109 protein-coding genes and 3 tRNA genes (1 of these 112 running past the window's edge) are annotated in these 115,343 nt (G+C 60.9%); 40 read left to right on the forward strand and 72 right to left on the reverse strand.

Features of this window, described 5'->3' with window-relative positions:
- Window positions 1–424 precede the first annotated feature (424 nt).
- The 5 genes from atpC to atpH are packed head-to-tail and all read right to left on the reverse strand — an operon-like array spanning window position 425 to window position 5,339.
- The gene (atpC, locus tag JK208_RS10710; protein WP_211576164.1) at window positions 425–841 is read right to left on the reverse strand and encodes an ATP synthase F1 subunit epsilon; all 417 of its coding nucleotides are present in this window, start codon (window positions 839–841) and stop codon (window positions 425–427) included.
- Window positions 842–845: 4 nt separating this feature from the next.
- Window positions 846–2,309: a F0F1 ATP synthase subunit beta gene (gene atpD, locus JK208_RS10715; RefSeq protein ID WP_099286092.1), complete on the reverse strand. Its 1,464-nt coding sequence runs from the start codon at window positions 2,307–2,309 to the stop codon at window positions 846–848.
- A gap of 22 nt (window positions 2,310–2,331) precedes the next feature.
- A complete protein-coding gene (locus JK208_RS10720) occupies window positions 2,332–3,222 on the reverse strand; it encodes a F0F1 ATP synthase subunit gamma (RefSeq protein WP_146861057.1) in 891 nt (296 codons plus the stop codon).
- Between the two features lie 9 nt (window positions 3,223–3,231).
- Entirely contained in the window at window positions 3,232–4,767 is a 1,536-nt protein-coding gene (gene atpA / locus JK208_RS10725; RefSeq protein WP_062028188.1) for a F0F1 ATP synthase subunit alpha, read from the reverse strand.
- Window positions 4,767–5,339: an ATP synthase F1 subunit delta gene (gene atpH / locus JK208_RS10730; protein ID WP_086648570.1), complete on the reverse strand. Its 573-nt coding sequence runs from the start codon at window positions 5,337–5,339 to the stop codon at window positions 4,767–4,769. Before atpH ends, atpA begins: the two co-directional genes overlap by 1 nt.
- Window positions 5,340–5,669: 330 nt before the next feature.
- On the opposite strand from atpH, the gene JK208_RS10735 reads away from it, so the two are divergent.
- On the forward strand, window positions 5,670–6,206 hold the full coding sequence (locus tag JK208_RS10735; RefSeq protein WP_194262819.1) for a hypothetical protein: 537 nt from the start codon (window positions 5,670–5,672) through the stop codon (window positions 6,204–6,206).
- Between the two features lie 27 nt (window positions 6,207–6,233).
- Here JK208_RS10735 and JK208_RS10740 read toward each other — a convergent pair.
- Window positions 6,234–6,307 (reverse strand) — tRNA-Gly (locus tag JK208_RS10740).
- A 171-nt stretch (window positions 6,308–6,478) separates the two neighbouring features.
- Here JK208_RS10740 and JK208_RS10745 point away from each other — a divergent pair.
- The 3 genes from JK208_RS10745 (at window position 6,479) to nusG (ending at window position 7,412) form a co-directional block, all read left to right on the forward strand.
- Window positions 6,479–6,555: transfer RNA gene (locus JK208_RS10745), tRNA-Trp, on the forward strand.
- A 62-nt stretch (window positions 6,556–6,617) separates the two neighbouring features.
- Window positions 6,618–6,872, forward strand: coding sequence for a preprotein translocase subunit SecE (gene secE / locus JK208_RS10750; RefSeq protein WP_208611655.1), 255 nt, complete (start codon window positions 6,618–6,620; stop codon window positions 6,870–6,872).
- A gap of 9 nt (window positions 6,873–6,881) precedes the next feature.
- Window positions 6,882–7,412: a transcription termination/antitermination protein NusG gene (nusG, locus tag JK208_RS10755; protein WP_062028195.1), complete on the forward strand. Its 531-nt coding sequence runs from the start codon at window positions 6,882–6,884 to the stop codon at window positions 7,410–7,412.
- An 84-nt stretch (window positions 7,413–7,496) separates the two neighbouring features.
- Here nusG and JK208_RS10760 read toward each other — a convergent pair whose 3' ends face one another.
- The 5 genes from JK208_RS10760 to JK208_RS10780 all read right to left on the reverse strand — a co-directional run bounded on the left by JK208_RS10760 (window position 7,497) and on the right by JK208_RS10780 (window position 12,596).
- Entirely contained in the window at window positions 7,497–8,114 is a 618-nt protein-coding gene (locus tag JK208_RS10760) for a membrane integrity-associated transporter subunit PqiC (protein WP_211576166.1), read from the reverse strand.
- 3 nt (window positions 8,115–8,117) lie between these two features.
- On the reverse strand, window positions 8,118–9,800 hold the full coding sequence (locus JK208_RS10765; RefSeq protein ID WP_194262817.1) for an MlaD family protein: 1,683 nt from the start codon (window positions 9,798–9,800) through the stop codon (window positions 8,118–8,120).
- On the reverse strand, window positions 9,797–11,281 hold the full coding sequence (locus JK208_RS10770; protein WP_194262816.1) for a paraquat-inducible protein A: 1,485 nt from the start codon (window positions 11,279–11,281) through the stop codon (window positions 9,797–9,799). Before JK208_RS10770 ends, JK208_RS10765 begins: the two co-directional genes overlap by 4 nt.
- A 233-nt stretch (window positions 11,282–11,514) precedes the next feature.
- Window positions 11,515–11,590 (reverse strand) — tRNA-Thr (locus JK208_RS10775).
- Between the two features lie 79 nt (window positions 11,591–11,669).
- Entirely contained in the window at window positions 11,670–12,596 is a 927-nt protein-coding gene (locus tag JK208_RS10780; protein WP_211576167.1) for a glyoxylate/hydroxypyruvate reductase A, read from the reverse strand.
- Between the two features lie 171 nt (window positions 12,597–12,767).
- On the opposite strand from JK208_RS10780, the gene JK208_RS10785 reads away from it, so the two are divergent.
- Entirely contained in the window at window positions 12,768–12,953 is a 186-nt protein-coding gene (locus tag JK208_RS10785) for a hypothetical protein (RefSeq protein WP_194262814.1), read from the forward strand.
- 34 nt (window positions 12,954–12,987) lie between these two features.
- Here the strand turns inward: JK208_RS10785 and JK208_RS10790 are convergent, their stop codons facing one another.
- Both JK208_RS10790 and JK208_RS10795 read right to left on the reverse strand, forming a co-directional pair.
- Window positions 12,988–14,220, reverse strand: coding sequence for an alanine--glyoxylate aminotransferase family protein (locus JK208_RS10790; RefSeq protein ID WP_211576169.1), 1,233 nt, complete (start codon window positions 14,218–14,220; stop codon window positions 12,988–12,990).
- Window positions 14,217–15,452, reverse strand: coding sequence for an allantoate amidohydrolase (locus JK208_RS10795; RefSeq protein WP_211576171.1), 1,236 nt, complete (start codon window positions 15,450–15,452; stop codon window positions 14,217–14,219). Before JK208_RS10795 ends, JK208_RS10790 begins: the two co-directional genes overlap by 4 nt.
- Window positions 15,453–15,554: 102 nt before the next feature.
- Here JK208_RS10795 and JK208_RS10800 point away from each other — a divergent pair, with 102 nt between their 5' ends.
- Genes JK208_RS10800 through JK208_RS10810 form a run of 3 tightly spaced genes read left to right on the forward strand, consistent with a single transcriptional unit; the run spans window position 15,555 to window position 19,298 of the window.
- Window positions 15,555–16,439 (forward strand): LysR family transcriptional regulator, encoded by an 885-nt coding sequence (locus tag JK208_RS10800; protein WP_211576172.1) that lies wholly within the window; start codon window positions 15,555–15,557, stop codon window positions 16,437–16,439.
- 37 nt (window positions 16,440–16,476) lie between these two features.
- On the forward strand, window positions 16,477–18,042 hold the full coding sequence (locus JK208_RS10805; protein ID WP_283092427.1) for a gamma-glutamyltransferase family protein: 1,566 nt from the start codon (window positions 16,477–16,479) through the stop codon (window positions 18,040–18,042).
- Window positions 18,036–19,298: a cation:dicarboxylate symporter family transporter gene (locus tag JK208_RS10810; RefSeq protein WP_211576173.1), complete on the forward strand. Its 1,263-nt coding sequence runs from the start codon at window positions 18,036–18,038 to the stop codon at window positions 19,296–19,298. The genes JK208_RS10805 and JK208_RS10810 overlap by 7 nt, the downstream gene beginning before the upstream one ends.
- A gap of 1 nt (window position 19,299) precedes the next feature.
- Here JK208_RS10810 and JK208_RS10815 read toward each other — a convergent pair whose 3' ends face one another.
- The 3 genes from JK208_RS10815 to JK208_RS10825 are packed head-to-tail and all read right to left on the reverse strand — an operon-like array spanning window position 19,300 to window position 21,775.
- On the reverse strand, window positions 19,300–20,634 hold the full coding sequence (locus tag JK208_RS10815) for an AtzE family amidohydrolase (RefSeq protein WP_211576175.1): 1,335 nt from the start codon (window positions 20,632–20,634) through the stop codon (window positions 19,300–19,302).
- On the reverse strand, window positions 20,631–20,813 hold the full coding sequence (locus JK208_RS10820) for a DUF4089 domain-containing protein (protein ID WP_235993473.1): 183 nt from the start codon (window positions 20,811–20,813) through the stop codon (window positions 20,631–20,633). Before JK208_RS10820 ends, JK208_RS10815 begins: the two co-directional genes overlap by 4 nt.
- Window positions 20,814–20,866: 53 nt before the next feature.
- A complete protein-coding gene (locus JK208_RS10825) occupies window positions 20,867–21,775 on the reverse strand; it encodes a GDP-mannose 4,6-dehydratase (RefSeq protein WP_249202107.1) in 909 nt (302 codons plus the stop codon).
- A gap of 285 nt (window positions 21,776–22,060) precedes the next feature.
- Here JK208_RS10825 and flgH point away from each other — a divergent pair, with 285 nt between their 5' ends.
- On the forward strand, window positions 22,061–22,807 hold the full coding sequence (gene flgH, locus JK208_RS10830; RefSeq protein ID WP_211576176.1) for a flagellar basal body L-ring protein FlgH: 747 nt from the start codon (window positions 22,061–22,063) through the stop codon (window positions 22,805–22,807).
- Window positions 22,808–22,859: 52 nt separating this feature from the next.
- On the opposite strand, the gene JK208_RS10835 is transcribed toward flgH, so the two are convergent.
- The 8 genes from JK208_RS10835 to hrcA form a co-directional block, all read right to left on the reverse strand.
- Complete coding sequence (locus JK208_RS10835) at window positions 22,860–24,101, reverse strand: lipopolysaccharide assembly protein LapB (RefSeq protein ID WP_194262807.1); 1,242 nt, start codon at window positions 24,099–24,101, stop codon at window positions 22,860–22,862.
- A gap of 3 nt (window positions 24,102–24,104) precedes the next feature.
- Complete coding sequence (locus JK208_RS10840) at window positions 24,105–24,539, reverse strand: biopolymer transporter ExbD (protein ID WP_099286074.1); 435 nt, start codon at window positions 24,537–24,539, stop codon at window positions 24,105–24,107.
- 72 nt (window positions 24,540–24,611) lie between these two features.
- Window positions 24,612–25,037 carry a biopolymer transporter ExbD gene (locus tag JK208_RS10845; protein ID WP_062028222.1) on the reverse strand — a complete coding sequence of 142 codons (426 nt, stop codon included), beginning with the start codon at window positions 25,035–25,037 and terminating at the stop codon, window positions 24,612–24,614.
- A gap of 4 nt (window positions 25,038–25,041) precedes the next feature.
- Window positions 25,042–26,136 (reverse strand): MotA/TolQ/ExbB proton channel family protein, encoded by a 1,095-nt coding sequence (locus JK208_RS10850; protein WP_211576178.1) that lies wholly within the window; start codon window positions 26,134–26,136, stop codon window positions 25,042–25,044.
- Between the two features lie 140 nt (window positions 26,137–26,276).
- Window positions 26,277–26,945 carry an energy transducer TonB gene (locus JK208_RS10855; RefSeq protein WP_194262805.1) on the reverse strand — a complete coding sequence of 223 codons (669 nt, stop codon included), beginning with the start codon at window positions 26,943–26,945 and terminating at the stop codon, window positions 26,277–26,279.
- Window positions 26,946–27,342: 397 nt separating this feature from the next.
- A protein-coding gene (gene prfB, locus JK208_RS10860) for a peptide chain release factor 2 (protein ID WP_099286072.1) occupies window positions 27,343–28,474 on the reverse strand; the annotation gives its coding sequence in 2 pieces (ribosomal slippage) (window positions 27,343–28,404 and window positions 28,406–28,474; 1,131 coding nt in all).
- Between the two features lie 39 nt (window positions 28,475–28,513).
- Complete coding sequence (locus JK208_RS10865; protein ID WP_211576180.1) at window positions 28,514–31,147, reverse strand: penicillin-binding protein 1A; 2,634 nt, start codon at window positions 31,145–31,147, stop codon at window positions 28,514–28,516.
- A 107-nt stretch (window positions 31,148–31,254) separates the two neighbouring features.
- Window positions 31,255–32,325, reverse strand: coding sequence for a heat-inducible transcriptional repressor HrcA (hrcA, locus tag JK208_RS10870; RefSeq protein WP_077803731.1), 1,071 nt, complete (start codon window positions 32,323–32,325; stop codon window positions 31,255–31,257).
- An 83-nt stretch (window positions 32,326–32,408) separates the two neighbouring features.
- On the opposite strand from hrcA, the gene rph reads away from it, so the two are divergent.
- The 3 genes from rph (at window position 32,409) to JK208_RS10885 (ending at window position 35,124) form a co-directional block, all read left to right on the forward strand.
- On the forward strand, window positions 32,409–33,131 hold the full coding sequence (rph, locus tag JK208_RS10875; RefSeq protein ID WP_211576181.1) for a ribonuclease PH: 723 nt from the start codon (window positions 32,409–32,411) through the stop codon (window positions 33,129–33,131).
- Window positions 33,131–33,727 (forward strand): RdgB/HAM1 family non-canonical purine NTP pyrophosphatase, encoded by a 597-nt coding sequence (gene rdgB, locus JK208_RS10880; RefSeq protein ID WP_211576275.1) that lies wholly within the window; start codon window positions 33,131–33,133, stop codon window positions 33,725–33,727. Before rph ends, rdgB begins: the two co-directional genes overlap by 1 nt.
- A 173-nt stretch (window positions 33,728–33,900) precedes the next feature.
- Entirely contained in the window at window positions 33,901–35,124 is a 1,224-nt protein-coding gene (locus JK208_RS10885; RefSeq protein WP_211576182.1) for a cation:proton antiporter, read from the forward strand.
- Here JK208_RS10885 and JK208_RS10890 read toward each other — a convergent pair whose 3' ends face one another.
- Both JK208_RS10890 and JK208_RS10895 read right to left on the reverse strand, forming a co-directional pair.
- Complete coding sequence (locus tag JK208_RS10890) at window positions 35,125–36,504, reverse strand: amidohydrolase family protein (RefSeq protein ID WP_211576183.1); 1,380 nt, start codon at window positions 36,502–36,504, stop codon at window positions 35,125–35,127.
- 122 nt (window positions 36,505–36,626) lie between these two features.
- Window positions 36,627–38,444 (reverse strand): ABC transporter ATP-binding protein, encoded by a 1,818-nt coding sequence (locus JK208_RS10895; protein ID WP_211576276.1) that lies wholly within the window; start codon window positions 38,442–38,444, stop codon window positions 36,627–36,629.
- A 198-nt stretch (window positions 38,445–38,642) separates the two neighbouring features.
- On the opposite strand from JK208_RS10895, the gene nth reads away from it, so the two are divergent.
- Window positions 38,643–39,341, forward strand: coding sequence for an endonuclease III (gene nth / locus JK208_RS10900; protein ID WP_211576184.1), 699 nt, complete (start codon window positions 38,643–38,645; stop codon window positions 39,339–39,341).
- Between the two features lie 11 nt (window positions 39,342–39,352).
- Here the strand turns inward: nth and JK208_RS10905 are convergent, their stop codons facing one another.
- The 3 genes from JK208_RS10905 to JK208_RS10915 all read right to left on the reverse strand — a co-directional run bounded on the left by JK208_RS10905 (window position 39,353) and on the right by JK208_RS10915 (window position 42,654).
- Window positions 39,353–41,272 (reverse strand): ComEC/Rec2 family competence protein, encoded by a 1,920-nt coding sequence (locus JK208_RS10905; RefSeq protein ID WP_349291982.1) that lies wholly within the window; start codon window positions 41,270–41,272, stop codon window positions 39,353–39,355.
- A gap of 72 nt (window positions 41,273–41,344) precedes the next feature.
- Window positions 41,345–42,070 carry an NADPH-dependent F420 reductase gene (locus JK208_RS10910; RefSeq protein ID WP_194268708.1) on the reverse strand — a complete coding sequence of 242 codons (726 nt, stop codon included), beginning with the start codon at window positions 42,068–42,070 and terminating at the stop codon, window positions 41,345–41,347.
- Entirely contained in the window at window positions 42,067–42,654 is a 588-nt protein-coding gene (locus tag JK208_RS10915; RefSeq protein WP_211576278.1) for a cupin, read from the reverse strand. Before JK208_RS10915 ends, JK208_RS10910 begins: the two co-directional genes overlap by 4 nt.
- A 178-nt stretch (window positions 42,655–42,832) precedes the next feature.
- Here JK208_RS10915 and gltX point away from each other — a divergent pair, with 178 nt between their 5' ends.
- The 9 genes from gltX to JK208_RS10960 all read left to right on the forward strand — a co-directional run bounded on the left by gltX (window position 42,833) and on the right by JK208_RS10960 (window position 54,642).
- Window positions 42,833–44,251: a glutamate--tRNA ligase gene (gene gltX, locus JK208_RS10920; protein WP_194268707.1), complete on the forward strand. Its 1,419-nt coding sequence runs from the start codon at window positions 42,833–42,835 to the stop codon at window positions 44,249–44,251.
- Complete coding sequence (locus JK208_RS10925; RefSeq protein ID WP_194268706.1) at window positions 44,244–45,185, forward strand: aspartate carbamoyltransferase catalytic subunit; 942 nt, start codon at window positions 44,244–44,246, stop codon at window positions 45,183–45,185. The genes gltX and JK208_RS10925 overlap by 8 nt, the downstream gene beginning before the upstream one ends.
- Window positions 45,182–46,468 carry a dihydroorotase family protein gene (locus JK208_RS10930; protein ID WP_211576186.1) on the forward strand — a complete coding sequence of 429 codons (1,287 nt, stop codon included), beginning with the start codon at window positions 45,182–45,184 and terminating at the stop codon, window positions 46,466–46,468. The genes JK208_RS10925 and JK208_RS10930 overlap by 4 nt, the downstream gene beginning before the upstream one ends.
- A complete protein-coding gene (gene plsY / locus JK208_RS10935; protein ID WP_211576190.1) occupies window positions 46,465–47,097 on the forward strand; it encodes a glycerol-3-phosphate 1-O-acyltransferase PlsY in 633 nt (210 codons plus the stop codon). The genes JK208_RS10930 and plsY overlap by 4 nt, the downstream gene beginning before the upstream one ends.
- A gap of 47 nt (window positions 47,098–47,144) precedes the next feature.
- Window positions 47,145–48,329: a DNA-processing protein DprA gene (gene dprA, locus JK208_RS10940; protein WP_211576192.1), complete on the forward strand. Its 1,185-nt coding sequence runs from the start codon at window positions 47,145–47,147 to the stop codon at window positions 48,327–48,329.
- A gap of 25 nt (window positions 48,330–48,354) precedes the next feature.
- Window positions 48,355–51,051 carry a type I DNA topoisomerase gene (topA, locus tag JK208_RS10945; RefSeq protein ID WP_211576194.1) on the forward strand — a complete coding sequence of 899 codons (2,697 nt, stop codon included), beginning with the start codon at window positions 48,355–48,357 and terminating at the stop codon, window positions 51,049–51,051.
- A gap of 144 nt (window positions 51,052–51,195) precedes the next feature.
- The gene (locus tag JK208_RS10950; protein ID WP_249202108.1) at window positions 51,196–52,971 is read left to right on the forward strand and encodes a S41 family peptidase; all 1,776 of its coding nucleotides are present in this window, start codon (window positions 51,196–51,198) and stop codon (window positions 52,969–52,971) included.
- A 25-nt stretch (window positions 52,972–52,996) separates the two neighbouring features.
- Window positions 52,997–53,338, forward strand: a complete 342-nt coding sequence (locus JK208_RS10955; protein ID WP_194262790.1) for a DUF1491 family protein — start codon at window positions 52,997–52,999, stop codon at window positions 53,336–53,338.
- Between the two features lie 155 nt (window positions 53,339–53,493).
- On the forward strand, window positions 53,494–54,642 hold the full coding sequence (locus JK208_RS10960) for an OmpA family protein (protein WP_194262789.1): 1,149 nt from the start codon (window positions 53,494–53,496) through the stop codon (window positions 54,640–54,642).
- A gap of 132 nt (window positions 54,643–54,774) precedes the next feature.
- Here JK208_RS10960 and JK208_RS10965 read toward each other — a convergent pair whose 3' ends face one another.
- Window positions 54,775–55,416, reverse strand: a complete 642-nt coding sequence (locus JK208_RS10965) for an Ig-like domain-containing protein (protein ID WP_249202109.1) — start codon at window positions 55,414–55,416, stop codon at window positions 54,775–54,777.
- 216 nt (window positions 55,417–55,632) lie between these two features.
- Between JK208_RS10965 and JK208_RS10970 the strand changes: the two genes are divergently transcribed.
- From JK208_RS10970 to JK208_RS10990, 5 genes are all read left to right on the forward strand, one after another.
- On the forward strand, window positions 55,633–56,193 hold the full coding sequence (locus tag JK208_RS10970) for a hypothetical protein (protein ID WP_099286058.1): 561 nt from the start codon (window positions 55,633–55,635) through the stop codon (window positions 56,191–56,193).
- An 80-nt stretch (window positions 56,194–56,273) separates the two neighbouring features.
- The gene (gene parE / locus JK208_RS10975; protein WP_211576196.1) at window positions 56,274–58,289 is read left to right on the forward strand and encodes a DNA topoisomerase IV subunit B; all 2,016 of its coding nucleotides are present in this window, start codon (window positions 56,274–56,276) and stop codon (window positions 58,287–58,289) included.
- 2 nt (window positions 58,290–58,291) lie between these two features.
- Entirely contained in the window at window positions 58,292–59,182 is an 891-nt protein-coding gene (locus tag JK208_RS10980) for an EamA family transporter (RefSeq protein WP_211576199.1), read from the forward strand.
- Between the two features lie 105 nt (window positions 59,183–59,287).
- The gene (locus JK208_RS10985; RefSeq protein WP_211576201.1) at window positions 59,288–59,704 is read left to right on the forward strand and encodes a DUF2946 family protein; all 417 of its coding nucleotides are present in this window, start codon (window positions 59,288–59,290) and stop codon (window positions 59,702–59,704) included.
- Window positions 59,705–59,819: 115 nt separating this feature from the next.
- A complete protein-coding gene (locus JK208_RS10990; protein ID WP_211576203.1) occupies window positions 59,820–61,958 on the forward strand; it encodes a TonB-dependent receptor in 2,139 nt (712 codons plus the stop codon).
- A gap of 31 nt (window positions 61,959–61,989) precedes the next feature.
- Here JK208_RS10990 and dld read toward each other — a convergent pair whose 3' ends face one another.
- From dld to ileS, 5 genes are all read right to left on the reverse strand, one after another.
- Window positions 61,990–63,720 carry a D-lactate dehydrogenase gene (dld, locus tag JK208_RS10995; protein WP_211576205.1) on the reverse strand — a complete coding sequence of 577 codons (1,731 nt, stop codon included), beginning with the start codon at window positions 63,718–63,720 and terminating at the stop codon, window positions 61,990–61,992.
- A gap of 81 nt (window positions 63,721–63,801) precedes the next feature.
- Window positions 63,802–65,655 carry a DNA mismatch repair endonuclease MutL gene (gene mutL / locus JK208_RS11000; protein ID WP_211576207.1) on the reverse strand — a complete coding sequence of 618 codons (1,854 nt, stop codon included), beginning with the start codon at window positions 65,653–65,655 and terminating at the stop codon, window positions 63,802–63,804.
- Window positions 65,656–65,742: 87 nt separating this feature from the next.
- The gene (locus JK208_RS11005; protein ID WP_062030712.1) at window positions 65,743–66,315 is read right to left on the reverse strand and encodes a DUF3035 domain-containing protein; all 573 of its coding nucleotides are present in this window, start codon (window positions 66,313–66,315) and stop codon (window positions 65,743–65,745) included.
- Window positions 66,316–66,392: 77 nt separating this feature from the next.
- On the reverse strand, window positions 66,393–66,917 hold the full coding sequence (gene lspA / locus JK208_RS11010; protein WP_211566397.1) for a signal peptidase II: 525 nt from the start codon (window positions 66,915–66,917) through the stop codon (window positions 66,393–66,395).
- On the reverse strand, window positions 66,917–69,775 hold the full coding sequence (ileS, locus tag JK208_RS11015; RefSeq protein WP_211576209.1) for an isoleucine--tRNA ligase: 2,859 nt from the start codon (window positions 69,773–69,775) through the stop codon (window positions 66,917–66,919). The genes lspA and ileS overlap by 1 nt, the downstream gene beginning before the upstream one ends.
- Before the next feature lie 179 nt (window positions 69,776–69,954).
- Here ileS and JK208_RS11020 point away from each other — a divergent pair, with 179 nt between their 5' ends.
- The gene (locus JK208_RS11020; protein WP_349291983.1) at window positions 69,955–70,914 is read left to right on the forward strand and encodes a TraB/GumN family protein; all 960 of its coding nucleotides are present in this window, start codon (window positions 69,955–69,957) and stop codon (window positions 70,912–70,914) included.
- The gene (locus JK208_RS11025) at window positions 70,914–71,693 is read left to right on the forward strand and encodes a tetratricopeptide repeat protein (RefSeq protein ID WP_211576213.1); all 780 of its coding nucleotides are present in this window, start codon (window positions 70,914–70,916) and stop codon (window positions 71,691–71,693) included. The genes JK208_RS11020 and JK208_RS11025 overlap by 1 nt, the downstream gene beginning before the upstream one ends.
- Here JK208_RS11025 and JK208_RS11030 read toward each other — a convergent pair.
- The 8 genes from JK208_RS11030 to JK208_RS11065 all read right to left on the reverse strand — a co-directional run bounded on the left by JK208_RS11030 (window position 71,687) and on the right by JK208_RS11065 (window position 78,512).
- Window positions 71,687–74,083 (reverse strand): TonB-dependent siderophore receptor, encoded by a 2,397-nt coding sequence (locus JK208_RS11030; protein WP_211576214.1) that lies wholly within the window; start codon window positions 74,081–74,083, stop codon window positions 71,687–71,689. The two genes, JK208_RS11025 and JK208_RS11030, sit on opposite strands and share 7 nt — an antisense overlap.
- Before the next feature lie 211 nt (window positions 74,084–74,294).
- A complete protein-coding gene (locus JK208_RS11035; protein ID WP_211576216.1) occupies window positions 74,295–75,218 on the reverse strand; it encodes a bifunctional riboflavin kinase/FAD synthetase in 924 nt (307 codons plus the stop codon).
- Window positions 75,215–75,898, reverse strand: coding sequence for an acireductone synthase (gene mtnC / locus JK208_RS11040; protein WP_211576219.1), 684 nt, complete (start codon window positions 75,896–75,898; stop codon window positions 75,215–75,217). Before mtnC ends, JK208_RS11035 begins: the two co-directional genes overlap by 4 nt.
- Before the next feature lie 9 nt (window positions 75,899–75,907).
- Window positions 75,908–76,453, reverse strand: coding sequence for an acireductone dioxygenase (locus tag JK208_RS11045; RefSeq protein WP_211576220.1), 546 nt, complete (start codon window positions 76,451–76,453; stop codon window positions 75,908–75,910).
- Window positions 76,454–76,455: 2 nt separating this feature from the next.
- Window positions 76,456–77,082, reverse strand: a complete 627-nt coding sequence (locus JK208_RS11050) for a methylthioribulose 1-phosphate dehydratase (protein WP_211576222.1) — start codon at window positions 77,080–77,082, stop codon at window positions 76,456–76,458.
- Window positions 77,082–77,336 carry a twin-arginine translocase TatA/TatE family subunit gene (locus JK208_RS11055; RefSeq protein WP_211576223.1) on the reverse strand — a complete coding sequence of 85 codons (255 nt, stop codon included), beginning with the start codon at window positions 77,334–77,336 and terminating at the stop codon, window positions 77,082–77,084. The genes JK208_RS11050 and JK208_RS11055 overlap by 1 nt, the downstream gene beginning before the upstream one ends.
- 82 nt (window positions 77,337–77,418) lie before the next feature.
- Entirely contained in the window at window positions 77,419–77,895 is a 477-nt protein-coding gene (locus tag JK208_RS11060) for a CHAP domain-containing protein (protein ID WP_153430703.1), read from the reverse strand.
- Window positions 77,896–77,897: 2 nt separating this feature from the next.
- Window positions 77,898–78,512 (reverse strand): regulatory protein RecX, encoded by a 615-nt coding sequence (locus tag JK208_RS11065; protein ID WP_211576225.1) that lies wholly within the window; start codon window positions 78,510–78,512, stop codon window positions 77,898–77,900.
- A 65-nt stretch (window positions 78,513–78,577) separates the two neighbouring features.
- Here JK208_RS11065 and JK208_RS11070 point away from each other — a divergent pair, with 65 nt between their 5' ends.
- The 9 genes from JK208_RS11070 to JK208_RS11110 all read left to right on the forward strand — a co-directional run bounded on the left by JK208_RS11070 (window position 78,578) and on the right by JK208_RS11110 (window position 89,123).
- Window positions 78,578–80,155: a D-aminopeptidase gene (locus JK208_RS11070; protein WP_211576227.1), complete on the forward strand. Its 1,578-nt coding sequence runs from the start codon at window positions 78,578–78,580 to the stop codon at window positions 80,153–80,155.
- 168 nt (window positions 80,156–80,323) lie between these two features.
- On the forward strand, window positions 80,324–81,520 hold the full coding sequence (locus tag JK208_RS11075; protein WP_211576229.1) for an aspartate aminotransferase family protein: 1,197 nt from the start codon (window positions 80,324–80,326) through the stop codon (window positions 81,518–81,520).
- Window positions 81,517–82,461, forward strand: coding sequence for an ornithine carbamoyltransferase (gene argF / locus JK208_RS11080; protein WP_349291984.1), 945 nt, complete (start codon window positions 81,517–81,519; stop codon window positions 82,459–82,461). Before JK208_RS11075 ends, argF begins: the two co-directional genes overlap by 4 nt.
- Window positions 82,461–83,390, forward strand: coding sequence for an Hsp33 family molecular chaperone HslO (locus tag JK208_RS11085; protein WP_211576231.1), 930 nt, complete (start codon window positions 82,461–82,463; stop codon window positions 83,388–83,390). Before argF ends, JK208_RS11085 begins: the two co-directional genes overlap by 1 nt.
- Entirely contained in the window at window positions 83,387–84,352 is a 966-nt protein-coding gene (locus tag JK208_RS11090; RefSeq protein ID WP_211576232.1) for a hypothetical protein, read from the forward strand. Before JK208_RS11085 ends, JK208_RS11090 begins: the two co-directional genes overlap by 4 nt.
- A gap of 20 nt (window positions 84,353–84,372) precedes the next feature.
- Window positions 84,373–85,185, forward strand: a complete 813-nt coding sequence (locus JK208_RS11095) for a hypothetical protein (protein WP_211576233.1) — start codon at window positions 84,373–84,375, stop codon at window positions 85,183–85,185.
- Window positions 85,186–85,336: 151 nt separating this feature from the next.
- On the forward strand, window positions 85,337–86,038 hold the full coding sequence (locus JK208_RS11100) for a gluconate 2-dehydrogenase subunit 3 family protein (protein WP_211576234.1): 702 nt from the start codon (window positions 85,337–85,339) through the stop codon (window positions 86,036–86,038).
- Window positions 86,038–87,813: a GMC family oxidoreductase gene (locus tag JK208_RS11105; RefSeq protein ID WP_408872110.1), complete on the forward strand. Its 1,776-nt coding sequence runs from the start codon at window positions 86,038–86,040 to the stop codon at window positions 87,811–87,813. The genes JK208_RS11100 and JK208_RS11105 overlap by 1 nt, the downstream gene beginning before the upstream one ends.
- A complete protein-coding gene (locus tag JK208_RS11110; RefSeq protein WP_211576235.1) occupies window positions 87,810–89,123 on the forward strand; it encodes a cytochrome c in 1,314 nt (437 codons plus the stop codon). Before JK208_RS11105 ends, JK208_RS11110 begins: the two co-directional genes overlap by 4 nt.
- Window positions 89,124–89,128: 5 nt before the next feature.
- Here the strand turns inward: JK208_RS11110 and JK208_RS11115 are convergent, their stop codons facing one another.
- From JK208_RS11115 to JK208_RS11230, 24 genes are all read right to left on the reverse strand, one after another.
- Window positions 89,129–90,385, reverse strand: a complete 1,257-nt coding sequence (locus tag JK208_RS11115) for a hypothetical protein (RefSeq protein ID WP_211576237.1) — start codon at window positions 90,383–90,385, stop codon at window positions 89,129–89,131.
- Window positions 90,385–91,071 carry a hypothetical protein gene (locus JK208_RS11120; protein ID WP_194268682.1) on the reverse strand — a complete coding sequence of 229 codons (687 nt, stop codon included), beginning with the start codon at window positions 91,069–91,071 and terminating at the stop codon, window positions 90,385–90,387. Before JK208_RS11120 ends, JK208_RS11115 begins: the two co-directional genes overlap by 1 nt.
- Before the next feature lie 4 nt (window positions 91,072–91,075).
- Entirely contained in the window at window positions 91,076–92,314 is a 1,239-nt protein-coding gene (locus JK208_RS11125) for a hypothetical protein (RefSeq protein ID WP_211576238.1), read from the reverse strand.
- A 41-nt stretch (window positions 92,315–92,355) separates the two neighbouring features.
- On the reverse strand, window positions 92,356–93,495 hold the full coding sequence (locus JK208_RS11130) for a baseplate J/gp47 family protein (RefSeq protein WP_211576241.1): 1,140 nt from the start codon (window positions 93,493–93,495) through the stop codon (window positions 92,356–92,358).
- 44 nt (window positions 93,496–93,539) lie between these two features.
- Window positions 93,540–93,899 carry a phage tail protein gene (locus JK208_RS11135; RefSeq protein WP_211576243.1) on the reverse strand — a complete coding sequence of 120 codons (360 nt, stop codon included), beginning with the start codon at window positions 93,897–93,899 and terminating at the stop codon, window positions 93,540–93,542.
- Window positions 93,868–94,518 carry a baseplate assembly protein gene (locus JK208_RS11140; RefSeq protein WP_211576244.1) on the reverse strand — a complete coding sequence of 217 codons (651 nt, stop codon included), beginning with the start codon at window positions 94,516–94,518 and terminating at the stop codon, window positions 93,868–93,870. Before JK208_RS11140 ends, JK208_RS11135 begins: the two co-directional genes overlap by 32 nt.
- Window positions 94,515–95,576 carry a hypothetical protein gene (locus JK208_RS11145; RefSeq protein WP_211576245.1) on the reverse strand — a complete coding sequence of 354 codons (1,062 nt, stop codon included), beginning with the start codon at window positions 95,574–95,576 and terminating at the stop codon, window positions 94,515–94,517. Before JK208_RS11145 ends, JK208_RS11140 begins: the two co-directional genes overlap by 4 nt.
- Entirely contained in the window at window positions 95,573–95,785 is a 213-nt protein-coding gene (locus JK208_RS11150; protein ID WP_211576246.1) for a hypothetical protein, read from the reverse strand. The genes JK208_RS11145 and JK208_RS11150 overlap by 4 nt, the downstream gene beginning before the upstream one ends.
- Window positions 95,786–95,789: 4 nt before the next feature.
- Window positions 95,790–96,704 carry a hypothetical protein gene (locus JK208_RS11155; RefSeq protein ID WP_211576247.1) on the reverse strand — a complete coding sequence of 305 codons (915 nt, stop codon included), beginning with the start codon at window positions 96,702–96,704 and terminating at the stop codon, window positions 95,790–95,792.
- Window positions 96,705–96,722: 18 nt separating this feature from the next.
- A complete protein-coding gene (locus tag JK208_RS11160; protein ID WP_211576248.1) occupies window positions 96,723–96,983 on the reverse strand; it encodes a hypothetical protein in 261 nt (86 codons plus the stop codon).
- Between the two features lie 751 nt (window positions 96,984–97,734).
- Window positions 97,735–98,052 carry a hypothetical protein gene (locus tag JK208_RS11165; RefSeq protein WP_211576249.1) on the reverse strand — a complete coding sequence of 106 codons (318 nt, stop codon included), beginning with the start codon at window positions 98,050–98,052 and terminating at the stop codon, window positions 97,735–97,737.
- On the reverse strand, window positions 98,049–98,474 hold the full coding sequence (locus JK208_RS11170) for a hypothetical protein (RefSeq protein ID WP_211576250.1): 426 nt from the start codon (window positions 98,472–98,474) through the stop codon (window positions 98,049–98,051). Before JK208_RS11170 ends, JK208_RS11165 begins: the two co-directional genes overlap by 4 nt.
- Window positions 98,475–99,962 (reverse strand): phage tail protein, encoded by a 1,488-nt coding sequence (locus JK208_RS11175; protein WP_211576282.1) that lies wholly within the window; start codon window positions 99,960–99,962, stop codon window positions 98,475–98,477.
- Window positions 99,963–100,058: 96 nt separating this feature from the next.
- On the reverse strand, window positions 100,059–101,045 hold the full coding sequence (locus JK208_RS11180) for a hypothetical protein (RefSeq protein WP_211576251.1): 987 nt from the start codon (window positions 101,043–101,045) through the stop codon (window positions 100,059–100,061).
- Between the two features lie 11 nt (window positions 101,046–101,056).
- Complete coding sequence (locus JK208_RS11185) at window positions 101,057–101,656, reverse strand: hypothetical protein (RefSeq protein WP_194268674.1); 600 nt, start codon at window positions 101,654–101,656, stop codon at window positions 101,057–101,059.
- Window positions 101,657–101,666: 10 nt separating this feature from the next.
- Window positions 101,667–102,068: a hypothetical protein gene (locus JK208_RS11190; protein ID WP_194262753.1), complete on the reverse strand. Its 402-nt coding sequence runs from the start codon at window positions 102,066–102,068 to the stop codon at window positions 101,667–101,669.
- Between the two features lie 54 nt (window positions 102,069–102,122).
- Complete coding sequence (locus JK208_RS11195) at window positions 102,123–103,502, reverse strand: DUF4043 domain-containing protein (protein WP_194262752.1); 1,380 nt, start codon at window positions 103,500–103,502, stop codon at window positions 102,123–102,125.
- Window positions 103,503–103,572: 70 nt separating this feature from the next.
- Window positions 103,573–104,088, reverse strand: coding sequence for a phage scaffolding protein (locus JK208_RS11200; protein WP_249202111.1), 516 nt, complete (start codon window positions 104,086–104,088; stop codon window positions 103,573–103,575).
- Complete coding sequence (locus tag JK208_RS11205) at window positions 104,085–105,503, reverse strand: phage portal protein (RefSeq protein ID WP_194262751.1); 1,419 nt, start codon at window positions 105,501–105,503, stop codon at window positions 104,085–104,087. The genes JK208_RS11200 and JK208_RS11205 overlap by 4 nt, the downstream gene beginning before the upstream one ends.
- Before the next feature lie 46 nt (window positions 105,504–105,549).
- Entirely contained in the window at window positions 105,550–106,863 is a 1,314-nt protein-coding gene (locus JK208_RS11210; protein WP_211576252.1) for a phage terminase large subunit, read from the reverse strand.
- On the reverse strand, window positions 106,847–107,215 hold the full coding sequence (locus tag JK208_RS11215) for a hypothetical protein (protein ID WP_349291985.1): 369 nt from the start codon (window positions 107,213–107,215) through the stop codon (window positions 106,847–106,849). Before JK208_RS11215 ends, JK208_RS11210 begins: the two co-directional genes overlap by 17 nt.
- A gap of 76 nt (window positions 107,216–107,291) precedes the next feature.
- Window positions 107,292–107,444 (reverse strand): hypothetical protein, encoded by a 153-nt coding sequence (locus JK208_RS11220; RefSeq protein WP_194268669.1) that lies wholly within the window; start codon window positions 107,442–107,444, stop codon window positions 107,292–107,294.
- A 440-nt stretch (window positions 107,445–107,884) separates the two neighbouring features.
- Window positions 107,885–108,451, reverse strand: a complete 567-nt coding sequence (locus tag JK208_RS11225; protein ID WP_211576254.1) for a hypothetical protein — start codon at window positions 108,449–108,451, stop codon at window positions 107,885–107,887.
- A complete protein-coding gene (locus JK208_RS11230) occupies window positions 108,451–108,756 on the reverse strand; it encodes a transcriptional regulator (protein WP_194262746.1) in 306 nt (101 codons plus the stop codon). Before JK208_RS11230 ends, JK208_RS11225 begins: the two co-directional genes overlap by 1 nt.
- A gap of 197 nt (window positions 108,757–108,953) precedes the next feature.
- Between JK208_RS11230 and JK208_RS11235 the strand changes: the two genes are divergently transcribed.
- Window positions 108,954–109,262, forward strand: coding sequence for a helix-turn-helix domain-containing protein (locus JK208_RS11235; RefSeq protein ID WP_235993467.1), 309 nt, complete (start codon window positions 108,954–108,956; stop codon window positions 109,260–109,262).
- A gap of 540 nt (window positions 109,263–109,802) precedes the next feature.
- On the opposite strand, the gene JK208_RS11240 is transcribed toward JK208_RS11235, so the two are convergent.
- From JK208_RS11240 to accD, 3 genes are read right to left on the reverse strand one after another with little or no spacing between them, the layout of a single operon-like run.
- Window positions 109,803–111,317 carry a replicative DNA helicase gene (locus tag JK208_RS11240; protein ID WP_099286014.1) on the reverse strand — a complete coding sequence of 505 codons (1,515 nt, stop codon included), beginning with the start codon at window positions 111,315–111,317 and terminating at the stop codon, window positions 109,803–109,805.
- Between the two features lie 44 nt (window positions 111,318–111,361).
- Complete coding sequence (locus JK208_RS11245) at window positions 111,362–112,684, reverse strand: folylpolyglutamate synthase/dihydrofolate synthase family protein (RefSeq protein WP_211576255.1); 1,323 nt, start codon at window positions 112,682–112,684, stop codon at window positions 111,362–111,364.
- Window positions 112,684–113,553 (reverse strand): acetyl-CoA carboxylase, carboxyltransferase subunit beta, encoded by an 870-nt coding sequence (accD, locus tag JK208_RS11250; RefSeq protein ID WP_194262743.1) that lies wholly within the window; start codon window positions 113,551–113,553, stop codon window positions 112,684–112,686. The genes JK208_RS11245 and accD overlap by 1 nt, the downstream gene beginning before the upstream one ends.
- Window positions 113,554–113,826: 273 nt before the next feature.
- Here accD and JK208_RS11255 point away from each other — a divergent pair, with 273 nt between their 5' ends.
- A complete protein-coding gene (locus tag JK208_RS11255; RefSeq protein WP_194262742.1) occupies window positions 113,827–114,390 on the forward strand; it encodes an HdeD family acid-resistance protein in 564 nt (187 codons plus the stop codon).
- 43 nt (window positions 114,391–114,433) lie between these two features.
- Here JK208_RS11255 and trpA read toward each other — a convergent pair whose 3' ends face one another.
- Both trpA and trpB read right to left on the reverse strand, forming a co-directional pair.
- Window positions 114,434–115,246: a tryptophan synthase subunit alpha gene (gene trpA, locus JK208_RS11260; RefSeq protein ID WP_211576256.1), complete on the reverse strand. Its 813-nt coding sequence runs from the start codon at window positions 115,244–115,246 to the stop codon at window positions 114,434–114,436.
- A protein-coding gene (trpB, locus tag JK208_RS11265) for a tryptophan synthase subunit beta (RefSeq protein ID WP_211576257.1) crosses the window boundary here: on the reverse strand, window positions 115,243–115,343 show its final stretch. Its footprint extends 1,138 nt past the window's final position; the window shows 101 of its 1,239 coding nt (coding positions 1,139–1,239); its start codon lies beyond the right edge, outside the window; the stop codon is at window positions 115,243–115,245. Before trpB ends, trpA begins: the two co-directional genes overlap by 4 nt.

Consider the following 115,343-nt stretch of genomic DNA (forward strand, 5'->3'; position numbering starts at 1 on the left):
ACTTATCCCCATAATCCATTAAGAATCCGAAATAATAAAAACCTGAAAAAAGCGCCTTCACGGCGCTTTTTTTGGGTCGTTTTCTTTGAATTACCCAGTTTAGCGCTTATTCAACGTCTCTCGGGTTCCCCGAAGGGCGTCCTATCGCGTCTTACGTCTCACACAGCGTTTTTGAAGAGAAAGCCCTCTCCTGCCTGCAGGATAAACCCTTAAGCATTAGGCTTCTGAGAATAAGCCAATCAGGTCGGCACCTTCCAAGAGCTCCTCTCCACGCCCAGACAATACGCTTGCTGTTTGAGTACGTTGTCTTTCAGGCACGGGAGCATGCATTTCTGCGAAAGAAAAATTTTGGAGAAATGGCTAAGAAAAACCCGCTTCACCTTCCGATGAAGCGGGTTTTTCACACTTGATCTGAACAGAAGGTTCAAGCCGGGCTGCGATCCTGAACAGCCTCCAGTTCGGCACGAACCGACTGAAGTTCGCGGCTGATCTGGTCGTGCATGTCAACGTCGTTCGGACCGATTTCGGCCCAACGGCTTTCCAGATCCCGCAGACGGGCCTTCGCCTCGTCTATGGACAGCTCGCTCATGAGTTGCGCGGAGTCCGCCAGAATAGTGCAGTGATCTGCACCCATATCGGCGAATCCACCCGTCACGAAGTAACGGTCCACGATCTTGTCACCCTGATAAAGGGCCACAACGCCGCCCCGCAGCTGAAGCATCAGCGGTGCACGGTCCGGCATGGCTGCAATATCGCCTTCCATGCCCGGGACCACGGCCATGTCGACATCACGTTCGACAAGGCGCTTTTCCGGGCTGACGATCTCGATGCGAAGCGGCATCGGATCAGGCCTCCTGCTTCATCTTCTCGGCCTTCGCGATGGCCTCGTCGATATCACCGACCATGTAGAAAGCACCTTCCGGCAGGTGATCGTACTCGCCAGCCACGACAGCCTTGAAGGAACGGATCGTGTCTTCCAGCGAAACCAGCTTACCCGGGGCGCCCGTGAAGACTTCGGCCACGTGGAACGGCTGGGACAGGAAGCGCTGGATGCGACGAGCGCGACCAACGATCTTCTTGTCGTCTTCGGACAGTTCGTCCATGCCAAGGATGGCAATAATATCCTGCAGACCCTTGTAGGTTTGGAGGGTCTGCTGGACCTGACGGGCGACCTGATAGTGCTCTTCACCAACGATCTTCGGATCGAGCGAACGGGATGTCGAATCCAGCGGATCAACAGCCGGATAGATGCCCATTTCAGCGATCGAACGGTTCAGAACCGTCGTTGCATCAAGATGAGCGAAGGTCGCAGCCGGAGCCGGATCGGTCAGATCGTCAGCCGGGACATACACGGCCTGAACGGACGTAATCGAGCCCTTCTTCGTGGAGGTAATACGCTCCTGCAGGGCGCCCATCTCAGTGGCCAGCGTCGGCTGGTAACCCACTGCGGAGGGAATACGGCCCAGAAGGGCGGAAACTTCGGAACCGGCCTGCGTGAAGCGGAAGATGTTGTCCACGAAGAACAGGACGTCTTGGCCTTCTTCGTCGCGGAAGTATTCGGCAAGCGACAGACCCGTCAGAGCAACGCGCGAACGGGCTCCCGGCGGCTCGTTCATCTGGCCATAGACCAGCGCAACCTTGGAACCCTCGGTCGAGCCATCTTCGGCGATCTTGATGACGCCTGCGTCCTGCATTTCGAAATACAGGTCGTTACCCTCACGGGTACGCTCACCGACACCGGCGAAGACGGAGACGCCGCCATGGGCTTTCGCGATATTGTTGATGAGTTCCTGAATGATGACCGTCTTGCCGACGCCGGCGCCACCGAACAGACCGATCTTGCCACCCTTGAGGTACGGGCAGAGCAGATCGACGACCTTGATGCCGGTCACGAGGATCTCGGACGCAGCGGCCTGATCTTCGAAAGCCGGGGCCGGACGGTGGATCGGGAAACGCAGTTCGCTGCTGATCGGGCCACGCTCGTCGATGGGCTCACCAACGACGTTCAGGATACGACCGAGCGTTGCCGGGCCAACCGGCACCATGATCTGCGTGCCCGTGTCACGGACTTCAGCGCCACGGACCAGACCGTCGGTCGTATCCATGGCGATGCAGCGGACCTGACGCTCGCCGATTTCCTGCGCGACTTCCAGAACCAGCGTATGATCACCGTTCTGGACGTGCAGGGCGTTCAGGATGAAGGGAAGATCGCCTTCGAACTGCACGTCCACGACGGGACCGCGCACCTGCGTAACGCGGCCGACCACGTTGTTGGCAGCTCCGGCAGAAGGGGTAAGGGTTTCGGACATCGGATTCGTCTCCTGCGTGATCTCAAACGGCTTCTGCGCCGGAGATGATTTCGATCAGATCGTTGGTAATGTTGGCCTGACGCGTACGGTTGTACTTCTGCGACAGACGGTCGATGGCCTTGCTGGCGTTGCGGCTGGCATTGTCCATCGCGGTCATGCGCGCGCCCTGCTCGCCAGCAGCACTTTCCAGCAGGGCCGAGAAGATCTGGACCTGAAGGTTGCGCGGCAGAAGCTGCGTCAGAAGCGTCGTCTCGTCCGGCTCGAATTCGTACTGGGCCGTGTCGGCATCCAGAGCGGCATTGTCGTTCTCGGGAACCGCGAGCGGAACCAGCGGCGCCTGGACCGGAACCTGCGTCATGGCATTGAGGAAGCGGTTATAGACCAGCGTGCAGCGGTCGATGTCGCCAGCTTCCAGCAGGGTCACGATCCGGCCTCCGATGTCGGTAGCCTTGTCGAACCCGACATCCTTGCCTTCGGTTCCGGCCAGACGATCAACGATCATGTCCGGATAGTGACGCACGAGAATATCTGCCCCCTTGCGACCGACCGGCAGGATGCGAACCGTCTTGCCTTCCGATACCAGCGTATCGACCAGCTGACGGGCACTGCGGACGATATTGGCGTTGAAGCCGCCAGCAAGGCCACGGTCAGAGGTCAGCACCACCACGAGATGGGTCTGGTCCTTGCCCGTTCCCGCGAGAAGGCGCGGCAGGCTTGTCGCGTCCTCACCCCGGGTCGCCGTCGCCAGCTCTGCCATCATGCGACGCATAGCGTCGGCATAGGGGCGAGCCGCTTCGGCCTGCATCTGGGCGCGTCGCAGCTTGGAAGCTGCGACCATTTTCATCGCGTTCGTGATCTTGCGCGTCGATTTGACGCCCGTGATCCGTCCACGCAGTTCCTTCAGCGAAGCCATGGGCTATCCTCAGGCCGAAAAGCGCTTGCCGAATGCTTCGAGCAGCTCCTTGAGCTTGCCTTCCGTCTCCGGCTTGATCTGGCGGTCATTGCGAATGGCCGTCAGGATGTCAGAGCCCGCACCGCGCAGCTCGGACAGGAGAGCGGCTTCGTAGGCCACAACCTTGTCCACGGCGATCGGATCAACGTAGCCACGCGTACCGGCGTAAAGAACAACAACCTGCTCTTCGACCGGCAGCGGGGACGTCTCGGGCTGCTTCAGCAGCTCGACCAGACGGGCACCACGATCAAGCTGCTTGCGGGTTGCGGCGTCCAGGTCGGAAGCAAACTGCGAGAACGCAGCCATTTCACGATACTGTGCCAGCTCCAGCTTGATCTTGCCGGCAACCTGCTTCATCGCCTTGATCTGGGCTGCGGAACCCACGCGGGATACTGAGCCACCGACGTTCACGGCGGGACGGATGCCCTTGTAGAACAGGTCCGTCTCAAGGAAGATCTGACCGTCGGTGATGGAGATCACGTTGGTCGGGATGTAGGCAGCCGTATCGCCAGCCTGTGTCTCAATGACCGGCAGGGCCGTCAGGGAGCCGCCGCCATTGGCGTCGGACATCTTGGCCGCACGCTCCAGAAGACGGGAGTGCAGGTAGAACACGTCACCCGGGAACGCTTCACGTGCCGGTGGACGACGCAGCAGCAGGGACATCTGACGGTAAGCCACAGCCTGCTTGGACAGATCGTCGTAGCAGACGAGAGCGTGCATACCGTTGTCACGGAAGTACTCACCCATGGCGCAGGCCGTGTACGGTGCGAGATACTGCATCGGAGCCGCATCGGAGGCTGTAGCGGCGACAACGATGGAGTATTCCATCGCGCCATGCTCGGTCAGCGTGCGGACCAGGTTGGCCACCGTGGAACGCTTCTGGCCGATAGCGACGTAGATGCAGTACAGGGACTTCTTCGGATCACCTTCGGCATTGACCGGCTTCTGGGCGACAATGGTGTCGATCAGGATCGCGGTCTTGCCCGTCTGGCGATCGCCGATGATCAGTTCACGCTGGCCACGTCCGATGGGAACGAGAGCGTCAATGGCCTTGATGCCCGTCTGCATCGGCTCGCTGACCGACTGGCGCGGCATGATGCCCGGAGCTTTCACTTCGGCGCGGCGGTACTCAACGTCCGTCAGCGGGCCACGGCCGTCGATCGGGTTGCCCAGACCGTCAACCACACGTCCCAGCAGGCCCTTGCCGACCGGAACTTCAACCACGGACTTCGTACGCAGGACGGTGTCGCCCTCGCGGATACCGTCGCCATCGCCGAACAGAACCACACCGACATTGTCGGCTTCGAGGTTCAGGGCCATGCCCTTGAGGCCAGTTCCTTCGAACTCGACCATTTCACCGGCCATGACATTGTTCAGGCCGTAGACGCGGGCGATACCGTCGCCGATGGACAGGACCGTTCCCGTTTCGGAAACGGTCTCGACCTGGTCGAAAGACGCGATCTGCTGCTTGAGGATGTCCGAAATCTCGGCGGGACGGATATCCATCACGCGGCTCCCTTCATGGCGTTCTGCAGGCGGGTCAGGCGCCCGGCGATCGAAGTGTCAAAGAGTGTGGAACCGATCCGTACGGTCATGCCACCAAGGAGGGCAGCGTCCGTATGTTCGGTCATGGACACGCGGCTGTAACCGGCTTCGGCCAGTCGGGCCTGAAGCTGGCTGCGCTGCGTGTCGTTAAGAGGCTGTGCGGAGCGGACTTCGGCCACGACTTCGCCACGCAGGGCGGAATCAAGCGCCAGAACACCGTCCAGAATGGATGCGAGATCAGGCAGACGGCGGTTTTCGGCGATGACGCCGACGAACCGGCGCAGGACGTCTCCAAAGCCGAGCTTCGACATCAGGACATTCGAAACCGTCTGACCCTGGCGGATGTCCATCCGGGCGTCAGCCAGGAATTTCCGCAGGTCGTCGCTTTCGGAAATGGCGGTACGCAGCGCCTTCACTTCACCCAGAACATCGGGAAGATTTCCCTGCTCCGAAGCGAGATCATAAAGCGCACGGGCGTAGCGCTGGGCCAAGCCCCCTGTCTGTCCAACCTGCGGCACCTGTGTCACCGTCACACGCGTGTTCCGTCTCACTAAATCCGCCGCAGAGTGCGGCCGGAACCGGCTTATCCGGTCCCTTGCATCAAAACTGTCCGGACCGGGCATAGACGTCCCTGCGCAGGATTCGTCTGAAACCCGGTCCTCCACTTGGCGCCGCCTCTAGCACGCTGTCCCAGCCCTGCGCAACCAAGAGGATCGCAAATAGCCCCCTCAGACGGAAGGATCGTGACGCGGGTTTGCGTTTTATGATGCCGAACTGGCATGACGGGCGCTTCACAGCGGCTTTCCGGCAGATTTTCTTCTGCCTCGTCACACCCTCCCCAACAAAAAACATATGGAGATTCGATGTCTATCCAGAAGCGCCTTTTTCTCCTGCTCGGCGCCCTGTCCGTCCCCGTCCTGGGTCCAGTGGCTCATGCGACCCCCATCGAGGACAAACCCTCCTTCCCCACCATCTCCTATTGGGACAACTGGACCGATCCGCAGGGAACCACGCATCTGACCAAGTGCAAGATGTCGACCTTCCATGAAGATTCTCTCACGCCTGATGGCGACAAGATCATGCTCAGCAGCCCCCATGACGGACCGGCAACCGTGACCCTGCGCGTTCAGCCTCCGCACTGGAAGGGAGGATGGAGCGAAAGTCATCGGGTGCAGTGGATCGTGCCGCTTTCAGGGATCTATTTCGTCAAGGCCATGGACGGGACCAGCGTCGAGCTGAATCCGGGGGACATCCTGCTCAGCGAGGACGTGGCGCCGGTTGCTCACGGCTCGGACCCCAAAGGCCACTTGTCTGGAAATGTCGGTGATGCGGCTGTGGCGCTTCAGGTTCTCCAGTTCGGAGACGCAACACCATCGCATACGCCCTGCCAGTGGCAGTGAGGACAGAAACTGAATTTTCTGGAAATCTGGAGCGGGCGAAGGGAATCGAACCCTCCTAAGAAGCTTGGAAGGCTACTGCATTACCACTATGCTACGCCCGCTCGGATTGGGAGTGTCCTTACTCCATCTCCTGTCGAGCCCGCAAGAGGGGAAAATCCAAAATGGAAATTCCACAACAAAGATCTTCAGGGCACTTGACTTTCAGTCCTGAACATTCTCTTTTGCGACCACTGTCGCTGGCATGACGTTCACAAGACGCCTTGCACGACGATAGGGGTGTAGCTCAATTGGCTAGAGCGCCGGTCTCCAAAACCGGAGGTTGAGAGTTCGAGACCCTCCGCCCCTGCCACTCCTTCTCGCCGGATGTCCCCCCCGACACCGGGAGCGGGACTTTCACTTGATTCGAGGACGATGGTGTCGGTCAGTACCCCGAAAGACGAGTCGCGGAAAACAGCGCCTCAAAAGAACGGATCCGGCTTCAATCTGGTCGCTTACGTCCGTGACGTCCGCGCCGAAGCGAAGCGCGTCACGTGGCCGACCCGTCGCAACACCCTGATCACGTCAGGTGCCGTGCTGGTCATGGTCACCGTGACCTGCATCTTCTTCTTCATCGTGGACCAGCTGATCGGCCTTGGCGTCCGCGGACTTTTTGGCGTCGGAGGCTAGGTTCGCACCATGGCGAAGCGTTGGTATGTTGTTCACGTCTATTCCGGATTCGAGAAAAAGATCGCGAGTCACATTCAGGAACAGGCGGCACAGAAGGGCCTTTCGGACCATTTCGAACAGATCCTCGTCCCTTCCGAAGACGTGACGGAAATGCGCCGCGGCCGTAAGGTCAATGCGGAGCGCAAGTTCTTTCCTGGCTATGTCCTCGTCAAGATGGAACTGACGGACGAAGCCTGGCATCTCGTCAAGGACACCCCCAAGGTCACGGGCTTCCTCGGAACCCGCAACCGTCCGACCCCCATCACGGCAGCCGAAGCCGACCGGATCATGAAGCAGGCTCAGGAAGGCGTCGAGCGCCCCCGTTCCAGCCTGTCTTTCGAGATTGGCGAGCAGATCCGCGTGGCCGATGGTCCGTTTACGTCCTTCACCGGCATGATCGAAGACGTCGACGACGAGCGTCAGCGCCTCAAAGTCAGCGTGTCCATCTTCGGTCGCTCGACCCCTGTGGACCTCGACTTTACGCAGGTTGAAAAGCTCTAACGCTTTTCAACCTGTCGGTTCTTCCAACAAAAAAGGCTCCTATTTCGGGAGCCTTTTTTTGTTTGTGCCTTCTGTTGAGCCCCGTCAGTTCGTGACGGGGGGCGGAAGGAGACGCAGCTTTTCGGCGGCCTGATCGGCAATCGCGGCAACTCCCTGACTCAGGGCTGCGGTCAGCTTTGTCGTACTGGACGCCACCGCATCCTGCGATTGCCAGACGACAGGCGATGTCAGCACAGGACCAATCATCTTCCCTGCCGGATGAACTGACAGCGTGCCCGTCACGAGCGCATGTCCTGCCGAATCAGCTTCGAAATTACGAACGGTCAGTTCGACATAGGCTGACGGAGTCGTGCTCACCGCATCATTCTCGGCAAAAACAGTCGTGCCCGGCAGACGCTGGGCCAGATCACTTGTCAGCGTCTGACCGACCATATCCGAAAGCGGCTCGCTCCAGCTTGTACCGGTTGCGAGACGCGTCTGGTAATCCTCATTGGCTCTGACGATCGTGTCACGATCCAGCCGTGTGCTGACAACAGGCGTCCGGACCTCGACCACGACGGGACCACCGGCCTGCGCCACTCCCGGTACGGGTGCGAGCGTATAGAGCGTCGGGTCGCTGCTGCATGCTGCAAGAAGGCCGCTCATCCCCAGAGCACCCATCAGGGACAGGAAACGAAGGCGGGGCGTCGAAGACTGTGTCATGGCTCAGTTCCTGCGGCCGGTAATGAGAGCAGAGGGGTGGTGATCCAGATAATCCGTAAGGAAACGCAGGGACCGTGACATCTGGGTCAGCTGGACGATCATGCCCTGAAGGCTGCGGTGGAAATCCGTGTCGCCGCCATAAGACCCCAGAACCGATTGCGCGCTGTTCATTGTGGTCTGAAGGCTCTTCATCAGTTCCGGCAGGTTCTGGTTGGCGGTTTTCGTCAGTTTGTTCAGGTTCTGGAGCGAATCGCGCAAGGCCGCGAGGGACTGCGTGACTTCAGGACTGTTCAGACGACCATCCGCATGCGCCAGAAGATCGTTTACGTGCCCACCGATTTCGGTCAGCGGCATTGCTGCGATCTTGTCGGTAATGGTGGAGACGGATTCCATGATCCCGTCCATACCGCCTGCCTGACTGGGGAGAACGGCGACATCCCCTTCATAGGTCAGGGTAGTGACGGGCGCGCTCTTGACGAATTGCAGGGCGATCATCGATTCGCCAGTCAGGAAGCTGGCGCTCTGGACCGAGGCGCGCATCCCTTCGGCTACGAAAGCCTGAAGATATTTTTCCACAGGCGCATCCCTGCTGTTCTCAAGCCGCTCATCCCAGTTCGACAGCATGCGCTCGGGCTCAAGCTCCATATCCACGCGGACGCGGGGCAGCTTCGTCGGTCCCTGCAGGAGGAGTCGGACATCCGTCACCGTGCCGATCTGGAGACCAAACATCGTTACCTGACTGCCGTTCGTCAGACCTTTGACGGAAGAGTTGATATACGTCACGACCCGCAGACGCTTGTGATAACGGGCGTTATCGGCATCGGCTTCGCTGGCATAGAGCTTGAAGACGGAATTGGCGGGGGCAGTGGGCAGATCAATGGCAAGGCGTTGTTCCGGCAGACCAAAGGCAATGCCGCCAGAGAACAGAGCTTGAAGCGATTTGAGCTGGACCTTCAACCCGCCCGCACCAAGGCCCACCTGAACGCCCGAGACGTTCCAGAAACGGCTGTCCGTCCGCAGATAGTGGTCGTAGGGCGCTTTGACGAAGGCCTGAATGACGATTGGCCCTCTGCCACCCGGCGGCATCGTGTAGCCCAGCACTTCGCCCACCTGCAGATCGCGGAAGAAGACCGGCGACCCCGGACCAAGCGAGCCCAGTGAAGGAGACACCAGCCAGAACGTCTCACCCGGCTGGTCCGAGCGGACGCCGGGCGGTGATTCCAGTCCCTTGAAGAACTTCTGGTAGTGGCCATCATCCGTTCCAGGGTCCAGAGCAATATAGGCACCGGAGAACAGCGTATCGAGGCCGGTGATGCTGGCACCGTTGATCCGCGGACGCACGACCCAGAAACGGGTGTGATCGGTGAGGATATGGGCGCTGTTGGCATTCATCTGCACCGTCACGTCGACATGCTTCATGTCGTCGCTCAAGGTGATGTCCTGCACCGTGCCGAGTGTTACGGCCTTGTTCTTTACCTGCGTCTGGCCGGGTGTCAGGCCATCCGCCGTTTCAAACGTGATGGTGATTTCGGGGCCGCGCGTGGCAAAATGCTCCCACGCCAGCCATCCGGCGATGAGAATGGCCACCACGGGAATCAGCAGAATGAGAGAGAAGCGGGTGCGGCGCACCGGGGCTTCCTTGGGCGAGACCGGCTGCTCCCCCCGGTTGTTTCGGGAATCGCTCACGCGCGTTCAGGCTCCATGTCGTTTGGGTCAGAAGAAGGCAGTTGCGGAACGGACTCGGTCGGAGACTCTGTCTCAGGAGGCGTCCCATCCGCCAGAGGAGGGGCAACCACGCCGTTGAGACCGGCTGCATCCCACATACTGCGGGGATCGAAAAGCTCTGCTGCGAAAATGGTCAGAATCACGACCAGAGCAAAGCATACCATCCCCGGATCGGCCGTGACATTCGCCAGAAAGCCGAAATGCACAACAGCGACGAGGATAGAAATCATGAAAACATCGATCATCGACCAGCGACCGATGATGACGACAAGCCGATATAGCTTCGAGAGGTTGCGCAGATGCCAGCGGGAACGGAACCGGGTGCCGATGATCATGATGGTCAGGGCCACGATCTTGAGAACCGGCACAGTGATACTGGCAAAGAGCACCAGCAGGGAAAGCGGGATCATTCCCGCCTGCCACAACTCGATCACACCGCTGATGATGGTGCTGGGCGCGCCCTGCCCTACCTTTGTGTAAGTCATGACCGGCAGGATATTGGCGGGCAGGTAGAACACGATCCCCGCTACCAGCAGGCATGTACCAGAGATCAGGCTCTGCGGCTTGCGGCGGCGCAGGATCTGTCCGCAGCGGGGGCAGTCGCCCATGTCCTGCTCCTGCGGCACGGCGTGATCAAACGCCAGAACCAGATCGCAGGCATGGCAGGAGAGCATGTTTTCCACGGGCGGAATAACGCCGTTGCGGGCATCCAGATGCGCAACGTCCAGACGATGCCCGTGATGGCCTTCAACGGTGGGACGGATGTCCCGGCTGCGCCAGATCCGTTCGGCATCGAACGTCGAATCCACGGCGGCCATGCTCAGCATCAGCCCCCCCAGAAGATAGACGCCGGGCTGAAGAATGACGAGCGCGAGGTCAACGAGCTTGGTGTATGCCACGAGCACGCCAAGCACATAGACTTCCACCATCGACCAGCCGCGCAGGCGGTCGTACCAGGTGAGCAGACGCGGGGTCCAGTCCGGCATCTGCGGGCGGGAGGCTCCATACAGGATGGCCGCCATCAGGGCGATAATGACCCCGGGCATGATCACCGTCACAAGGGCGACGAGCACGCCGATCATACCATAGCCCTGATGTCCGAGTTCGATCGGCCCACTCATGAGGGAAACGGTATTTTCCCGCCCATAAACATTCAGCGTCATGAGAGGGCTGATGAGAAGAGCGGCATAGAGTGCGGCGGAGGTGAGGCAGAAAGCAGCCGGAGCGCCGATCAGGGACGTCTTGCGGCGGCGGGCAAGCTGACAGCCACAGCGCAGGCACTCCGCCAGATGGCCGGGCTTGAGACGCGGGACATGCTGAAAAAGGCCGCAGGTCGGGCATTCGCGCAGCCCCTCCACCGCGTGGATGGAGGCGTGAGGCTCCTGACTGCGGGAGAAGCTGACGGCGTTACGCCACAGCCGTTTATGGAAACGGTCAGACATCGGGCTCCTAACCTAGCGCAGGGAGCCGTCTTTTGACAGTCTGCCCTCCTCCGGGCAGTCCTCTGCATCGGGATATCGACACTCACCGTAGTCCCATTACAGGCATATTGCCCAGAGGACGCGGATTTTATCGGCAATGTTTTGAAAAAATGTGAAGATCCGGACCATGAGGCCGCACCGTGTCCGACAGACAGGACACGGAACATCATAGTCGGATTTTAAGAAGACCTTGATGGTGCCGGTGAAGAGATTCGAACTCCCGACCCCATCATTACGAATGACGTGCTCTACCAGCTGAGCTACACCGGCGCACCCATCAAGGTGGGCGCGTTCTAACCGAGCCCTTGAGGGTTGGCAAGCCGGAAAATGCAAAAACCGGCCCGCATCTTCAGTAACCCCGTCCTGTGTCGATAACGCCGGTCATGGACTCGCCCGCTTCGTAGCGTCGCAGATTGGCCAGAACGACCTCGGCCGCGCTGTCCGACTGCGCGGCGCTGGCGATATGCGGGGTCAGGAAAATACGCGGATGATCCCAGAACGGATGTTCGGGCGGCAGCGGTTCGGGCGTGGCGACATCGAGAACCGCCTGTGACAGCTGTCCGCTATCGAGCGCTGGGATCAGATCGTCCTGTACCAGATGACCACCGCGTCCGCAGTTGATGACGCACGCGCCTTTCGGCAGTTTTTCAAAAAGGTCGCGGTTGAGGATGCCGCGCGTGGCCTCCGTCAGCGGGACAAGGCAGACCAGAATGTCGGTCTGCGCCAGAAAATCGTCCAGCTCCGCCTCTCCCGCAAAAGATGTCACGCCCGCGACCTCCCGGCGGCTGCGGCTCCAGCCCCGGCATTCGTATCCGAAAGAGACGAGCTTCTCCAGAACCGGGCTCCCCAGTTCTCCCATCCCCATGACGCCCACGCGACAGAGCTTCGCAGGACGGTTGTGCGAACCGTTCCAGACATGCTCGCGCTGCTGGCGCGCGTAGCGGAACATGTCCCGATGGAAGGAAAACACCGCCCACAAAACATATTCGATCATGCCCTCAACCAGACTGTTCTCCACCATGCGGATGATCTGCACGCCGGGGGGAATATTGGCCAGATTGAGCTGATCGATCCCCGCGCCCAGCGAGAACAGAACTTCCAGATTGGGAAAAAGCGTGCCGAGATCGTCCGGCGTCTGCCAGGCCGCAAGATAGCGGACATCTTCTTTCGGGCCGGTTTCAGGCCAGACATGAAACGGGATATCCGGCCGGGCACGAGCGAATTTCTCTCGCCAGACTGCGGCACGTTCGGGCGTATGATGAAAGACGAGCGACATTCTGCATGTTCTCCGGGCGGCAATGAAGTTCGGAGATGCTCGCGCCATGAGGGCTTCGGATCAAGCCCGCACTCCTGCCCTTACACCTGTTTGTGTAGGGACAAAGCGCCGCGGAACGCGTGTCGGGTTCGGACGTAGAGGAGGCTGGATCTCATGCAGGAGGGCAGGATCATGCCTCGTGGGGACAAGTCAGCCTATACCGACAAACAGAAGCGCAAAGCGGAGCATATCGAGGAGAGCTACGAAAAGCGCGGCATCTCCGAAAAGGAAGCGGAGCGCCGCGCCTGGGCCACGGTCAACAAGGAAGACGGTGGCGGGAAGAAAAGTGGTTCAGGCCGGAAGAACCATCCGAAATAGAGCTTCCGGATAGAGTCCCCGGCCCGAAAACTGCTCAGACCGCGTCCCAGGCAGCACGGGCAGCATCCACGCCCGCACCACGATTCAGCGTCACGCCTTCGCCAGCCAGAACGGAATCGAACGCGGCCAGCGTAAGGAGCACCTTGTCCTTGCGGGCGTTGAGACCCATGGCCCCGATGCGCCAGATCTTCCCGGTCAGCGGTCCAAAGGACGAGACGATCTCGATCCCGAAATCGTCTCGCATCAGTTCGCGGATGCGGGCATTGTCCACGCCGTCCGGCACCCAGACGCCGGTGACATTGCTCATGCGGGTGGTATCGTCGCCATAGACCTTCAGCCCCATGGCCCGCAGCCCGGCAACCATGGCGCGCCCTGCCCTGACATGGCGCGCAACACGGGCCTCCACGCCCTCTTCCACGACCAGACGTGCCGTCTCGCGCGCGGCGTAGAGCATGGAGGTCGCTTCGGTATGATGGTTCATCCGGGCCGGAGACCAGTAGTTCATCAGCATCGCCAGATCGAAATAATTCGATTGGATGACCGGACCACTCCCCTGTTCCTGACCGGTGGCGATCCCGGCTTCGTCATGGCGGCGCTTGAGAATGGCGGCAACGGCACGGTCCGAAAGCGTGATCGGCGCGGAACCCGGAGGGCCATTCAGGCATTTCTGAAGTCCTGCCGTGGCGACGTCGATGTTCCAGGCGTCGGTCTCGAACGTCATGCCGCCGAGGGTCGCGGTGGCATCCACATAGAACAGCACGTCATGCTTGCGGCAAATCCGGCCGATCTCTTCGAGCGGCTGGGCAGTCGTGGTAGACGTATCACCATGGACGCAGGCCACCAGACCCGGCTTGTGTTCGATGATGGCGGCTTCGATGCGGGCTGGGTCAACGACCTCCCCCCATTCCACATCCACCGTACACGGGATACCGCCGCAGCGATGGACGATTTCCGTCAACAGCAGGCCAAAGCGGCCAAAACGCGGAATGACGACCTTCATGCCCGGCGAGACCAGCGATACCAGAGCGGCTTCAATAGCCGACCGGGCCGAGCCGTTCACGAGCAGCGTCCAGTGGTTCTTCGTGCGGAAGACCTCGCGGTACAGGGCCATGACCTCGTCCATATAGGCGGTCATTTCCGGGTCCATCTGCCCGATCACGTCATAGGACATGGCGCGCAGGATGCGCGGATGGACGTTGGTCGGCCCCGCCCCCATCAGCAGGCGGGACGGCGGGTCGAGCTGTGCGAAAGTTGAGGGCTGGCTCATGACTGGAATTCCTTGACGAAGGCAAGCAGGGCGCGGTGGGCGAGCGCGACGTCTCCCACACGAACGGTTTCATCGGGGTGATGGCTGAGGCCGCCGGGGCTGCGGATGAACAACATCCCCATCGGGCACAGACCGACCATGGCCATGGCATCATGCCCCGCACCACTGAGAACGCGCTGGGCCGGCCGGCCGGTCACGGTCGTCACGGCCCGGGACAGGCGCTCCACCAGTTCGGGCGCGCAGGCAGCGGCAGGGAGGACCTGCGGCGTGTCGAACGTGATGCCGATGCCCCGGCTGGCGGCGATGGCATGCAGATCCGCGCGAATGGCGTCCACCATCGCATCCCGAGCGGCGTCGGTTTCAGCCCGCATATCGAGCGAGAAGCGAACTTCGCCCGGAATAACGTTCGAGGTATTGGGCACGACCTCAACCTGCCCGACCGTAGCGACCTGCGTGGCTCCTCCGGACCGGCCATGACGTTCAACAGCGAGAATCATTTCGGCCACCGCCGTCAGGGCGTCCCGACGCATGGTCATGGGCGTCGTACCCGCATGATCGGACTGGCCGGTGACGGTCACCCGGTGGCGGGTCTGGGCGGCAATGGCGGTGACGACGCCGATTTCTCCGTCCACGCTTTCGATCGCCGGGCCCTGTTCGATATGAGGCTCAATATAAGCGATCAGCTCGTCCCGGCGACGGGCGGCTTCGGTCAGGCGGGAGGGGTCGAGACCATAGCGGATCATGGCTTCAGCCATGGTCACGCCGGACGCATCCGTCATATCTTCGGGGATGGATTCGATCAGCCCGGCCATGGCGCGGGAGCAGATCATAGGAGCCGCAAAACGCGAACCCTCTTCATCCCCGAACCCCATGACTTCGATCGCGAATGGCAGACGGACACCCTCTTCGTTCAGGGCGGAGACAAGCTCGATCCCCAACATGACGCCCAGATTGCCATCAAACGCACCGCCATTGCGGACGGTATCAAGATGCGAACCGATCATCAGGGCCGGAGCGCCAGGCACAAGACCCTCGTAACGGCCAACAAGGCTCCCGGCGGCATCCAGACGGGTGCTGAGACCAGCCTCTTCCATCCATTCTGCGACCTGTGTGAGGGTGCGCTGATAGGCAGGGCCAAGCCAGAATCGGAACAGACTGCCCGGCGTCTCGCTGAAGGGACCATCCGCGAGAATACGGCACCGCTCGACGGCGCGGGCTCCGTGGGCTGTCATGAGGGCTCCTGTCCGGGGTGATGGGTCAAGCGGGGGAACTTTGCGCTCATAACGGAATCAGATCAAGTTGACCTGCCAATAAATATGGTCCCACATATTGGCATGAAAGATCAGATGCATCTCGATCCGTTCCATCTGCAATCCTTTCTCGCCGTCGCGGAGACACTGCATTTCACGTCAGCCGCGCAGAGCCAGGGGGTGAGCCAGTCCACCATCAGCCAGCATGTCAGCCGGCTGGAGGAGCAGCTTGGCACGCGCCTGCTAGCCCGCAGCACCAAAAGCGTGCGTCTGACCGCAGACGGCATGGCACTGATCGGTCTGGCCCGACAGCTTCTACAGTGCGAGGACAGCATCCTGTCCCGCTTCCGACAGGACGCGCCGCGCGGGACGATCCGGCTGGGTGTGACGGAAGACCTGCTCCTGACGCGCTTTCCCGAAATTCTCGGCACCTTCCGCGCCTCCCACCCCTCCCTTCAGATCACGCTGACCGTGGGGCTGTCGGCGCATCTGGCAAACCTGCTGGAACAGGGGGAACTGGATGTCTGGTGCGGGATGCGGCGCACAAGCGAGACGCGCGGCCAGAAACTCTGGACCGAAGACATGCGCTGGTACGCGCCCGCAGGCACGGAATTTCCAGCAGAACAATCCATTCCGCTCGTCACATTCCCCGATGGCAGCGTAACGCGCAGACTGGCGATCGAGACGCTCAACAAGAGCGGAAGAGCGTGGCATCTGGCCTTTACCAGCGGGAGTCTCGGAGCGCTTCTAGCCGCCGTCCGGGCGGGATATGGCGTGACCCCGCAGCCCGCGTTTCTGCGAAATGTGGAGCATCTGCCGCATTGCGCGCCGGGCCTTCTGCCGGACATGCCGCAGGTAGAGTTCATCGCCTCCACCCGTCATCAGACCGCGCAGGGCCCCGAAGACCTGCTGATCCGGACGCTGTGCGCGCATGTCCCGCGCCTTCAACCCGAACTCCTTCATCTTTAAGGACAAGACCATGCTCACACCCAACGCTCTTGGCGGAATGGTGACGTCGCCGCACCATCTGGCCAGTCAGGCGGGGCTGGATGTCCTGCGCGAAGGCGGTACGGCCATTGAGGCCGTCGTCGCCACGGCATCCACGCTGGCCGTGGTGTATCCGCACATGACGGGGCTGGGCGGCGATGCATTCTGGCTGATCTGCCATCCGGACGGCCGCACCGTGGCCATCGACGCCTGCGGGGCGCTGGCGATGGGCGCCGAACATACGATCTATACCGAAGCCGGGCACACCGTCATTCCCTGGCGCGGCGGCCTTGCGGCCAATACGGTTGCGGGTACAGTCTCGGGCTGGGAAACCGCGCTGGAACTGAGCGCCGAACTGCGCGATCCCCTGCCGCTGGACCGGCTGCTGCGCGACGCCATCCATTACGCCGAACATGGCCGCGTGGTTTCCGAAAGCGAAGGCGCCCTGCTCGCGCAGAAACAGCACGAACTGATGTCGGACCCGACACTGGCGCGGATCTGCTTTCCCGAAGGCAAACCCTGGACAGCGGGAAGCATCCGCAAATCGCCGGAACTGGCCCAGACGCTGCGGATGCTCAACCGGGACGGCTTGCGGAGCTTCTATAACGGCCCGCTCGCCCGCAGCCTGGCAGCGGATCTGGCGGCGGCGGGCAGCCCGGTTCGGTCGCTGGACCTGCTGGCGCATCGCGCGGAAGTCAAGGAACCGCTTCAGGCCCAGACGAGCGATGGCACCCTCTACAACACCGCGCCTCCCACACAGGGCGTGGCATCGCTTCTGATCCTTGCGCTCTCGGATCATCTGAGCCGCGACGACGGGCCGGAGAGCTTTTCGCACATCCACGGGCTGGTCGAGGCGACCAAACAGGCGTTTCTCTATCGCAACAGTCACACGGATGGCAGCGAGCATTCCGAAGCGCTGGCGCGGAGCCTTCTTGCCGATCCGGCACGGCTGGAGGCGATGACAGCCCGGATGTCCATGACCCATGCCATGCCCTGGACGGAACAGACGCAGTGGGGCGACACGACCTGGATGGGCGCGATCGACCGCAATGGCGTGGCCGTCAGCATGATCCAGAGCCTGTATTTCGAGTTCGGCTCCGGCGTGATGCTGCCACAGAGCGGACTGTTCTGGCAGAACCGAGGCTCGTCCTTCCGTCTGGCCCATTCGGGCTGGAACATCCTGCGCCCCGGCGCAAAGCCCTTTCATACGCTCAACCCGGCCGCAGCCCGACTCCGCGACGGACGGACCATGGTTTACGGCACCATGGGTGGCGAAGGGCAGCCCCAGACACAGGCCGCAGTCTTCAGCCGCCACGTCCGCCACGGCGTTCCGCTTCAGGAGGCCATCCGTCGTCCGCGCTGGCTGCTGGGACGAACATGGGGGGAAGAGAGCCTGTCGCTCAAGGTGGAGCCGGGCTTCAGCCCAGATGTGATGTCGCAGCTTGAAACGGCAGGGCATGTCGTCGAAGCGCTTGAAGAACAGTCCATCATCATGGGCCATGCCGGTGCATTAGTCCGTCACGAGAACGGACGGCTCGAAGGCGCAACTGACCCCCGGAGCGACGGAGCCGTCGCAGCATGGTGAAGTCTTTTGCGGAAAGCCTGTTCGCGCAGGTCGTTCTGGCGACCGTTCTGGGGCTGGGTGCGGGGCTGTTCTGTCCTTCCCTCGCGGATGACGTGGGCTGGATGACAGCGCTGTTCATGCGCCTCATCATCATGGCGGTCGGGCCGCTACTGTTCTGCATCGTAACACTCGGCATTCTGGGTGCGGGCTCCCTGAAGACAGTGGGGCGTCTTGGCGGATGCGCGATGCTCTATTTCGAACTCATGACCACAGTGGCGCTTGTCGTGGCGGTCATGGTGGCAGTGGGGTTGGGAATAGGACAGGGCGTAGGCTTCGTCCCCACAGCGAGCGATGCCCGAATGATCGCCTCCTATGGCGGCCATGCACAGAATCTTCGTGCGGAAGGCTTTAGCGGCTTCCTGCTCTCATTCGTCCCCCACACCCCGGCCGATGCGTTTGCGCAGGGCAACGTGCTCCAGATCCTGGTCTTTGCAATTCTTGTCGGATGCTGCCTGAGCGGCATGGGAGAGGGGGGCCTGCCGCTGGTCCGACTGATCGAAAGCGTGTCCGACCTGTTTTCACGCATGATGGGCCTTATCATCCGCGTGGCTCCGCTGGGCGTCTTCGGAGCAATGGTGACGACGACGGCACGATATGGCCTCGGAACAATCGGCCATCTGGCCGGATTTACAGTCCTGTACTTCCTGCTGGTCGGCGCATTTGTCGTCTGCGCATTAGGCGGGGGCCTTCGGCTCGCAGGCGTAAACCCGCTGCGATTTGCACGGTATTTCCGTGAAGAACTGCTGATCGTCGCCACCACCACGGCCTCCGATGCGGTTCTGCCCAGCCTCATGACCAAGCTCGAAAAGCTGGGCGTCGAGCGGCAGGTCGTCGGAATCGTGGTGCCTGCGGGCTATTCGCTCAATCTGGATGCACTGTCGATCTATCTGGGGCTGGCCATCATTTTTCTGGCCAATGCGACCGGGACGCATCTGACGTTCTGGCAGATCACAACCCTGCTGGTAACCGCTCTGATCACGTCCAAAGGCGCGCACGGCATTCCGGGTTTTGCGATCGTCGTTCTGGCGGCAACGCTGGCAAGCGTTCCCTCCATTCCACCCGGCAGCCTCGTGATGCTTCTGGCCGTGGACTGGTTCGTGGGAATCGCCCGGGCTATCGGCAATTTCGCCGGTAACTGCGTGGCCCCGGTCCTGATCGCTGCGTGGGAAAAGCGCCTCGACCACGCAAGAATGGCCGAGGCGCTGAAACAGCCCTGAGTCAGATCAGACGGGCTTCGGCCAGCCCGTCCGCTTCCAGCTTTTCCGCCAGCGCGAAAAGCTGGTCTTCCCGCCCCGGACGCGCGATGAACTGCGCGCCGAGCGGCAGGCCCGGAACCTTCATCGGAACCGTCAGAACCGGGAACCCAGCCAGCGTCAGCGGCTGCGTATACAGCCCCAGATTGGCGCGGGCGGAGACCATCCTGCCCCCGATCTCGATTTCAGGCTGATCGAAGCGCGGCGCTTCCCCGACAAGCGCCGGGGCCAGCAGGATGTCGGTCTTTGCGAACGCCTCATGCATCTGGTCCCGAAACCAGTGCCGCAGACGATGGGCCTGAAAGACGAGCGTGGATGGCAGAAGCGCACCGGCCAACAGGCGGTCACGCACGGCGGGATCGTATTCCGCAGCCCGTGTCCGCAAGCGGGTAAGATGCTGCCCCGCCCCTTCGGACGCACTGATAACAAAAGCCGCCGCCCGCGCCCGCGCCACCTCCGGCAGTTCAACCACATCCGTCGCCCCCAGCCCCATCGAGAGTTTGTCGATGGCCGTCTGCATCGGGGGAGACATGTTTTCACCGAACCAGCCGCCAAGCCGGGCAATCCGCAGGCTGCCTGCCTCCACAGCCGGAAGCGCCTTGGCGCTGAGAGCCTCAAAACAGGCCTTCAGCCCACCTGCACTGTCCGCAAACGGCCCGACCGTATCGAGACTCGGCACGAACGGATAACTGCCCTCGGTCGACAGGAGCCCCTGCGTCGCGCGCAGCCCCCAGATACCGCAGAGCGAGGACGGAACGCGGATCGAGCCATTCGTATCGGACCCCAGCCCGATGGAAAACAGCCGCGCCGCCACACCCGCCGCCGACCCGCCTGAGGAGCCTCCCGCCAGGCGGTCCGGCGCATGCGGATTGCGGGTATTGCCGTAATGCGCATTGATCGTGGCGAATCCGTAGGCGAATTCGTCCATGTTCGTCAGGGCAACGGGGATGGCCCCGGCTGCGATCATATGCGCGACCAGAACCGCATCCTGCGTGGCGGGCGGATCATTGGCGAGAACCTTGGACCCCGCCGTCGTAATCTCTCCGCGGACATCGAACAGATCCTTGATACCGAAAGGCACACCCGCGAGCGGTCCGGGGTCCTGCCCCTGAAGCACCAGACGGTCCACCCGTTCAGCCGCTTCCAGCGCACGCTGCATCAGAAGGCGCGTGACGCAGCCATAGGCTCCGTCCCGGCTTTCGATATCGGCCAGAACCTTCACCGCGAGTTCACGAGCAGAAATTTCGCCCTTGCGAACGCTGGCGGCGAGCGCAACGGTGCGCAGTTGAAGGCCGCTCATGGCTCGTACCGGAATGCAGGTTCGAGGCGATCAGGCAGTTCCAGCCCTTCGATCAGCGCACCATAATTGCGCAGAAGATCCAGATTGCTCCGCACGCCTGCATGGAACTCGACCGGAATGACCAGTCCGTTCGCAGTGGCGAGCACCGTGATTTCAGTGTCATGGGGATCTGTCATCATACGAACTCCGGTTTTGCGAAGAAAATGGTCTTTGTCGATTGTATTACGGGCTTTCAGAGTGTGATGCGATAACGCCAGTCATTGAGAACCGTTACCAGCGTCTCGCTCCACGGAATGCGCGCGGACCAGTCCAGTGCCTCACGCGCCGCCGCCGGATTACCCTGCATGACCGCAAGACCAGACGGCGAGGCAAGGGCCGGATCCACCCTGAGCGTGGCCGAAACACCCGCAACGTCCAGAAGGTCCTCCGCCATCGAACGGACGGTCCGCGTCACGCCTGAACAGATATTCAGAACGATGCCATTGGGCAGCGGACGAGGCGGAACGAGCGCACTGATATAGGCGTCGCAGGCATCACGCACATCGGTAACGTCAAATCCGGCATCTAGTTGGCCAACGGTAATGACCGGAGCCTGCTGGCCAGCCTCGATCCGCGCAACCTGTGCCGCAAGAAGTGGCAGAATCGCCGCTTCATCCTGCGCCGTTCCGGCCTGCGTGAAGGAGCGCAGGCGCACGCCGTGCAATCCCTCCTGACTCAGATTGCCAATCGCCAGATCCGCCGCCGCCTTGCTGGACGCATAGGCATTGACCGGCGCAATAACGGCTGTTTCATCGAGCGGCTGCCCTGACGAGAAACTCGCGCCATAGATCTCGGCCGTTGAGACGAACACAAAACTGGCCTGTGGGGCATAAGCCTCAAAAGTCTCGGCGAGAATGAGCGTTCCATCCAGATTGACAGTCCATGCGTCCTCAGCCTCGGCGCGCGCCACCGAAGAGACGGCCGCCAGATGCAGACAGGCATCGGGCTTTTCACTACGGACAAAACGTTCGACCGCAGCCCGATCCCGAATATCCATCGGATCTTCCAGCAGCACATGCCCGGGCAGTCGGTCCAGAAGCCGGGCTTTGAGGTGCTGCCCAACAAATCCCTGCCCACCCGTCAGCAGAATCCGCAACCCCATGTCAGGAGCCATAAGCGAACGAACGGCCCGCAACAGAAAAGACAGAAACAGTCGGCATGGGGCGTTCTCCCGGCAGAATGGCCCAGACTGACCAAATGCCATCCCAGACCGGACTCTTTTCGGTCACATCCGCGAACAGGGCAAGGGAAAGTAAGCGACGCAATGGTTGATCAGTCACGTTCAACGCGCCTTTTAAACGCGCAAGAATGCGGGTGTCTTAACAGGTTTTTTACCGCTATCGTGTTTGCTTGAGACCCTACGGAACTGACGGATCTCAACTTCTCCATGCGGCACCTTTTTCGACATTCTGTGCGTACTCTGGGGCTGCTTGGCCTTTTGCCGGTCCTGTCAGCCTGCAATTCCCTCGCCCAGATGTCCGAAATCGGACGGCCACCCCGTATGACATCCATCACAAATCCGACGCTTGCCGCCTCCTACCGTCCGGTCAGCATGCCGATGCCCCCTCTTCAGCCGCCTCCTGACGAAGCGGCCAGCCTGTGGCGCTCCGGAAGCAAAGCCTTCTTCAAGGATCAGCGGGCCTCTCAGGTCGGGGATCTCGTCACGATCATCGTGGACATCACCGACAACGCCGCCTTCAACAACGGAACGACGGCTGACAGAGCCGCTGACGAAAAGTTCGGCATTCCCAACCTTTTCGGCATCAAGGGCAAGATCATCAGTTCGATTACCGGTGCAAACAGCCTGAATACGGCCAGTAGCAGCGATTCCAGCGCGACTGGGAAAATCACCCGCAACGAAACTGTTACCCTGCGTCTGGCCGGAACCATCACTCAGGTCCTGCCCAACGGCAATTTTGTCGTGATGGGAAAACAGGAAGTCCGGGTCAACAGCGAGCTACGCGAGCTGGGCGTGAGCGGCATTGTCCGCCCTCAGGACATCACGGCGGACAACACCGTCACGCATGACCGGATGGCCGAAGCACGGATCTCCTACGGTGGACGCGGAACCCTCACGCAGCTTCAGACACCACGTTACGGGCAGCAGTTCATGGACACGGTCCTGCCGTTCTGAACACAAAAAAGCCGGGGAGAGCCCCGGCTTTTTTGTGAGTCGAAAGACTGTCTTACTTCGCAGGACGCGAGAGCAGCAGCGACCAGAGTTCTGCCACGTCACGAGCCGCTCCGTTTCCAGAAACAGCCTCAAACGTTTTGATGGCTTCGGCCTTCTGGCCACCATCCATCTGCGCCATACCGTATTCAACCTGAGCCAGATCGGGGTAACGCGGATTCTTCCCCAGACCCGTCTTCATCAGGGCCAGACCGGCATCAACCTGCCCATTCAGAACCTGATTGTAGCCAGCAGTCAGAGCCGGTCCTGCATTTGGCGCAGAGGCCGCCTGCGTCACAGCAGCAGCAAGCTGGCTCCGGTTCGTGGCAGCCTGCTGGGCAACGAACGCATGGAACTTCGCATCAGCAGCGGCGGTAGGGCCGTTACCAAGCGAGTGATTCGCATAACCCTGATTGAGCAGGTTCAGCGCAAGCTGGGGCAGGCCCATCTGCACTGCACGCTCGGCCATGTCCTGATAATCGGACGGATCCTTCAGCACACCCGTCGCCAGACGCAGGCGCTCGACATAGAAAATGAGCGGCGGCGAGAGGTTCGGATTCGCCACCAGATCATGGATCAGCATCGACCAGTAATCAGGCTTCGAATAATACTTGGCTAGAAGAACATAGGCATGCGTCTTGGCGTCCGCATCCTTCAGGTTCGTATAGGCCGTGGCCAGCATCTGAAGCTGATTTTCGGCCGGAACCTTGCCGGCCTTGATCGTGGCGTCCACCTGCTCCTGCGCGGCCTTGGCCGTGCCTTTCCAGTCCTGCTGCAGATAGTAGCACTGGATCAGCATGGTCTGCATGCGCGGGTCGGCGCCATATTCCTTCAGATAGCGCTCGGTCGCCGGAATGGCGCGAGCGTACTGCTTGGCGCTGTAGGCCATGGTGGCCTGTGCCATCAGCATCTGACCCTTCGCGGCCTTCGGCGTACGCGAACTGTTGATCAGAACGTCATAGGCCTTGATTGCGGCGTCCGTGTTGCCGGACTGTGCGGCAATCGCGGCGCGCATCTGGGCCGTGGTGTAGGTTTCGTAATCGGTCTTGCCCTTGACCGCGTCTGCGGCATCGACGGCTTCCATGGCCTTGGCATAATTTTTGGATGCCAAAGCACTCTGGGCCTGCTGCAGATCCTTGCCAACAGCCTGACCGAGAACGTCATCGGCATGGGCGGAGCCAGCAAACGCGGCGATACCAAAGACACCGGCCAGCAGAAGATTACGGGCGCTCAGACGGCGGTAAAGGGACAAAGACACGAATTACTGTCCTTCCATGAACTGATCCAGACCAACAATTCCAAGCTTGGTCATACCAAGACGCTGTGCGTCTGCCATAACATGGGCCACGGTCTTGTAGTCCGCAAGACGATCCGGGTGGATATGCATTTCAGGCTGGTCCGGCATTGCGGCAGCGGCCTGAAAATGAGCCTGAAGAGACGCCTCGGACGTAATTGGCTCGTTGTTCCAGGAAATGCTGTTGTCGTAGCCGATGCTGACGGTCACGAGTTTGGGTTGTTCGGTCGATGGGGGAGGATTGCCCTGAGGCAGATCGATCGCCACCGAGTGTGTCTGAAGCGGAATGGTGATGATCAGCATGATCAGCAGCACCAGCATCACGTCGATCAACGGCGTGGTGTTGATATCGACAATGCCTTCGTCTTCGTGCGTGCTGTCAGATCCGACGCTCATGCCCATGACGGCGGTTCTCCAAAAAGGTGACGTGAAAGCTTTGTCGGGCCGCCCTGTCCGGAACGACCCGACACGACCTCAGTTCGAGTGAGGCTGCTCGGTAATGAAGTCCACGTGGGCGATACCAGCTTCCTGGCAGGTCGCGACCACCTGGCCGACTGCCAGATACTTGGCAGCCTGATCACCGCGGATCTGGATCTGCGGCTGGGGCTTCTGCTTTGCCACCTCGACGAGACGGTTCAGCAGGTCAGTGTGGTTCGCAACCGGCGTCGTGTCCCAGAACACCTGGCCGTTTGAATTCACTGCCAGAACGATGTTGCCCTTCCTGGTCTGGGTGGGCGTATTCGCATCGACCGGCAGCTTGACCTTCACCGAGTGTGTGGCAACCGGGATGGTGATCAGAAAGATGATCAGCAGCACCAGCATGACGTCGACGAGGGGGGTGGTGTTGATTGCCGACACCACCTCGTCGTCACCGCCGCCTCCTCCGACGTTCATTCCCATAGGATCAGATCCGCTCGCTGGTGGTGATGGTGGTCGGAACAGCCATGCTGCCCTGTTCCGGGCTGACGCCGTGACGGAAACCGCCGATCAGGACGGACTGGATGTCGGCCGCGAAGTTGCGAACGCGATCCATGGCACCCTTGTTGCGACGAACGAGCAGGTTGTAACCCAACACGGCCGGAACAGCGGTGGCAAGACCGATGGCCGTCATGATGAGGGACTCACCAACCGGGCCTGCAACCTTGTCGATGGACGCCTGACCGGAGATGCCGATGGCCGTCAGGGCGTGATAGATACCCCAGACCGTACCGAAGAGACCGACGAACGGCGACGTGGAACCCACCGTACCGAGGAAGGCGAGGCCGCCCTGCATACGGGTGTTGATGGTGTCGACCGAGCGCGAGATGGACATTTCGGTCCAGGACGGCAGGTCGATCGAGTCACGCATGGAGCCTTCGTGGTGCTCGGCGGCAACGATGCCCGTTTCTGCGATGTAGCGGAACGGAGAAGACGCCTTCAGAGCAGCAGCACCCTGCTGAACGGACGGCTTGGTCCAGAACTCGCGTGCAGCTTCCTTGGAGGCAGCAAACAGACGGCCCTGCTCCAGGAATTTCATGACCATGATGATCCAGGTACCAGCGGACATGATCACCATGATGATCAGAACGCCACGGGCAATCGCATCGCCATTGGCCCACAGAGCGCCGAGGCCATACGGGTTACCCTGCGGAGCAGGAGCTTCCGGCGTCGCAGTTACGCTCTCGCCCGGCGTTGCAGCCGCTGCGGGAGACTGGTCGGCCGGAGCCGCTGCCGGAGCGGCACTGTCAGCAGGCGCAGCAGGTGCACCCGCATCATTCGGAGCAGCTGCCCCAGGAGCACCAGCCGGATCGGCGGACGTTGCCGGGGGTGCCGGGTTGGTAGAGGGGTCAACCGGAGCGGCTGCAGGAGCGCTCTGGTCGGCAGGAGCCGGCTGGGCGAAAGCGACGGCCGGTGCAACTGCACCGGAAGCCAGGGCCAGCGTCAGAGCCAGCGCGCTGGCCCGGACGGCACGCGCCTTCGTCGGAACGGCAAGGGCAGGAAGGCGGAACAGTCTGGTCATGAACTCCATATCCTCGTTATCGATGCCCGTTTCCGGAGCTTTTAATGGGGTGTCGGCCATATGGAGACCGGCCCTTTTCTGAGCCCTGTCAGGGACTGGAAATCCTGACAGGGCAATTCTGTTTGACGGCAGTCGAAAGATCAGTCGTCGCCCATCGTAAAGTCGATGTGCAGGACGTGGTGATGCTCTGTTACCGGAACGCCATTGACAACGGCGGGCTGGTAACGGGCCCGACGAAGGAAGTCGAGCGCACTTTCCACGAACTCATGGCCACCGCTCGAACTGGTAATGGTACAGTTCGCCGTCTTGCCTGTCGGAAGAATGTCACACGATGCGGTCACATGACCTTCGCGGTTTTCTTCCATGGCCTCGTCCGGATAGACAGCCTGTGCACCGTTGATCGGCCGCGCGCCTGCCTGATGATCTGGCACTGCGTCAGCTGGCGGTCCCTGCGGCGGAGACGGAACGGGCTCCGGCGAAGGGGTCGGGCTGGGCGGTACCGGATGCGGCGGCTTGGCGTGAGTGACACGCTGGATCGCCTTGGGCGGCGGCGGCACGGAAATCTTCGGCGGCGGAATATACGGCGGCGGCGGCTGCTCCATCTGCGGCGGCGGCGGCGGTGGCGGTGGCGGCGGTGGCTTGGGCTGTTCCTTGATCACTTCCGTCTTGATAGGCGGCTTTTCCTGGACCAGCTTGCTCACAGCACCACTCATAAGCGCATAGATCACAGCGCCCATAGCCAGCACGGCCACGACGATCGCGACAATGTAGTCTGTCGGCTTGCGCTGCTGTGCGGCGTAGCTCTTCATGTCGAAACCTTCTTACCCCTCACTGACACCGGCGTTGGTCCACATCTGCCGGGTGCGGTGCCCCGATTTCTGTGTTGCCATCAGGCTTTCCCGCTGCAGACGCATAGGAATGCGTCATATGCCGTGAGAACATACCCGATATGCTGATTGGGCAGTCTAACCCCCATGCTGTCAAGCCGGTGATTGCTCTTATCGAAACGATTTTTTCATATTGTGGACATATTCTGCGCTTTGCGCCCTGTCCGGGCAAATAAAAATATTCCCCGAAATCCTGAGAACGTAACGTCACTTCACCGCGTTATGACAGATTCAAGAAAAAAGGCGCCGGAACAGTTTTTCTGTTCCAGCGCCTGAGCGAATCCGTCTGAAAGCCGACAGGGCTTAAACGTAACAGGGTTTACTGGGCCGAGGCGCTAGCCTCCGACCGGGTCGCCCCGACGCTCTGCGCCAGCGAGGCCGACATGAAGTCGTCCAGGGCACCATCGAGCACCGCGCCCGGATTTCCCTTCTCCACACCCGTCCGCAAGTCCTTGACGAGCTGATAGGGCGCCAGAACGTAGGACCGGATCTGGTGTCCCCAGCCGATATCGGTCTTGGAGGCTTCCGTCTGGGCGGCGGCAGCTTCGCGCTTCTGCAACTCGGCTTCGTACATCCGGGCCCGCAGCATTTCCATCGCCTTGGCACGGTTGCGATGCTGCGAACGGTCGGTCTGACAGGCCACCACGATCCCCGTCGGGATATGGGTGATCCGGATGGCCGAATCCGTTTTGTTGACGTGCTGCCCACCCGCGCCCGAGGCCCGGAACGTATCGACGCGCAAATCCGAATCGTTGATCTCGATCTCGATCGAATCATCCACGACCGGATAGACCCAGACAGACGCGAACGACGTCTGACGACGGGCCGCCGCATCGAACGGTGAGATCCGAACCAGACGATGCACGCCGGCCTCAGTCTTGAGCCAGCCATAGGCGTTCGCACCGCTCACCTGAATGGTCGCGGACTTGATGCCAGCCTGCTCGCCTTCGCTGCCTTCGATGAACGTGACCTTGTAGCCATGCTGCTCGGCCCAGCGCGTGTACATGCGCAGGAGCATCTCGGCCCAGTCCTGAGCTTCCGTACCGCCAGCGCCCGCATTCACCTCGACGTAACAGTCATTGCTGTCCGCCTCGCCCGAGAGCAGGCTTTCGATTTCGCGCTTGCGGACGTCTTCGGCAATGGCACGCAGAGTCTGCACGGCATCCTGAACGAGGCTGTCATCCCCTTCCATCTCTGCCAGTTCGACCAGTTCGAGCGTACCTTCGACCTCGGCTTCGATCTGCTGGACACCTTCGATCTGGTTGGCGAGCGTCGTGCGCTCGCGCATCAGCTTCTGGGCGGCTTCTGCGTCGTTCCACAGGTCAGGGTCTTCAACGCGGTGGTTCAGTTCCGCGAGGCGTGTTGTTGCGACATCCCAGTCAAAGATGCCTCCTCAGCAGTGCCACCGACTGCTTGATCTGGACGGAAAGGGCCTCGGTTTCGGCCGACATAGTGTCCTCCACTCATAAGGGGGGTCTGTTCTGGTGGCCTTAGTATAGGCCGCCCACGCCAATGTCACCATCGGACGGAGCAGGTTTCTGGGCCTGTCCCGGCGCTGCGGACGACCCGGTGCCGGGCGTGCCGCCTCCCGGCTGATCCGGCATCTGGGCCATGCCGCTTTCGGAATCCGAAATCACGCTGTCCGCGCCCGTATCGGCGGCAGTCAGGGCTTCCGTACCAGCGCCAAAGCCATGTAGCTCAACGGACGCACCCGGAACCTGATCGGTCTTGAAGCCATCGACGGCCGAAATGCGTCCCGTGTCGTAGCTGGCCAGCGTAATACCGTCCGGCACGCGGAAGTCGAGCTTCGGACGGCTGGCCAGAGCGACCTTCATGATCTTGTTCCAGATCGGCCCGGCAATGCGGCCACCATCCGAATTGCGGCCCAGCGTCTGGGGTGTATCGAAACCAACCCAGACCACCGTAACGATATCGGGGGAGAATCCGGCAAACCAAGCATCATGGAAGTCCTGACTGGTCCCGGTCTTGCCCGCGATGGGACGATCGATGCCAACACCCGCCATACGGCCGGTACCCCGGGCGATCACGTCCTGCATCATTTTGACGATCTGGAACGTGCTCTGCTCGCTGGCCAGCGTCGGGCGCGTGTCGGTCAGGGAGGGAACGGACACGCTGCCGGGTACGGGCGTGGCTGGGACCGGGGCAACCGGCGCGGCAGGCGGTGTCGTGCCATCGGCCGGAGTTCCGTCCGTGGGAGCAGGCTGTTCGCTGGGCGGAGCCTGCATCGCGGTGCCGAGCTTCAGCCCCCCTGCCTGCCACAGCACGCTCCCGGAGCGGTCCTGAATGTCGTCCACAAGAGTCGGCGTGACGATGTGGCCGCCATTGACAATCGTGGCATAGGCCGCGGCCTCGCGCATGACGGTGGTTTCGACGGCACCCAGCGCCGCGGGCAAAACATGCGGCATCTGCGCCACGAGCCCGGCGCGGATGGCCGTATCCGCGACCGCTTTCATGCCGAGATGGGCGGCAACACGGATCGTGACGAGGTTGCGGCTTTCGCGCAGCGCGTCATGCAGCGTCGTCGGGCCCCAGTTGTCATGTTCGTAGTTCTGCGGATGCCAGTCGCCATAGGAAATGGGCGAATCGTCGAAACGCTCGGACGGGGAAATCCCCTGTTCCATCGCGGCCAGATAGACGAACGGCTTGAACGACGATCCCGGCTGACGCAGTGCCTGCGTGGCCCGGTTGAACTGGCTTTCATGGAACGACCAGCCGCCAACCATCGCCAGAACGCGGCCCGTATGCACATCCAGCGTCACCGTTGCACCTTCGACCTGTGGGATCTGGCGCAGGGCCGCCGAACCGCCTTCCTGCGGTTCGATCATGATGACATCCCCGGCACGCAGCGGATGCGCCCGCCGCGCCCAGGCGATATCACTCGCAAGAAGCGCGCCTTTGCGGGCGCTGCCGTCCTCGATCCAGCCGACATGCGTGCCACCCGGCAACACCACCGCCAGACGCCACTCGCGCAGCATCCCGCCGGGCGGCGTGACATGATCGAGCGCGCTCTCCCAGCCGTCATCCTGAATATCCGGCAGGTTGCGCAACGGCCCCCGCCAGCCACTATGGGCGCGGTCGTAATTCATCAGCCCTTCATGCAGCAGACGCGTTTCGGTGGTCTGAAGGTTCTGGTCCAGACTGGTATGGACCTCCAGACCACCCTGTGCCGCACGGTCCTGACCATACTGGGCGATCAACTGACGACGGACCTCCTCACCGAACCATTCGGAATCCGGCAAAGGCCCAAAACGCTGCTTCTGCTGCGGGACCAGCGGCTCCTGCTTTTCCTGATCGGCCTGCTCACGCGTCAGAACGCCTGCCTCGACCATCAGATCCAGCACAAGGTTGCGGCGGCCCATCGCGGCCTGCGGATGCAGGAACGGGTTATAGTTCGTGGGCGATTTGGGAAGTGCTGCCAGAGAGGCGGCTTCGGCATCGTCGAGCTGGTCGAGCGGCTTGTTGAAATAGCTCTGCGCGGCCGCGGCGACACCATAGGCACCGTTCCCGAGATAGATGCCGTTCAGGTAGATTTCGAGAATTTTGTCCTTGGACAGCACCTGCTCCATCTTCATGGCGAGCAGAGCTTCCTTGATCTTGCGATCGAGGCTCACGACGTTGCTGTTGAGCAGCATGACCTTCGCCACCTGCTGGGTGATGGTCGAAGCACCCAGCGGACGGCGGCCATGACGCGCGAAAATGTCCGTCAGACCCGCCCGGCCGATCGCCATGAAATCCACGCCGCCATGCGTATAGAAATTATGATCTTCCGTCGCGATGAAGGCATTCTTCACACGCTCGGGGATCGCGTTGATCGGCACGAAGATCCGGCGTTCGTTCGCCAGCTCGGCCATCAGACGGTCATCGGCAGCATAGATGCGGCTGACGGTCGGCGGCTGATAGGCGCGCAGACTGTCCACGCTGGGCAGATCCGCCACCAGCTTGGCATAGGTCGTCCAGCCCAGAACACCCGCTCCGGCCACACCCACAAGCCCCACACCGGCGATGATCGCCAGGGACTGCCGGTAGCGGCGAAAACGGGGAGGGCGTGGTGGCGTGGCGCCCGGACCTTGAGGGTTACGGGAGCGGAGAGAGCGTCGCGTCATGCCCCCTGCATAGCATTATTCCGCCCCTTTCGTCGCCCCGTCTAAAAAGGTCATTTCATGAAAGAGGCGTAACCCCGGGACCATTATTCCGAAACGTTCAGACGCCCTCAGCCCAGCAGACGGCCCACCATCCGCGCGGTGTAGTCCACAACAGGTACGATCCGCCCGTAATTCAGACGGGTCGGGCCGATCACGCCAATCGCCCCCACGATTTTCTGGGCTTCGTTGCGGGCAGGCGCCACGATCATGGACACGCCCGACATCCCGAACATCCCGCTTTCACGCCCGATATAGATCCGCACCCCTTCGGACGCATCCGCCAGTTGCAGCAGTTGAAGCATGGTCTCCTGCGTCTCCAGATGGTCGAACAGCATGCGGATCGTCGTCAGGCGCTCGATTTCCGTGATGTCGGCCAGCAGCTTCCCCTGCCCTTTCACGAACAGCGTCCCTCCATCGGCGTCCCACGTCGCAAGACCGCTTTCGATCACACTGGCCGTCAGGGCATCGAGTTCATGGCGGCTGGCATCCATTTCGCTCCGGACCCGCTCGCGCAGCGTGCCGAGCGTCAGGTCACCAAGACGGGCGTTCAGGTAGTTCCCGGCCTCGACAAGAGCGGAAGGCGGCACGCCGGGCGGGGTCTCGATGATGCGGTTCTCCACCTGCCCGTCCGAACCCACCAGAATGACCAGAACCCGCCCCGGACCAAGTGCTACGAACTCGATATGCTTGAGCGCGGCATCCGATTTCGGTGCGAGCACCAGTCCGGCAGCGGAAGACAGGCCCGACAGAAGGGACGACGCTTCAGACAGGATATCCTGATAGGACCGCCCGTGAATATCGAGCCGGCTGTCGATGCTGGCGCGGTCTTCTTCCGTCAGGGTGCCGAACTGGAGCAGGCCATCCACAAACAGGCGCACGCCCTTTTCGGTCGGCAGACGCCCGGCTGAAACATGCGGGCTGAACAACAGTCCGGCCCGCGCCAGATCCGCCATGACATTGCGGATCGTGGCCGAAGACAGCGCCGGTTGCAGGCGCTGGGCCAGCGTCTGGCTGCCGATGGGCTCACCCGTTTCGACATATTCCTCAACGATTTCACGCAAAATCGCGGCTTCACGATCTCCCAGACCGTGCGGCATCGGGATGGAAGGGCGGAACAGGGGAGGCTGTGGTCGCATCATGGTAAACCCACTGTCGGGGCTGGATGGGTCTGCGTCAAACGCGCTAGAGGCGGGACATATTCTTCCACAGGATCTTTTTTGACATGACTGACACCGCACGCAAGCGTCCCTCCGGGCGTGCGCCGGACGAAAACCGCATTGTTTCAATCGAAACGGGCTTTGCCCGCCATGCCGAAGGCTCCGCGCTCATCCGCGTGGGCGGCACGGAAGTCCTGTGCACGGCCACGGTCGAGGAGCGTGTTCCGGCCTTCCTGCGCAACAGGGGACAGGGCTGGATCACGGCCGAATACGGAATGCTCCCCCGGGCGACCCACAATCGCGGCCAGCGCGAAGCGGCCAAAGGCAAGCAGTCCGGCCGCACGCAGGAAATCCAGCGGCTGATTGCCCGGTCGCTCCGGGCCTGTGTGGATCTGAAGAAGCTGGGAGAGCGCACCATCACGCTCGACTGCGACGTCCTGAACGCGGATGGCGGTACGCGCTGCGCCTCCATCACGGGCGCCTGGGTGGCGCTGGCGATCGCGCTGAAGAACATCAAACGCTCCCAAGCCCTCACGGCTCAGGTCGCAGCGGTCTCGTGCGGGCTGACGGATGCCGGAGCCGTGCTGGATCTGGATTATATCGAAGACAGCAGCGCGCAGGCCGATACGAATTTCGTCCTGACGGCGGATGGTGGCATCATCGAAATTCAGGGAACCGCCGAGGACAAGCCATTTCAGGAGAGCGAATTTTTCGAACTCCTCCGACTGGCGAAGCTCGGCACGGCCCGACTGTTCGACGCCCAAAATCACGTCCTGGAGACTACATGATGCGGACATTGTCCCGCGGTTCGAAAATCGTTTTGGCCAGCCATAATGCCGGCAAGCTGCGCGAATTCTCCACCCTGCTGGCCGAGAGCGGGATCACCGTCATCTCGGCCGCCGAACTGAACCTCCCGGAACCCGAAGAGACGGAAGAGACATTCACCGGCAACGCCGCCATCAAAGCTCTGGCCGCGGCCAAGGCTTCCGGACTGCCCGCGTTGGCCGATGATTCCGGTTTCTGCGTCGCGGCGCTGGACAATCGTCCGGGCGTTTATTCCGCGCGCTGGGGCGGCCCGACCAAAGACATGCAGATCGCAATGGACCGCGTGCATCAGGAAATGGGCGATAGCGCCGATCATCGGGCTTTTTTCGTCGCGGCCCTATGTCTGGCATGGCCGGATGGCGAGACCCGGACCGTACAGGGCGAATGTCACGGCACGGTCATCTGGCCCCCACGCGGCGATCATGGGCACGGTTACGATCCGATGTTCGTGCCGGAAGGCGGAAGCCGGACCTTTGCGGAAATGACCGAAGCCGAGAAAAATGTCATCAGTCATCGCGGCCGGGCGCTGGAGCAATTCCTGAAGAATTTTATCGCCTGATGACTGGAAAAACCCGGTCTTTTCCAAAAGAAAACTCCGGGTTTTCATTCCTTTCAAAAACAGTTCTTTGAAAACACAAACATAGAATTATTTATTACATGGAAATAAAAAATTACCCTAATTTTTTTGATCCATGTTACCCTGACCGGACCTGAAACAAAAAAGGGATCGTCATGGGGAATGTGACAGCACTGTTTGCGGATGCATTTATATTTGTCCTCGTTCCGTGGGGACTGTGGCAACTGCTCAGGCGTTCCATTCCCATTGCCATCCTGCCCATTCTGGTGGGCATTGTTCTGGCGGTCCTGCATTTTCCAGCGTCAAAAGTCGGTATTCCCTCGCTTTACGGCGATTATATTGGCTGGCTGGCCGTTCTGGTTCTGGCGTTCACCGCCGGACTGGAAATGTGGCAGAATCCCACCCATTCTCCCGAAGCCGAAAACCTCCCCTCCCCGACACTGGGTCGCCTGCTGGGCGGAGCGCTCGTGGCGTTGGGCGTTCCGTTCGCCATCGGCACCATTCTGGTCAAGCTGTTCTTCCTGCCGCTGCATGGCTGGCAGGCCCCACATGGCAATAGCTGGATCGGCGCCATGTCGATCGGGCTGTGCATTTCCGTCAGTGCGCTGCCGGTCCTGATCGGGATCGTGCGCGAACTGGAGCCCGTATATCGCCCCGTCGGACAGCTTGCCCTCAAACTCGCGGTCGTGGACGATGCGGCCCTCTGGATCGGACTGGCCATCCTCCAGTTCGCGGCACGCGGAACCGAGGCGCTGCATGGCTGGACCGGATTTGAAGGACTGGCCGTCCTGCTTCTGGTCGGCATGGCGCTCCTCAGCAGCTGGGCCACGCGGAACCTGAAAAACCCGCCGATCTGGATCATCTGGGCCGCTGTTCCGGCCTATCTGGCCGCCGGGTCCTGGGCGAGCCACGAACTGGGGCTGCACGAACTGATCGGCGCCTATTTCGCAGGTGCGCTCATGCCGCCACGCTGGGTCCGTCGCCTGCCGGTCGAGGCCGTGGGGACGTTCTCACTGATCTGGCTGGCCCCGATGTTCTTTGGCCATAGCGGATTGCGGATCGACGGCGATGCGCTGACATGGCCGTCCGTTCTGGCCTCCCTGCTGCTGGTCGTCATTGCGATCGTCACGAAAATCCTTGCCGTATGGATTTTCCCGCCTGCTCCGGGCCTGACGAACCGTCAGGCACTCGGTATCGGCTCCCTGTTGCAGTGCAAGGGGCTGATGGAAATCGTGGCGGCGACCATCCTGCACGCGCATGGCATGATTTCGGAATTTGCCTTCGCTTCCCTGATGGTTCTGGCCGTGATTTCCACGACGCTGACCGGGCCGATGTTCCGGCTCGTCTCGGGACGTTCGCGCCCCGAGATCGTAGCATAATCAATCCTTCGAACGCACGGGGCCGTGGCTGACAAGCGCGCCCCGCTGCCAGACTTGATCAATCTGGTCCACGGTGGCGATGTTTTCATCCGCATTACCATCCACGATCAGCAGATCCGCCCGGCGGCCGGGCGCAATCACACCCCGGTCTGACAGATGCAACAGGGCCGCGGCATTGCCCGTGGCCAGACTGATGGCCTGCACAGGGGACAGCCCGGCCTGCACCGTCAGATACAACTCACGGTGCTCGGCAAAGCCGGGAATACGGGTCGGTGCGGCCCCGGAATCCGTCCCGAAACCAACCTTCACTCCCGCCCGATACAGAACGGCGAGGTTCTTCTGATTCACCGACAGCGCGTAATGCGAGGCCTTGGTCAGAGGCTTGGCCAGTGTCTCCGCACGCCATTTCGGGTCCGTGAACTGACGGCGCAGGGCCGGGTCCATGCCCGCCAGAACGAACGGATTGGAGAGCAGCTCCGGCTGTTCGGCATAGAGATAGTTCGCTTCGTCCAGATCCAGCGTCGCAATATACCATGTGCCCTGACGGAGCATCGCCGCGATCAGATCATGATCTACCGGCTGATCCCGCACGCCATGCGCGAGAATATCGGCTTTTGCCGCCACGATGGCCTTGGCGACAGCAAGATCGTGGATATGCACCGCAACCCGCGTGTCGTGCTGGTGCGCCTCGTCGATGACGGCCTGATAGATAGCGGGCGGCAGCATGGGATAGGTCTTGCCGTCCGGGACGTCATTGCGGAAGTCGTCCACCCAGAGCTTCACCAGATCCGTGTGTTCCGCAATCATCTGATCCACGTCTTTGCGCGCCTCTTCCGGCGTGGTCGGACGGAACACCTGATCGGGACCAACGCCCTTAACCATGGCGGCCGGTGGCACACCATCCGGCGCACCGATCCCCTGATCCACGCCATACAGATCCGCCCCCGGATTGCGGCCCTCATGCTGTTCCTGACGTAGCGTATCGAACAGCGGAGAACGGTTCAGACCCAGCGCCGTGACAGTCAGGACGCCATAGTCGGAATACTGCTTCATGGCGGCGAGAATATTGGCGCGGGTATAGTTGTCGCGGCTGGCCCCCGTACCTTTCACGAGGCCGACATGACTGTGATCGCTGATAAGAGCGGGCATCAGCGTCTTGCCCGTCAGGTCCACATGCCGCGCATCGGCAGGAGCCGGGATGCCGACCGAAAGAATCACACCATTGTCGATGACCACCGTGGCGTCCGGCTGTGCCGAAGCCCCGGTCCCGTCAATCAGCCGCGCATGCTCGAACGCGACCGGTTCAGCCAGCGCACCTCCAATGCTGAAAGCGGCAGGCGTTGCGAGCAGCAGGGCAGTGAAGGCGGAACGGATGGTCATGCGGCGGTCTCCTGTCTGGCTCCCGCCGAGCTTCTTTATCGGGCATCCTGTGCTCCGGGCGGAAACGTCCTTGAAGGACGAAACGCCCCCAGACCGGGAAAGATGCCAATTTCCTTCCGGCCTCAGCCCTCCAGTGACTGAAGCTCGAACAGGCGGCGGTAGATCCCGCCCTCGCGCGTAATCAGTTCGGCGTGCGTTCCGTCTTCTTTCAGCGCGCCCTGACTGAACACGAGGATGCGGTCCAGTTCCATGACGGTCGAGAGACGATGCGCCACAACGATGACGGTCCGGTTCTGCATCAGGCGACGCATCGCATCCTGCACAAGGGATTCGGACTCGGAATCAAGGCTGGACGTCGCTTCGTCGAAAATCAGGATGGGCGCATCGGCCAGAAAGGCGCGGGCAATGGCAACACGCTGGCGTTCGCCACCTGAGAGCTTCACCCCACGCTCGCCGACCATGGTTTCGTAACCCTCGGGCAGCCGCTCGATGAACGGCGCTGCGTTGGCCAGACGGGCGGCGTCTTCGATCTCGGCGCGGCTCGCATCGGGGCGCGCATAGGCGATGTTTTCCGCAAGCGTGCGATGAAACAGCACCGGTTCCTGCGGAACAATGGCGATATGCGCGCGCAGGGAGTCCTGCGTGACATGGGCGATATCCTGCCCGTCCACCACGATCCGCCCGCCATTCACGTCATAAAGGCGCTGGAGCAGCTTGGTCAGGGTCGTCTTGCCCGAGCCGCTCGGCCCGACAAGCGCCACGCGGGACCCCGGCGCGATGTCAATGCTCAGGTCGTGGTAAAGCGGCTTGGCCTGCCCCGGATACTGGAAGTCCACATGTTCGAAGTGGATCGCCCCTGTCGTGAAACGCGCCGTCTGGGCATCGTCTGCGTCCTGAATGGCGGGATCGCGACGGAAAATCGCCACGAGTTCTTCCATCTCATTGACCGAACGCTGCACCTGACTGACCTGCTGCCCCAGATCACGCAGATACCCCTGCACGAGGAACATCATGGTCAGAACATAGGCCACATCTCCCGGACCAGCATTCCCTCCCCACCACAACCAGACCGCCAGCCCGATCAGCAGCATCCGCATGGCGAGCGAGGCCAGAGCCTGAAGATTGGCGCTATTCGTGCCCCGGACCCATGTCGTCAGTGTGCGCTGACGCCAGCCCCGGATGATGCTGTCGAGCCGGTCGTCCTCGCGGTTTTCCGCACCGAATGCCTTGACGACCGGATTGCAGGTCACGGCATCCGCCATGGCCGCACCCATTTTCGTGTCCCATTCATTGGACGCGCGGGCCGTCGGCGCGACATAGCGCAGGGTCAGCAGGATGGAGAGCGTAGCGAACAGCACCACCGAAACCGCCAGAACCGACCCCATCAACGGCGAACGAACCATCAAAACCGCCGTCGTCCCGCCCAGAACCAGCACTTCCGGCGCGATCAGGAGCAGGAGCGTGTCGTCCAGCGTATCAATCGCCCAGATCCCACGCGTCAACTTGCGGACGGTCGAGCCGGCAAAATTGTTGGCATGCCAGTCCGTCGAGAAGCGCTGCACCCGATCGAATGCCTGATTGGCAACACGATGCATGATGGCGAGCGTGAGATGCGAAATCCCGATGAAGGAAGAGCGCCGTCCGAACAGCCCGACCAGCCCGAGGACGATCAGCCCCGCGACCATCAGCCCCGCATCATCGCGCAGATGCAGGAGTTCCGAAGTTTTCTCCACAGCCGGGCCAGCGGCATGGCGGGAAATATCCTCCACCAGACGGCCTGCGAGAACCGGCGTGCAGACATCGGCCAGCGTGGCGAGGGCAACGCCGCCGAGGGTCTTGGCCAGCAGAAGAGGATGATCACACCAGCGGCTACAGACGAAAGACAGGACGTCCGTAAAGGACACCTCCTGCTTGCGGCCCTCCTGTTGCTGGCGACTCATGGGAAGAGGGGTATCGGAAACGGTATCAGGCACAGGGCGCTCCGCCGTCTGCCGGTCTGCAATGTCATGCAGAACAGGCCACGGTGTAATGGCATGGGGTGTGATGGCATGGAGTTTTCAGAACTTTGCCGTATCTTGCTGTGTGTCCGGACCAGACGCAACACACCCCCGGCAACACACCCTCTTGGAGTGCCCGTCATGACCGATGCCCCCGCAACCGCCAAGCGGGCCATGAGCAAGGCGGCCGCCAAAGCCTTCATCACGGCACTGGCCGAAGCCAATCCCGATGCGGAAAGCGAACTGGTGTTCCGCAATCCGTTCGAACTTCTGGTAAGCGTCGTGCTCTCAGCACAAGCGACGGACAAATCCGTCAACAAAGCGACCAAAGGCCTGTTCGAGGAAGCCCCCGACCCAACCTCCATGGCAGCCATCGGCGAAGAGGGCATTGCGCGACACATCCGCACCATCGGCCTGTGGCGGGCGAAAGCGCATAACGTGGACCTGCTCTGCCATCAGTTGCTGGAGCGTCACGGCGGACAGGTCCCCTCCGATCGGGCCTCGCTCGAAGCGCTGGCTGGTGTGGGGCGCAAGACGGCAAATGTCGTGATGAATGTCGCATTCGGCGCGGATACGATGGCGGTCGATACCCACATCTTCCGCATTGGTAACCGCACCGGTCTGGCCCCCGGCAAAACCGTGCGGCAGGTCGAGGACGGGCTGGTCGCCCGCATCCCGAAAGACATGCTCCGCCCGGCGCATCACTGGCTGATCCTGCACGGGCGCTATGTCTGCAAGGCCCGCGCGCCCGAATGCTGGCGCTGCCCGGCCACGACATGGTGCCTGTATCCAGACAAACGCACGGTAGCCCCGTCCACACGCAAAACAGCCACGGCCTGAAAATTCAGGCCTTACTCGGACTGAGCCAGAGGCAGGTTCGGCATGCCGTGCCAACCCACGGGCGGCACCCAGAGCCGGTTCCCCCGCCAGCTCCGATCCGAAACAATCGTAAGGGCACGCCCGGCGAACACGGCATAAGCCCCGTCGCGCCAGACCGAAAACCGATCAATGAACGGCACATCCGCGCAGCCTTTGCGGGCGGGAGAGGCGCTGATAAACAGGTTCACCCCGTCACATTGCTGCGCCGTCGGGAGATGAACACCGTCCGATAAATCATGCGGACGCAGCAGAACGGTCTGCGCCCCAACGCTGATCCGGCACAAACCGATCAGACACTCCGGCGGCAGAGGCGCCACCGGAAGCGCCGCCACCCGCTCCGCCAGCGCCTGCACGACGCGGATGCCCACGCCCATGAGTTTCAGAAACGGCGCTTCGGCATGAAACGGCATGGCAACAAGCGCCAGAAGCCCGACCGGCATGATCCAGACAGCCGCAAGCGGCACCGCCACGAGATTGGCCAGCACAAACCACGGCTGAAACGCCCCGAAATGCGCCATACTGACCGGCAGCGTCGCCAAGCCGGCGAGAAGACTCGTCAGCGTCAGGGCCGCGCCATAGGATGCCACAACCCTGTACCACTCCCCCTCACCGCGAAGCCGCATAAGCGGCTCACGCAACACGCCATAGCCCGCAATCAGCCCCATCACGGCGGCGAAAGACATCTGGAACGACACATCCACAACCGAAACCGGCGAAACCAGCAGGATTAGAAGCGCCACAATGGACAGCGACCGCATGGACAGAACGCGCCGCCCGGTCACGATGGCCAGCGTCACGAGGCTCGCCATGCCCAGCGCCCGCAGGCTGGGCAGATGCGCCCCCGTCAACAGCACATAGCCCGCTCCGGCCAACAACCCCGAAACGGCGGCGATCTGCCGACAGGGCCAGCGCAGGGCGACATATTCAATGGACGCCAGACCACACCGCAACGTCACAATGACGGCGGCCATCACGAGCCCCAGATGCAAACCCGCAACGGCAAGCAAATGCGCCAGTCCCGAAGCGGAAAATGCTTCCCGCGTCTGCTGGTCAATGCCCCCGGCTTCACCAGCCAGAAGCGTGGCCGCAATCGCGGCGGTCTGGTCGGGCAGCACAGCCGCGGTGCGGAACGCAACAGCCTCGCGCAGGGTCTCGATCCATGAAGCCCGAACCACTGCGCCTGAAAGACTGATCGGCCCCAGCGCATAACCGCTTCCCGCCAGCCCCGAAAACCATGCCTCGCGCTGAAGATCGCGTCCGCCGGGCCATGACGGCGGGGGCGGCGGCCGCAGCATCGCGCGCAGACTGATCGTGCTTCCCGGCTCGGGCAACAGATCGTCATCGTCCCGCAGGCGAATATGCAGCGTCCGGCGCAATGGGGCCATTCCGGCATCAACGGGCGTGTCGAACACGGCATCGGCCAAAGTGATGCGATGGCCGTCATCTTCGTCATCATTCCGGGGCGGTAGGATTTCCAGCGACTGTACGCGGCCCGTCAGAACGGTGGCATGGGTCGGCAACACCGGCATGGGCGGCTGAATCCAGGCTTGAAAAGCCAGATCACCAAAACCAGCCGCAAAAGCAAGCAGCGCAAACCCCAGCAGGCGCGGAAACAGCCGCTGCCAGCCCCACCGGAGACACGCTGCCCCTGGCAGCCCAACCACAAGGGTGGCAAGGACGACAGACACAATGGAGGGCTCGAACGGCAGGACGAGATAGAACACGGCCCCCAGCCCGACTGCCACCGGAAGCCAGCAGATCATCTGCCGCCCCTGATCCAGCACAGACCGGATCAGGGGCGAAGGCAGCTTCGGCACAAGGTCGAGGCCTTCTTCGCGCTCCAGTAGTTCGCGCGGATCGAGGTCCGGGACGGAGAGGGGTTCTGTCTTCACAAACAGAACCGTAACGGATTTTTCCGCAGGACGCGCCTCCCCTAATAAGGCGAGCGCCTCCTGCGGAAAAATCTACTGCGGAAGGTGCAGCGCCTGTTTCAGACCAGTAGCATCCCGCTCCAGTTCAAACCCGGTGCTCCCCGGCTGAAACAGCCTTGCGGTTGCAAGATTGCCGGTCACGACAGGGTCGAATCCGGCCGCCCTCACCAGCGTCGTCACCTGCGACACAGCCTGCGCATCATCGCCCGCCACAGGAACCGCCAGAAGCGGCGAAGCGCGATGCGCCTCGGAACGCAGCGTGGTCATGTCAATGGAGTTGAACGCCCGCACCACATGCGCCGAAGGGAAATAACGCTGTGTCGTCACCCCCGCCCCGTCCCGCTGCGCCGTATCCGCAATCGCCCCATCCCGCCAGGGATAGGGATTGGACGGATCAAGCAGAACCTTGTCCAACAACGTCCGGCTGAGCTGCGGGCCGAGCTGCGGAATAGCACCATAGGGGACGGCCAGCACCACCACATCGCCATAGGCCGCCGCCTGCGCCGGGGTTCCGGCCGTGGCGAGCGGGCCCAGCGATGTGGCCAGAGACTGCGCCTCGCTCAGGGAGCGCGACGACACCATGACGGGATAACCCGCATGAACCCAAAGCTCCGCCAGCGTCGTACCGACATGACCTGTGCCGATAATGCCGATCCGCATTTTCTGGCTCGTCGCCTCGACCGCACTGGCGCTGCTGACCGTGGCCAGCCCCGCGAGTGCTGCAAGGAACGGACGCCGCCTGAGAGGAAAACCCGTCATGATGGGTGCCACTCCCGTGCGAGGACGCCTGCTGCACCCTGAACCGGATCGGCTTTTGGGAATGGCAGGCCGTGAATACGGGCACTTTGCTCCGCCGTGGGGGCGGCGCGGAGGATGTCGAAAGACTGGTTGGGTGGATAGGCGCCGATGACGGTGAACTCCGTGTCCGATCCGAGATTGCAGTGCCCCGTTCCGGCCGGAAGCACGGCGATGTCGCCACCGCGCACCTCAACCGTTCGGGCGTTCGGCCCTCCCAGCATCAGGCGTGCGGAACCGTTGGAAAAGCCCAGAACTTCATGACCCAGGCTGTGATAGTGATGAAACGGATAGACACCGTTGCGCCACTGCGGCGGCCAGCCGTTCCGGCTGAACAGGTCTTCATACACCGCTTCGCGATCCGGCCCGGCTTCAAGCGCATTGCGATAGACGATGACAGGAAGTTCCGGATTGTTCGGAACCCAGTCATTGGCGCGCAGCGTAAAGACATCCACACGGGAGGTCGTGGCGCTGGCGTGATGGATCTTCCCCTCTCCGAAGGTCAGACCCAGCCCTGCCAGCAGGGCATTAAAATCGCGTCTGTTCATTGGAAAGGCACCACCCGAACTATTGAACGTCACAATAGGCCGCTTCGGGAGGCGGCTGGAAATCACACGCGCTTGAAGAACCTTAGCTTTTTGTAAAGCGCGGGCTCGTGACGGAGCACCGCAGCCCCACTGGCGCAGGCGGATGGAAGCGCGGGTCAGAGCATGATATGACGGCGGCATGACCATCCGTACGCGATTTGCCCCCTCCCCGACGGGTCTGCTGCATGTCGGCAACGCCCGCGCCGCCCTGTTCAATTTCCTCTTTGCCCGTCATCACGGCGGCGAATTCCTCCTGAGGATCGAAGACACCGACAAGGAACGCTCCACTCAAAAAGCCGTGGACGTGATCTTTGACGGTCTGGCCTGGATGGGAATCGAGGCGGATGCGGAACCGGTTTTCCAGTCCGCCCGGCAGGACCGCCATACGGAAGTGGCGCTTGAGCTTCTGGAAAAGGGTCAGGCCTACAAGTGCTTCTGTACGCCCGAAGAGCTGACCGCCATGCGCGAGAAGGCCATGGCCGAGAAGCGCCCGCCCCGTTACGACGGCACATGGCGGGACCGCGATCCGTCCGAAGCGCCCGCCGGTGCGCCGTACGTCGTGCGCCTGAAGGCCCCGCGTGACGGTGAGACGATCATCAAGGATCTGGTGCAGGGCGAAGTCCGGGTCGCAAATTCCGAAATGGACGACCTGATCCTGCTGCGCTCGGACGGCACGCCGACCTATCTGCATGCCGTGGTCGTGGACGATCACGATATGGACATCACCCATGTCATGCGCGGTGACGACCATCTGACGAACACGTTCCGTCAGGCCATGATCTATCGTGCCATGGGCTGGAACCTGCCGCATTTCGCACATCTGCCGCTGATCCACGGCCCCGATGGCGCCAAGCTGTCCAAGCGCCATGGCGCACAGTCGGTCGTGGATTTCCGCGAGGAAGGCTATCTGCCGGAAGCCCTGTGCAACTACCTGCTGCGTCTGGGCTGGGGTCATGGCGATGCCGAAGTCCTGTCCCGCGAGGAACAGATCAAGCTCTTCGATCTGGATGGCGTAGGCCGCTCCCCGTCCCGCATGGATTACGTCAAGCTGGCGCATCTGAACGGGATCTGGATGCGCGTTGCCGATGATGCGCGCCTGACGGATGACGTCATGCAGCGCCTTGCAGGTCGCGACGGCGTTGTGACGGATGACAAGACCCGCGCGCGCATCCTTGCGATGATGCCGGGCCTCAAGGAGCGCGCAAAGACGCTCGTGGAACTGGCGGACAATGCCGCTTTCGCAGGCTTCACCCTGCCCCTGACCTTCACCCCTAAAGCCGAGAAGCTGCTGGGCGAGGACGGGCGCACGGTTCTGCAGGGCGTCGGCAAGGATCTGGCCGCGCTTTCGGACTTCACGCCGGAAACCGTCGATGCGACGCTGCGCGCCTATGCTGAAAAACACGAGATCAAGCTCGGCTCCGTGGCCCAGCCGCTGCGCGCGGCCATGACCGGTTCCACGACGTCTCCGGGCATTGATCTGACGCTCGCAGCGCTGGGACAGGACGAGGTTCTGGCCCGCATCGCCGCCGTTCTCGCTTCCGTATCCAACGATGGCTGAGCGGCCCTCCGTCCCCCGGCATCTTCTGGGAATCGAGGGGCTGTCGGCTGAACAGCTCGTGCCGTTCCTCGATCTGGCGGAGAGCTATGCGCTGCTGAGCCGTTCGCGCTCCGCGCCGCGTGATGCGCTGCGGGGGCGGACGGTCATCAATCTGTTCTACGAAGACAGCACCCGCACCCGCACGAGTTTCGAACTCGCGGGCAAGCGGCTTGGCGCGGACGTCATCAACATGTCCGTCGCCACAAGTTCGGTGAACAAGGGCGAGACGCTGCTGGATACGGCGGCGACGCTCAACGCCATGCGTTGTGACCTGCTGGTCATCCGCCACGCGCAGTCCGGCGCGCCCGCCCTGCTGTCGCAGAAAGTCGAAGCCAGCGTCGTCAATGCGGGCGACGGCACGCATGAACATCCGACACAGGCGCTGCTGGATGCGCTGACCATCCGCCGGCATTTCGGCCGTCTTGAGGGCCTTACGGTCGCGATCTGCGGCGATGTCGGACACAGCCGGGTGGCACGTTCCAACATCCATCTGCTGACGGCATTCGGAAACCGGGTGCGGCTGGTCGGCCCGCCGACGCTGCTGCCGGGGGCCATGGCTGAGCTCGGCAATGTCGAGCTATATTCGGACATGGACAAGGCGCTGGACGGCGCGGATGTCGTCATGTCCCTGCGGCTTCAGAAGGAGCGCATGGGGGCGGGTCTGGTGCCGAGTGCGCGGGAATATTTCCATTTCTTTGGGCTGGACCGCCGCCGTCTTGCGCTGGCCAATCCCGGCGCGCTGGTTATGCATCCGGGCCCAATGAACCGTGGCGTCGAAATCGCCTCGGACGTGGCGGATTCGGATCAGAGCGTGATTTCCGAACAGGTTGAAATGGGCGTGGCTGTGCGGATGGCGGTTCTGGACCGTCTGTCCCGGGCACGGATGCCGGTATGAGCGATATCGTTTTTGAAAAAGTCCGACTGATCGATCCGGCTTCGGGCCGGGACGAAATCGGGCGACTTGTGGTGCGTCAGGGAAAGATCGTCGCCTGCGAAGACGGGTCGGTCCCTGAAGGCGCGCGGGTCATTGATGGCGCCGGAGCCGTGCTGTGTCCCGGCCTTGTGGACATGCGCGTCGCACTCGGGGAGCCGGGGTCGGAATACCGTGAGAGCGTGTCTTCCGGGGCGCGGGCGGCTGTCGCGGGTGGCATCACGACCATGGCGGTCCTGCCCAACACCTTACCCCCGATCGACAACCCGGCGCTCGTGCATCTGCTGCGGGTCCGGGGCGAAGAGACGGGCATGGTCTCGATCCATCCTTATGGCGCGCTGACGCGCGGCTGCGAGGGCGGCGAAATGGCCGAACTCGGGCTCCTGCGCAACGCCGGAGCCGTGGCGTTCACGGACGGAACCCGCGCGATTTCAGACGCCAAGCAGATGCGTAACCTGCTGTCCTATTCGCGCTTTCTGGACGCCATCGTGGTGCAGCATCCGGAAGATCCGTCTCTGGCTAAAGGGGCCTGTGCCACCGCCGGAGCACGCGCAGTGCGGATGGGCCTGCCACAGGTTCCGGCCGAAGCCGAGGCCATCATGATCGCCCGCGATCTGCGTCTGGCGGCCATGACAGGCGCGCGGCTGCATTTCGCGCATGTCTCGACGGCAGAAGGGCTGGACCTGATCCGTGCAGCCAAAAGCCGGGGCGTACGCGTGACCTGCGATACGGCGCCGCCCTATTTCTCCATGACCGAAGACGATATCGGCGACTTCCGCACCTACGCGAAACTCTCTCCCCCCCTGCGCAACGACACGGACCGACAGGCCGTCTGCGCCGCACTGGCGGATGGAACGATTGACGCTGTAGCCTCCGACCATGCTCCGGCAGATGCAGATGACAAGCGGCTGCCTTTCGCGCAGGCCCGTGCCGGCGGCACCGGACTGGTCACGCTGCTGGGCGTCACGCTCGGCGCGGGACTGCCACTCGTAGATGCGTTGCGTCTACTGACCTCTGCTCCAGCCGCCCTGCTGGGCCTTGAGGCCGGAACGCTGGCAGTCGGGAGCCATGCCGATCTGTGCCTGTTTGATCCGGAAGGCTCATGGACAGTGGTGGCCGGAGACCTGCCGGGACGCGCGCAGAACACGCCCTTTGACGGTCGGGATCTGAAAGGCCGTGTCCTGCGGACGTTCAAGCGCGGTGTGGAAGTCTTCACGGCTGACGGGTTGGCGGAGGCACGCTCGTGAGCGGCTTTCAGGCACAACTCATTCTGCTGTTTCTCGTGTCCTACGTCATCGGAAGCATTCCGTTCGGGCTGCTGCTGACGGCGCTTTCTGGCGGCGGGGACATCCGCAAGATCGGATCGGGCAATATCGGCGCAACAAACGTCCTGCGCACGGGACGACGCGGTCTGGCAGCGGCCACGTTGCTGCTGGATGCGCTCAAGGGGGCAGCCGCTGTCCTAATCGCACGGTTTTTCTTCCCCGGCGTGAGCGAAATGACCATGGCCGTGGCGACCGTCGCCGTCGTTATCGGGCACTGTTTTCCAGTCTGGCTCGGCTTCAGGGGCGGCAAAGGCGTTGCGACGGGTCTCGGGACGATCTGGGCTCTGTCCTGGCCGGTCGGGCTGGCCTGCTGCGTGGTGTGGCTGCTGGTGGCGCGCCTGAGCCGGATTTCCTCAGCCGGGGCTCTGGCGGCATTTCTGCTCGCGCCGATGCTGATGGTGCTGCTGTCCGGGCGGGCGCTGCACTCCCCCATCCCGGTGGCGACGCTGCTCATCTCGCTGCTGATCTGGGCGCGGCACTGGAGCAATATTGCCCGCCTTCTCACGGGACAGGAGCCGCGCGTGAACGTGGATCAGGCGCCCCGTTCCTAATATTTTTAAGCGCCTATTAAGGAATCTGCCTTAAGGAGAAAGACCTTATGACAGATTCCGTAGCCGCCTCTCCCGTCATCTCTGCCGCAGACCGAATCGACACGCTGCGTCTGTCGCAGACGACGGGCGTGGGTCCGATCAACTTTGCGCGACTGATGGCGCAGTATGGCAGCGCCGGAGCCGCTCTGGCCGCACTGCCCGGACGCATGCGTAAAGCAGGGCGGCGGGACGACCCTGCCATTCCGTCCGTTTCTCGCATGACGGACGAACTGGAACGCCTTGAAAAACTGGGCGGGAAAATGCTGGTCCGGGGGGATGCGGGCTATCCGCTGCTTCTGTCCCATGTGCCGGATGCGCCACCGGTGCTGTTCGCGCTCGGAGATGTCCGGAAGCTGTCGATGCGGTCTGTAGGGGTGGTAGGTGCGCGCAATGCCTCGGCTGCGGGAATCCGGATTGCAGAAAGCCTTTCGGCCGAAATGGCCCATGCCGGAATCTGCGTGGTTTCCGGTCTGGCGCGGGGTATCGACTCGGCAGCGCACGCCGCCGCACTGCATCCCGGCCTGACGGTCGGTGCGATCGCCGGAGGGCTGGATCATGCCTATCCGCCGGAGAATGCATCCCTTCAGCAGCAGATTGCCGAAAAAGGCTGCCTGGTGACGGAAGCACTGCTCGGAACCGCCCCGCAGGCCCGCCATTTCCCGCGACGCAACCGCCTGATCGCCGGGATTTCGTCGGGATGTTTGATCATTGAGGCAGCGCTGGACTCTGGTACAATGATCACGGCGGATCTCGCCCAGTCCTACAACCGCGAGCTTCTGGTCGTGCCGGGTTCGCCGCTCGATCCCCGGTCACGGGGCGGCAATCATCTGCTGAAAACTGGTCAGGCGACCCTGACAGAAAATATCGCCGATATTCTTCAGGCCCTGCCGACGGAGCTTCCAGAACGCGAACCCGCGCCGTGGCAGCGTCCAGCGCGCCACAACCCGCCCTTGACCGGCTTTTCCGAACCTTCGCTCGCATGGGGCGACCTCCCCGACACCGGCTGGATCGACCCCGATCTCGTACAGCAAAGCGTGCGGTCTCTTCTCTCCGTGACGCCTGTAGCAGTTGACGATGTGGTGCGCCGCTGCCAGTTCTCCGTGTCGGCAGTGCTTGCGACGCTGGCTGAGCTTGAGCTCGGTGGGGTCGTGGAGTTTGTGCCCGGCGGACGCGTGGCGTTGCTGCCGAACTGAAGTGACGCGGAATACCGGAGTGGCGATGACGGACGTTGTGGTGGTCGAGAGCCCGGCAAAGGCCAAGACGATCAACAAATATCTGGGAAGCGGATATACCGTGCTCGCTTCATTCGGACATGTGCGAGATCTGCCGCCCAAAGACGGAAGCGTGCGCCCGGACGAGAACTTTGCCATGAGCTGGCAGACGGATGAACGCGGCGCAAAGCAGATTTCTGCCATCACGAAGGCGCTGAAGGGGGCGAAAAACCTCTATCTCGCCACTGACCCGGATCGCGAAGGCGAAGCGATTTCCTGGCATGTCCGCAGCGTTCTGGAAGAAAAGAAGCTTCTGAAGAACGTGGACGTCCATCGCGTCACCTTCAACGAAATCACCAAATCGGCTGTTACGGCAGCGATGGCGGCTCCGCGCGAGCTGGACCGCCCGCTGATCGACGCCTATCTCGCCCGCCGTGCGCTGGACTATCTGGTGGGCTTCACGCTCTCCCCCGTCCTGTGGCGCAAGCTGCCGGGCAGCCGGAGTGCCGGGCGCGTGCAGTCCGTCGCACTGCGTCTGATCTGTGAGCGCGAAGCCGAAATCGAGGTTTTCCGCCCCAAGGAATACTGGACCGTCACTGGCGGCTTCACGACACCCGGCAAGGCCGCCTTTCAGGCTCGCCTGACCCATCTGAAGGGCGAAAAGCTCGACCAGTTCGATCTGAACAATGAACAACTGGCGTTCGGAGCGCGCGATACGGTTCTGGGCGGCCAGTTCACGGTCCGCTCCGTCGAGCGCAAGCGCACCAAGCGTAATCCGCCACCGCCGTTCACGACATCGACCCTCCAGCAGGAGGCATCCCGCAAACTCGGCATGAGCGCGCAGACGACGATGCGTACGGCGCAGCAACTTTATGAAGGCGTGGATCTGCGCGGCGAAACAACCGGGCTGATCACCTATATGCGAACCGACGGCGTGACGATGGCGAAGGAAGCCATCGGGTCCATCCGCGGTCATATCGGCAAAGCATTCGGCGACGACTATGTGCCGGATTTCCCGCGCGCCTATTCCACCAAGGCCAAGAACGCGCAGGAGGCCCATGAGGCCATCCGCCCGACGGATGTTTTCCTGACGCCCCAGCAGGTTGGCCATGCGCTGACGCCCGACCAGAAGAAGCTGTACGAACTGATCTGGAAGCGCTCCGTCGCCTCGCAGATGCAGTCGGCGGAACTGGATCAGGTCGCAGTGACGCTGGCCGATGCCAGCGGTCAGACGCTTCTGCGCGCCACGGGATCGACCATCGCATTCGACGGCTTCCTCAAGCTCTATATCGAAGGCCGGGACGACACCAAGGTCGAAGACGAAGACGGCAAGCTCCTGCCGCCGATGAAGGAAGGCGACCGCCTGACGACCGGCGCCGTGGATGCCGAACAGCATTTCACCCAGCCGCCCCCGCGCTATTCGGAAGCCTCGCTCGTCAAGAAAATGGAAGAGATCGGCATTGGCCGTCCCTCGACCTATGCCTCCATTCTGGGCGTGCTGCGGGACCGCAATTACGTGCGGCTGGATGCACGGCGCTTCATCCCCGAAGACCGTGGACGGCTGGTTACGGCTTTCCTGACGTCCTTCTTCGAGCGCTATGTAGATTCGGGCTTCACGGCCTCGCTTGAAGAGCAGCTTGACGACATTTCAGGCGGCCGCGCGGACTGGCATGATGTCATGGCCGCGTTCTGGCATGATTTCTCGGCTGCGGTGGCACAAACCAAAGATCTGAAAATCTCGGACGTCATCGACGCTCTGGACGAAGACCTCGGGCCACATTTCTTCCCGCCCCGCCCCGATGGTGGCGATCCGCGCGTCTGCACATCCTGCGGAACCGGGCGGCTGGGCCTGCGGCTGGGCAAGTTCGGCGCCTTCATCGGCTGCTCGAACTATCCGACCTGCCAGTTCACACGCCGTCTGGTGGCCGAAGAAGGCGACACCGAAGGGCTGAATGACGGTCCGAAAATTCTGGGTCAGGACCCGGATACCGGCGAGGACATCTCGATCCGTCGCGGGCCGTACGGGCTGTATATCCAGCGCGGCGAACCCAATCCCGAGGACAAGAAAGCCAAACCCAAGCGGACGACCATTCCCAAGGGAATCGACGGCAACACCATGACCATGGAACAGGCGCTGGGGCTGCTGTCCCTGCCGCGTCTGGTCGGGCTTCACCCTGAAACGGGCGAGAAGATCGAGGCCGGTCTGGGACGGTTCGGGCCATATGTGAAGATGGGTGCGATCTACGGCACGCTCGACAAAGACGACGATGTTCTGACGGTCGGGCTGAACCGGGCTGTGGATTCGCTGGCCAAAAAGCTGGCGTCCATCCGAAATCTGGGAGCCCATCCAAAAGACGGCGAACCGGTCATGATCCGCAAGGGACGGTTCGGACCCTATGCCCAGCATGGTCAGCTGATCGCCAACCTGCCGAAGGGGCAGGATATGGAGGAGGTCACGCTCGATGAGGCCGTGGCGCTTCTGGCGGAAAAGGGCAAACCACTGAAAGGTGGCGCAAAAAAAACTTCGGCGAAAAAAGCAGCTCCGAAGGCCACAAAGGCCAAGAAAGCCGTTGCCTCTGCGGAAGGGGATGAGGCCGCTCCGAAGACGGTAACGAAGCGTATCTCGGCCAAATCCGCCACAAAAACGAAAACCACAACGCCGCGGAAGCGTAAGACTGTCTCCGACACGTCGTCGGAAGACTGAAAACAGATCGGGTCGGCAGTGTTGCCAGATGGCACTGCCGACCCCAGATTTGATCTGGCAAGTCTTTACCGTGGCTGAAGTTTGTGGCGTGGTCGCGTTACGGGAGCAGCCGTTTTTTGCCGTCCCGTCTCCAAGGACCCCGTCTTGCGTCATGTCGCCCGCCCTGTGACCTTTTTCATGCCGCGCAGCCGCAAGGCGGCATGTCGTGTGGCGCTGTGTCTGACGGTCTGCATCATGGTTCTCGCAGTTCAGAGCGGCACCGCAAAAGCCCAGACACCGACCGGCAATGCCCCGGCTCCCGCAACGCCCACAGCCGCTCCGCCCCCGCCCGCACCTCCCGTTTTTTCGGCACCCACCACGCGGGACGTTCTGGTCGCAGCGCTCGGCTTTCTGGAGCCGCGAACGCTGGAGGCCCATTCCGCGCGGGATTTCTGCGTTTGGGGATTGGACGGTCTGACGGCCATCGACCCGACCCTGTCCGTCACGGTCACGCCTCCGGCCGCATCCCCTGCCTCTGCCGTTGTCCATACGCCCGGAACGGCCGTCGCGGCTGAAAAACCTGCCGATGCGCCGTCCCCCGCGACATTGAGCGTTCTTCAGGGCCAGACCGTCCTGTTCAGCCGGGTTCTGCCCTGGGCGGACAGCCATACCGCATGGGCGGATCTGGTCACGGCGGCTATGCAGGCGGCCTGGCAGCATTCCTCCACCTTGCGGGATGCCGGATCAGACGCGCTGTTGCAGGGATTTTTTGACGAACTGTTCAATCATCTTGACCCGTATTCCCGCTATCTCGGCCCCTCTCCCGCCACGTCGGACCGGACGCGGCGTACGGGCAGCACCGGCACGGTCGGGCTGAGCCTCGGGCAGAGCGGGCGGACCATCGTGATTACGGCCGTCAACGCCAATGGTCCCGCATGGGAAGCAGGCATCGATACGGGCGAACATCTGGTGTCCGTCAATGGACGCTCCACGCATGGTCAGGATGCCGCAACCGTTCAGGAGTGGCTGGAAGGTGACGAACACAGCGCCGTTACGCTGGGAATCGCCGCGAAGGGACACCGACCCACGACCTTCAAACTGCAACGGGTTCAGGTTCCGCCCGAAACCGTGTTTGCGTCCACCGATGGTCCCTTCACCGTTCTGCGCGTTACGTCCTTCTCGACCCAGACAGCCGAGGAAATCAGCCAGTATATCGATCAGGTCGTGGACGAACCGACCCCGGACGCCCCCGCTCCGCCGCCGGGAAAAGGCAAGGCTGCGGGCATCATTCTCGATCTCCGCGGCGATCGCGGAGGCGTCCTGCAACAGGCCGTAACGACTGCGGCCCTCCTTCTGGATCATGGCGTCGCCGTAACCACGCAGGGCCGGAATCCTCTGGCCAACCATATCTGGGCCGTTCAGGGCGGCGACATGACCAACGGAACGCCCATGGTGGTTCTCGTAGACGGGCGGACGGCGAGTGCTGCCGAAATTCTGGCGTCCGCACTGGCCGATCACCGGCGCGCCGTCGTGATCGGCAGCGAAACGCTAGGTAAGGGGTTGGTTCAGGTGATCGGGCAGATGCCGAATGGCGGCGAACTGTTCGTGACATGGAGTCGCAATCAGGCCCCACTGGGCTGGCCGATTCAGGGACTGGGCGTGATGCCGCAGATCTGCACGTCGCTTGGAGCGGACGCACTTCAGGCACAGCTTTCCGCCCTGAAAGCGGGAAACAGCCTTCAGGGCGAGGCCGTACAGACCGCCCGGGCCGCTCGCTATCCGGTCCCGGTCGCGAAAATCCTCGAGATCCGCAAGCACTGTCCGGCCGCCATCGGCTCGGATGCCGACATGGACGCAGCAAAGGCGCTGCTGTCTTCCCCTGCCGCCTATAAGGCGGCTCTGGAGTCTGTTCCCGACGAGAACAGCGCGCCTCTCCACTAACCTTGCAGGACGAACGGAAACGGTTATGGGCGCACGATTGAAAACGGGACTTTGGGTACGGGCTGTCCTGCGCCGTATTTCCTCGGACGGAACCTCGGCCATGGTTCTGAAAAAGGGAGACGAGGATGCCGGTGCGGTCCTGATCGTCCTGACGGACCGCTCAGGCGGGACTGGTGTATTGCGGGAAGACGGATCGGGCTGGACCCGCGTGGATGCGAGCGATGCCGCCAGTGTGGACGCCTATCTGGAACGGCAGAAACAGTATGATCCCGATCTGTGGATCGTTGAGCTTGAGATGCGCGACGTCTCCCTGCCCATCGAGCGGACCCTCGGATCGCGCAGGCTCGATCTGGACGAAGAGGCGTAAACTGTGGGAGTGAAGACACAGCACATGGCGAACCTGCCATAAAGAAAACTGCATGATGCGGCATTATGCCGTGTGATGCGTTGCCATCGTCCGAGCTTTCGGCAAGAACACACACGGTAAGGTTGGCAGATTTGGCTGGTTGGAGAAAAATGGACATGACGCACCGATCCGTTGTCAGGACCTGGCTAACCCGTGCCGGGTTCACTGCAGGCGTTTCGATGCTCGTCATGGGTGCCGCAACCGCACAGCCCGTCAAAGGGCTGTATGTTGCAGGTGAAGGCGGCGCGAGCTTCAATCAGGACCAGACGGCACGTCTCTCGCCTGTCTTTCCGAGCGGGCGTGACCACTATCAGGCGGGCGTGACCGGAATCGGCAGTCTGGGCTATGGCCTTGGAAACGGATTCCGTGTCGAGGTCGAAGGCAACTACCGCAACAACCGCTTGCAGCAGTTCCGTTCCAGCACGTTCCCGTCCTCTGTCGGCGGGCGTCAGCAGGGCTATGGCGTCATGGCCAATGCTCTGTTTGACATGGATATCGGCAAGTCCTGGGTCTTCCCGTATTTCGGCGCGGGTATCGGCTATGGCTGGCAGGCGATGAACACTTATGTTCATGCCCCGAACGGCGCCTTTGACCAGCATGTCGGCGGCACGGCCGGAAACTTTGCCTATCAGGGTATTTTCGGTCTCTCCTTCCCTGTTCCGTGGGTCGTGGGTCTGTCGGCTACCGCGGAATACCGATTCTACACGCTGATGGGGCCGAACGGACATCATGCCACGGCCACCGGAATCTATGGCGGCTGGGACAAGACGAAGGAATTCGGCGTGTCCAGCGGCAACCGCGACACCCGGACAGACTTCAACCACTCGCTGATGCTGGGTCTGCGCTACGAGTTCAATCCAGCTCCGCCGCCGCCGAAGCCGGTTGAAGCTCCAATGCCGATCCCGGGCCCTGCACCGACCCGGACCTATCTGGTGTTCTTCGATTGGGATTCGGCCACGCTGAGCGCACGGGCAAAAGCCGTGGTCGCGGCAGCAGCGCGCAACTCTACGTCCGTTCAGGTCACGCATATCGAGGTCAGCGGTTATACTGACAGTTCGGCAGCGCATCCGGGCCAGCGTGGCGAAGCCTACAACATGGCGCTGTCCCAACGTCGTGCGAGTGCCGTCAAGGAAGAGCTGGTGCGGGATGGCGTAGCGGCGGGAATGATCGCGACACAGGGTTTCGGCGAGAGCCATCCGCTGGTGGTCACGGCCGCCAATACACGCGAGCCGCAGAACCGGCGCGTGGAAATCGACTTCAAGTAACACCTGCGAGCAGGCTCTCCTTTCCGGTCAACCGGCGGTTTCCTTTGGGGAGCCGCCGGTTTTTTTGTGTCTGTCAGGCACAAAAAAGGGCGGAGAGAAGCCTCTCCGCCCTGTCCATGACTGGAATGGGTCTTATTTCTTACGGCGCGTCGTGTGACGGACGGGAGCCTTCTTGGCCGTAGCCTTGACCGGCGTAGGCGCAACGACGGCGGGCGGCTTTGCGACGACCACACCGGTTGCATCGACCGTGGCGTGAATCGTCAGATGCTCACGCTTCTGGCCGTTCCCTGGGATCAGCTCAGCCGTGAACGAATCCGTTCCGGCATAAGCCGTAGCGGGTGTGTAATCCACATAGGTCTTGCCATCATAATTGTAGAGGAAGGCCTTGCCGTGTGACGGCGGAGGATTGACGCCGAAAGAGGCATAATTACCTCCCAGCGGCTGCTGGATGGCGATGGAGCACAGGCCGTCATCGCTGCGGACCGTCATGTCCACGCTCATCGTGCCATCGGCAGCCTTCTTGACGGACGAGACGTGGCAGACGGCGGATGTCCGCTGGTAGCCGAAAGGATTCGGAGCCACGGAACGCTGGACGATCGGCTGCTGGGCACAGCCGGAGAGAAGCAGGGACACGGCCAATGCCGAACCCAGGGTAATGGCAGAACCTCGCAGACGCACGGTCAACTCCAACGCATCGTGACAGGACAGGCCGCGTTTCCGCAGCAGACAGACGTTCGCATGTAAAGCAGGACGGCACGGGGCGAAAGGCTGCATCCGAATGCTCTGACCATTTTGACGGTATTTTGTGCCGCAGGGTCGATAAATTGCCCCTGAATGGCGTCACGCCCCTTTTCTGCCATGAAATCATGTTTCAGATGAAGGGCTTGCCGCACGTTCCTCAGACGCAGAATCAGCTTTCGCCGGGGGTCGACCGCGGGTAGTCTGTTCCAGTGGTTGTGGCCGGTCGATCCGGTCTTGTGGAGTCTGTCAATGCCGTCGATCTTCCGTCGTTCCGTCAAGGGCCTGCTTGCTGTGGGGCTTTCCTGCGCTACGCTTGCTGCTGTTCATCCTCTTTCCGCCCGCGCTGCGGACTGCGGCAATTCGCCCGCCCACGAGGCTTTCGATGTGGCCGGACTGAAGTCCGAACTGATGGTGACGGCGCTGTCGTGCAAGGCGCAGGACCGCTACAATGCCTTCGTCAACAAGTTCCGCCCTGCCCTGCTGAATGCGGACGAGCGCCTGAACAGCTATTTCCGCACGACCTATGGTCGTCGCGCGCAGGTCGAGCATGACGACTACATCACGCAGCTTGCCGATATCCAGTCGCTCGGTGGACTGAAATCCGGCACGGTGTTCTGCCAGCAGCGCGAAGCAATGTTCGACGAAATCAACGCTCTCGAAAGCTCTGCCGATCTGGCCCATTACGCCGAAGCCAAGGACGTGGCCCAGCCTGCCTCCTATGAGAGCTGCGAAGCTCCGGCGACCGTGGACCGCCACTCCCGCAAGGGCGTGACGAAAAAGGCCGCAACACGCCGCACGAACCGCGCCTGAGACCCTGTTCTGAAGCCGCCGGTCGCCCTGCCTCGAAGCGTTTGCTTGACGTTCCTTAGCGGGGCGGCGACAACGCAGACATGAGCGATCTGTTCGAGTCAGGAAAGACAGGCAAGACCCGGTCCGGCGGCAACCGCAAGGCAGTGGTCGATACGGAATATGGTGCCCACGACATCGAGGTGCTGGAAGGGCTTGAGCCCGTCCGGCGCCGTCCGGGCATGTATATCGGCGGGACGGATGATACCGCGTATCATCACCTCGCCTCCGAGATTCTCGACAATGCGATGGACGAAGCGGTGGCGGGTCATGCCACCACCATCGACGTTCGGCTGGAAGGTCCGCGCACGCTCATGGTGCGCGACAACGGTCGTGGCATCCCGACCGACCCTCATCCGAAATTTCCTGAGAAATCCGCGCTTGAAGTGATTTTCACTACGCTGCATGCGGGCGGAAAATTCTCGGGTAAGGCCTATGACACGTCCGGCGGCCTGCATGGCGTGGGCAGTTCGGTCGTCAATGCGCTGTCCGAGAAACTGGAAGTCGAGGTCGCGCGGGACAGGACGCTGTACCGGCAGGACTTCATGCGTGGTGTTTCGCTGGCGCCGCTGGCGGAAGTCGGCAACGCGCCCAACCGGCGCGGCACGACGGTACGCTTTACGCCCGATCCGGAAATCTTCGGCAACCATCATTTCTCCCCTGCCCGGCTCTATCGGATGTGCTGCTCCAAGGCGGCACTTTTCCGGGGAGTGACGATCCAGTGGAAATGCGAAGCATCCCTCATCAAAGCGGGCGACGAAACACCGGTTGAGGCCACCATCCAGTTCCCTAACGGGTTGGAAGATGCGCTTTCGGCGGAACTCGGGCCTGACCCGGATCTGCTGACACCGCTCTGGGCGGGAGATGTGGATCTGCCGATCGCATCCGATGGGCGGACGGGCGGCCGCGTGGAATGGGCTGTGGCGTTTCTTGAGAGCGGGACGGCGACCCTGTCCTCGTTCTGCAACACGATTCCCACGCCTCAGGGCGGCACGCATGAGGCCGGATTTCGGGCCGCGCTGGTCAAGGGCCTGCGCGCTTGGGGCGATCAGCGCAAGGTCAAGCGGGCCGCCGCCATTTCGGCTGAGGACGTGCTCGGTTCCGTGGCCGCCAAGCTCTCGGTCTTCATTCGCGATCCGCAGTTTCAGGGCCAGACCAAAGACAAACTGACCTCTCAGGAGGCATCGCGACTGGTCGAAGGTGCGCTGCGTGACCGCGTGGATCACTGGCTGGGCGGCAATCCGCAACAGGCGGACAGCCTGCTGGCCTTCATGGTGGAACGTGCGGAAGAGCGTCTGCGCCGCCGTGAAGTCAAGGACACGGCCCGCAAGAGCGCCACGCGCAAACTGCGCCTTCCGGGCAAGCTGACGGACTGCACGCGCGAAAATGCCGCCGAGACCGAACTGTTCCTCGTAGAGGGCGAATCGGCTGGCGGGTCCGCCCGCCAAGCGCGCGACCGCGAGACGCAGGCCGTGCTGCCGCTGCGGGGTAAAATCCTCAACGTGGCCTCCGCCACGACCGACAAGCTACGGGCCAATCAGGAGCTTCGGGATCTGACGGAGGCTCTGGGCTGCGGCATTGGAGCATCATTCGATATCAGCCGTCTGCGCTATGGGCGCGTCATCATCATGACGGATGCCGACGTGGACGGGGCGCATATCGCCTCGCTTCTGATGACGTTCTTCTATCGCGAAATGCCGGAACTGATCCGTCAGGGCCATCTGCATCTGGCGCAGCCGCCGCTCTATCGCATCACTCATGGACCCAAGACAGTCTATGCCATGAACGATCAGGACCGCGTCCGGCGGATCAAGACCGATTTCAAGGCCAATGCGAAGGTCGAGGTCTCGCGGTTCAAGGGTCTGGGCGAAATGCCGGTGAAGGATCTCAAGGAAACGACCATGGACCCGGCTCGGCGGACGCTTCTGCGCGTCATCACCCCGCCCGAGGACCGTCTGACAACCAGCGAGCGTGTGGAAAGCCTGATGGGCCGCAAGCCGGAACTGCGGTTCCGCTTCATTCAGGAACATGCCCGCTCCGTTGACGAACTCGACGTCTGAGCGTGTCGTCACAGGCCAGCTCTACGGAGTCCCAGAGCCAGCTCAAGGCGGTCGGATGTCTGATCGGAGGGATTTCCTCCTTCCAGATCGGCGCGACACTGGCGAAAGGACTGTTCCCACTGTTTGGCCCAACTGGCATGGTGGGACTGCGCGTCTGTCTGGCGGCTGTGATCCTGCTGTGCATCTGGCGGCCGACTCCGGGCACGCTGACGGTCGAGCGGCTGAAGCTGCTGCTGCCTTATGGCGCGTCTGTCGCGATCATGAATTTCTGTTTTTACGTGGCGCTGGTCCGGCTGCCGCTGGGTGTGGTCGTCGCGCTTGAGTTTACCGGCCCCCTGACGCTGGCGCTGGTCGGCTCCCGCCGCTGGCTGGATCTGTGCTGGGCGGGGCTTGTGGTGGCTGGGTTGTTCCTGCTGCTGCGGCCTGAGGGGCCGACAGTGGGTCTGGCGTCGCTCAATCTGTTCGGTGTGGCAGCGGCCCTTCTGAGCGGGTGTGGATGGGTGGTCTATATCCTGACCGGCACGCGGATGGGGAAAATGTTCCCGGCGCCCGTTGCCACGACACTGGGCATGAGCACGGCGGCCATCCTGCTGCTGCCCTGTCTGATCCCGACGATCCCAACAGTTCTGACCCATCCTTGGCAGGGCGGGGCTGCGTTGAGCGTGGCGGTCCTGTCTTCAGCAGTGCCGTATATCCTGGACATGATGGCGATGCGGACTCTCAGCCCGCGCGATCTGGGCATTCTGCTGAGCATGGAGCCGATGCTGGGCGCTCTGTCAGGGTTTGTGTTCCTGCACGAGGCCCTGTCCGCGATGCGCTGGATGGGGGTGCTGTGTATTGCCGCCGCCTCGGCAGGGAATGTGCTGACCGGACGGCAGAAGTCCCTGCACTGACGCAACGCGGGCCCTATAATCGGCTGAAAACAGACAGAAATATAGGGTCGGGACGTATTTCGCTCTCTTGACCGGCAGGGGATGCAGGCGCCAGATGCGGGCGTCATGTCCCGCCTCTTTTCCTCTTCGAACCGACGGTCCGGTTTGCCTGCGCTCGCAGTCATCGCCGTGGTTCTTCTGGGGTTTCTGGGGCAACTCGTTCTTCAGGGATGTTCCTATCCCGAAGAAAGTCCCCGGGCGACGATCGAGCGCCTGACGGGCATCGACATTGCACCGTCCCCCATGGTGATGCCCGGTCCGATGCCGGGAATGACGGCTGGACATCATCATCATTCGCATGACGGCACCTGCCCGCTCTGCCCCCTGTTACAGCTTCTGGCGGTCATTCTGGCCAGTCTGCCTGTGCTGCCGGCCTGTGGGTCCCTGGGACGCCAGATCCGCCAGACGCCCGGTGAGCCGCGTGCGCCTCCCACGATCTGGCGACTGCTTCCCCCCTCCCGAGGACCACCTCGCCTCGTCTGACCCCCATTGTGGTCATGGCGGAGGACGAAACTGCCTGCAGTCTGTCTTTTTCGGGACAGCCTGCGGAGGCGTGATCCGCCGTGACTGGATTTCAGACCAGTCGAGGATGTGGATCATGCTCCCCCATTACAGGACCCGCACGGGCGCAGGTTATGCGCGCCCGTGCCTGACGGCCATTTTCTTTACCCTGAGCGCCTTTTCAGGAGCATCCGCACAGGATGTCCTCTCCCAGACGGACTCCGTCGAGTCTGCCAAGGCCGAGCAGTTGAACGTCATCGGCATACGCCAGCACCAGACGACCAGCGCGGATACAGCGCATCTTCTGGACCATGCGCTCGGTTACAGCACCTATTCCGCAGGCGGCGTTTCCGCCCTGCCCGTCCTAAACGGCATGGCCGACGATCGGGTGGCGACGCTCGTGGACGGCATGCGGATTGATGCCGCCTGTCCGAACCATATGAATCCCGCCATGTCCTATGTCGATCCCGACAACGTTTCGCGCGCCGTGGCAATTGCGGGGATCACGCCCGTGAGTCTGGGCGGAGACAGCATCGGCGGGACCGTCGAGATCGAGCGCAAAGACCCGCTCTTTGCCAAAACGGGCAATATCCTCGTGACGGGGCATGTGCGGGGTGATTATCGCAGCAATGGCGGCGGTTCGGGGGCCTCGGGGTCTTTGACGGTCGCCAATGACATGTTCAGCCTGCGCTATACGGCCTCCTATTCCCATGCCAGCGACTATCAGGCTGGTGGGAACGGGCAGCGCGTGCGGTCCACCGAGTATCTGAGCTTCAACCATGCCGTGACGCTGGGCGTGAAGAAGGCCAATCACCTTCTGGCCCTGAGCTTCGGTCAGCAGGACATTCCCTATGAGGGATTTCCCAACCAGTACATGGACATGACGAATAACCGCTCCACCTTCGTGAACGGCAAGTACAAGGGCGACTTCAACTGGGGCACACTCGATGTGCGCGGCTCCTGGCAGCGGGTGACGCATGTCATGGACATGCTTTCGGACAAGGGTGGCCATAGCGCGACCACAGGCATGCCAATGAACACGGATGCGCGGACGGCGACCTATGCGATCAAGGCGACCATTCCGCTCGGGCTGAAGCACACGCTCAAACTGGGCAGCTCCTTCGACCATAACGGACTGAACGACTGGTGGCCGCCGCTTCAGGGCAGCATGATGATGGGGCCGGGCACCTATCACAACATCAATAACGGCCATCGGGACCGGCTGGGACATTTCTCGGAATGGGACGCGCAGTGGCTGCCCCGTTTTTCCACACAACTTGGATTTCGCAACGATCTGGTGATGATGAATACGGGCAAGGTCGCGCCGTATTCCTGGACCGGGATGATGTCCATGGCCGATGCGATGGCGGCAGAGCGCTTTAATCAGGCCTCACGCGGACGCACGGACGTCAATTTCGACGTGACCGCGACGGGCCGCTGGAAGCCGCTGGACAGCCTGTCCATCGAAGGGGGCTATGCCCGCAAGACGCGCTCGCCAAACCTCTATGAGCGTTATGCCTGGGGCATGGGCAGCATGGCGACGCGGATGATCGGCTGGTTTGGCGATGGCAATGGTTATGTGGGGAACCTGAACCTGTCTCCCGAGGTCGCCAATACGGCCAGCGTGACGGTGGACTGGCATGATCCGAATCCGACCCAGCGCTGGGACCTGAAGATCCAGCCGTTTTATACCTACACGCACAACTACATTAACGTCCGGCGGTTGAGCAGCTTCTCCAACGGGCTGTCGATGCTGGGGTTCGTCAATCACAACGCCCAGAGCTATGGCATCAACGCCTCAGGCTCAGTGCGTCTGTGGGACAGGACGGCTTATGGACGGGGCGAGCTGGTCGGGAACATCAACTGGGTGCGCGGTGTGGATCTGGTCACGCATTCGGGGCTGTATCACCAGATGCCGGCGAACGGCCTGATCGGGCTACACGAGACCTATGAGAACTGGACAGGTCGCGTCGAGGTGACGCTCGTGAAATCCAAGGACACCGTAGACTGGCTGCGCAACGAACCCCGCACGCCCGGCTATGCGCTGCTGGGGCTTGGGGGGAGCTATCGCTGGCGGTATTTCACGCTCAATGCCGAACTCGCGAACGTGCTGAATCAGCGATATTACCTGCCGCTAGGCGGCCTCTCACTGGGGGATTACGACGCTACGGGTGTTCTGGGGCCGTTGCCGGGAATGGGGCGGTCTTTCAACATGAACCTGACCGCCGCATTCTAACAAGGGTCGGGCCGCAACAGAACCGGGAGCGTCAGACGCTCTCGGCAACCCAGTTCCGGGTCTTGGTCGCAAGACCAATGCCCGGATTGAAGCAGTTGCAAGGATCGAGGCTGCGGTAATGGGCGACCATCTCGTCCGGCGCCTTGTAGAGATGCCCGACATTGTGTTCCGCCGGATAGCGCGCGCCACGGGCGTCTAGTCCGGGGAGCATGTCGTGCTCCACCTGCATGGCGTTGTAGCCCTTTTTAATCACGTAATCCTGGTGCATCACATGGCAGAAGAAATGGCCGTAATAGAGTTTGAGGATGATTTTGTCCTCGATCTCCTTGGGCAGAACCTCAAACCACTCACGATCATTGCGGCGCAGAGCAACATCCAGCGCCACGATGTCTTCGGCCGTTTTCGTATGGACTGCGCGGTACCGCACGGCAGCACCCGCTGCAGCAAAGCGGTGCAGGAAGGCAAGCTTGCCTTCTTCGGGCGTACATTCGAAGAAAGCGCCCCCCGTGCTTGAGGCCCACTGTTCCAGATAGGTCCGAACGGGAGCGGTCATGGGGGCCGAGACCTTGAGCATCAGGTGATGCTCGAAACGGTCACGGTACTCGCACATGCGCCGGGGAAGCTGCTTCGGCAGGAAGCGGCTGAGGGCCTGCATCGCCAGATCGCTGAAATGATCGGACAGGAACGGCAGTTTCTGCGCGAAAACGTCGAAGCGGGACTTCATGGAGAAGAATTTCGGCAGGTATTTAGTGCCGAAATAGCGGATGACCGCAAACGTATCCTTGCCGTATTTCTCGGCAATATCGAACGCATCGCGGTGCAGATACTCACCGGCGATCGGCAGTTCATCAAAATGGGTCAGGGCATGACGGCGGAGGTCTTCGAGATCGGACGTGCTGTTCGTCCCGATATAGAAGACGGCCGGATTTTTGTTCGCCTCGAACGTATCCAGACGCACCGCAAACACGACCAGCTTGCCCGCACATCCCGCGGCTTCATACCAACGGTTGGGATCGGCATTGAAGCGGGCGGGCGTATCGGCATCCACGTCCCGGACATGGGTGGCGTAATTTTCGTCGTGGCCGCGTCCGGCGTTCCAGTCGATGGCCGCTTCGGGAAGCTGCCCGGTCTGCACGGCGGCGAGGATCTGCTCTGGATTGCCATCCAGACGGATGCCCAGATGATTGACGAGATGCAGTTTGCCATCCGCGCCCATCTGGCCGAACAGCGCCATTTCGGTGAAGGCGGGGCCACGCTGGACCAGCGCGCCGCCAGAATTGTTGCTGACACCGCCCAGAACCGAGGCACCGATACAGGACGATCCGATCACGGAATGCGGTTCGCGGCCGATGGCGGCAAGCTTGTCTTCCAGATCATGCAGGGTGGAGCCGGGCAGACACACGACCTGCCTGCCTTCACCGATCAAGTGGATGCCGTCCAGACGGTTCGTGCTGATGATGACCACGCCACGATCATAGTCGTTGCCGTCAGGGGTGGAGCCGCCCGTCAGGCCCGTATTGGCGGCCTGCATGATGATGATCCGGCCGGACTCAGCGCAGAGCTTCGCGGCACGCCACAATTCAACAAGACTGCCCGGCTGAAGCACCGCCACCACGTCCCCCATGCCGAAACGGAACCCCTTGCGGAAGCGATAGGTCGCCGAAGGGGTCGTCAGGACATGCCGCGCTCCGAGAATGGCGCGGAGAGAGTGGATAAGCGAGGCATCAGTTGCCTCGGAACTGCCTTGTAGTGACGCTGACATTCTCTTGTCTTTCCTGCCGGCAACGTGATCGCCGCTGGTCCTAACATGGGGCTGCAAGAAACCACTCTTCAACCCTACGTGTTATTTTACGCGTCCAAAGAGACGTTCAAGTTCCCGTCGTGTCAATCGAAGCCATGTCGGCCGTCCATGCGAGCAGGTATTGGCGCGCGGTGTCCGTTCCATCTCTCGCAGCAGAGCATCCATTTCTTCGGGCTTTAGCCGACGACCTGCACGAATACTGCCATGACAGGCCATCCGAGCGAGAATGGCGTCCAGATGATGGGCGAAACTTCCCGTATTAGCAGCGTCCAGATCCGGATCGCTGGCCAGTTCGTCGGCAACGTCCTTCAGGAGACCCTGAATGTCCTTCGCGCCCAAAAGGGCTGGAACCGAGCGCAGCAGAACACTGCCGGGACCGAAAGACTCAAGGTCGATCCCGAGTTTGGCGAGATCCTCCGCCCGCGCCATGAGCGCTTCAGCCTCGCGGCGGGGCAGGTCCACCACTTCGGGCAGGAGCAGGGCCTGCGCGCGCAAAGTGCCACCGCTCGCATATTGTTCGCGCAGGCGCTCATGGGTCAGGCGTTCATGAGCAGCATGCTGGTCCACGAGGATCAGGTCGCCATCGGGTGCGAGCGCGAGAATGTAGGTGTCGAAAACCTGCGCGATGGACGCGCCGAGCGGAAATGCCGGATCGAGCGCCTCGGGCTGCTGCGGGGCACGGGCGGCAGGAGCGAAAGCCGGGTCCGTTTCTGCGAAACCCTGACGGGAGGCGGCTTGCGGGGTTTGGGGCGCTGAGGCCGTGGGCTGAGTGGTCTGTAACGGGAGCGACGTCACCGTCTCGCGGGGTTCCGGCGGGCGGGGCGGATAGACGATGGAAGGCCGCGGGGCGAAGCTCGCATGGATGCCGCCTCCGCCCTTCGAGCCATGCCCCAGCGCCCGGCCCAGACCGCCGATCACGAGGGAGCGGATTTCGGCTTCATCGGCGAAACGCAGTTCCGTCTTGGCGGGATGGACGTTCACGTCCAGCCGTTCCAGCGGCACTTTAAGATGCAGCGCCATGACCGGGAAGCGGCCGCGCTCGATGACGGGACGATAGGCCACGCGAATGGCGGTGCGGAGCATCGGGTCCGTCACCGGGCGGTTGTTGACCAGAATGAACTGCCCCGATCCGGTGGCGCGGGTCCGGGCCGGACCACAGGCAAAACCGGACAGACGCACGGCCCCTCGCTGTTCATCCAGCGGGATCAGCGTATCAGGCGTGGTGTCGAGAATGGAGGCCGCACGACTGATCGGACTCTGTTCGGGCAGGTCGAACAGGACCTTGTCGTCCAGCAGGACACGCATGGCGCAATGGGGCGCGGACAGGGCCAGCCGTCGCATGACGGACTCGGCATGGCCGCTCTCAACGCGCGCGCTCTTGAGAAACTTGCGCCGCGCCGGGGTGGCGAAGAACAGGTCCGTCACAACGATGCGCGTACCGACCGGGCCAGAGGCGGGCTGCGGCGGGGTGATGACACCGCCGTCCACGCGGATGCACCAGGCGGTATCGGACTCCGGCGTCCGTGACGTGATGGAGAGGCGCGCGCTGGCGCCGATGGAGGGCAGCGCCTCCCCCCGGAACCCGAGCGTCCGGATCTGGACGAGATGATCGTCCAGAAGTTTGGACGTGCAGTGCCGCTCGACCGCCAGTTCCAGTTCGACGCGGCTCATGCCGCAGCCATTATCAGTGACGTCGATCCGGTCCGTCCCGCCTGCACGCAGCGCGACCACAATGCGGGTTGCACCAGCATCGATAGCGTTTTCGACCAGTTCCTTGAGCGCGGCGGCGGGACGTTCGATGACCTCGCCCGCTGCGATCAGGTCGATGACATGACCGGACAGGCGACGGATTGTGGGGCGGCTCGGGGGGTGGGGAAAGGACGGGGCCTCGGTCACGATGCCTCCTCATCGTCCGGACTGGAGCCGGACGGCAGACAGGGCCGTTCCTTGCGCCCCATCAGAGAGCGGAAGGAACGAGCGTACTCAGAGAACGCCGAGAAAGGCTTTCTTCTTGCGGACCGTCGGGGTGGCGCCCGTTGCGGGGTTACGGCCCAGAGCCGAGTTCTCGCGGATGCGACGGTTTTCGCCGTCACCATCGACGACGGACCCGGCATTGCCGCCTTTCCAGAACATCAGATTGTCCACAAAACCCGCATCGGCCGCGCCGAGTTCGGCATTGTTCGGCGCATTGGCGGACTTGTCCACCTGTCCGACCAGTGCGGTCTGCCCCGTGCTGCCCTTACCGGAATCCGGGTGCAGGGCCGTGTCCGGCGAGAGCGTTTCGAGCGCCTGCATGCGCGGGCTTTCGTCCGGGCGATGGGCATCCGCCGCGCCGGGGAGCTGCATCTGCTCGGAAGGCGGCATGGAGAGCGGGGCGCGGGTTGTGACGGTGTACTCGTCGGGCATGGCCCGTTCGAGACCGATCGCGCGGGAGACATCGGCGCCCGAGCAGCCCGAAAGCAGCAGGCCGACGGAAGCCATGGCACCCATCTGGACACTGAGACGGGCAACGAAAAGACGGTTACGACGCATGGAGGGCCCCTGGGACGCGATCATGATTGGAACACTCCTACAGTCCGCGCGGCGCGGGAGCAAGGCCGGAGCAGAGCGTGGAAACAAGTTCCGCCAGCGTATCACTTCGCGTTCGACGCTCTGGCGGCCTGACGTTCGGCAAGAAGGGAGTCGATCAACCAGACAATGACGCCACAGACGATCCCGGAATCCGCGACATTGAAGACATACCAGGACCAGCCGAACGCATGGGCGTGCAGGAAATCCACGACCGCGCCATAACGCAGGCGGTCGATGACATTGCCGATGGCGCCCCCGGCGATCGCACCACAGGACGCCGCCACCAGCGTGCGCTTCGTCCGCGTCAGGGTCCAGACCAGAAGCCCCACCGCAATCAGCGAGACCGCGCAGAAAATCCACGGCCCCCGGCTGCCGAGGCCGCCGAACATGCCGAAGGTCACGGCATGGTTCCAGACCATCGTGAAGTTCAGGAACGGCAGGATCTCGACCGAGCCACGATCCGGCAGATGATAGACATACAGGATCCAGTCCTTGCTGGCCTGATCCAGAACGAGAACCAGAACCAGCAGAGCGAAGCCCAGAACCATGCGCCCCGTACGGCTCATACCGTCATGCCACAGGGACATCAGGCGCTCACCACATCGATGCAGCGGCGGCACAGGGCTGGATGTTCGGCGTCTTCCCCGACTTCCGGCAGGACTTTCCAGCAGCGGGCGCATTTATGGCCCGGCGCACGCTCGACCTGAGGGCCGCCATGAGCCGTGTCGCCCGGCAGCAGTTCTGTTTCGGCATGGGACGTGATGAGAAGTTCGGCCCAGTCGAGACCACCCAGAATTCCGGCTTCTTCCTGCGACAGCGGCAACGTGACGCTAGCTTCGAGTGAGGAGCCGATCGTGCCATCGCGGCGGGCCGTTTCCAGCTCGGTCGTGACAAGGCGGCGATAGGCACGGATGTCTTCCCAGCGGTTGCCAAGTTCGGGGTCGTTCCATTCGACGTCCGGCTCGAAGAACTGGGCGAGATGCACGCTGTCTTCCTCGCCGAAGCGAGCCTGCCAGGCTTCTTCTGCCGTGAAAACCAGAACAGGGGCCAGCCAGGTGCAAAGCGCGCGGTGCAGGACGTCCAGAACCGTGCGGGCCGCACGGCGCGTCGGATCGGATGTGGCGTCGCAATAGATCGCATCCTTGCGAATGTCGAAATAGAACGCCGAGAGGTCGGTGGTGCAGAACCCGTGCAGTGCCGGATAGACGCCCACCCACTGATGCGTCTCAACCGCGCTGGAAATCAGGCCGCGCAGTTCGGACAGGCGGTGCAGGATATACTGCTCCAGGGGCGGCAGATCGGCGTAAGGAACAGCCTCTTCGGCCGTGAAGCCATCGAGCGCACCAAGGAGCCAGCGCAGCGTGTTGCGCAGACGGCGGTAAAGCTCGCCCTGCTGCTTGAGGATTTCCTGTCCGATGCGAAGGTCTTCGTTCGTGTCGGAGTTCAGGACCCACAGACGCAGGATGTCCGCGCCGAGACTGTCCGTCACGTCAGACGGGGCCACGACATTGCCCAGAGACTTGGACATCTTGCGGCCCTGCTCGTCCATGACGAAACCGTTGGTCACGAGCGCCTTGTAGGGCGCAACACCCATCGTGCCGACGCTTTCCAGCAGGGAGGACTGGAACCAGCCGCGATGCTGGTCGGAGCCTTCAAGATAGACATCGGCGGGGAAGTTCAGCCCCTCCTGCCCCAGATCGAAGCGATGGGACGAGCCGCTTTCGAACCAGACGTCCACGATGTCGAAGACCTGTTCGTAATCGGCGGGATTGCGGTCGGCGCCGAGGAACACGGCCGGGTCAGCTTCATACCAGACATCGGCACCTTTCTCACGGAAGGCGTCGACAATGCGCTGCATGACGGCGACATCGCGCAGGACCTCGCCGGTGCGCTTCTCGACGAACACCGCAATCGGCACACCCCAGGCGCGCTGGCGGGAGATGCACCAGTCCGGACGCTGTTCGATCATGGACGTGAGGCGGCGGCGGGCCGCTTCGGGGACGAAGGTGACGTTGTCCAGCGCGCTGAGAGATTTTTCGCGCAGCTTCGTCTCGCCATCCATCGCGATGAACCATTGCGGCGTGGCGCGAAAAATGATCGGGGCTCTGGAGCGCCAGGAATGCGGATAGGAATGGCGGACCGAGCCGCGGGCCATGAGGCCGGTGGCGGCCGCATCGTCATGTTCGGCGGACTGGCGGGCTTCCGTCAGCAGGTCGCAAACCGGATCGGCAGCCTTGAAAACATGGATGCCAGCCAGATGCGGAACCCACGGCGCGTAACGGCCATCGTCTTCCACCAGCTCGGGGACTTCGATGCCGTATTGGCGGCAGAGTGCAAAGTCGTCCTGACCATGCGACGGCGCCATGTGGACAAGGCCCGTACCGGCATCGGTCGTGACGAACTCGCCCGGCAGCATCGGCACGTCATATTCATACCCACGGCCACGCAGCGGATGGGCGCAGACCGCGCCTTCGAGGGCGGTGCCGGGCAGGGTGTAGAGCGTGTGATGGGCTATGATGCCCGCTTCCGTGCAGAAGGCTTCCACACGGTCTTCGGCCACCAGCAGCTTTGCGCCCTGCGGGACGATGCTGTTTTCGTTTGTTTCGTCGATGCGCAGGACGACATAGGTGATATCCGGGCCATAAGCGAGCGCGCGATTGGCCGGGATGGTCCAGGGCGTGGTTGTCCAGATGACGGCGGAGACGCCGCTCAGGGCATGGGCGGGTGTCGGGTCCTTGATGACCGGGAAGGCCACAAAAATCGTGGTGGAGTCGATGTCGTGATATTCGATTTCGGCTTCGGCCAGGGCAGTTTTCTCGACCGGGCTCCACATGACGGGGCGCAGGCCGCGATAAAGGCTGCCATTGAGCAGAAACTTGCCGATTTCGTCGACGATCTTGGCTTCGGAGCTGAAGTCCATCGTCACGTAGCGGTTGGCCCATTCGGCCTGTACGCCGATGCGCTTGAAGTCTTCGGCCTGTTTCTGGACCCATTCGGCAGCGTACTGGCGGCACTCGGCGCGGAACTGGAGCAGGGGGACCTGGTCCTTGTCCTTGCCCGCCTTGCGGTACTGTTCCTCGATCCGCCATTCGATCGGCAGGCCGTGACAGTCCCAGCCCGGAAGATAACGGACCTCGTAGCCCGACATGCGATGGGCGCGATTGACCACGTCCTTCATCACCTTGTTCAGGGCGTGTCCGATGTGAATATGACCGTTGGCGTAGGGAGGGCCGTCATGCAGCGTGAAGACGGGACGTCCCTTCCCGGCTTCGCGGATCCGGTCGTCCAGTCCCGTCTCGGCCCAGCGGGCGAGCGTCTCGGGCTCGCGCTTGGGCAGGCCGCCGCGCATCGGAAAGCCGGTGCGGGGAAGGAACACGGTATCGCGGTAGCGGTCCTGCTGCTCCTTGAATGCGGCGACGGAAGGATCGGGAGTCTTATCGGACATGGGAGACGGGCCAGTTTCGGTCATTCACACTAAGGGGGACCATATGGAGATCGGGAGCCAATCCGGTCAAGTCCAGGGTTGAGGACGGCAGCAATGCAGGGGCGTCTCAAAGCGGGTTGCCGGGACAGCGGGACTGGCGGATGATGCGAGATATGGCGCTTTTTTCAGAAGGCAGATCCGTGCGGTCACATCGTCTTTTCCAGTCTGTTGCAGGGCTTGTGCTGGTTTTCTGCACGGGAGCCTTCGCGCAGGCGCCCCGCTGTCCGGCGGCGGCAAGTGTGCCGGACAAGGCCCGGATGGGGCAGATGTTCAGGACGGCTCCGGACCGGGGCTTTTTGTGGAAAGTGACGAAGGACGGGCATTCGTCCTGGCTGTACGGGACGCTGCATGTCGCGAAGCAGGACTGGCTGATGCCCGGTCCGCTGACGCGCGCTGCGATCCTGCACAGCAGCGAGGTCGCGCTGGAACTTGATCTGAACGCTCCCGAGACCGCAACCAGCCTGCGTCAGCCCGAAGATGCGGCGCGCTGGGCGCATCTCGTGCAGTCCGGACGCAAGGCGAAAGTGGATGCGCTCATGGATCAGCAATGTGTGCCGAGTGCGGCGTTCGCCCATGTGGCTGTGGGCGTCGAAGCAGCGGGCGTCGAGGCGCTTTCGGCACGCGGGGATGGATATTATCCGGATTATGCCGTGGATGCCGTGCTTCAGGGCATGGCAGGCAGTCTGAAAAAACCGCTGATCGGCTTGGAGACGGTGCAGATGCAGCGTGATCTGCTGATCGGGCCGGATCAGGCGGATGAAGATGCGTTCATCGACGACATCGTCAAGGGCGTATCATCGGGCAAGACACAGGCCGAAAACCGGCGGCTTGCGGAAATGTGGGCGTCCAGTGACGTGAAGCGGCTGGATGCGTACCGGGATTGGTGTGACTGTCTGAACACCGCGCAGGAACGGCGCTTCATGTCGCGCCTTCTGGACGATCGGAATGTCGGAATGGCTGCAAAAATTGCAAAGATCCATGAAAGCGGAACCTCGCTGTTCGTGGCGGTGGGCTCCCTTCATATGGCGCGGCCGCAGGGATTACCTGCCCTTCTGCGGAAAGACGGGTTCACGGTCCAGCAGATCGTTCCGGCACTCTGATGAAGCGGATCGTTCGGAAATTTCTGGGCCGCAAAGCCCGCCCCCGTCGTCCTGAGGCTCCTGTGCTGCCGCCGCAGATCGAGGAGATCCGGCAGGGGGCGCTGAAGGGGCAGCATCTTCAGATCGTGCAATGGGGGCAGGTGCTGCTGGACAGCGTGCATGTTCCGCGCGATCCGGCGGGGGCGCTGGAGTGGTTCACGATCGCGGCCAGTGCCGGGTTCGGGCCAGGGCACAACATGCGCGGCCGGTGTTTCCAGTTCGGCTGGGGTTGCGAGAAGGATCTGCAACAGGCGGCGCAATGTTACACCGCCGCCGCCGCTGCGGGCGACGAATGGGGCCGGTATAATCTGGGCATCCTCACCATGCGCGGGATCGGCATGGAAGCGGATCTGCCGCGGGCTCTGGATCTGTTCCGCACGGCCGCCGGTCATGGTCATGCGAAATCCATGAACCTCTATGCGCGGTTTCTGGAAGAAGGCTGGGTCGTGCCGCAGGACCGGGCAGCGGCGCTGGACTGGTACCGCAAGTCAGCCGAGGGCGGCGATTACCGGGGGCAGCATAATTACGCGACGGCGCTCGTGGATGCCGGGAAGGTCGAAGAGGCGCTGGGCTGGTGGCGTCAGGCTGTTGTGGATGCGACGTCCGACATCCTGCTGGCGATGGACCAGAAGCTCACGGCGCTGGGGCAGCAGGGCGATGCGGACCTGCTGGAGCGGGTCCGTGAGCGCCTGAAAGAGATGGGAATTTCTCCTTCAGGCGAGGCTGTTTCGGCTCAGTAATTCGCCGAAAGATTGAAGAGGAAAGAGCGGCCGACGGACGGGGTGGCGCGGTCGCTGAACAGGTTGCTGTAGTTCAGGCGGTTGTCCAGGTTGTAGCCGTTCATGGCCACGCGCCAGTGCTTGCCGAAATTATGCGAGACGACGGCATCCCACTCCATGGTCGCAGGCACCCAGCCCGTATTGGCGGCATTCAGATACACGCCATCACGCCATGTCAGGCCACCACCGAACGTGACATTCCACGGGCGGTTGGGCGCGATCGTGTAGGTGGACCAGATCGTGGCCGAGTTTTTCGGGGCGTACTGGATACGCTTGCCGAGATCGGCCGCCGTCTGGGACCAGACGGTCGTAGCGTCGTAATAGGCGTAGGTGCCGATCATCGTCCAGTTCTTCAGAATCTCGCCCGAGACGCTGAGTTCGACACCCTGATTTCGTTGGCGATCGCTGGAGGACGACACATCCCCGGTCGAAGGATCGGTCATGAGGGCGTTGCCCTTCTCCAGACGGAACACGGAGGCCGTAAAGCCCATGCGGCCGTGGAAGGCGTTATACTTCGCGCCCAGTTCGTACAGGCTGCTACGTTCGGGACTGAACCCCTGCGTCGAGGACTTCAGGGGTTCGGAGCTGTTCGTCACATACAGGCCTAGCGGCGTGGTGGACTGCGCCCAGTTGAAATAGACCATGAGATCGCTGGTCGGCGTGTACATCAGGCTGACGGTCGGATTGAACGTGTCCTGCTGCTGTCCGTAGGCCACACCTGCGCCGACCATCCCGCCATTGGCCGAATAATGGCTGTTCCAGTGATCCCAGCGGAAACCGCCACGGATCGAGAACTCGGGCAGAAGCCAGACCTGTTCGGAGAAGAACGCGCCCACGTCGGTCGCATCGCCCGTCTTGTAAAGCGCACGGCCGACACCGGGGATGTTGACGAGTGTGCCGCTATACTGGCCAAGCGTGCCGAGCAGCAGGCCGGGCTGCGTGGCAGAAGGATTGGTCAGGCTTGTCGTGTCGGTCCGCGTACCGTTCTGGCCATTGAAATTATAGGCGTAGTTGGTGCGCCGGTCATAGATATGCGCGACGTCGACGCCTGCGATGATCTGATGGCGGATGCTGCCTGTGGAGAATTTTGCAACGCCCGAAAAGACGTTCTGCACGGACCAGTCGTCCTGCTGGTAGGGCTCTGGGCCGCCCAGATGGCCGCGCCGGTTGATGGTCGCCGCCTCGGGGTTGTTGAAATAATTGGCCACGCAGGTTGTATCGCAGCCGGGCTGTGAAGCGGAGAAATACCGGCTGTACATGCCGCCGCGCAGGTCGTCATACAGCGTGATATGCTTGTTCAGGTCGAATTTCAGACGGCCTGTTAGCATGTCCACGTTCGAAGCATCCTGATCGTAGGTCGTGCCGTACCAGTTGTTGCGGTTCAGGCCGTATTCCGTCAGGGGCTTTGCAATCCGCGTACCCGGCTTGGTCACGACCGGCACGCCATAGTCCGGCACGCGGTTGTCCGTCTGATGGAAATATTCCAGCGTAAACGTCGTGCGCTTGCCCAGGCCGAACGCAATCGACGGCGCGATGCCCCAGCGATGCGAATAGACGTTGTCGCGGCCAACCGTGTTGTTCTCGTTGCCCATGCCGGTGATGCGGATGGCCGTGGAGTCCCCGATCTGTTTGTTGAAATCGAGCGTGCCCCGGTAGTAGTCCGCCGAGCCTCCCGAGAAGCTGCCCCCATAGCTGTCGCCGAGATGGGCGACCTTGGTGGTGATGTTGATGGCGCCCCCCGTCGTGCCATTACCGAAGACTTCGGAAGACGGCCCCTTGATGACCGAGACATGATCGTAATCGAAGCTGTCGCGGGTATAGACGCCGAAATCGCGCAGGCCGTTCTCGTAAATATCGTTCTGGGCCTGAAAGCCGCGGATAAGGAACTGGTCGCCCGCCATGCCGCCCTCGCCCTCACCGACGGAGGCTGTGATGCCCGGCACGTTACGCAGGGCTTCGTCGAGGGATTTGACGTTCTGCTGCTGCATCAGAAGCTGGGGGACGATGTTGATCGTCTGCGGCGTATGCAGCGCATCTTCCGGCATCCGGCTCAGACCCATGGTCTCGTGCAGGATGTTCATGGGCGAGCCCAGAACCTGAAGATGCTCGTCCTCACCGGGGGCGGCGCTGATGCTGTTATCCGCCGTTTTCGGAGTGGGTGTTGCACTCTTCGGGACTGCGGATTTGGCGGCCTGCGGCGGGAGTACGGTATTTTTGGAAACGGGCTGACGGCGACCCTTGTGATGATGCCGGGCATCAGTCTGCTGGGCATGGGCTGCGGTACAGACAAACGTCAGACCAGCGGCCAGAGAGAGCGGGCCCAGAGGAGGGCGAGGTAGTCTGGACGACATCGGATCACGATCCTGCAAACGAAAACTGATGCTGTCCTTAAAGATTTATTGAGAATTATTCTCAATACAGATTCCGCAAAAATGCGAAGGATTCTCATTCTCTCTTTAGGAAAGTGACCGAAATGACACACAATGTCATACAGAAAAAGCCCTTCCCCGAAAACGGAGAAGGGCCGCGGTCCATCGAGGTTCAGGTGATTGAGAAGAAGACTCAGTTGGCCAAAATGGCGCGGGCCTGCGCGGCATCAGCGGCAATCTGGGCTTTGAGTTCGTCCAGACCGGAGAACCGCTTTTCCTCACGCAGTAGCGTAATCAGGGCAACGCTGAGGGTCTGGCCGTATAGGTCTTCGTTGAAATCGAAGAGATGGACTTCGAGGCGGCTTTCCCGACCGTCATTGATCGTGGGACGACGGCCGATATTGGCGACACCGGGGATCACCCGGCCATCAGGTAAGGTAACGCGGGCGGCATAGACGCCGCGCGCGGGTTCGAGATGCTGGGTCAGGGGGATATTGGCGGTCGGGAAGCCGAGAAGACGCCCGCGCTGGTCACCGTGCATGACGGGACCGGTGATGCTCCACGGACGACCGAGTTCCTCGGCGGCGCGCTCGGGATAGCCTTCCTGCAACAGGCGACGGATGCGGCTGGAGGAGATCGGGCCGCCCTCATCGACAAGCTGCGGCACGATGGTCAGGCCGATTCCGTGTGGCACGAGAAGCGCCTCAAGACGGTCGATATTGCCGTGTCGGCGATGGCCGAAGGCGAAATCCGCGCCACAGGCGACATGCGCCACCCTCAGGCCGCTCACGAGAACATCATTCACGAACTGCTCGGCGCTCAGACGGGAGAATTCCGCATCGAATGGGATCTGAAAGACATGTTCAACGCCCTGCCCGCCGAGGGCTGCGGCGCGGACATCCGGCAGCATCAGGCGGAACGGCGGGTCCTGCGGGCGGAATAGCGTGCGGGGATGCGGGTCGAACGTGACGACGGAGAGTGGATGATCGGGCCGAGCCATCCGCAATGTGTCGAGAAGGTGGACATGGCCGCGATGCACGCCATCGAAATTGCCAAGCGCTGCCACCGTATTACGGGCGGAGGCAGGGATATTGCGCCAGTCCGTATGCAGGATCATGCGACGGGCAAGCTGAACTGACTGGCGACCGAAGTCAGATCGGGGGCCTGCGCGACACCCGGATGTGGGACGGTGCCGTCCTGTTCCCGAACGAGTTGGCAGACGCTCATGCCCGCCGTCCGGGCAGCGTCCAGCTCTGCGCCGATATCGGACAGGAACAGAATTTCGTCTGCAGGTAGGCCGACGGCGGTCGTGATCTTTTCGTAGGAAGCTGCGTCTTTTTTCCCGCCGGTTGAAAGATCGAAGAAGTCTTCGAACAGAGGCGTCAGATCGCCCTGTGCCGTATGACCGTAGAGCAGTTTCTGGGATGGGATGGAGCCGGAGGAATAGACGGCCAGACGCAGGCCGCCTTTCGACCATGCCTTCAGAGCGGGCGGGACGTCCGGGTACAGATCGGCCTGAAGAGTGCCGTCCTCGAAACCCTGACGCCAGGTCAGGCCCTGAAGCGTCTTGAGAGGGGCTGCCTTCACATCCGCCTTCATCCAGTCCTGACAGACTTTCAGCGGGTCCTGTCCCGGATACTCCATAACGATATCTGCCCGCGCCGCCACGACCGTCGGGTTCGTGTGATCCTGCAACAAGGCCGGAAGGGCTTTCGCGGCATAGGGGAACATGACGTCCCGCACGAAAGAGATCGGCAGGGTTGTGCCCTCGATATCAAGCAGGACGAGACGGATCATGGGAGACTTTCAGGGAACTTTAGCGGGGAAGCGGTTGGCGATGTCATCGCCGGTATATTGCGCGATCCAGCCGGTCGTGTCGGTGAAGACGCGCAGGGCCACCACGTCCGGCTTCGGCCCGGCGTCGAACCAGTGCGGGATGCCTGCGGGAACGGAGATCAGGTCCCCTTGGGTGCATAAAACGGAATAGACGCGCCCACGGATATGCAGGACGAACGCGCCCTGCCCGTGCACGAAGAAACGGACTTCGTCTTCGCTGTGGGTGTGTTCGGACAGAAACTTTTTCCGGAGTTCCGGGAGGTTCGGCGTGGACGCGTTGATCCGCACCACATCCGCGCTGCCTGCGCCCGTCTCGCCCATCAGCGTGTCGAGATAGGGGCGGTAGGCCTCCAGAACCTCTTCCGCCGGGGCGTCCGGCGCCGGTGTTACGGGAGCCGACCAGCGGTCAAAGCGGATATTGTGGGGACGCAGGGTCTCCGCAATCTCGCCGGGCGTGATGACGTCCAGCAGGATCGTGTCGGGGGCATCGTCGCGATAGACGGTCAGGCGACTCATGGTCAGACCTTTTTCTGCAAACGGGCGAGTTCGCAGGCCAGCAGGAACTCAAGCCCCTCAAGGCGGGCCAAGGCCGTGAACATATCCTTGCCCCAGACATAGACGCCGTGGCCACGGATCAGATAGCCAAGGCGCATGTCCCCGAGCTTTGGTGCGACGACCGTGGCCAGCCGGGCGATATCCTGATCGTTGTGGAACAGGGGCAGTTCAAGGCTTGTGTCGTGGGTCGTCTGGCCCTCGAAAACCTTGAGGACTTCATAGCCTGCCAGTGTGATCGCGTCGGACGGTTCATCCATGGAGAGGATGGTCGCGGCGACGGAATGGCCATGCAGAACGGCGCCGATCGCGGGATCATGGGCGTAAAGCTGCGTGTGCAACAGCGTTTCCGCGCTGGCGCGATTGGCTGGATCGACCGGCACGCCGTCCGGCGTGATCTCAATGACGTCGCTGTCCGTCAGGAAGCCTTTGTGGCCACCGGAGCGCGTAATGGCGATCCGGCCATCCGGCAGACGGCATGACAGATTGCCCGCTGTGGCCGGAACCCAGCCGCGCTGGTCCATCCGCTGGCCTGCCTGCACGATCTGGCGGCTGGCATTGCCCCAGCTTTCATCAACCTTGAGGTTCTGCATCAGACCTGATTGCGGTGCGTATCGCTGGTGGTCGTCTGGCTGTAGCCGGGGTTCTGGTTCGGCGGCGAAATATGACCCGGAGCCTGCTGAGCGTCCGTCGCGGTCATGGATTCATCGTCGGCCATGTTCTTCTTGAAGGACTTGATGCCCTTCGCAAAGTCTCCCATCAGGCCGCTGATCTTGCCGCCGCCGCCAAACACGACGAGCAGGACAACCGCCAGAATCAGCCAGTGAACGGGGCTCATGCTACCCATAGTGTGTTACTCCGAAAAGCGAGGGGATCCACCCGAGGCCTCATCATGTGGCAAGGCTTGGACGATTGTGCAAGCATTCCTCTCAGGAAGCATCGTCACTGTCATGCGATGATATGAAGCCATAGGTCGGGTAAGCGCGCTTTCCCAGACCATGAACCGGCGCCCACCAGACCCGCACCAGCGTCCAGTCATTGCGGGCCGACACATCCGTCACGGGTACGGCGTGGTCGATGCGGCCGGGCTCCCAGTTGGCATGATCGACGAGGATCGTGCGGTCTGAAACCTGTCGGCGCACGATGGAGACATGGCCGCTGGGAACCCGGGACGTGGCGCGGAAAACCAGCACTTCTCCGGGACGGGGCGTATGGGTGTGGGCATAGCGTCCACTGGACTGCCCCCACCATGAAGCCGCACTTCCGCTCAGTTTCAGGCCGGTGCGTTCACGGGCATAGGGCGCGCATTGCAGCGGGCCGTTGAAGCTGGCACGGCTGTATTCGTAGCGGTTGCCACAGGCCGCGAGCATCACGAGAAGACCGAGCGGCAGAAAGCGGGATGTCATGCTCACAGACTCCGAAAGGCGATGATGCGGTCTTCCGCCTCTTCGGGGTCCATGTCGAGCACGCTCTGCGCGACATCGCGGGAGAAGCCGTTCCGGGCAAAGATTCCAAGGGTCTTGAGAGAATCGTCGTCTTCGCGGTCGGGTCGCTGGAACGGGCCGAGACGACGCTTGCGGGCCAGAACGAGGGCGGCGGCGAGTTCGGCTTCCCGTGCACTGCTGTCCGAGCGTTCGCCCAGCGAGTCGTTGAGGGCGTCGCGGACAGTCTCCTGATCGACGCCTTTGTTGGCGAGATGCGCTTCCACTGCGCGCCGGGAGCGGCCGGTGCGGGTCAGGCTGGTGGCACGGCTGCGGGCAAACCCAGCATCGTCCACGGCGCCCAGATCGGTCATGGACGCGACGATTCCATCGATGGCAGGGCGCAGGGCGGCGATGGCGGATTCGATGTCTTCGTTGGGCAGACCGGCGTGCGACGCACGTACGCCCCAGCGGCGCAGACGGCGATCCAGCACCTGACGCAGACCCTGTTCGGTCGTGGCGAAGCGGGCGAGATGTGCCAGCGCGGCCTCACGCAGGGACGCGGCATCCGGAACGGGGGGCGGGGCGGGATTGTCCTCCATGATGGGACAATTATGCCGGGTGAAAGGCATTTACGGCAAGACGGTCTGGAGCCATCATTCCCTCCATGAGCGATTCACTTTTTGCCCGTCTTGAAGCGGCCGTCTCCGCCCTCCCTGCCCGCTTTCCCGGCCCCGGCGGGGCTGTAGCCGTTCTGAAGGACGGCGAGGTTCTGATCCGGCATGGCTGGGGCTATGCGAATGTAGAGCGCCGCATTCCGTTCACGCCGTCCACGCTGTTTCGCATGTGCTCCATCACCAAGCAGTTCACCTGTGGGACGCTGCTGGATCTGTATGACGATCCGTCCGAGCTGGACGCGGATGTGGATGCGCGCCTGCCACAACTCGACGAGCCTTCGCCGGGAATGCTGCATCTGGCGCATAACCAGTCGGGGCTTAGGGATTACTGGGCCGTGGCGATGCTGCATGGCGCGCCCATCGAAGGCGACTTCGGAGACCGCGAGGCCCGGCGCGTTATTGAGGGAACGCGGACGCTCCAGTTTCAGCCCGGCACGTCCTATTCCTATGTGAACCAGAATTTCAGGCTGATGTCCGACATTCTTCAGGACCGGACGGAGCGCAGTTTCGCCGAGTTGCTCCAGACATCCATTTTCAATCCGGTGGGCATGGAACGCGCCATTCTGGCCGCCGATACGCGTGCCATGCCGGATGGGACAGTCGGCTATGAAGGAACCGTGGAGAGCGGCTTCCGTCCGGCGGTCAACAATGTCATCTGGACGGGGGATGCCGGGCTTGGGGCATCTCTGGACGACATGATCGCTTGGGAGCGGTTCATTGATGCCACACGCGACGCGCCGGACAGTCTGTACCGGCGTCTGACCGCACCGGTGACGTTCAGTGACGGTCAGGCCGCGCCTTATGGATTCGGCTTGCAACGCAGCACGATGTTCGGGCGGGACGTCACGATGCATGGTGGCGCTCTGCGGGGCTGGCGCTCCCATCGGCTGCATGTGGCATCTGAGCGCCTGTCAGTCGTGGTGATGTTCAACCACATGAGCGCGGCACAGGTTGCGGCGGCGCAGATTCTGGCAGCGGCTCTGGGTGTTCCATACGAGCCGGACCGCAGCACGCAGCCTCCGACCGCGCTGTATGGGACCTATCTGGAGCGGGAGACGGGGCTATCGGCCCGAATCGAACCCGCACCCGGTGGAGCAAAGCTACGTTATCTAATGGTACCGGAGGTTCTGGAAGGGATTTCGGCAACGCGTGCCGAAGCTGGATCGGCCGTCGTAAAAGCGCAGGAGACTGCGGAGGGACCGGAAGTCGTGGTGGAGCGTCCGGGAGAAAACCGGACGAGCATCCTTACCAGCTGCGACGAGACGCCCGGCGAGGATATTGCTGAACTGGCGGGCGTCTATCGCTGCGAGGAACTGGACGAGGCCGAAGTCACCATCACACTGGCAGGCGGCGTGGTTTATGGCGGTTTTTCGGGAATTCTGGGCGATGGACGGATGGAAATGCTTCAACGTCTGGCAAAGGATGTGTGGGTTCTGCCCTGCCCGCGCGCGCTGGATCATACGGCTCCCGGAGACTGGACATTGGCGTTTGAACGGCAGGGCGGGAGCGTGACGGCGGTACGGGTCGGGTGCTGGCTGGCGCGGGATCTGCTGTATCAGCGGGTCTGATTTGCCGGGTTAACCGCGACATTCCAGCACGCCGGGGTTTGACGGAACCCCGTTCTGCCCTTCACTATGCGCTGGCGGAATTTGAAGCCCTGCTCCGGGCAACCGGAGCAGGGTTTTGCGATTCCGCATGAACCGTTTCGTTTTCAACCAGATATTCAGAGATCCATCATGATCCCCGCGCTGATGCCGAACTACAAACGTGCCGACCTCGCTTTCGAGCAGGGCGAAGGCGTCTGGCTGACGGCGACGAACGGGCGACGATATCTGGATTTCGGGGCCGGAATTGCCGTGACCTCGCTGGGACATGCCCATCCGAAACTGGTTAAAACCATTGCGGAACAGGCCGCGAAGGTCATGCATGTCTCGAACCTGTATCGGGTTCCGCAGGCGGAGGCGCTGGCAGAACTGCTGGTGCAGAACACGTTCGCGGATTCCGTGCTGTTCTGCAATTCGGGCGCCGAGGCCAATGAAGGCATGGTCAAGATGATCCGCCGCGCCCAGTTCGAGAACGGGCACCCGGAACGGACCAGCATCCTGTGCTTTGACGGGGCGTTCCACGGCCGGACGCTCGCCATGATCTCCGCGACGGGCAATCCCGCCTATCAGAAGGGCTTTGGCCCGGTGGTGGAAGGGTTCGACCATGCGCCGTTCAACAACACCAACACGCTGCGTGAGGCCATTACGCCGCACACGGCGGGCATAATTGTCGAGCCTGTTCAGGGCGAAAGCGGTATCAAGCCTGCGACCCGCGAGTTCATGGAAGGGCTGCGCGCCGTCTGTGACGAATACGGGCTGTATCTGGGTTTTGATGAAGTCCAAACCGGTGTTGGACGCACGGGCAAGCTGTTCGCGCATGAATGGTATGGCATCCGTCCGGACGTGATTTCGATGGCCAAGGGCATTGGCGGCGGCTTCCCGCTTGGCGCCGTGCTTGCGACGGAAGAACTGGCGCGACACCTGACACCGGGTTCCCACGGGACGACCTTTGGCGGCAATCCGCTGGCCTGTGCGGCCGGGGTGACCGTTCTGGAAGAAATCCTGAGCCCCGGCTTTCTGGAGCATGTCCGCACGGTCGGAGACGCATTCGGCAAGATGCTGGAAGACGTTGTCAGCCGCTCGGAAGGCGTTTTCGACAATGTCCGCGGTCTTGGACTGATGCGCGGCCTGCACTGTGTGCCGCCTGTGGGCGACGTCATGCAGGCCGTTCTGGCTCAGGGCCTTCTGACCGTAGGCGCTGGAGACAATGTGCTGCGTCTCGTCCCGCCGCTGATCGTCACGGAAGCTGAATGTCGTGAGGCCTGCGAGCGGCTGGTGAAAGCCGCTTTATCACTGAAAGCCTCTGCCACGCAGGAGAAAGCATCGTGAGCGCGACAACAGCCCCCCGGCACTTTCTGGATCTGCGCGATTTCAGCCCCGAAATCATCCGGCAGATCATCGACCTTTCCGCGAAGGTCAAGGCCATGCAGAACGGGCGCCGTCAGCCCCTGCATCCGGATCGCCCGCTGGAAGGCCGTACTCTCGGCCTGATCCTCGCCCAGCCTTCGACGCGCACCCGCGTGTCGTTCGAGGTCGGGATGGGGCAGCTTGGCGGGTCCGTTTCGGTGCTTTCGCCGGGCGACATGCAGCTTGGCCGGGGCGAGACGGTGGCCGACACCGCCCGCGTTCTGTCGCGTTTTCTGGACGTGATCGTGCTGCGGACCGGGAATGACGCCAATCTGCGCGAACTCGCGAAGTGGAGTTCGGTTCCGGTCATCAACGGCCTGACGCCCGTCTCCCATCCGATCCAGATTCTGGCGGATGTTCTGACGTTCGAGGAACATCGCGGGCCGATCCGCGGCAAAACGCTGGCCTGGATCGGGGACGGCAACAATGTCGCGACATCCCTGATGGAAGGCGCGGCCCTGCTGGGCTTCAATGTCCGTCTGGCAACGCCGGAGGGGTTCGCGCCCAACCCTGACGCCGTAACGTGGGCGCGCGCCCATGGTGCGACGATCGAGGTCTTCCGCGACCCTGCGGAAGCCGTCGCGGGCGCGGATGCCGTGCTGACGGATACTTGGGTCAGCATGGGCGACAAGGACCGTGAAACCCGCCTCAAGGTGTTCCAGCCCTATCAGGTCGATACGGCGCTGATGGCAAAAGCTGCACCCGATGCCCTGTTCCTGCACTGCCTGCCTGCCCATATCGGGGAAGAAGTGACGCCGGAGGTCTTTGAAGGCCCGGCGTCCGTTGTCTTCGATGAGGCGGAAAACCGCCTGCACACGCAGAAGGGCCTGCTGCTTTGGGCTCTTGGGAAAGAAAACGGTTGATGGATACACCCCCCTTCCTCGACACGAACCGGCCTGACGTTCCGAACATGGTCGTCTCGGGCGGTGTTACGCCCTTCTATCTGGAACGCTCCCCGGTGCGGGGACGTCTGGTGCGACTTGGGCCTCTGGCGGATGCCATTCTGTCGCGGCATGACAATCCCGATGCTGTTTCGCAGCTTGGGGGAGAAGCGTTGGCCCTCGTGGCGGCCATGGTGTCAGCCCTGAAGTTCAAGGGGGCCTTTTCCCTCCAGATCAAGGGCGACGGTCCGGTTTCGATGCTCGTGGCGGATGCGACAGACAGCGGGGATCTGCGGTTCTTCGCACGTCTGCGCGAGGATGCGGACCGGGATACCCTCCCTGAGACGGCCAAGGGCCTTTTGGGGGACGGCTATATGGCATTCACCATCGATCAGGGGCCGGATATGGACCGGCATCAGGGCATTGTAGACCTGACCGGCACGACGCTGGCGGACATGGCCGTGAACTACTTCCAGACCAGCGAACAGCATGACTGCTGGATCCGGCTGTTCTGTGCGAAATCGGCGGATGGATGGAAGGCCGGGGCGCTTGTTCTGGAGCGGATCGCGGCAGAAGGCGGGATCGAGGCGTCCGAACAGGATGAGGACGCTTGGGAAACCGCCTGTACGCTGGCTGGAACAGTGACGGAGCAGGAAATCCTTGACCCGGACCTGTCCAACGAGCGCCTAATCCAGAGGCTTTTCGGCACGCTGGACGTCCGTGTTGGGACGCCACGCGCGCTGGCTTATGGCTGCCGATGCAACCGGGCGAGGCTGGCCTCCGTTCTGGAGACATTCCCCGAGGACGACCTCGACCATATGGTCGAAAATGGCGCCATCACGATGAACTGTGAATTCTGCAATGTCGGTTTCCGCTTTACGCGCGGGGAACTGGGAGAACGGACTGCATGACGCTGCCCCTGCTTGATGGCGTGAAGCTCGATGGCTTTCCGGTCGAGCAGCTTTATCCCGGCTGGAGCCCTGCCAGTCGAAATGTTGTGGCGGATGATTTCAGCGTTGTGGTTTTTAAGGAAGACGCGACCGGCAAGCAGGCCTGCTGGTGGCTTGAAGGGGATGACTACTGCGCAAGTCATGTTCTGACGCTCGATGAGGCCGCCCGGAAGCGTCTTCTGGTGGCGATGGACAGAGTGTTCTGGCCGCTGGCGACTGGAGTTTTAGGTGCTCCCCTGCCCCCGCAGGCCAGTCCGTCCTGCGAAACTTTGCCTGAAATCGCCGTCAATGAACTCTCCGGCTCATGGATTGGAGGGTTTGCGCCCCATACGCTGCTGCTGCCGTCTGGTCATGCCGATAGCGGCGAAGCCCTGTCCTGTCCGAACGGGCGGCAGATTACTGAAAACCGGCTCACAGCCCTGCTGGCAGCCCAGCGCGGGCAGGGTCAGGGTCCGCTGATCGTCTCGTCGCCCTTCACGGCGCTGCCGCTGCTGGCCCAGATCACCTTTCAGGTGCAGTCGCTCAGTGTGAGCCGCTTTCAGGACGCCGATACAGTATTTTACCTGATCTGGAATGAGGCATTTCCGGCGCTGCGTCCGTCTTTTTACTATCCCGATGCTCCGATGCTGATCAGTGATGATCCAGCAGCCGCAATGATTCCGGGGCTGATTCTGGGCTGGTATGCCCGTCATCCCGAACATGTGTTCCTGATCCAGGACGCACGCCCGTTCAGAGCGGAAGATTTTGGGGTCGGGCAGGCTTCCGGTTTTCGTTCAACGCCCCCGGAAGAAACGCCGCCTCCTTCGCCTTCCAAAGAGGCGCCGTCTTATACGCTGTCCCAGCCGCCAGCGCCCCCTTCCCACCTTCCAGCCTCTGGACAGAGGCTGAAAAGCCGGATCAAGTCCCTTTTCAGTCGTCGGTAAAGCCTTCAGGAGACAGGAATATGCGCATACGTTACTGGACCGGTCTGGGAACCCTGATGCTGTCTCTGGGTCTGACGGCCTGCTCGGACGGAACTACGGACGAGACATTTCCCCCGACCGATTACAGCTATCTTCCCCAGATCCATCTGAATGTGGCTTCGATCGACGTTCAGGACGAAGCACCTGCTGCACCGGATTCCCTGTCGGCCAAAGCACCCATCGCGCCGGATCAGGCTCTCAAAAACATGGCCGGACAGCGTCTAGTCGCCAGCGGGACTTCGGGCAAGGCAGACTTCATCATAAAGCAGGCCTATCTGAACCGTGCGGGCGACAATGCGGTGGAAGGCGCCATGGATGTGCAATTGAATGTCGCGGATGCCAACAACCAGCATACCGGATTCGTTCATGCCCGCATCACGCGCAAGCTGGACGCCGGAGACCGCGATCCGACATCCCGCAAGGAACTCTATACCCTTACCAACCAGATGATGCAGGATATGAATGTGGAGCTGGAATTTCAGATCCGCAAGAAGCTCCTGTCCTGGATGACAGATGCTGCGGGAACGCCAATCGTCAATGGCGGCGTAGAGCAGCAGACACTGGGCGTTCCGGGAGCTAAGCCGGTCACAGCACCCACACTGAGCACACCGGATACGGCACCTCCTACGTCTGCAAAAACCGTAACGCCCGTTGTTGCGGCCCCCAGTGCTCCGGATGCTATTTTCCCGACGGGTGCAGAGACCGACACCACAACCACGCCCGCCACCGTCCAGCGCTCACCTCAGCCCGGAACCCTGCAACTTCCTTCAACGGGCAGTTCCGCAACCCACTGAATTTCAGTTCGGGTTAAGGCCTCTCGGCAGGTTGTGATGAGCGGTCGTCTGGCGGGCTTCATCTGTCTTCGTTAGAAAACAGGCTTTGTGAATTACCCATTTCCATATTTTCTATCCCTTTGGTTCTATCCCCGAAGAAAGCTGTGCGCCCATGGAACCGACATTAAACAATCCACTGCGCCGCAGTGTCATGAAAGGCCTTCTGGGAACCACGTCATTCTGGGTGGCGTCAGGAAATGCCCACTGGGCCGAAGCTCTGGCGGCTGAAGCGGCCCAGCCCTATCAACCGGCTTTTTTCAATGCTGCGGAATACCAGTTTCTCGAATCCGCCTGCGAACGCCTGTTTCCCGCTGACCATAACGGCCCGGGCGCAAGGGCGCTCGGTGTTGCGGAATTCCTGGACCGGCAGATGCAGACCCCATACGCTCTAGGGAAGAACTGGTACATGTCCGGGCCGTTCGAACAGGGTCCAGCCAATCTGGGCTACCAACTGCCGTTCGTCCCCAAAGACCTGTATCGCAAGGGAATTGCAGGCGTGGAGCACTACGCCCGTCAGCAATACGGGAAAGGATTTGCGGCTCTGTCCGCTTTGCAGCAGGACGAAATCCTGACAGCCCTAGAAGGCGGTTCGGTACAGCTTGGCGACCTTCCGGGACGAGTCTTTTTTGAACAGCTTCGGACCAACACACTAGAAGGAGCTTTTGCCGATCCGCTTTACGGCGGCAACCGAGGCCTTGGCGGCTGGGTCATGCTTGGCTTTCCCGGCGCACGGGCAGACTTCATGGACTGGGTGAATCAGGAAGGTGCGTCCTATCCCATTGGTCCGGTCTCTATTTCCGGAGAGACGGCCTGATGGTCAAACATGTCGATGCGATCATTGTAGGCGCCGGCTGGGCCGGCTCAATTATGGCCAAGGAACTGACTGAAGCCGGTCTGTCGGTCGTCATGCTTGAGCGGGGGGCGGAAAGAACGACGCCCGTTGAAGGAGCCTATCCGGAATCCATTGATGAACTGCGCGGAGCCATCCGCAAACGGCTTTTCCAAAACCTCTCCCAGTCGACCCTGACGATCCGCAATACCATGGATCAGACAGCCCTGCCGTACCGACAGCTCGCAGCATTTTTGCCCGGCGAAGGCGTCGGCGGTGCGGGGCTGCACTGGTCTGGCGTCCATTTCCGCGTTGCCCCAGAAGACCTTAGGCTCCGCAGCGCCATAATCGAACGGTATGGCGAGAAATTCATTCCCGAAGGCATGAACCTTCAGGATTATGGGATCAGCTACGACGAGCTTGAACCTTTTTTCGACAAAGCAGAAAAGGTTTTCGGGACATCAGGAGAAGCCTACAAAGTTCAGGGAAAAATTGTTGGAGACGGGAATGTTTTTTCCCCGGATCGTTCCGATAATTTTCCTCTTCCAGCCATGAAGGATACTTTTTCGGCATCAGTTTTCCGGGATGCCGCAAAAAATGCCGGGTACCATCCCTATTCGCTTCCCGCGGCCAATGCGTCGCGGCAGTATACCAACACTTACGGCTGCCAGATGGGGCCGTGCAATTTCTGCGGTTATTGCAGCGGGTATGACTGCTACCTGTATTCAAAAGCCTCACCCAACGTGAACATTCTGCCTGTCCTGCGGCAGGATCCAAGATTTTCCCTGATTCCAAATGCCCATGTTCTACGCGTCGATCTCGACAGCACGAAAACAAAAGCGACCGGCGTCACATATCTGGACACGAAAACCCGGAAAGAAACCTCGCTCGCGGCGGATCTGGTTATTCTGGGGGCGTTCCAGTTCCACAACGTTCATTTGATGCTCATGTCCGGGATCGGAAAACCCTACGATCCCGTCAGCAACACCGGAACAGTCGGACGCAATTTCGTCTACCAGACGATCACGTCCTCACGCGTCTGGCTGTCGCCTTCGACCTATACCAACCAGTTCGTAGGGGCGGGTGGCGCCGGGGTAGCCATTGACGATTTCAACAGCATGAATTTCGATCACGGACCGCTCGGCTTTGTGGGGGGATCGCCTGTCTGGGTCAATCAGGCGGGTGTAAAGCCGATTGCCGCCGCACTCGGCGCCGGAGGGGGAGGAACGCCGCGATGGGGCTCCGCCTACAAGGACTCCCTCGTCAATACTTACAAGCATTCGCTCGGTATCGACGCCCATGGCAGCAACATGGCGTATCGGGATGTTTATCTGGATCTCGACCCAACGTGGAAGGATGCTTACGGGCAGCCGCTGCTCCGCATGACCTTCACATGGAAGGATAACGACATCCGTATGAACCAGTATGTCGTGAGCAAAATCGAACCCATCGCCCGCGCCATGGGCGCGACGAAAATGAATCTGGTTCATCTCAATGCGGGTCAACCCTTCGACACACGCACCTATCAGACCACCCATCTGGGCGGGGGCGCTATTATGGGAGAAAATCCCCAGACTAGCGCGATCAACCGCTACCTTCAGAGCTGGGATGTGTCCAACGTCTTTGTCATCGGGTCGAATGCGTTTCCGCAGGGTATGGGATATAATCCGACGGGAATGGTGGCTGCGCTCGCATACTGGGCCGCGCATCATATCCGTGCAACCTATCTCAAATCCCCTGGCCCGCTGGTGAAAGCATGAAGGGAACCCTCTTTGTAGTCCTCATTCTCGGAGCCGGACTTACGGGATCTGCGGTCGCGCAGGATGCTGACACAGCTACTCTGGAAAAAGGACGCTATCTGGCAGCTGCCTCCGACTGCGCGGCCTGCCATTCCGTTTACGGGAAACCGGAATATTCTGGAGGAGTATCATTTTCTCTTCCTATGGGGAAAATCTACTCCACCAATATCACCCCCGACCCCGAACACGGGATTGGACGCTATACGGAAGCACAGTTCAGCCGAGCAGTGCGGGAAGGCATTCGCCGGGATGGCTCAACCCTTTATCCCGCCATGCCATTTCCCTCATATGCCCGGATGACAGACAGCGATATTCACGCATTGTTTGTCTATTTCAGGAAAGGCGTTCCAGCGGCTTCCGTTGCAACGCCGGACAACGAGATTAAGTGGCCGCTGTCCATGCGGTGGCCACTGACGTTCTGGCGCTGGATTTTTGCGCCCACGCCTCATAACGCCATCACCCGCACCGCCGGAGAATTTACCGATCCCCAACTGACACGAGGCGCTTATCTCGTGGAAGGGCCCGCCCATTGCGGGGCCTGTCATTCTCCACGCGCCATCACCATGCAGGAAAAATCCCTGACGGCCGATGGCGGCCGTCTTTATCTGTCTGGCGGGGCCGTAGTGGATGGCTGGACGCCTCCTTCCCTTCGTCAGGAAAACCGGACCGGACTGGGCCGCTGGCGCGAAGAGGATATCGTGGCGTTCCTCAAGACGGGTCGCGCCGAGACCGGAAGCGTCTTCGGCTCCATGACGTCTGCCGTTCTGCATGGCACACAGAAACTGACGGATGAGGATTTGCGGGCGATCGCGCATTACCTCAAAAGCCTTCAAGCGGCCGACCAGTCCCAGACACCCTGGACATACGATCCCACCATTACGGACCAGCTTCACAAAGCGGATCTCTCATCGCGGGGCGCGCGCGTCTATATTGATCGCTGCGCCGCCTGCCATCGTACGGATGGCAAGGGATATCCTGCCGTCTTTCCGCCACTGGCGGGCAATCCCGTCGTGATGCAGACCGACCCGGTGTCACTCGTTCATATCGTTCAGGCTGGCGCGACCCTTCCTGCCATGACCGCCGCGCCTTCCTCCTTCACGATGCCTGCGTTCAACCATAAACTGAACGACCAGCAGATTGCCGATGTCGTGACGTTCATCCGCCATGCGTGGGGCAACAACGCCTCCCCTGTTTCGGCAGAAGACGTCAAACAGTTCAGCAAAAGCATGCCACCCTCCGATATGGCGGATGACACACCTGCACTGAACTGAGCCTGTCAGGGTAGGAAACGGTACAGGACACAGCCCTGATATCCTGTGCCCCCACTGGACGATGCGCCGTCGGTCGTCGCTGAATAGGAGCCACCACCGCCCGCACCATATCGCGTGGCGTTCCGGCCGCCCTGATTGCCGCAACGCCCTGCACCACCCCACGGGCCATCGCCTCCATAGCCTGAGAACGTGTAGGCGTTGCACTGTCCATCACCACCGGACGTTCCGCTCTGGTTCCAAACGGTGCCGCCCGATGCGTTTCCGCCAACTCCACCTGCAGACCCCGTCGTGGAATAGAACGTGCCACCCTGTCCGCCTTCGGCCTGCAGGAGTGTCTGCCCGAGATAGCTGACGAGAGACGTACCCCCCGTCTGTTCGGACCCGCCGCCATTCCCGACCGTAATCGCCAGTCCGCTGCCCTGCGTCGGACTGACGGTATAAATGCCCCAGGCATCCCCGCCACCGCCGCCGCCGGCACCAGAAAACGAACTGGCAGTCGTCGTGGCCTGCGAGGCCGCGCCGCCTCCACCGGCACCGATAACACGCAACTCCACTCTGGAGGCCCAGGCCGGGATGGAAACCGAACCATTTCCGGTCACGAGTGTCATGGGTTCGGTCGACGCTTTCAGCAGAGCCTGCGTCGCCAGCTCAGGAATGGTCGGCCAGAACACCTGTCCTGGTTGAGCCGTTACTCCCGCTAAAGTAGACGCCCCCTGCGGCACCGTAATCGTATAAAGCGCCACAACACACCCACCTGTCGGAGCGACAGGTGGATTGGTCGCCGCGACAAAGGTCATAGTGCCCGTCCGACGCACAGGAAGCGCGCTGCCATTGTTCTGAATACCAGCCTGTGTCTGGGAGGGATTGCTGGCATTGAAGAACGGAAGCACCGTCGGATCAGCATCCTGCTCGGAGCAGAGAGCGTAAATCGTGTATGTATTGCCCGATCCGGGCAGAGTAATAGTCTGCGAGGCCGTGCTGATATACTGGCATGTGAGAGCGGTCGTGTCCGCTGCCAGACCACCACCATTGCCACCAATGGCGGAAGCATCCATAACGCCGGGAGCAACAATCGACCCTGCCTCAATCGTCAGGTTCAGGCTGTTATAAGCCGTCGAACATCCCAGTCCCGAGGCCGCCATGACATTCGGTCCGTAAAGCATGGACGCCAAATTACCGAATGCCGACTTGGTATAACGCCCTGCCCGCAGCAGATCCGTATCGAGCGGTATTGATCCCGCATAAACGATGGCCCGATCCATTAATTTTTCACCTTGATCCAGCCGGTAACGCCCATGGCTGCCGTCTGATCGACAACACGGCAGACTGTCGCCAGATCTGCGGCTTTTCCCAACTGTGTTTCCACAAAAAACTGACCACCTTGAAGGCTGCCGTAACGCAGGGCCTGCGCACCATAACCGTACCCCCCGCCCATGGCAGGAACCGATTCACAGGCAAGCGCATGACAGTCGGACGCATTGAGGGTTTCGATAATCACCGGCTGCACACCCGTCACCGCAACAAGCGCATTCGTTACAGCTTGACGGGTGTTGCGTTCGGCAAACAGTGCAGCACGGATGCGTTTGCGATACACGACATCCGGCTCGGATGCCTGACGAACCAGTCCCCCATCCCCGAAATAATCTTCGGCAGCCATATCCAGAAAAGCGCCGCTCATTGTTGCAAGACGCATCTGCAAGGAACATTCCTGCATTAATTGCCAGATTCCGGCCAAAACCGCACCAAAACCACGCAGAATTGCGGCCAGTACCGGTGCGGATTCTGCTTCCAGCCCTTGAGGAGCAGGCGGAAACCACCCCGTCGGCAAAAGACGCCGGAACCGCCCTGCAAAATCCTCTATAGAGCCAGGCGCAGGCCCCGTATCCAGCAGAACGCTACCATCAGAAGCTCGGAGGATGTCTTTGCCTTCATCGTAAAGAACCGCCATCCCCTCACCCTCCGACCTGGTCTGGAGCCATCAGCGGAATACGATAATCTGCGCCATTGATGTTGATGTGCAGAAAACCACCACTGGCAACAGTCGGCATCGTCCCACCCGTTCCCGTCACCGGAGACGTAATCTGCAACTCTCCGCCGTTCGCGGGAAAAAGACCCAGATTTCCCGATCCACCCGTCCCTTCCTGCACATACAGACCCGCCGCCTGTGCTCCGGCCCCAGCCTGAACCTGAAGCGCATTGGTCGGGCTGGGCATGCTGGCGACCGAGAACAGTGTCTCACCTTCGATATTGCCGAACAGAATCCCGTTATCCGTAAATTCCTGACGCATGCCGTTGGTGCGTTCCGTCACGGTAGAACGAACAAATGCACCAACATTGGATCCGGCAACACCAGAAACAGTTTCCGGCGTATGCCACTCCACAGCCTGATTGCGCGCAAGAGAAACAGCCGAGGCATATCCGGAATCCTTGCCATCCGTCCCGGTCAGGGACTGGGCACCAAAGACAATACCAGTCTGCCATGAATTCGGATTGGAAACGAACACCATGCCAGCTGCGGCATCAGAAGTCCCCGATGTCTGACCACCACCCGCGCCAAGCTGGATCCCATAGACGCCACCGCCAACATTCGGCGCATAAGGCGTGGACTGCCCCACCGCAAGGCCACCAAAATTGACAGCCTCAAGCTCCATTCCGAAAGTTGGCTGATAATTCACTCCTGCCAGACGCCATGCTTCGCCATAATAGGCGTAAGCGGTTGTCGTTGTCGGACTGGACGTATCATCGGAAATTCCCCAGGACGCCACTCCGATGGAACTCGGCTGAAAACCCAGCAACGCCTTACCGGTCACGGCATCGGATGTGCGCGACCCCGCAACAAACGCACTGTTGCCAAACTGTGCAAGCGACGCACATTGAGCATCCTGCAATGCCCAGGGACCGATGGATGTTGCCCCCATGGTTTCCGAAAGCCAGTCATCCTGCGATGAACTTGCCCTGTCACTCAAAGTAGGATTATCGGCTGCAACACCCACCAGAAGCCGGTCCGCAAACCGTTTTATCTGGGCGCCCTTATCCGAGTAGAACTGACCACTTGCCGCAACACTGACGGGTGCCTCGATAATCTGGGAGACCGTCGCCGTAACGGTTCGTGTACCGCTGGAATCTGCCAGTACAACAACTTCTTCTCCCGTCAGGGAGTTGAGTTTGGGATATGTATTAAATACAGCCATAAAAAGTCCTCATCCGTCCCAAAAATTCAGAATTCACCCCCTCAACCCTGAGTGACATTGATCTGAATATTCCCAACCATGAGTGCCTGATTGCCATTTGCAGGAATATCGATTTGCCCGCCATTCAGTCGGACATTCAGAACAGACGTCACGGTAACGCCCGCACCGGCATAAGCCAGATAGGACAGGCGGCTGTACGGATAACCATCACCCACTGTCGTGGACGCAATATCCTTGGACACGGCCGACTGGATCGCGCTCACGGCCTGCTGAACCGGAACAGACGAAGGCACAATGACATCCATGGATACATTCAGCGTTAGATCCTGAGGCGCCTGCACAGCAAAACCGACCCCAAGAGCCCGCACAGAATCAATGGCATCATAGACATTCGATAAAAGCTGGTCCGACGGAACACCGCTTCCATCATTCACTACAGCCGTAAAATACCCGCTGCGCGCATTCCCCCCCGTATCCAGACCATCCCGCAGCGAATAACTCAAATCCGTCTGGACATTGGCAATGGCATTACCCACCGCAGCCCTGCTGGCCGAGGCTTTTGCGGCCAGCCAGAGCGGAAAGCGTGCCCTTAACTGGCTATCTGTTTCTTGATCGGAACCATTAAGGAAGGGTGCACCATTCGTCACCGTATCCAGCCCCGCTACGGCCGTTCCCATCAGACAGATCGCACCAACCGAAACATTTCCGGTCGCTCCCACCTCCTGACACGCGACAGGAACCGACAACGTCGCAACGCCCGCTGCCCGCACATATCCTCCCGCAGAGGCAGACCATGTCGGCAAAGTCTGATCCTGCGTCACCGCAAAGGAGATCCCCCCGACTGTCCGCACAATCACTCCTGGAGGAACAACTGCCGACTGCTCGCTGGCCAGAAAAGAAGTAAACGTCACAACACCTGTCGCTGCCGTGCCGGGCAATCGACTCATGCCAAAATCATAGACAAAACTGTCACAGTCTGATCCCGTTGACGTCGACAGTCGGGTCCGTAACAGTGATTGCAACACTAAATACTGCAACCACAAACCAACACCGCCAACACTTTCCATCAGGGCCCGAACGGGAGAACCGATGGAAACGTCCAGCAACTGCGAACAGGATGCCTGCGCCGTTGTCACCGCAGTGGAAACGGTCGTGGAAAAGGAACGTAAAGAGAGAGACATCGCATCCTCTTGGAGCGGTTCAATACTGTGCCGCTCTCATTATTTCAGTAGGAAAAAGACAGGCTCTGCTGCTGGCCGGACCCGGCATCCACATAGGAGACATCACATCTACAAATGCCCAGCCCCTCATCCGTCACGGTGACAGTCACGGCCTCTGAAGAGTCCACATTGGCATCTTCCTGAACCTGCGCCCGGATGACGGATTCCATGGCTTCCGGAGCAATAACCTGCCCCACCATCAGCGGAAGCCCCACTCCATAATCGGGCTGCCAGACATAATTTCCTGCAACCGTCAGCAGACGCCTTAGCAATCCCTGCCTCGTAAGCTCCGAGCCCGAAACTGTCTGAAGCCCTCCAACGGACAGAACCAGATCATTTCCGAAAATATGCGAAAGAGCGATCATCCAAGCGGCCCTCCCGTTTCTGGCTTCCTGCCAGATGAATATGTTCATTCAGAGAATGCTGGTCAGTGCGAATATCCCCTCCGGAAAGAGTCAGTCCGACAGATGTCAGCGTCATATCCGTTCCACCAACAGAAAGACTTATCGCCCCGTTCTTAATAAGGAGAGACGCATTTCCCGCACCCGCCGCCACACCATCCGGACCAATATGCAACCACCCCGCACCGGAAGACGATGCCCCAACACTTCCGGAAGCAGACAACGGCGGAAGACCGCACCCGCCTTTGACAAGAAATTCGCCAGGTTGTGCAACCTTACCGGTCAGCGGAGACACAGGCGCCATGACCACCGTGTCATACACACTACCCGTCACGACCAGATGCTCTCCATCTCCCTCGACCGGTTGCAACACAACATGCGTTCCCGGAGAAGACGGACGTGCAATCCGAAGATCCCCCGCATGCACACCGCACGCATCCGGGATCCAGCCTGTTTCTATGTTTTCAGGCTGAATGCGAACTTTGACGGCATGATTGACCGGATCAACGGCAGACACGATCCCAAACATGGTATGCGCCGTCCGACCTTGCAGAGCGGCCGCATCAAAACGGGCGTCATTCATGCCTCACCTCCCCGATCTCTTAGAACGACATGCTGCACAAATCCCTGCTCCACGGAAAAGCGTGAGAGAACCTGATCGATCCCCAGGGTTTTCTCACCATTTCCCACCGCCACGGTCATGAAATTCCGTGGCGAAACTCCGATAATTCCAGGAATTTTAATTCGGACAGATAATGCATGAGCAGCAATGCGAGCGTGTTTTCCTCGCGCCAGCCTCTGCAAGTCTTCCAGCCGACGCCCGGGAACACGGAATGTATGGATGGTAGAATTTCCCGAAGGCGCGTCCTGAGAAAAAGAAACACCATCGTAATAGACGTGAGTCGTACTTCTCTGCCGAGAATCCCACGACGCCATATGAACGACCACACCCGCCAGCAACTGCAAATCGCGCGCAATTCCAGTCTCAAGAACCGCCTGACGCATATCCGTCACCTGCGCACCAGCCTCCGAAGCAGACCCCAGTGGTTGACAGACCAAAGAGGTTCCGTCGGCATAAAGATCACAGAACGCATCCCTTGCGACCGTAAACGCCAGATCCGCCGCAGTCTGAAAACGGTGCTGCCCCATAAGAGCACCCCGTTTATGCTCGATCTGCCAAAACTGACCCGCCATCAGCGCCGCCTGATCCGAAGGCAACGTAATCCGTGCCTCAAGCCCCGCCGCCTGCGCCATAATTTCCAGAAGTTCCTGCTGGGTATGGTTGAGCCACGCATCCTGAACACGCAGATCCATCAACGCTGCCAGCGCATCACGACATTCCATTTCTAGAATGGCATGCTCAGCCACATAATCGATGTGATCAAGACGCCCCTGAAACAGCGTCGTCCAGGCCGCCGCAATATTCTGGGTATCCCGCATCTGAAGTGTCACCCACTTCCGCGCAGGCTGCTCCGCCTCAAACCATGGCGTCGCCGCTCCCTGCTTTCTGACAGCCAGACGAAGCGTAGCAATATCGCACGCCTCATACCGGCTGGCGTCGATTTCAAACTGCACAAGCGCCAGAACAGGATCGACCTGCCCGTCAAAAAGAACCTGAACCTCCAGGTTTCTGACACTCATTCCAATGCTCCATCAGGCAGACCGGACACCAGATCAGACTCAACTGACGGAACCTTCAGAACAACAGTTTCAGAAATCCTGCCCAAATCCGGGTCAACCATCCCGTTAACCTGCGCAATTCTCCACCATTGGGACGCATCTCCGAGTTCACGCGCCGCCACATGAAACAGGGAAATATCCGCAGCACTGACAATAATATCCTGCATCATTCCCTCATGCGAAAACCGACGGCAAAGCCGTCTCCTGCCCCTGAGCCACCGCAATATTCGCCGCAGACCGGTTCACCAGCCCCCCCGCATCAGCCGCCGCACTCAGAAGTGCCGCATTCTGACCTAGAGTATTCAGCGAAGCACTGTTGACCGGCTGGATGGCTTCAACATTCTGTCCCGCCCCGGCAATAATGGACTGCAAACCACTTCCCGCATTTTGCAATCCTCCCGCAACAGATGCCAGTGCGGAGGGAATGGTTGCGAGATTCATCCCGCTCTGCGCCACGCCATTGACCGTCCCCAGTGCATCCGTAACTTTCGAAGCAAAACCACCTGCACCAACCAAACTGGCCAGCGGCATCACCTGCCCCACAACCGACGAAACCTGCCCGACCGCAGTAAAGACCCCTTCGGAAATGTCCGAAACTGTCCCAGAAAAACTGTCGAGAGCACTCCCGACGTCATCTCCCAGCAAGCCGGACAGGGTCGACAGACTCTGAACGGACGTTGTTTCCTGAGGCCTCTCAAGCACCAGCTTATAGGAACAGACCGCCCCCTTCGCCTGATAGACGTAAGTAAACTGCGCAATCCACACCTGCACAGAAAGACCTGCCGCCGAGAACGCAACCTGCTGTCCCGCCATGCGCATGCGCTCAACCGCCTGAGCGCGCATCTGCGCGTCTGGACCGAGAAAACGCCCCCGCAGTTCCAGCCGTCCCGGATCATTGCCCAGCGCGTCCACAACCCGCCCACCACCTGGCAAACGATGCACAACCAGCATCTGACGACCGCCAACCTGAAGCGTGTCCGGAACCTCAATTCCCGTCAGAACCAGACTTCCCAGTATGACAGGCGACGACGCCCCCAAACGCCCCACAGCGCCAATGGCATTTTCTATGTCAGAAAGGCCAATACCCATCAGAGAACATCTCCTCTGTCAGAAAAATCCGATACTGCGACCGGGATACTGAGGCTGCATGATCTCATCCACACCTCCGCCAGAACGACGCGCCGCCAGACGGGCATCACGATGACCCAGCAGAAAATCCCCGCTCCTCACCTCATGCTCCAGACGATCATTCACAATTTCAGTATTGTGGGATGGTCGAGCCTCTGAAAAAACATGCTGCGACTTCTGTTCCCGCCCGATCGTTCCGTACATCCCCTCCCCCGCAAGGAGAGGCCGAGCTTGCGGCACAAACAAGGAGTTTCCAGACCGCCGCATCGTCTCAAGAACAACGGACGATGCAGCACTCCCAACACGCCTCGCAGACTTTGAAGGGAATATTCTTTCGAGCAACCCCGATCGTCTTTTCGGAGAGACAGTTCTTCGGGAAACAAGGTTAATACGTTTTTTATTAGAAACTATTTTATCCTGTTTGACACGCAACTGAGACATCTGCCGCGGAGAATTCGGAAAGGTAGATACCCTCTTAATCCGCCCCTTGTTCCCGGCAAGAGCAACAACAGATCTGGCAGAAAAAGAGGGTAGCATCGATCCCTCATCCCCTTTTCGCCTTGAAAAGTGCGCCTCGTTTCGCAACCCAGTCGGCTTCCCTGCGCCGGGCACACTCCGAGTACTGGATGTTTCCCGCGTTCCGGAATACGCCATCCTGACCGCAATCCCCGGATGATTTCTGGCATGAACCGTCTTCGCCCAGCCCGATTTCCGCAAACGAGGCACGGCCGAAACCGGCGTCTCCCTTCGCAGCATCCCTCTGGCAGACTGACCGAAAAATGTCCTGACCAAGAGAATATTCCGCCAGATGTTCTCCCGCATCATATCTCTCCCTGATACCGCATCATTTCCCAGTCAAAACAGTGTCCTTCCCGTTCACCGGTAATGACACACGCGGCCAGACGCCGCGCCCCTGACCACCCCCGCAAAACATCCCACGGCACCCCGTGATCCAGAAGATAAAGCATCTCCTGAAACCCGGAGTGCCGACTCAGTTTTTTGCGACGTCCCGAATATCGTCATCCCCATCACGCTCAAACAACGGTGTCAGCGCAGCAATCCCGGACTTTCCGACACGTCGGGCAAGATTCCGGATTTCGTCCTTGCTTTGCGGCATTTGAACCGGCACACCATCAATCGCTGTCACGGAACAGATCATTTCCGCGTAGCCCAGCCATGCAGACGCCGAAGCCCCATTGATCGCACTTCCCGCCGCTTCAATCAGATCCAGCATGTCCGCCGGATCAATCTCGCGCAACGTCAGACGGCGCTTATCTGACAGAACAATTTCCTGCGGAAAATCACTCACGAAATCTTCGTCCTCGTAGAAGCAAAGAACTGAACCGTCTGATGGATCATATGATCCGCCTGCCAGGGATCACTTTTCAACTGCATGGAAACATTGCTGAATTCCCATGTGCTCGTCGAACCATCCGGTTCCACAACGTATTGGTAGATCGTCCCGCTTCCGACCGTCCCCGCATTCCAGTAGGCAGCTTCTACAGCCGCCACCAGATTGTCCAGCGCCGCATTGGCGCGGGCAATCTGAAACGCTCCCCGCCAACCGTTCGGAACATTGAATTCCAGAGGAACACCATTCAGCGGGTTGGCACGCAGAGCATGCGTTTCCTGAGCCGCACTGAAAGAAGTCACATCCCTCAGATCAACCCGCTGGCCATTCCACAGAACCGTAATCCGGCAATCCCGACCAATGCTATATGGATTTGCCATTTAGCCGACACTCCCCGAAGCAGACGATACAGTGACAGACGCGCCACCCTGCAGATTGACAATGAATTTCTCGTTGATGCCCTGATATCGAACAGCCACATCCGCCTGCACATACCCGAGCGCCGTGCGGGACTGCGGATTATTGCTCGAATCACAGACCACACTGTAGGGTAGTTCACCATTCTGGACGCCCAGAATACCCTGAGACAGCAGAGACGACAGAAACCCCAAAAGCGTCGAGCGAATATCACTGAACAGCGTGTCGTTAATGACCTCGCCGACATAACCGCCCATGCCGCCCGCAAGCGAAGACGCAATATAGTTCGTCAGACGCGTGTAGTTGTCGCCATTCATGGTACTCTTGCTGGACGAATTATGCCCACACCGTACAGCCCAGTAACTTCCGCCCGGCGCCGGATTGCAGATCACGTCAATTCCAGCCGTAAACAGCACGGACAGTTCCGCCGTGGAATACGTCGCACTGCTTCCCGTCAGACCGGCCTTCTGGCTTCCCACAACCCCCGACAAAGCCTTATTCAGACTGGACTGTTCAGGTGAAAGCGCGGCCAGCCTGCCACCCGCAAATGCCTGAGGACTAACGAGAATCACACCATTGCTGTCATCATCCCACCACAACCAGTCCCCGAACATGAGCTTGACCGACGCCGCATCCAGACCACTCGATGCCTTGACCGCAATCGCATTCATCACCGTATCCGCAGCTGGGCCCACGGCGATCATATAGACCCCCTCGGACGCCCCAAAAGCCGCCTGCGCCGTATAGGACGTACTGTCCGACACACCATGCAGCAACCCGACGGCACATCCCTGTCCACGCAGCGCATACATGCCCGTCCGGACCGTGCTGTCCTGCCCCAGGAAGTGCGCCGTGGTCGGAACACCACCATCCGTGCCGCCTGAAAGCGTCACACTCGCAGCAGCCACAGCCGGAACCGTTTCCGGCAACACAACCTTCACGAGCGCACTCAGATCCTGCGCCACAGCAGCGGCAATCCCGGACCAGTCCGCACCGGCATAAGTCCTTGAACCCAGCTCGGCATGCGTCACCGCCAGCGCATAGCCGGACCCCGTAGCCGTCACTGCGGCAACAATGCCATTACCCGCACTTCCAGTGCAGACAGCCTGAATCGTCACCCCGTCAAGCGTACCGGAAGCAGCCACATCCGTTCCGTCCGTCACCCGAACAACCACGAACGTCGACGCTCCCTGCATGACAGCAATATTGATCGCCAGACCCGCATCCGTCGTCTTGTTCTGCTTGGCGCCAAACGCCGCGACATAATCACTCATGCCCCCGATCGGCAGCGGCATCCCCACCGGCCCCCAGCCAGCGGTTCCCACAATCCCTAACACCGAAGACGATACGCCCGAGAGGGCCAGCGTCTGCGGCTGGGCAATCTGCACATAAAGATTTGGCACGGTCAGTGCCGTGGTGTTCAGCGTTCCCGCCTGATAGACCAGAGACATCCCCGGATCGCTCTCCAAAATGCAGAAAGCGGGCGCCTCCATGAAGGCCACCCGCTTTCCTGATGAAATTTCAGCTTTTATCACCCAGCTTCTGCGTCAGCCGCCGAGCGCAACCACCGTCCCGAAACGGTCGACACTCAAACCCGGATAAGCCGAAGCCACCGCCTGCGCCGCAACCACAGCCTGCATGGCCTCCAGAGCCGCCGTTACCGTCTGATTAGCCACCCCGGGTGCCAGAACGCCGAAAGATGCCGAAAGCCCCTCCCCTGCGGACAGGTTTCCAATCCCGCACAGCATTTCGGACGCCCACTGCACCTGCAGGGTATCGAATACCAGCTCATAAAAATAATCCCGCCGATACAACGCCTCGTTCTGCATCGTGTCGACATCTTCCACACTCTGAAAGCGAAGCTGAGCTTCCCTCCCGTCCAGAGTGCTGATCCAGCTCTGCTCCGCCAGCGCGGTATCCAGAACAGATGCGAGCGTCTCGCGCGCCGTCGCATCCGCTGTCCAGATCGAAACCCGATAGAGCTGCGCCTGCCGTCGCGTCACCCGCACCGACTGGCCATAGCCACCGGCATAACCATTCAGAACCCGCCCCGACACATTGACAACCGCACCATTCGTCACACCGCCAGTCAAAGCCGCCGCCAAAGCCGCAGCAACCGTCTCGGGCGTATCCTGAGCCGTCACCGCATAAGCCGCAGAAGGTTCCCCTCCCTGTGGCATATCATCCAGCCAGACCGCCACCACTCCCGCCGGCGTCGCATTACCGGAAAAAACGATCTCAACCGCCCCATCCGTCACAACAACTCCGACCGTAGGCTCAACCTTCTGCTGCACCCGCCAGGGCCGCCCCAGTGGTTCCGCCCATTCCGGCATTTTCCGCGGCGCCATCGTAACTGTTACGAAATCGATATTGTTACGAATATTCTGGGCCGTAAAAAGATCGCTCGGTAAAAGCCACCCCCGCCGCAACACCACCTGCCGCCCCGTCACAGAAACACCCGACAACCCCTGCGGATAAAGAACCTGCGCACAGTTATAGGCGAGCGCCAGCCCGACTTTGGAGGCATCCGTCATTCTTCTCCCCCTCAGACCTGCTGAAATGACATAGTGCACCGAATACCGAACCCGGATGTTTCCACCGCATTGACCGTATAGGTCGTGCCCAAATCGGTCGTAACCGTCATATACGGCGTCAGAACAACTCCCGGCAGAAGCGGAAGATACATTACGGACTGACCCGGCCGTGTCGCCCCCGGAACACCGCTTCCCGAAGACTCCCCCTTCGCCCGCATGATAATAGCCGCCGGACAGTCCGATACGAGCGTCTGCACCACTCCCGTAACACCGCTCACCGACACGGTCCGGCTACACACCACACATAACGGCGGCCGCAGAGGCTCTACGGACGCTACGAAATACGTCCGACCACTCGCAGCAAGAATATCGCCCACCTGCGTATCATCCCGGCGATCCGTCAGCACATATTCCGTCGGAATCCCCCATCCAATCGGACGCTCAAACGAAAACCCGGCATCCACATCGAAAGCCAGCATCGGCTGCGCATAAAGCACACTCATCGGCGACAGACCGCTCGAAGGACGATACTGCTCGCCCAAAGCTCCCAGAACCTGCGCCGCTTTGGCATATCCTCTGGAAAGTCGGGCTGCGATCATTGCCTGCTGCACAATACCCTCCTCAAACCACGATTGCCCGGCCGTCCTGCAGTTCCAGTCCACCCGTCACACCCAGAAACGCGCACAGACGACGACGCCACAGCGTAAACAACATCATCCGGTCCTGCACTTCGCGACCATTGTGATACCAACTAGCCGCCCGCGCCGTATCCAGATTGTCCGACGACGCCGTAATTGCGGTTTCGAGCGGATAAAGCTGCGACAGATAAAGCCGGATCTGCTGCAACTCCGCCGCAGACAGATAATTCATCCGCCATTCCAGCGCGCCTTCCACCTGGAAGAAACGCCATGATTCCTGGTTTCCTTCCCGCGATCCGATCGCGGGATACCCACAGAATCGCCGGATATCCATTTTCTCTCCTTCCGAGAGAATATCCGTCGATAAACCAACCGTTCCGGACATGTCATTCCCCTCGCAAGAAAGGCCCCCGCCTCAAAGACAGGGGCCAGAAATAGGTCAGAACGTCAGACCAAGAGCATCCGTACCAAGGCTCTCGATCACAACACCCCGCTTGAGATAGCTGTTCGTCGCCGTCGGAATGACCGTCATATCCGCCGTCACGTCGGTCGGCAGAGCAAAACCGCCAATCCAGTACCAGGACTGCGCAATGATCTGCCGCAGTCGATCCAGCGGCTCACGCGTCACCATCGCCACGCTGTCCACCATCTCGATCAGCGCCCGCTCGGCATCCGGAATGTCGGAATGACCCGTCAGCGCACAGTCACCTTCGATCAGCGCACCCTGACCGAGAAGAAGCGCACGATGAATGGAACCCGCCCCAAGCGACGCCTGCTGCGGCGCTTCCGTCGTCGGAATAAACCGCACGCCCAGAAGCTCAATCACCTGCCCGGAACGATACTCTTCCGAACCATAAGCGCCACGATACAGATGCTTGAAATCCGGATCACGGAAGAGCGACAGAAGCTGCAGATCATCCAGATAACAGTGATACGCACCATTGATCATCGGCACGTTGTTACGCCGCAGTGTCGCCACACCGGCCAGAACCTGCTGAATGCCCAGCGTATCTGCCAGACCGTTCGCACTCGCCGTCTGCAACGCCGCCGTCGTCAGACGACCATTCGGACGGATCACCATCGGCGCCGTGGAAGCTACAACGGCCTGACCTTCCGTCCCATCCGCAACAGAAACTGAAGCCGAGAACGTCATCTGCCCAGAAACACCACCCGGCGCTGTAGACACATTCGTCCCATCAGCCGCCACGCTGACAAGTGTATAAACATCGCTACCCACCGTCACCGTCATACCATTGGTCGCACTGAGCGCCGTCACCTGACCATGAACGATCACAGACTGGAAACCCCGGATGTCATCAACCGAAATGGTATTCCCAGCGCTTCCCAGTGTCGCCGTCACGCGCGTATTACCGCCCAGATAGCCGCCCACACCATTCTGCGCACCACCGAACAGCGTATTGCGCGCCAGCCGGTCGAGAGACTGCATCGCCTGCACACCGTTGGTGTTGGCGTTGGCCAAAAACTGCGACGCAATCCCTACACCACTGGTCACCATGTTCAAGTCGATCGTATCGCCATACTGGTTGATCGACAGCGTATACTGCTCAACGGCCCAGCCAGACGGGCTCAGACCATTATCGAAATTGGTATTCCCCGTCGGGTTGAGCGGCGTCGTCACAGGCGCCTTAAGGCTCTTGCGTGTTTTCGTCAGCGTCTCACCAATGGCGTTCGGAAACACTTCGCGATCGGCAACCTGGCGAAAGCCCAGACGGGATTTTAGACCATTTTCGAACTCGCGGGCCAGAAAACCCTGCTGAATGGCGGCCTGAAGCTGAACAGGAAAATTATCAATGCTCATGTATTTTTTCCATAAATGTGTTGTCTGAACCCGGCCTGCCATCAGACCCGGTCAAATATCGCTCCGAAGCTCACTTCTGAGCCAGAAACTGCCATTTGCGCGTTTCGTAATCCGCCTCGCTGACGGCCCGCGCATTGAACGGTTCAACCCCGCCCGGACGAGGCGCTGCCTGCCCGACCGTCGTTCCGCTCGAATATCCAGGCCGCAGCACCTCACCAAACAGATAGGCCCGCTCCTGACGGGCCTGCTGCAAAGCCTCGGACACACCAACCACCGAGCCGTCTTCGCCCCGCTCGATCCCTTTGAGATCAATCAGCCGCACAACATCATCAGGATTATGGGCACCATTGCGGATCGCTTCCGCCCTGAGCGCCGACACAATAACCTCGCGGTTACTCTCCTCCCGCATCCGGGTCAGCGCTTCTTCATGACTGCGCTGAAGCGTCTCCCGCCGCGTCACAACATCCGTCATTTCCTGACGGACCGCCTCAACCTCGCTCCGCGCTTCATTCAGCGCCTGACGCAGAGCATCCACATCCTCAATGGTGTCATCAGTTCCGGACATCATTCCCCCGTCAACACTCATGCTTGTTCAGAAGCACACCACTGCTCCAGCATTTTCCATTCCGTATTCGGATCAGAATTTCCCGATGCCATTGCAAACATCCGAACCGCAGTCTCACGGCTCAGAATTCCATTAGAAACCGCCACCACCAGCCCCTGCACCAGCGACAGCAGTTCCGGGTCTGTGGACGGAAACCACGCCGGCCACCGCAAACTCATGCGGCAATGCGGCAGGTCCTTGACCAGTTCGCCCCCAAGCCGCAGCCCGTTTTCCAGAACACAGGAAAAGCGACACGCCATCCGGTAAATCGACAGCAGTGCACCTTCCCCATAGGAATGCCGCAGACGATCCACCAGCCAGATCAGCGGCTGACACATCATCTCCATGGCCTTGCCGGACTGCGCGCCGCCAACCCTGTCACCATGCGCGCGGTTTCCATGAAGCTGCTCCAACACCACCAACCGCAGTTCCCGATAATGATCGAGCACCGCGCCCGCAGCATTGCCGTTGATCTCCAGAAGCTTCGCATCTCCCTCAGGCGGAAGCGTCAGCGCCGAAGCCGCACCGCCCTGATGCGCCACCCCGTCCGAAAAGCCACCCGTTTTCAGGACCAGCGTCGGATCGGAGCCATATTTCAGCCCCCGCCCTGCTTGAGACAACAGATAATCCGCTTCGATCACCGTATCGATGGCCCGCTCGAACGTGCACTCGCCTTCCGGATCGCGCCCACAGGGTCCACCCAGATTGCGCGTCCACACAATCGGCACAAACCCCAGCCCATGACGAACGGAACGGCTCTCGTCCCGAACCCCACCATCCATTCCCACCAGCCACGGCACGGACACCGCACAGTCGACCGGCGTCCAGACCCGCTGCCACCAGAACTGCGCGCCCAGAAGCTCACCCGCAATCGGATAACCCTGCGCCGCCAGATCTCGCCCCCGGACCAGGAACCTTTCTTCGACCCGCAACAGTTCGCCCGTCGCATCATCCCAGAACGGCGTCAGATAAGCCGTTTCCAGAACAGACAGCTTCGGAACCCCTGCGGACACTTCAAACAGGATCGCAACCGACCCGACAGACCCCAATCGCGCCGCTTCCATCAGAAGCGACGCCAGTCTGGTCTGCGAAGCAAACGTGCTCATGGCATGCGCCACCCGCGCATCGTCCGTCACCAGACCCGGCCAGTGCGTATCCCCAAAAAGGAGCGAAACCGCCTCATCCACAACCGTCCGACACAGATTGGTCCGGACCGAAGGACGGCGACTGGATAACGGGATATATTCGCCCGCTCCCGACTTCTCCATCGAGAACGGATGCGGCAGCGCATCATACTGCGTCCCATCCAGAACACGCTTGAGCGCCAGCAGCCGCGCCGTCCGCGCGGACGCACCCGCGGGAACAGCATAACGCTGTTGCAGGGACAACCAGTCCATGTGTTCTCCATTGTTTCAGGCCACTCGCCGACCTGAAACGGTCGGCTCAGCGCGCCAGCGAAAATCCAGACGAGCTCCAGCCCGTCATGCCGCCGTTTCCGGCAAGCATCAGTTCACTCAGCCCCCAGACCATCGCATCCGCCCGGTCCGGAGACCGTGGCCCGCGATATCCACTGACCGAGAAATGACAGAGTTGATCCTCAAGCACCGTCAACCGGCCATGATGAACAACCCTGCCAACCTCGTAGAGCGCCGCAACCGGCTCAGCACGCGCCGCCTTGCCCCGCGCCGCCGTCACCAGCTTGACGGAAGCATGCGCCCGCACACTCCGGATCGTGCCCTCTACCAGAGCCCCCCCGAAGTTCCGCTCCGCAACAATGCGTTCAGCACCCCAGTCATCAAATGCCCGCAAGGCCCGGGCAGCCCAGCCCGCCGGACTATCCCGGGCAGACAGATCTTCCAGAACATGCCCCACACCAGCCGCATCAACGCCACAGACCACAATCCCGATCTCGTCGGACCTGTAGTCTTCAGGTCCCGCCGCCCCAGAAGGATCAACAGACACCAGAATACGCCGCATCCGAGCCGCAACATCCGCCCGGCTCTGCGCCGTAATCGCCGCCTCCCGACGGAACATCTCCAGCCGCCACAACGCACCTTCGACAACCGATTGATATTCACCATACAGAAACCGCCGTTTTTCCCGCTCGGGAAGCGCTTCCAGGCTGGCAAGATAATCCTCGCTCAGATTGTCCCGGTTCGCCTGCGGATTCAGGATCATCGTCGCATAAAGCGACCGATCCCCTACCGGCTCCCCCGATTTAGGCTCGATCCCGCTTTCGAAAAGCGCATAAAGCCAATGCCCCATCGTAGGCGGGTTGGCATCGATATATTCCTTGACCACAAGGCCCGTCTTCTGTGCCAGACGCGTCAGAAGCATGTTCCGCGCGCCATAACTGATCTGACTGGCCTCGTTCAGATAAACCGTCGCAAATTCCAGACCCAGAATCTTCTCGGTCCGCTGCTCGTCATCCAGCCCTCCGAAAAAGATCGTCGATCCATTCGGAAACGTTACAACACAGTCCTGCCGGTCCAACTTCCATCCAACCTGCGGAAAACACATCCGCATAACCTTCGGAAACGTATCCCGCAGAACCGACGCCTTCAGGGCCGTCAACCGATGACGAAAAATACCATGGCGACTTTCCGGAGCCTTCAACGCCCGTATCACAACGGCCCGAACCAGAACAAAGGTCTTCCCCGACCGCGACCCACCTCTCAGAAGAATATGCCTTGCCGGCCCACCGAGCAGTCGCACCGCCTCACGCTGCGAGTCATTCAGCCTAAAGGGCGCTGTCATCACTGCTGATATTGATCGAGATTACTCCCGAGCGTCCATCAGCCTCCATACCAGCCCTGAAACGGGATGGACGATGCGCCCGAAGCAGAAATGCCATCAAACCATCACTGTACCGCTTGCGGACAACAGGATTTCCCGTATCCGGATCGCAGACAACACGCCCCGCATATGTAATGGGTTCATCATATCCCTCTACAGCCCTCCGCCGCGCTTCCGCTTCTAGAGCATCCGCAGCCTCCTCCAGAGCATCTTCCCAACGGGATGAAAAATCCTGATCTGCCTCTTTCCAGAGATACAGCGTACTCCGCCGAACCTCTGCAACACGTCCGGCTTCCGAAATATTTCCACTCACAGACAGATGCTCGAGAAACCTTTTTTTCCGTTCTTCTGACTGCTCCCGCCGCAAGGAACATTTGCCGGATATTTCTTCACCCATCTGCTTTAACCTTCTTCCCCAGATCGACCTGAGAACCGACCCTCAGCCAGATCTCAGCGCAGCCTCCCTGCGGCTCATCATCATGCCCCCCTCCAGCCAGACAGCCCGAACCGGTTTCTGCCGCAGATGCACGCTGCTCTGACACGTTCTTTTCCGCGCCTGAACCTCCACATTACGCTGCATCTGCTCACGCTCAGCCCGCACAGCCACACGTGCCAAAGTTTCCGGCGCAACCCGCCCGATCACTCGCACCGACAAAACCGAACGCTGACAGGGAATGGACCTGCATCTCACATCCAGGCGTGAAAGACCCGCATCCACCAGTTCGTGCCACTCCAAAGCAACATCAGCCCGATGAACTGGCTCCCCCTCATACACAAATGGGCATCCCACAAGTGAATCGGATTTATTTTGAAGGACAATAAACGTCTGACGACCAGACAACACAACACTACCAGAAGAAATCTCACACTTTTCCATTTGCCAGGAAACTTCCAAAATAAAAGCCGACCTCCTTTTCAGAAGATCGGCTTTGGATATTTATGTATAATTCTTCAGTATGCATTTCTTATATCAAAACTGCGCTCACATATCAATAGATAATTTATCGTTAACATATTTTTTCTTATGTTTCTTTCTGGAAATCACCTCATAAACATGCGCCAGTTGCTCCAGAAGCAACGCACACTGCGCCGAAACCTTCATTCGCGCACGCCCTTCCGACAGCGCTGGATAGAGATGTCGCGCCATGGCCGAAAACGACATCTCACGTGCCAGAAGCATCTCAAGACGCACATGCGCACAAAGACCAAGCATCTCACGAATCTGGCTCATCCGCGCAGAACACTGTCCCCGTCCAATCATCCATGTATGGATGTCACCACGCTCCCTCACACGACCATCAGACTGCGGATTTTCCATCACTCCAAGAGACGCGAAAACATATTCGCGATACCACCGATCCGCAGCAGCCAGTTCGTCGTCTCCGATATCGCCTGCGTCATACATGGACTGCACCGCATTCACGACCCGGAACGCCTTATTCTCTTCACGGATCTCGGAATGCTGATACCGCTCCGCAGTCGGCTTCACCATGACGTCAGATCCCGCATGCGCGCCTGACAAAGACACCTCCTGCACCATTCCAAACATCAGTTGATCTCCATACCGGCATCACGACTGCCCATTGGCTGTAATCCCGGAAAAACCGGGACCAGATCCGCGCCCCACAACGCATTCCAACTGACAGGATGCCCTGCAGGAAGAGCCTCGGCCGTCTCCCGATCTATTACCACGCGAGCCCGCGGCGTAGACTTCCCGGATGTTTTCTGTGCGGAACGACGACGCCCCTTGCGCACGCTCCCACGCTCCGGTAGCCAACCATCAGACGCAAGCATGGCAGCAAGGGCGCTTGCGGATACACGACGCGGTACGGAACCTGATTTGACCTGCCTCATCTCAACATCCTTCCTCAGTATGGAACTGCCACTAATTTTTGGCAAAATGCCATAGAGCATGATAAAAAAAACTTCTTCTGGATTTGGCATAAAGCCATTGCTAAAAAGGCCTCATGGCCAAACACAAGCGCCCAGACTCTCTGACCACACTCCAACGAGCCATAGGAACTCGCATTTCCTGGGCCCGTGAGCTCGTCATGCCCAACCAGAGCGAATGCGCCCGCCTGCTGGGCGTGGACGCTTCCACGCTGAACAAGATTGAACGCGGCGACCGCGCGCCCAGCGTCTTTCTCATCGCGGCGCTCTCGAACCGGCTACGCGTATCGACCGATTTTCTTCTAAAAGGCGTCCTGAACGGTCGTACCGACGAAGAACTGGCCCTGCGACTGGCTGCTCTGCACCCAGAACTGGTGCTCCAGCGGCAAGACATGGCTCAGAACACGGACAGAAACACGCCTTCCGACACACCTGATCCGCCCAAGAGACCAGATGAGGAGATCCATTAGTGACCGTTTCACTGGTTTCCATACGCATTCAGGTGCCCCCCATTCGATACAACACGATAAATTCGCTTCATCGATGGAATGAACAAATCGGAAATATCCCCGGCCATCAGACAGTCTGAACTCATGACCGGCTCCTTTCCTTCCCCGTCAATCGCCCCCATGGCAACCACCGATTAACGATAAATTAATGGCACTGTGCCACTGGGTCAAGAAACAAATGTGGCTTTGAGCCATTATGACAGGTTTTAGCTGCCGCTCTTTTTCTGCATTGCAGCCATAATCCAGAAAAAAGATGCACTCCTCCCTTTTGCGAAACCGCCGGGAAGAGTTTCATATTTCAGCTTTTTTCAGACGTAGAATCCTGATGAAATTCGTACTGGTTTTGTATTAATTAACCAATTACGACGTTCTATGTCCGCTCTCTAGCCAAGACATTCCCGAAAAAAGCATAACGATTTTTTCGAGCAAATATCGCGTACTTTTAACGCTGCCCCTTATCAAGATACAACGCCATTCAAAGTACTCCCCTCCTCCGGAGAGTTACTCATGAATAACATCCAGATCCCCAAAACGGGTATATTCCCCTTCGAAATACAACTGGATCATTCCGGTAGGGCCATGCCGCTGCTTCTCAAGAATCAGCTCGGCCTTGTTGTGCACCAACGCCATCTTGCGCTGCCACTCTTCTGTCGCAACCTGGAATTTGTCATTGCTGTCATAAGCGCTGTCTTTAGGCTGACGCTGTTGCAGGTAATACTCGTCGCGATATACGAACATGACCGCATCCGCATCCTGCTCGATCGAGCCCGATTCGCGCAGATCCGACAACATGGGTCGTTTGTCTTCGCGCGATTCGACCTGACGCGACAACTGGGACAGCGCAATCACCGGCACAGAAAGCTCTTTCGCAATCGCCTTAAGTCCCTGCGTAATCATTGAAATTTCCAGAACACGGCTGTCAGGCTTGGTCCCGATCGCAGGCCGCATCAACTGGAGATAATCCACGACTACAAGACTCAACCCCTGCGTCCGAGCCAACCGCCGACAGCGCGTTCGCATGGCGGAGAGAGAAATCGCTGGTGTATCGTCAATATAAAGTGGCAGCCGCTGGAGCTCCCGCGCCACGCGGACAAAGCGGTCAAATTCCTTCTGCCCGATGTCACCGCGTCGGATCTTTTCGCCCGAAACCTCAGCTTCGCCCGACAGAATACGGGTCGCCAACTGCTCGGACGACATTTCCAACGAGAAAATAGCGACCGACCCCTTGGGCTTTTCGCCACTATCCTCAGCGTCGCGCAGGATCGACCGCGCCGCCGAAAACGCAATTTTGGTCGCAAGCGCCGTCTTGCCCATTGCAGGGCGACCGGCAAGGATAATCAGATCGGAAGGATGCAAACCGCCGGTCCGCTTGTCGAAGTCCCGCAGACCCGACGTAAGCCCCACCACATCGCCGGTGCGCTGATAGGCCTTGGTCGCAACCTTGACCGCTTCCGTCAGAGCATTAGTGAAAGAAACGAAACCGCCTTCCTGGCCCCGCTCCGTCGCAAGCTTAAACAGCGCTTCTTCGGACGCCGCGATCTGATCCGATCCATCCAGATCCGGCCGCGCTCCAAAAGCGTTATTAACGACCGTCTCACCAATATCGATCAGCTGACGCCGCACCCAGGCATCATGGATCACCCGCCCGTAATCACCCGCATTGACGATTCCGACCATCGCCGTCAGCAGTTTGGCCAGATAGGCAGGCCCACCCGCCGCATCCAGAACACCGGTATGCTCGAACTCGGCCCGCATAGTCACAGGATCAGCCAACTGCCCCCGCTCAATCCGCCGGGCAATCGCTTCATAGATCCGACCATTCAGCGGATCGGAAAAATGAGCAGGCTCCAGAAAATCCGAAACCCGCTCATACGCTTTGTTGTTCGTCAAAATGGCGCCCAGCAGCGCCTGTTCGGCAGCAACACTGGACGGAGGACTGCGCCTCAGCAGGAGACCCAGATCTCCATCGTTTGAGGAAGCATCAGAAGCGGACGGAGAGGAATGCGATTCGATCATGTTCACGCGCCCTTCTAACATCCCACTCCGTCCCCAGAAACGGATTAACTGGCGATCCAGCCATCCTCTGCCAGAACCACACCCGCCAGATAAAGACTGCCACAAATTAATACCCGGGCCGGGGCGCCCCCTTCGGAAACCAGACGCTCCAACGCCGCTCTGACCGTCGGACCGGCGATCGCCCGCCCACCAGAAGCGGCAATGATTTCCTCAACCGGCATCGCCAGATGCTGCCCAGGCTCAGACACCGCCTGAACGGAAGCGGCACGTTCGATAATTGGCTTCAGGAACCCGGAGGCATCCTTGGTCTGCTTCACACCCGCAATCACGTGGACAGGCCGGTCTTTCCAGCCTTCCAGCACCGCCCCAAGAACCTGCCCGGCATCGGGATTGTGTCCGCCATCAAGATACAATTCCCACCCCTCAGGCAGCATCCCGGCCAACGTGCCGTCCAGCCTCTGCAAACGTGCAGGCCAGAATGTCCGAGCAATCCCCTGATAGGCCACAAGCGGCAGCTTCAGCCCTGACACACGCAAAGCCGCCACGGCCAGAGCCGCATTCCCGGCCTGATGCTGGCCTTTCAATGCAGGCAACGGCAGCGAAAGAACACCGTCCGCATCCCGGTAATTCAGACCATTCACCTGTTCAGTGACGAAGATATCCTCTCCAACCACCCGAAGTGGCGCACCCAGTTCCGCAGCCCGGCGCCGAATGACATTCAAAGCGTCCGGTGCCTGGACCGCCGAAACAACTGGAACTCCAGCCTTAATGATCCCAGCCTTTTCCCCCGCAATCGCCGCAACAGTGCCCCCCAGAAACGCTTCGTGATCCAGACTGACCGGCGTAATCACACAAACAGCAGGCTTCGGCACCACATTGGTCGCATCCAGCCGTCCCCCAAGCCCGACTTCCAGCACCACCAAATCTGCTGGAATCTGCGAAAACAGCAAGAACCCCGCAGCCGTCAGAACCTCGAAAACCGTGATCGGAGCACCGGCATTAACGCGTTCGACCGTCTCAAGCGCAGCAACCAGCACATCCTCATCCACCAACCTCCCCGCCAGCCGGAACCGCTCGGTCACGCTCACCAGATGCGGGCTGCTCATGACATGCACCCGCAGCCCGGCCGCTTCAGCAATCGCCCGCAGATTGGCGCATGTGCTGCCCTTACCGTTCGTCCCCGCCACATGAATCACAGGCGGCAGATGACGCTCAGGATGGCCCAGCTTTGCCAGCAGCACCTCAAGTCGCCCCAGCGAAAGATCGATTAGCGCCGGATAAAGCTCCTGAAGCCGCGCAAGTACGGCCCCCGGCCGCCCCTGATATTCGCCGGACAGCCGAACAGGCGCCCCACGCTCCGCAGTCATCAGATCGCCGAGTCAGAAACGGTTTTCTGACGCGTCATAATGCCCAGAATCCGCCCCAGCAGTTCCGGCAGCTCCGAGCGTTTGGCTACGATATCGACCATCCCATGCTCACGAAGATACTCCGACCGCTGGAAGCCTTCCGGCAGCTTCTCACGAACAGTATCCTGAATGACGCGCGGCCCCGCAAACGCGATCAGCGCATTAGGCTCGGCAATATGCACATCCCCCAGCATCGCGAAGGAGGCCGAGACACCACCCGTCGTCGGATTCGTAAAGACAACAACATAGGGCAGACCCGCTTCCTGCAGCATCTGCACACCGATCGTCGTCCGTGGCATCTGCATCAGGCTGACAGCGCCTTCCTGCATCCGCGCCCCACCCGAAGCCGTATAGACCACCAAAGGCGCTTTCTGCAGAACGGCCAGACGACAGGCCGCCACGAATGCCTCACCCAGCGCAGCTCCCATGGTCCCAAGCAGGAACTCAGGCGCCATGACCGCAACCACAGCCTTCTGTCCCTTGATCAGACCATGCGCAACCACAAGCGCCTCATCAAGATGGGACTTGTTCCGCGCATCCTTCAGACGATCCGTATAACGCTTGGAATCCTTGAACCCCAGCGGATCGACCGGCATCTTCGGCAACTCGATAGTGGTGTATTCCCCACCATCAAACGTCCAACCCAGACGCTCCTTCGCCGTCGCACGCATATGATGGCCGCAATGCGGACAGACCTTCTCGGACCGCTCCAGTTCCTTGGTGAGCATCATCTGCCCGCAGGATTCACAGTTAGTCCACAGATTGTCCGGCACATCCCGCTGAAGCAGGCCACGCAGCTTGGGTCGGACGTAGTCGGTCATCCAGCTCATGTCGTCTCATTACTTTCTGGCCGCCTTCAGAACAAAGGACGGAGTAGGGGTAAAGCCCGGCGAAGGGCCACATTCTCTGGGCGCGTTTTAGCGTCAGGACATCGATTATGCCAGCCCAACCATCAACTACCCTGCCTTATCTCTCCTACCCACCTTACAAAACATGTCATCCTGCCTGATACGAACCGCGATATCATGCGTTGTGTCACGAAACCGGCAGGCCTCCCGATAGAGATCAGCCAAAACAAACCCAGCTCCCAACCGGAGAAAACCATGTCCGACAGCTTCAACACCCTTCGCTTTCCCAACCCCCAGGGCCTTAAACCCGGCTGGTTCATCGGCTTCGGCGCTATGCTGATCGTTCTCGGGATTCTGGCCGCCCTCGACACCATCGCCACCACCCTCGCCAGCATGGTGGTCCTCGGCGTCCTGATGATCGTGGGCGGCGTCGCACAGGTCATGCAGAGCTTCGCCCATCGCGGGCTTCCCGTCCCGAACCAGTGGCTGTCCGGACTGATCGGCGGCCTCTACATCCTTGGCGGCATCCTCCTGATCGAGGAACCTGCAACCGGCTCGATCTTCATCACGGCCATTCTCGCAGGCTGCCTGATCTTCGCAGGCCTCGCCCGAACCTTCTGGGCTGGCGGACACCGCACCAACAAAAGCTGGATCATGCTGGCCCTCAGTGGCCTCATCACGCTCGTCGTGGGAATCCTGCTTTATATGACACTGCCCTGGTCCGGCCTCTGGCTGATCGGCATGTTCATCGCCGTAGAACTGCTGATGGCAGGCTTCGCAACGATGATGTTCGGATTTTCCCTGCGCAACAACACCTGATCAAACGCGTTCCGACAGGCTCAGCCTGTCGGAATGCCAAACATCAAGCCCGAACAGCCGCAGCCAATGCCTCAAGCTGCGCCAGAACAGCCGGAACGGTCCGCTCCGTCCCCCGCCCGTCTTCAAGCGTACCCGCCATGGTCTTGATCAGAGCAGAAGCCACAACCGCCGCATCCCCGATCCGAGACGCCGTCCGCGCCTGCTCCGGCGTGGAAATCCCGAACCCGACCGCCACAGGCAGATTGGTCGCTTCCCGGATACGCGGCAGCGCCTTCTCCAGATCCGCAGCACTCGCGCTGCTCGTCCCGGTAATCCCGGTAATGCTCACATAATAGACAAACCCGGTGGCATCCCGCAGCACATGGAACAGACGGGAATTCGACGTCGTCGGCGCCACCAGAGAAATGATGTCCAACCCGGCTTCCCGCGCATGAGCATCCAGCAGGTCCGCCTCCTCGGTCGGCATGTCGACGACAATGATCCCGTCCACACCCGCCTGCGCCGCATCGAAACAGAACTCCGCCGGGCCATAACTGTCGATCGGGTTCAGATACCCCATCAGCACGATCGGCGTCTCACTGTCCGTCTCACGGAACGCCCGGACCATCTGAAGCACCAGCCCCAGCGTCGCCCCGGCCTTCAGTCCACGCAGGGCCGCTGCCTGAATGGTCGGTCCATCCGCGGACGGATCGGAAAACGGCACACCGATCTCGATCAGATCCGCCCCCGCTCCCGGCATCGCCCTCAGCAACTCCAGCGAGGTGTCATAATCCGGATCACAGGCCTGAAGATACGGAATCAACGCTCCGCGCCCTTCCTGTTTCAGAGCTGCAAAACGTGTCTGGATCCGGCTCACAGCTTCACTCCCAGATGATGCGCCACAGTAAAGATATCCTTGTCCCCACGACCCGAAACATTCAGAACGATGATCTGGTCCTTCGCCATCGTGGGCG

Source organism: Gluconobacter sp. Dm-74, from assembly GCF_018256135.1.
GTDB lineage: Bacteria > Pseudomonadota > Alphaproteobacteria > Acetobacterales > Acetobacteraceae > Gluconobacter > Gluconobacter cadivus.

Bases quoted from the DNA above. Each gene is read 5' to 3' on its own strand.
- atpC (WP_211576164.1), bottom strand. From the start codon at position 841: ATGCCGCTTCGCATCGAGATCGTCAGCCCGGAAAAGCGCCTTGTCGAA.
- atpD (WP_099286092.1), bottom strand. From the start codon at position 2,309: ATGTCCGAAACCCTTACCCCTTCTGCCGGAGCTGCCAACAACGTGGTC.
- JK208_RS10720 (WP_146861057.1), bottom strand. From the start codon at position 3,222: ATGGCTTCGCTGAAGGAACTGCGTGGACGGATCACGGGCGTCAAATCG.
- atpA (WP_062028188.1), bottom strand. From the start codon at position 4,767: ATGGATATCCGTCCCGCCGAGATTTCGGACATCCTCAAGCAGCAGATC.
- JK208_RS10735 (WP_194262819.1), top strand. From the start codon at position 5,670: ATGTCTATCCAGAAGCGCCTTTTTCTCCTGCTCGGCGCCCTGTCCGTC.
- secE (WP_208611655.1), top strand. From the start codon at position 6,618: ATGGTGTCGGTCAGTACCCCGAAAGACGAGTCGCGGAAAACAGCGCCT.
- nusG (WP_062028195.1), top strand. From the start codon at position 6,882: ATGGCGAAGCGTTGGTATGTTGTTCACGTCTATTCCGGATTCGAGAAA.
- JK208_RS10760 (WP_211576166.1), bottom strand. From the start codon at position 8,114: ATGACACAGTCTTCGACGCCCCGCCTTCGTTTCCTGTCCCTGATGGGT.
- JK208_RS10770 (WP_194262816.1), bottom strand. From the start codon at position 11,281: ATGTCTGACCGTTTCCATAAACGGCTGTGGCGTAACGCCGTCAGCTTC.
- JK208_RS10780 (WP_211576167.1), bottom strand. From the start codon at position 12,596: ATGTCGCTCGTCTTTCATCATACGCCCGAACGTGCCGCAGTCTGGCGA.
- JK208_RS10785 (WP_194262814.1), top strand. From the start codon at position 12,768: ATGCCTCGTGGGGACAAGTCAGCCTATACCGACAAACAGAAGCGCAAA.
- JK208_RS10790 (WP_211576169.1), bottom strand. From the start codon at position 14,220: ATGAGCCAGCCCTCAACTTTCGCACAGCTCGACCCGCCGTCCCGCCTG.
- JK208_RS10795 (WP_211576171.1), bottom strand. From the start codon at position 15,452: ATGACAGCCCACGGAGCCCGCGCCGTCGAGCGGTGCCGTATTCTCGCG.
- JK208_RS10800 (WP_211576172.1), top strand. From the start codon at position 15,555: ATGAAAGATCAGATGCATCTCGATCCGTTCCATCTGCAATCCTTTCTC.
- JK208_RS10805 (WP_283092427.1), top strand. From the start codon at position 16,477: ATGGTGACGTCGCCGCACCATCTGGCCAGTCAGGCGGGGCTGGATGTC.
- JK208_RS10810 (WP_211576173.1), top strand. From the start codon at position 18,036: ATGGTGAAGTCTTTTGCGGAAAGCCTGTTCGCGCAGGTCGTTCTGGCG.
- JK208_RS10815 (WP_211576175.1), bottom strand. From the start codon at position 20,634: ATGAGCGGCCTTCAACTGCGCACCGTTGCGCTCGCCGCCAGCGTTCGC.
- JK208_RS10820 (WP_235993473.1), bottom strand. From the start codon at position 20,813: ATGATGACAGATCCCCATGACACTGAAATCACGGTGCTCGCCACTGCG.
- JK208_RS10825 (WP_249202107.1), bottom strand. From the start codon at position 21,775: ATGGGGTTGCGGATTCTGCTGACGGGTGGGCAGGGATTTGTTGGGCAG.
- flgH (WP_211576176.1), top strand. From the start codon at position 22,061: ATGCGGCACCTTTTTCGACATTCTGTGCGTACTCTGGGGCTGCTTGGC.
- JK208_RS10840 (WP_099286074.1), bottom strand. From the start codon at position 24,539: ATGGGCATGAGCGTCGGATCTGACAGCACGCACGAAGACGAAGGCATT.
- JK208_RS10845 (WP_062028222.1), bottom strand. From the start codon at position 25,037: ATGGGAATGAACGTCGGAGGAGGCGGCGGTGACGACGAGGTGGTGTCG.
- JK208_RS10850 (WP_211576178.1), bottom strand. From the start codon at position 26,136: ATGACCAGACTGTTCCGCCTTCCTGCCCTTGCCGTTCCGACGAAGGCG.
- JK208_RS10855 (WP_194262805.1), bottom strand. From the start codon at position 26,945: ATGAAGAGCTACGCCGCACAGCAGCGCAAGCCGACAGACTACATTGTC.
- JK208_RS10865 (WP_211576180.1), bottom strand. From the start codon at position 31,147: ATGACGCGACGCTCTCTCCGCTCCCGTAACCCTCAAGGTCCGGGCGCC.
- hrcA (WP_077803731.1), bottom strand. From the start codon at position 32,325: ATGATGCGACCACAGCCTCCCCTGTTCCGCCCTTCCATCCCGATGCCG.
- rph (WP_211576181.1), top strand. From the start codon at position 32,409: ATGACTGACACCGCACGCAAGCGTCCCTCCGGGCGTGCGCCGGACGAA.
- rdgB (WP_211576275.1), top strand. From the start codon at position 33,131: ATGCGGACATTGTCCCGCGGTTCGAAAATCGTTTTGGCCAGCCATAAT.
- JK208_RS10885 (WP_211576182.1), top strand. From the start codon at position 33,901: ATGGGGAATGTGACAGCACTGTTTGCGGATGCATTTATATTTGTCCTC.
- JK208_RS10890 (WP_211576183.1), bottom strand. From the start codon at position 36,504: ATGACCATCCGTTCCGCCTTCACTGCCCTGCTGCTCGCAACGCCTGCC.
- JK208_RS10895 (WP_211576276.1), bottom strand. From the start codon at position 38,444: ATGAGTCGCCAGCAACAGGAGGGCCGCAAGCAGGAGGTGTCCTTTACG.
- nth (WP_211576184.1), top strand. From the start codon at position 38,643: ATGACCGATGCCCCCGCAACCGCCAAGCGGGCCATGAGCAAGGCGGCC.
- JK208_RS10910 (WP_194268708.1), bottom strand. From the start codon at position 42,070: ATGACGGGTTTTCCTCTCAGGCGGCGTCCGTTCCTTGCAGCACTCGCG.
- JK208_RS10915 (WP_211576278.1), bottom strand. From the start codon at position 42,654: ATGAACAGACGCGATTTTAATGCCCTGCTGGCAGGGCTGGGTCTGACC.
- gltX (WP_194268707.1), top strand. From the start codon at position 42,833: ATGACCATCCGTACGCGATTTGCCCCCTCCCCGACGGGTCTGCTGCAT.
- JK208_RS10925 (WP_194268706.1), top strand. From the start codon at position 44,244: ATGGCTGAGCGGCCCTCCGTCCCCCGGCATCTTCTGGGAATCGAGGGG.
- JK208_RS10930 (WP_211576186.1), top strand. From the start codon at position 45,182: ATGAGCGATATCGTTTTTGAAAAAGTCCGACTGATCGATCCGGCTTCG.
- dprA (WP_211576192.1), top strand. From the start codon at position 47,145: ATGACAGATTCCGTAGCCGCCTCTCCCGTCATCTCTGCCGCAGACCGA.
- topA (WP_211576194.1), top strand. From the start codon at position 48,355: ATGACGGACGTTGTGGTGGTCGAGAGCCCGGCAAAGGCCAAGACGATC.
- JK208_RS10955 (WP_194262790.1), top strand. From the start codon at position 52,997: ATGGGCGCACGATTGAAAACGGGACTTTGGGTACGGGCTGTCCTGCGC.
- JK208_RS10960 (WP_194262789.1), top strand. From the start codon at position 53,494: ATGACGCACCGATCCGTTGTCAGGACCTGGCTAACCCGTGCCGGGTTC.
- JK208_RS10965 (WP_249202109.1), bottom strand. From the start codon at position 55,416: ATGCAGCCTTTCGCCCCGTGCCGTCCTGCTTTACATGCGAACGTCTGT.
- JK208_RS10970 (WP_099286058.1), top strand. From the start codon at position 55,633: ATGCCGTCGATCTTCCGTCGTTCCGTCAAGGGCCTGCTTGCTGTGGGG.
- parE (WP_211576196.1), top strand. From the start codon at position 56,274: ATGAGCGATCTGTTCGAGTCAGGAAAGACAGGCAAGACCCGGTCCGGC.
- JK208_RS10985 (WP_211576201.1), top strand. From the start codon at position 59,288: ATGTCCCGCCTCTTTTCCTCTTCGAACCGACGGTCCGGTTTGCCTGCG.
- JK208_RS10990 (WP_211576203.1), top strand. From the start codon at position 59,820: ATGCTCCCCCATTACAGGACCCGCACGGGCGCAGGTTATGCGCGCCCG.
- dld (WP_211576205.1), bottom strand. From the start codon at position 63,720: ATGTCAGCGTCACTACAAGGCAGTTCCGAGGCAACTGATGCCTCGCTT.
- JK208_RS11005 (WP_062030712.1), bottom strand. From the start codon at position 66,315: ATGATCGCGTCCCAGGGGCCCTCCATGCGTCGTAACCGTCTTTTCGTT.
- lspA (WP_211566397.1), bottom strand. From the start codon at position 66,917: ATGTCCCTGTGGCATGACGGTATGAGCCGTACGGGGCGCATGGTTCTG.
- ileS (WP_211576209.1), bottom strand. From the start codon at position 69,775: ATGTCCGATAAGACTCCCGATCCTTCCGTCGCCGCATTCAAGGAGCAG.
- JK208_RS11025 (WP_211576213.1), top strand. From the start codon at position 70,914: ATGAAGCGGATCGTTCGGAAATTTCTGGGCCGCAAAGCCCGCCCCCGT.
- JK208_RS11030 (WP_211576214.1), bottom strand. From the start codon at position 74,083: ATGTCGTCCAGACTACCTCGCCCTCCTCTGGGCCCGCTCTCTCTGGCC.
- JK208_RS11035 (WP_211576216.1), bottom strand. From the start codon at position 75,218: ATGATCCTGCATACGGACTGGCGCAATATCCCTGCCTCCGCCCGTAAT.
- mtnC (WP_211576219.1), bottom strand. From the start codon at position 75,898: ATGATCCGTCTCGTCCTGCTTGATATCGAGGGCACAACCCTGCCGATC.
- JK208_RS11045 (WP_211576220.1), bottom strand. From the start codon at position 76,453: ATGAGTCGCCTGACCGTCTATCGCGACGATGCCCCCGACACGATCCTG.
- JK208_RS11050 (WP_211576222.1), bottom strand. From the start codon at position 77,082: ATGCAGAACCTCAAGGTTGATGAAAGCTGGGGCAATGCCAGCCGCCAG.
- JK208_RS11055 (WP_211576223.1), bottom strand. From the start codon at position 77,336: ATGGGTAGCATGAGCCCCGTTCACTGGCTGATTCTGGCGGTTGTCCTG.
- JK208_RS11060 (WP_153430703.1), bottom strand. From the start codon at position 77,895: ATGACATCCCGCTTTCTGCCGCTCGGTCTTCTCGTGATGCTCGCGGCC.
- JK208_RS11065 (WP_211576225.1), bottom strand. From the start codon at position 78,512: ATGGAGGACAATCCCGCCCCGCCCCCCGTTCCGGATGCCGCGTCCCTG.
- JK208_RS11070 (WP_211576227.1), top strand. From the start codon at position 78,578: ATGAGCGATTCACTTTTTGCCCGTCTTGAAGCGGCCGTCTCCGCCCTC.
- JK208_RS11075 (WP_211576229.1), top strand. From the start codon at position 80,324: ATGATCCCCGCGCTGATGCCGAACTACAAACGTGCCGACCTCGCTTTC.
- JK208_RS11085 (WP_211576231.1), top strand. From the start codon at position 82,461: ATGGATACACCCCCCTTCCTCGACACGAACCGGCCTGACGTTCCGAAC.
- JK208_RS11090 (WP_211576232.1), top strand. From the start codon at position 83,387: ATGACGCTGCCCCTGCTTGATGGCGTGAAGCTCGATGGCTTTCCGGTC.
- JK208_RS11095 (WP_211576233.1), top strand. From the start codon at position 84,373: ATGCGCATACGTTACTGGACCGGTCTGGGAACCCTGATGCTGTCTCTG.
- JK208_RS11100 (WP_211576234.1), top strand. From the start codon at position 85,337: ATGGAACCGACATTAAACAATCCACTGCGCCGCAGTGTCATGAAAGGC.
- JK208_RS11105 (WP_408872110.1), top strand. From the start codon at position 86,038: ATGGTCAAACATGTCGATGCGATCATTGTAGGCGCCGGCTGGGCCGGC.
- JK208_RS11110 (WP_211576235.1), top strand. From the start codon at position 87,810: ATGAAGGGAACCCTCTTTGTAGTCCTCATTCTCGGAGCCGGACTTACG.
- JK208_RS11115 (WP_211576237.1), bottom strand. From the start codon at position 90,385: ATGGATCGGGCCATCGTTTATGCGGGATCAATACCGCTCGATACGGAT.
- JK208_RS11120 (WP_194268682.1), bottom strand. From the start codon at position 91,071: ATGGCGGTTCTTTACGATGAAGGCAAAGACATCCTCCGAGCTTCTGAT.
- JK208_RS11125 (WP_211576238.1), bottom strand. From the start codon at position 92,314: ATGGCTGTATTTAATACATATCCCAAACTCAACTCCCTGACGGGAGAA.
- JK208_RS11130 (WP_211576241.1), bottom strand. From the start codon at position 93,495: ATGTCTCTCTCTTTACGTTCCTTTTCCACGACCGTTTCCACTGCGGTG.
- JK208_RS11135 (WP_211576243.1), bottom strand. From the start codon at position 93,899: ATGATCGCTCTTTCGCATATTTTCGGAAATGATCTGGTTCTGTCCGTT.
- JK208_RS11140 (WP_211576244.1), bottom strand. From the start codon at position 94,518: ATGAATGACGCCCGTTTTGATGCGGCCGCTCTGCAAGGTCGGACGGCG.
- JK208_RS11145 (WP_211576245.1), bottom strand. From the start codon at position 95,576: ATGAGTGTCAGAAACCTGGAGGTTCAGGTTCTTTTTGACGGGCAGGTC.
- JK208_RS11150 (WP_211576246.1), bottom strand. From the start codon at position 95,785: ATGATGCAGGATATTATTGTCAGTGCTGCGGATATTTCCCTGTTTCAT.
- JK208_RS11155 (WP_211576247.1), bottom strand. From the start codon at position 96,704: ATGGGTATTGGCCTTTCTGACATAGAAAATGCCATTGGCGCTGTGGGG.
- JK208_RS11170 (WP_211576250.1), bottom strand. From the start codon at position 98,474: ATGGCAAATCCATATAGCATTGGTCGGGATTGCCGGATTACGGTTCTG.
- JK208_RS11175 (WP_211576282.1), bottom strand. From the start codon at position 99,962: ATGTCTCTGGTCTATCAGGCGGGAACGCTGAACACCACGGCACTGACC.
- JK208_RS11180 (WP_211576251.1), bottom strand. From the start codon at position 101,045: ATGACGGATGCCTCCAAAGTCGGGCTGGCGCTCGCCTATAACTGTGCG.
- JK208_RS11190 (WP_194262753.1), bottom strand. From the start codon at position 102,068: ATGTCCGGAACGGTTGGTTTATCGACGGATATTCTCTCGGAAGGAGAG.
- JK208_RS11195 (WP_194262752.1), bottom strand. From the start codon at position 103,502: ATGAGCATTGATAATTTTCCTGTTCAGCTTCAGGCCGCCATTCAGCAG.
- JK208_RS11200 (WP_249202111.1), bottom strand. From the start codon at position 104,088: ATGAGTGTTGACGGGGGAATGATGTCCGGAACTGATGACACCATTGAG.
- JK208_RS11205 (WP_194262751.1), bottom strand. From the start codon at position 105,503: ATGGACTGGTTGTCCCTGCAACAGCGTTATGCTGTTCCCGCGGGTGCG.
- JK208_RS11210 (WP_211576252.1), bottom strand. From the start codon at position 106,863: ATGACAGCGCCCTTTAGGCTGAATGACTCGCAGCGTGAGGCGGTGCGA.
- JK208_RS11225 (WP_211576254.1), bottom strand. From the start codon at position 108,451: ATGTTTGGAATGGTGCAGGAGGTGTCTTTGTCAGGCGCGCATGCGGGA.
- JK208_RS11230 (WP_194262746.1), bottom strand. From the start codon at position 108,756: ATGAGGCAGGTCAAATCAGGTTCCGTACCGCGTCGTGTATCCGCAAGC.
- JK208_RS11235 (WP_235993467.1), top strand. From the start codon at position 108,954: ATGCCCAACCAGAGCGAATGCGCCCGCCTGCTGGGCGTGGACGCTTCC.
- JK208_RS11240 (WP_099286014.1), bottom strand. From the start codon at position 111,317: ATGATCGAATCGCATTCCTCTCCGTCCGCTTCTGATGCTTCCTCAAAC.
- JK208_RS11245 (WP_211576255.1), bottom strand. From the start codon at position 112,684: ATGACTGCGGAGCGTGGGGCGCCTGTTCGGCTGTCCGGCGAATATCAG.
- accD (WP_194262743.1), bottom strand. From the start codon at position 113,553: ATGAGCTGGATGACCGACTACGTCCGACCCAAGCTGCGTGGCCTGCTT.
- JK208_RS11255 (WP_194262742.1), top strand. From the start codon at position 113,827: ATGTCCGACAGCTTCAACACCCTTCGCTTTCCCAACCCCCAGGGCCTT.